The sequence below is a fragment of the Pontibacter anaerobius genome, assembly GCF_026241195.1.
GTDB classification, from domain to species: Bacteria; Bacteroidota; Bacteroidia; order Cytophagales; family Hymenobacteraceae; genus Pontibacter; species Pontibacter anaerobius.
The window spans coordinates 1-115343 of sequence record NZ_JAPFQO010000010.1 but is presented as its reverse complement, the minus strand read 5'-3'; the positions used below and the strand labels follow the sequence as shown (position 1 = coordinate 115343).

Annotated in this window: 93 protein-coding genes and 1 tRNA gene (1 of these 94 running past the window's edge); 51 read left to right on the top strand and 43 right to left on the bottom strand. The window is 51.6% G+C overall.

Annotation, left to right across the window (positions count from 1 at the left end):
• The 9 genes from OO017_RS15315 to OO017_RS15275 form a co-directional block, all read right to left on the bottom strand.
• A protein-coding gene (locus OO017_RS15315) for a SusD/RagB family nutrient-binding outer membrane lipoprotein (protein ID WP_266053483.1) crosses the window boundary here: on the bottom strand, positions 1-707 show its beginning. It extends 763 nt beyond the left edge of the window; 707 of the gene's 1470 nt are visible here — the first part of the coding sequence; the start codon lies at positions 705-707; its stop codon lies off the left edge, out of view.
• A 21-nt stretch (positions 708-728) separates the two neighbouring features.
• Positions 729-3935: a SusC/RagA family TonB-linked outer membrane protein gene (locus OO017_RS15310; RefSeq protein WP_266053481.1), complete on the bottom strand. Its 3207-nt coding sequence runs from the start codon at positions 3933-3935 to the stop codon at positions 729-731.
• 770 nt (positions 3936-4705) lie between these two features.
• Positions 4706-6229 (bottom strand): SusD/RagB family nutrient-binding outer membrane lipoprotein, encoded by a 1524-nt coding sequence (locus OO017_RS15305; protein WP_266053480.1) that lies wholly within the window; start codon positions 6227-6229, stop codon positions 4706-4708.
• A 28-nt stretch (positions 6230-6257) separates the two neighbouring features.
• Positions 6258-9464, bottom strand: a complete 3207-nt coding sequence (locus OO017_RS15300; RefSeq protein WP_266053479.1) for a SusC/RagA family TonB-linked outer membrane protein — start codon at positions 9462-9464, stop codon at positions 6258-6260.
• A 904-nt stretch (positions 9465-10368) separates the two neighbouring features.
• Positions 10369-11805: a SusD/RagB family nutrient-binding outer membrane lipoprotein gene (locus OO017_RS15295; protein ID WP_266053478.1), complete on the bottom strand. Its 1437-nt coding sequence runs from the start codon at positions 11803-11805 to the stop codon at positions 10369-10371.
• A 12-nt stretch (positions 11806-11817) separates the two neighbouring features.
• Positions 11818-15030 (bottom strand): SusC/RagA family TonB-linked outer membrane protein, encoded by a 3213-nt coding sequence (locus OO017_RS15290; protein WP_266053477.1) that lies wholly within the window; start codon positions 15028-15030, stop codon positions 11818-11820.
• Between the two features lie 737 nt (positions 15031-15767).
• Complete coding sequence (gene feoB, locus OO017_RS15285; RefSeq protein ID WP_266053476.1) at positions 15768-17921, bottom strand: ferrous iron transport protein B; 2154 nt, start codon at positions 17919-17921, stop codon at positions 15768-15770.
• Positions 17922-17930: 9 nt separating this feature from the next.
• Positions 17931-18134: a FeoA family protein gene (locus OO017_RS15280; protein ID WP_046314082.1), complete on the bottom strand. Its 204-nt coding sequence runs from the start codon at positions 18132-18134 to the stop codon at positions 17931-17933.
• A 211-nt stretch (positions 18135-18345) separates the two neighbouring features.
• On the bottom strand, positions 18346-20808 hold the full coding sequence (locus tag OO017_RS15275) for a bifunctional UDP-N-acetylmuramoyl-tripeptide:D-alanyl-D-alanine ligase/alanine racemase (RefSeq protein WP_266053474.1): 2463 nt from the start codon (positions 20806-20808) through the stop codon (positions 18346-18348).
• A gap of 210 nt (positions 20809-21018) precedes the next feature.
• Here OO017_RS15275 and OO017_RS15270 point away from each other — a divergent pair, with 210 nt between their 5' ends.
• On the top strand, positions 21019-21966 hold the full coding sequence (locus OO017_RS15270) for an EamA family transporter (protein ID WP_266053473.1): 948 nt from the start codon (positions 21019-21021) through the stop codon (positions 21964-21966).
• Positions 21967-22664: 698 nt separating this feature from the next.
• Here OO017_RS15270 and OO017_RS15265 read toward each other — a convergent pair.
• The 3 genes from OO017_RS15265 to OO017_RS15255 all read right to left on the bottom strand — a co-directional run bounded on the left by OO017_RS15265 (position 22665) and on the right by OO017_RS15255 (position 26632).
• Entirely contained in the window at positions 22665-22970 is a 306-nt protein-coding gene (locus tag OO017_RS15265) for a hypothetical protein (RefSeq protein ID WP_266053472.1), read from the bottom strand.
• Between the two features lie 84 nt (positions 22971-23054).
• Positions 23055-25646, bottom strand: a complete 2592-nt coding sequence (locus OO017_RS15260) for a DUF5686 and carboxypeptidase regulatory-like domain-containing protein (protein ID WP_266053471.1) — start codon at positions 25644-25646, stop codon at positions 23055-23057.
• A gap of 107 nt (positions 25647-25753) precedes the next feature.
• Positions 25754-26632 carry a DMT family transporter gene (locus OO017_RS15255; RefSeq protein WP_266053470.1) on the bottom strand — a complete coding sequence of 293 codons (879 nt, stop codon included), beginning with the start codon at positions 26630-26632 and terminating at the stop codon, positions 25754-25756.
• A 227-nt stretch (positions 26633-26859) separates the two neighbouring features.
• Between OO017_RS15255 and OO017_RS15250 the strand changes: the two genes are divergently transcribed.
• Together OO017_RS15250 and OO017_RS15245 are read left to right on the top strand one after the other, a co-directional pair.
• Positions 26860-27345, top strand: a complete 486-nt coding sequence (locus OO017_RS15250; RefSeq protein WP_266053469.1) for a regulatory protein RecX — start codon at positions 26860-26862, stop codon at positions 27343-27345.
• Positions 27346-27456: 111 nt separating this feature from the next.
• Positions 27457-28089, top strand: a complete 633-nt coding sequence (locus OO017_RS15245) for a hypothetical protein (protein ID WP_266053468.1) — start codon at positions 27457-27459, stop codon at positions 28087-28089.
• A 143-nt stretch (positions 28090-28232) separates the two neighbouring features.
• Here OO017_RS15245 and OO017_RS15240 read toward each other — a convergent pair whose 3' ends face one another.
• From OO017_RS15240 to carB, 5 genes are all read right to left on the bottom strand, one after another.
• Positions 28233-28850, bottom strand: a complete 618-nt coding sequence (locus OO017_RS15240; protein WP_266053467.1) for a DUF4230 domain-containing protein — start codon at positions 28848-28850, stop codon at positions 28233-28235.
• 79 nt (positions 28851-28929) lie between these two features.
• On the bottom strand, positions 28930-29832 hold the full coding sequence (locus tag OO017_RS15235; RefSeq protein WP_266053465.1) for a 1-aminocyclopropane-1-carboxylate deaminase/D-cysteine desulfhydrase: 903 nt from the start codon (positions 29830-29832) through the stop codon (positions 28930-28932).
• A gap of 150 nt (positions 29833-29982) precedes the next feature.
• A complete protein-coding gene (locus OO017_RS15230; RefSeq protein WP_266053464.1) occupies positions 29983-32439 on the bottom strand; it encodes a YfhO family protein in 2457 nt (818 codons plus the stop codon).
• A gap of 42 nt (positions 32440-32481) precedes the next feature.
• Positions 32482-32760: a DUF4834 family protein gene (locus OO017_RS15225; RefSeq protein WP_266053463.1), complete on the bottom strand. Its 279-nt coding sequence runs from the start codon at positions 32758-32760 to the stop codon at positions 32482-32484.
• A 1059-nt stretch (positions 32761-33819) separates the two neighbouring features.
• A complete protein-coding gene (gene carB / locus OO017_RS15220; RefSeq protein WP_266053461.1) occupies positions 33820-36633 on the bottom strand; it encodes a carbamoyl-phosphate synthase large subunit in 2814 nt (937 codons plus the stop codon).
• A 164-nt stretch (positions 36634-36797) separates the two neighbouring features.
• Between carB and OO017_RS15215 the strand changes: the two genes are divergently transcribed.
• Both OO017_RS15215 and OO017_RS15210 read left to right on the top strand, forming a co-directional pair.
• Positions 36798-37019 carry a hypothetical protein gene (locus tag OO017_RS15215; protein WP_266053460.1) on the top strand — a complete coding sequence of 74 codons (222 nt, stop codon included), beginning with the start codon at positions 36798-36800 and terminating at the stop codon, positions 37017-37019.
• A 198-nt stretch (positions 37020-37217) separates the two neighbouring features.
• Positions 37218-37625, top strand: coding sequence for a hypothetical protein (locus tag OO017_RS15210; protein ID WP_266053458.1), 408 nt, complete (start codon positions 37218-37220; stop codon positions 37623-37625).
• On the opposite strand, the gene OO017_RS15205 is transcribed toward OO017_RS15210, so the two are convergent.
• Complete coding sequence (locus tag OO017_RS15205) at positions 37626-38279, bottom strand: DsbA family protein (protein ID WP_266053456.1); 654 nt, start codon at positions 38277-38279, stop codon at positions 37626-37628.
• Between the two features lie 313 nt (positions 38280-38592).
• Here OO017_RS15205 and OO017_RS15200 point away from each other — a divergent pair, with 313 nt between their 5' ends.
• The 3 genes from OO017_RS15200 (at position 38593) to OO017_RS15190 (ending at position 40863) form a co-directional block, all read left to right on the top strand.
• Entirely contained in the window at positions 38593-38958 is a 366-nt protein-coding gene (locus OO017_RS15200) for a hypothetical protein (RefSeq protein WP_266053454.1), read from the top strand.
• A gap of 82 nt (positions 38959-39040) precedes the next feature.
• Positions 39041-40561, top strand: a complete 1521-nt coding sequence (locus tag OO017_RS15195; RefSeq protein WP_266053453.1) for an HTTM domain-containing protein — start codon at positions 39041-39043, stop codon at positions 40559-40561.
• A 74-nt stretch (positions 40562-40635) separates the two neighbouring features.
• Positions 40636-40863 carry a hypothetical protein gene (locus OO017_RS15190; protein WP_266053452.1) on the top strand — a complete coding sequence of 76 codons (228 nt, stop codon included), beginning with the start codon at positions 40636-40638 and terminating at the stop codon, positions 40861-40863.
• Positions 40864-40939: 76 nt separating this feature from the next.
• Here OO017_RS15190 and OO017_RS15185 read toward each other — a convergent pair whose 3' ends face one another.
• Both OO017_RS15185 and OO017_RS15180 read right to left on the bottom strand, forming a co-directional pair.
• Positions 40940-41398, bottom strand: a complete 459-nt coding sequence (locus tag OO017_RS15185; RefSeq protein WP_266053451.1) for a hypothetical protein — start codon at positions 41396-41398, stop codon at positions 40940-40942.
• A 74-nt stretch (positions 41399-41472) separates the two neighbouring features.
• A complete protein-coding gene (locus tag OO017_RS15180) occupies positions 41473-42558 on the bottom strand; it encodes a DUF3616 domain-containing protein (RefSeq protein WP_266053450.1) in 1086 nt (361 codons plus the stop codon).
• 89 nt (positions 42559-42647) lie between these two features.
• On the opposite strand from OO017_RS15180, the gene msrA reads away from it, so the two are divergent.
• Positions 42648-43148, top strand: coding sequence for a peptide-methionine (S)-S-oxide reductase MsrA (gene msrA, locus OO017_RS15175; RefSeq protein WP_266053448.1), 501 nt, complete (start codon positions 42648-42650; stop codon positions 43146-43148).
• A gap of 75 nt (positions 43149-43223) precedes the next feature.
• On the opposite strand, the gene OO017_RS15170 is transcribed toward msrA, so the two are convergent.
• The 3 genes from OO017_RS15170 to OO017_RS15160 all read right to left on the bottom strand — a co-directional run bounded on the left by OO017_RS15170 (position 43224) and on the right by OO017_RS15160 (position 46056).
• The gene (locus tag OO017_RS15170) at positions 43224-43709 is read right to left on the bottom strand and encodes a hypothetical protein (protein WP_266053447.1); all 486 of its coding nucleotides are present in this window, start codon (positions 43707-43709) and stop codon (positions 43224-43226) included.
• Between the two features lie 235 nt (positions 43710-43944).
• Positions 43945-45219, bottom strand: a complete 1275-nt coding sequence (locus tag OO017_RS15165) for a zinc dependent phospholipase C family protein (protein WP_266053446.1) — start codon at positions 45217-45219, stop codon at positions 43945-43947.
• Positions 45220-45258: 39 nt separating this feature from the next.
• Positions 45259-46056 carry a phosphatase PAP2 family protein gene (locus OO017_RS15160; RefSeq protein ID WP_266053444.1) on the bottom strand — a complete coding sequence of 266 codons (798 nt, stop codon included), beginning with the start codon at positions 46054-46056 and terminating at the stop codon, positions 45259-45261.
• 141 nt (positions 46057-46197) lie between these two features.
• Between OO017_RS15160 and OO017_RS15155 the strand changes: the two genes are divergently transcribed.
• From OO017_RS15155 to OO017_RS15140, 4 genes are all read left to right on the top strand, one after another.
• Positions 46198-46758 carry a DUF4864 domain-containing protein gene (locus OO017_RS15155; protein WP_266053443.1) on the top strand — a complete coding sequence of 187 codons (561 nt, stop codon included), beginning with the start codon at positions 46198-46200 and terminating at the stop codon, positions 46756-46758.
• 142 nt (positions 46759-46900) lie between these two features.
• Positions 46901-47917 carry a dipeptidase gene (locus tag OO017_RS15150; RefSeq protein ID WP_266053442.1) on the top strand — a complete coding sequence of 339 codons (1017 nt, stop codon included), beginning with the start codon at positions 46901-46903 and terminating at the stop codon, positions 47915-47917.
• A gap of 186 nt (positions 47918-48103) precedes the next feature.
• Complete coding sequence (locus OO017_RS15145) at positions 48104-48289, top strand: hypothetical protein (protein WP_266053441.1); 186 nt, start codon at positions 48104-48106, stop codon at positions 48287-48289.
• A gap of 110 nt (positions 48290-48399) precedes the next feature.
• Positions 48400-49059, top strand: coding sequence for a hypothetical protein (locus OO017_RS15140; RefSeq protein WP_266053440.1), 660 nt, complete (start codon positions 48400-48402; stop codon positions 49057-49059).
• A gap of 22 nt (positions 49060-49081) precedes the next feature.
• On the opposite strand, the gene OO017_RS15135 is transcribed toward OO017_RS15140, so the two are convergent.
• From OO017_RS15135 to OO017_RS15115, 5 genes are all read right to left on the bottom strand, one after another.
• Positions 49082-49642: a DUF4142 domain-containing protein gene (locus OO017_RS15135; protein WP_266053439.1), complete on the bottom strand. Its 561-nt coding sequence runs from the start codon at positions 49640-49642 to the stop codon at positions 49082-49084.
• Between the two features lie 169 nt (positions 49643-49811).
• On the bottom strand, positions 49812-52124 hold the full coding sequence (locus OO017_RS15130) for a M20/M25/M40 family metallo-hydrolase (protein WP_266053438.1): 2313 nt from the start codon (positions 52122-52124) through the stop codon (positions 49812-49814).
• 69 nt (positions 52125-52193) lie between these two features.
• Positions 52194-52391 carry a hypothetical protein gene (locus OO017_RS15125; protein WP_266053436.1) on the bottom strand — a complete coding sequence of 66 codons (198 nt, stop codon included), beginning with the start codon at positions 52389-52391 and terminating at the stop codon, positions 52194-52196.
• Between the two features lie 535 nt (positions 52392-52926).
• The gene (locus tag OO017_RS15120; protein ID WP_266053434.1) at positions 52927-53709 is read right to left on the bottom strand and encodes a TerC family protein; all 783 of its coding nucleotides are present in this window, start codon (positions 53707-53709) and stop codon (positions 52927-52929) included.
• A 191-nt stretch (positions 53710-53900) separates the two neighbouring features.
• Positions 53901-54398, bottom strand: a complete 498-nt coding sequence (locus OO017_RS15115; RefSeq protein ID WP_266053433.1) for a YajQ family cyclic di-GMP-binding protein — start codon at positions 54396-54398, stop codon at positions 53901-53903.
• Between the two features lie 275 nt (positions 54399-54673).
• Between OO017_RS15115 and OO017_RS15110 the strand changes: the two genes are divergently transcribed.
• From OO017_RS15110 to OO017_RS15095, 4 genes are all read left to right on the top strand, one after another.
• A complete protein-coding gene (locus OO017_RS15110) occupies positions 54674-55105 on the top strand; it encodes a GNAT family N-acetyltransferase (protein ID WP_266053431.1) in 432 nt (143 codons plus the stop codon).
• A 9-nt stretch (positions 55106-55114) separates the two neighbouring features.
• Positions 55115-55669, top strand: a complete 555-nt coding sequence (locus OO017_RS15105; protein WP_266053429.1) for a lipocalin family protein — start codon at positions 55115-55117, stop codon at positions 55667-55669.
• 747 nt (positions 55670-56416) lie between these two features.
• Positions 56417-57247: a hypothetical protein gene (locus tag OO017_RS15100; protein WP_266053427.1), complete on the top strand. Its 831-nt coding sequence runs from the start codon at positions 56417-56419 to the stop codon at positions 57245-57247.
• Positions 57248-57431: 184 nt separating this feature from the next.
• Positions 57432-57893: a GNAT family N-acetyltransferase gene (locus tag OO017_RS15095; protein ID WP_266053425.1), complete on the top strand. Its 462-nt coding sequence runs from the start codon at positions 57432-57434 to the stop codon at positions 57891-57893.
• Positions 57894-57971: 78 nt separating this feature from the next.
• Here OO017_RS15095 and OO017_RS15090 read toward each other — a convergent pair whose 3' ends face one another.
• Positions 57972-58934, bottom strand: a complete 963-nt coding sequence (locus OO017_RS15090) for a sterol desaturase family protein (protein ID WP_266053423.1) — start codon at positions 58932-58934, stop codon at positions 57972-57974.
• A 203-nt stretch (positions 58935-59137) separates the two neighbouring features.
• Here OO017_RS15090 and OO017_RS15085 point away from each other — a divergent pair, with 203 nt between their 5' ends.
• The gene (locus OO017_RS15085) at positions 59138-60076 is read left to right on the top strand and encodes a glutamate--tRNA ligase family protein (protein ID WP_266053421.1); all 939 of its coding nucleotides are present in this window, start codon (positions 59138-59140) and stop codon (positions 60074-60076) included.
• Between the two features lie 566 nt (positions 60077-60642).
• Here the strand turns inward: OO017_RS15085 and OO017_RS15080 are convergent.
• From OO017_RS15080 to OO017_RS15065, 4 genes are all read right to left on the bottom strand, one after another.
• Positions 60643-61146, bottom strand: a complete 504-nt coding sequence (locus OO017_RS15080; RefSeq protein WP_266053419.1) for a GDYXXLXY domain-containing protein — start codon at positions 61144-61146, stop codon at positions 60643-60645.
• Entirely contained in the window at positions 61136-62212 is a 1077-nt protein-coding gene (locus OO017_RS15075; RefSeq protein WP_266053417.1) for a DUF4401 domain-containing protein, read from the bottom strand. Before OO017_RS15075 ends, OO017_RS15080 begins: the two co-directional genes overlap by 11 nt.
• Complete coding sequence (locus tag OO017_RS15070) at positions 62199-63167, bottom strand: DUF2157 domain-containing protein (protein ID WP_266053415.1); 969 nt, start codon at positions 63165-63167, stop codon at positions 62199-62201. The genes OO017_RS15075 and OO017_RS15070 overlap by 14 nt, the downstream gene beginning before the upstream one ends.
• Before the next feature lie 835 nt (positions 63168-64002).
• Positions 64003-64521 carry a DUF2911 domain-containing protein gene (locus OO017_RS15065; protein WP_266053413.1) on the bottom strand — a complete coding sequence of 173 codons (519 nt, stop codon included), beginning with the start codon at positions 64519-64521 and terminating at the stop codon, positions 64003-64005.
• 216 nt (positions 64522-64737) lie between these two features.
• Here OO017_RS15065 and OO017_RS15060 point away from each other — a divergent pair, with 216 nt between their 5' ends.
• The 4 genes from OO017_RS15060 (at position 64738) to OO017_RS15045 (ending at position 68895) form a co-directional block, all read left to right on the top strand.
• Positions 64738-66129, top strand: coding sequence for a mechanosensitive ion channel family protein (locus OO017_RS15060; protein WP_266053411.1), 1392 nt, complete (start codon positions 64738-64740; stop codon positions 66127-66129).
• A 127-nt stretch (positions 66130-66256) separates the two neighbouring features.
• A complete protein-coding gene (locus OO017_RS15055) occupies positions 66257-66898 on the top strand; it encodes a hypothetical protein (protein ID WP_266053410.1) in 642 nt (213 codons plus the stop codon).
• Between the two features lie 80 nt (positions 66899-66978).
• A complete protein-coding gene (locus OO017_RS15050; RefSeq protein ID WP_266053409.1) occupies positions 66979-67668 on the top strand; it encodes a haloacid dehalogenase type II in 690 nt (229 codons plus the stop codon).
• 156 nt (positions 67669-67824) lie between these two features.
• The gene (locus tag OO017_RS15045) at positions 67825-68895 is read left to right on the top strand and encodes a coiled-coil domain-containing protein (protein WP_266053408.1); all 1071 of its coding nucleotides are present in this window, start codon (positions 67825-67827) and stop codon (positions 68893-68895) included.
• A 77-nt stretch (positions 68896-68972) separates the two neighbouring features.
• On the opposite strand, the gene OO017_RS15040 is transcribed toward OO017_RS15045, so the two are convergent.
• On the bottom strand, positions 68973-69431 hold the full coding sequence (locus tag OO017_RS15040; protein WP_266053407.1) for a YybH family protein: 459 nt from the start codon (positions 69429-69431) through the stop codon (positions 68973-68975).
• Between the two features lie 215 nt (positions 69432-69646).
• On the opposite strand from OO017_RS15040, the gene OO017_RS15035 reads away from it, so the two are divergent.
• Entirely contained in the window at positions 69647-70114 is a 468-nt protein-coding gene (locus tag OO017_RS15035; protein ID WP_266053405.1) for a VOC family protein, read from the top strand.
• A gap of 209 nt (positions 70115-70323) precedes the next feature.
• On the opposite strand, the gene OO017_RS15030 is transcribed toward OO017_RS15035, so the two are convergent.
• Positions 70324-72309, bottom strand: a complete 1986-nt coding sequence (locus OO017_RS15030) for a T9SS type B sorting domain-containing protein (RefSeq protein ID WP_266053403.1) — start codon at positions 72307-72309, stop codon at positions 70324-70326.
• 292 nt (positions 72310-72601) lie between these two features.
• Between OO017_RS15030 and mfd the strand changes: the two genes are divergently transcribed.
• The 7 genes from mfd to OO017_RS14995 all read left to right on the top strand — a co-directional run bounded on the left by mfd (position 72602) and on the right by OO017_RS14995 (position 81738).
• Complete coding sequence (gene mfd, locus OO017_RS15025) at positions 72602-75973, top strand: transcription-repair coupling factor (RefSeq protein ID WP_266053402.1); 3372 nt, start codon at positions 72602-72604, stop codon at positions 75971-75973.
• A 330-nt stretch (positions 75974-76303) separates the two neighbouring features.
• Positions 76304-76711 carry a response regulator gene (locus tag OO017_RS15020; protein WP_266053401.1) on the top strand — a complete coding sequence of 136 codons (408 nt, stop codon included), beginning with the start codon at positions 76304-76306 and terminating at the stop codon, positions 76709-76711.
• Between the two features lie 166 nt (positions 76712-76877).
• Positions 76878-77684 (top strand): hypothetical protein, encoded by an 807-nt coding sequence (locus OO017_RS15015; protein ID WP_266053400.1) that lies wholly within the window; start codon positions 76878-76880, stop codon positions 77682-77684.
• A 199-nt stretch (positions 77685-77883) separates the two neighbouring features.
• Positions 77884-78309 (top strand): hypothetical protein, encoded by a 426-nt coding sequence (locus OO017_RS15010; RefSeq protein WP_266053399.1) that lies wholly within the window; start codon positions 77884-77886, stop codon positions 78307-78309.
• Positions 78310-79103: 794 nt separating this feature from the next.
• Positions 79104-79682, top strand: a complete 579-nt coding sequence (locus OO017_RS15005) for a uracil-DNA glycosylase family protein (RefSeq protein ID WP_266053643.1) — start codon at positions 79104-79106, stop codon at positions 79680-79682.
• A 58-nt stretch (positions 79683-79740) separates the two neighbouring features.
• Entirely contained in the window at positions 79741-80889 is a 1149-nt protein-coding gene (locus OO017_RS15000) for a pyridoxal phosphate-dependent aminotransferase (protein WP_266053398.1), read from the top strand.
• Positions 80890-80961: 72 nt separating this feature from the next.
• On the top strand, positions 80962-81738 hold the full coding sequence (locus OO017_RS14995) for an amidohydrolase (protein WP_266053397.1): 777 nt from the start codon (positions 80962-80964) through the stop codon (positions 81736-81738).
• Positions 81739-82577: 839 nt separating this feature from the next.
• Here the strand turns inward: OO017_RS14995 and OO017_RS14990 are convergent.
• Together OO017_RS14990 and OO017_RS14985 are read right to left on the bottom strand one after the other, a co-directional pair.
• The gene (locus OO017_RS14990; RefSeq protein ID WP_266053396.1) at positions 82578-82967 is read right to left on the bottom strand and encodes a hypothetical protein; all 390 of its coding nucleotides are present in this window, start codon (positions 82965-82967) and stop codon (positions 82578-82580) included.
• The gene (locus OO017_RS14985) at positions 82967-85198 is read right to left on the bottom strand and encodes a T9SS type A sorting domain-containing protein (protein WP_266053395.1); all 2232 of its coding nucleotides are present in this window, start codon (positions 85196-85198) and stop codon (positions 82967-82969) included. Before OO017_RS14985 ends, OO017_RS14990 begins: the two co-directional genes overlap by 1 nt.
• 168 nt (positions 85199-85366) lie before the next feature.
• Between OO017_RS14985 and OO017_RS14980 the strand changes: the two genes are divergently transcribed.
• Positions 85367-86668: a UDP-N-acetylmuramoyl-tripeptide--D-alanyl-D-alanine ligase gene (locus OO017_RS14980; protein ID WP_266053394.1), complete on the top strand. Its 1302-nt coding sequence runs from the start codon at positions 85367-85369 to the stop codon at positions 86666-86668.
• A gap of 126 nt (positions 86669-86794) precedes the next feature.
• On the opposite strand, the gene rfbC is transcribed toward OO017_RS14980, so the two are convergent.
• Positions 86795-87337: a dTDP-4-dehydrorhamnose 3,5-epimerase gene (rfbC, locus tag OO017_RS14975; RefSeq protein WP_266053393.1), complete on the bottom strand. Its 543-nt coding sequence runs from the start codon at positions 87335-87337 to the stop codon at positions 86795-86797.
• A 141-nt stretch (positions 87338-87478) separates the two neighbouring features.
• Between rfbC and OO017_RS14970 the strand changes: the two genes are divergently transcribed.
• The 4 genes from OO017_RS14970 (at position 87479) to ppk1 (ending at position 92279) form a co-directional block, all read left to right on the top strand.
• Positions 87479-88207, top strand: coding sequence for a c-type cytochrome (locus OO017_RS14970; RefSeq protein ID WP_266053392.1), 729 nt, complete (start codon positions 87479-87481; stop codon positions 88205-88207).
• A gap of 3 nt (positions 88208-88210) precedes the next feature.
• Positions 88211-89422: a GTPase HflX gene (hflX, locus tag OO017_RS14965; RefSeq protein ID WP_266053391.1), complete on the top strand. Its 1212-nt coding sequence runs from the start codon at positions 88211-88213 to the stop codon at positions 89420-89422.
• Between the two features lie 199 nt (positions 89423-89621).
• Entirely contained in the window at positions 89622-90116 is a 495-nt protein-coding gene (locus OO017_RS14960; RefSeq protein WP_266053390.1) for a SixA phosphatase family protein, read from the top strand.
• Positions 90117-90161: 45 nt separating this feature from the next.
• Positions 90162-92279 (top strand): polyphosphate kinase 1, encoded by a 2118-nt coding sequence (gene ppk1, locus OO017_RS14955; RefSeq protein ID WP_266053389.1) that lies wholly within the window; start codon positions 90162-90164, stop codon positions 92277-92279.
• Between the two features lie 100 nt (positions 92280-92379).
• On the opposite strand, the gene OO017_RS14950 is transcribed toward ppk1, so the two are convergent.
• Together OO017_RS14950 and OO017_RS14945 are read right to left on the bottom strand one after the other, a co-directional pair.
• Entirely contained in the window at positions 92380-93417 is a 1038-nt protein-coding gene (locus OO017_RS14950; protein WP_266053387.1) for a DUF6268 family outer membrane beta-barrel protein, read from the bottom strand.
• Between the two features lie 79 nt (positions 93418-93496).
• A complete protein-coding gene (locus tag OO017_RS14945; protein WP_266053384.1) occupies positions 93497-97309 on the bottom strand; it encodes a BamA/TamA family outer membrane protein in 3813 nt (1270 codons plus the stop codon).
• A 396-nt stretch (positions 97310-97705) separates the two neighbouring features.
• Between OO017_RS14945 and OO017_RS14940 the strand changes: the two genes are divergently transcribed.
• The 4 genes from OO017_RS14940 (at position 97706) to OO017_RS14925 (ending at position 100254) form a co-directional block, all read left to right on the top strand.
• Positions 97706-98905 carry a Pycsar system effector family protein gene (locus OO017_RS14940; protein WP_266053382.1) on the top strand — a complete coding sequence of 400 codons (1200 nt, stop codon included), beginning with the start codon at positions 97706-97708 and terminating at the stop codon, positions 98903-98905.
• Between the two features lie 64 nt (positions 98906-98969).
• Positions 98970-99044, top strand: a tRNA-Arg gene (locus OO017_RS14935).
• Between the two features lie 225 nt (positions 99045-99269).
• Entirely contained in the window at positions 99270-99794 is a 525-nt protein-coding gene (locus OO017_RS14930; RefSeq protein ID WP_266053381.1) for a GNAT family N-acetyltransferase, read from the top strand.
• A 121-nt stretch (positions 99795-99915) separates the two neighbouring features.
• Positions 99916-100254: a hypothetical protein gene (locus OO017_RS14925; protein ID WP_266053379.1), complete on the top strand. Its 339-nt coding sequence runs from the start codon at positions 99916-99918 to the stop codon at positions 100252-100254.
• Between the two features lie 75 nt (positions 100255-100329).
• On the opposite strand, the gene OO017_RS14920 is transcribed toward OO017_RS14925, so the two are convergent.
• Positions 100330-100710, bottom strand: a complete 381-nt coding sequence (locus tag OO017_RS14920; RefSeq protein ID WP_266053378.1) for a T9SS type A sorting domain-containing protein — start codon at positions 100708-100710, stop codon at positions 100330-100332.
• Between the two features lie 170 nt (positions 100711-100880).
• On the opposite strand from OO017_RS14920, the gene OO017_RS14915 reads away from it, so the two are divergent.
• The 4 genes from OO017_RS14915 (at position 100881) to OO017_RS14900 (ending at position 104164) form a co-directional block, all read left to right on the top strand.
• Positions 100881-101999 carry an NAD(P)/FAD-dependent oxidoreductase gene (locus OO017_RS14915; RefSeq protein WP_266053377.1) on the top strand — a complete coding sequence of 373 codons (1119 nt, stop codon included), beginning with the start codon at positions 100881-100883 and terminating at the stop codon, positions 101997-101999.
• Between the two features lie 142 nt (positions 102000-102141).
• A complete protein-coding gene (locus OO017_RS14910) occupies positions 102142-103269 on the top strand; it encodes a type III polyketide synthase (protein WP_266053376.1) in 1128 nt (375 codons plus the stop codon).
• On the top strand, positions 103244-103951 hold the full coding sequence (locus OO017_RS14905; RefSeq protein WP_266053375.1) for a methyltransferase domain-containing protein: 708 nt from the start codon (positions 103244-103246) through the stop codon (positions 103949-103951). Before OO017_RS14910 ends, OO017_RS14905 begins: the two co-directional genes overlap by 26 nt.
• Before the next feature lie 33 nt (positions 103952-103984).
• Positions 103985-104164 (top strand): hypothetical protein, encoded by a 180-nt coding sequence (locus OO017_RS14900; protein ID WP_266053374.1) that lies wholly within the window; start codon positions 103985-103987, stop codon positions 104162-104164.
• 86 nt (positions 104165-104250) lie between these two features.
• Here OO017_RS14900 and OO017_RS14895 read toward each other — a convergent pair whose 3' ends face one another.
• A complete protein-coding gene (locus tag OO017_RS14895; protein WP_266053373.1) occupies positions 104251-105153 on the bottom strand; it encodes a histone deacetylase family protein in 903 nt (300 codons plus the stop codon).
• A 533-nt stretch (positions 105154-105686) separates the two neighbouring features.
• On the opposite strand from OO017_RS14895, the gene OO017_RS14890 reads away from it, so the two are divergent.
• The 3 genes from OO017_RS14890 to OO017_RS14880 all read left to right on the top strand — a co-directional run bounded on the left by OO017_RS14890 (position 105687) and on the right by OO017_RS14880 (position 107853).
• Positions 105687-106310: a porin family protein gene (locus tag OO017_RS14890; protein WP_266053372.1), complete on the top strand. Its 624-nt coding sequence runs from the start codon at positions 105687-105689 to the stop codon at positions 106308-106310.
• Between the two features lie 171 nt (positions 106311-106481).
• Complete coding sequence (locus OO017_RS14885; protein WP_266053371.1) at positions 106482-107201, top strand: YceI family protein; 720 nt, start codon at positions 106482-106484, stop codon at positions 107199-107201.
• Positions 107202-107310: 109 nt separating this feature from the next.
• Complete coding sequence (locus OO017_RS14880; protein WP_266053370.1) at positions 107311-107853, top strand: DUF6992 family protein; 543 nt, start codon at positions 107311-107313, stop codon at positions 107851-107853.
• A gap of 719 nt (positions 107854-108572) precedes the next feature.
• On the opposite strand, the gene OO017_RS14875 is transcribed toward OO017_RS14880, so the two are convergent.
• Positions 108573-109130, bottom strand: a complete 558-nt coding sequence (locus tag OO017_RS14875; RefSeq protein ID WP_266053369.1) for a type 1 glutamine amidotransferase domain-containing protein — start codon at positions 109128-109130, stop codon at positions 108573-108575.
• A 212-nt stretch (positions 109131-109342) separates the two neighbouring features.
• On the opposite strand from OO017_RS14875, the gene OO017_RS14870 reads away from it, so the two are divergent.
• From OO017_RS14870 to OO017_RS14850, 5 genes are all read left to right on the top strand, one after another.
• Positions 109343-111814, top strand: a complete 2472-nt coding sequence (locus OO017_RS14870) for a TonB-dependent receptor (protein WP_266053368.1) — start codon at positions 109343-109345, stop codon at positions 111812-111814.
• Between the two features lie 63 nt (positions 111815-111877).
• Complete coding sequence (locus OO017_RS14865) at positions 111878-113059, top strand: PepSY-associated TM helix domain-containing protein (RefSeq protein ID WP_266053367.1); 1182 nt, start codon at positions 111878-111880, stop codon at positions 113057-113059.
• A 132-nt stretch (positions 113060-113191) separates the two neighbouring features.
• A complete protein-coding gene (locus OO017_RS14860; RefSeq protein WP_266053366.1) occupies positions 113192-113686 on the top strand; it encodes a TlpA disulfide reductase family protein in 495 nt (164 codons plus the stop codon).
• 38 nt (positions 113687-113724) lie between these two features.
• Positions 113725-114357 (top strand): thioredoxin family protein, encoded by a 633-nt coding sequence (locus OO017_RS14855; protein ID WP_266053365.1) that lies wholly within the window; start codon positions 113725-113727, stop codon positions 114355-114357.
• Positions 114358-114766: 409 nt separating this feature from the next.
• The gene (locus OO017_RS14850) at positions 114767-115159 is read left to right on the top strand and encodes a hypothetical protein (protein ID WP_266053363.1); all 393 of its coding nucleotides are present in this window, start codon (positions 114767-114769) and stop codon (positions 115157-115159) included.
• Positions 115160-115343 lie beyond the last annotated feature (184 nt).

Here is a 115343-nt window from a genome sequence, read left to right as displayed (position 1 = left end):
ATCATCTCCGCTTCAGCCTTAGCCCTGTCTACTTCCAGCAGGCGCAGCGACATGTACAGGCGTGCCGTGTTGGCAAATTTCTTCCAGGCAGCCATGTCGCCACCAAGCAGAATGTCGCCAGTTACACCAGCCTCATTTACGTTGATCATATCCTGTGCTTCCTTCAACTCCTTAAATAGGTCTGCATATATGTCTTCCTGCTTATCAAAGCTTGGCTGAAGCACTTCGTTACCCTTCAGGGCATCAAAGTATGGAATATCACCATACGTGTCTGTCAGGAACCAGAAGTAGTAGGCCTTTAGGATACGGGCCACTGCTAACTGGTTGTTTTTAGAGCCATTGCCCAGGTCAGCCAATGGGCTGTCTTCGTTGTTCAGGTTAATAATGGTCTGCAGGTTGTACAGCGGACCAGTATACCATGCCGTCCAGGACAAGTTCCTGGTAGAGTACAGCGACGAAGCAGGGTACGGGCCTTCAGACAGGTACTGCGAGAAGAAATTGTAGTGTACAGTAGAATAGCCACCTACGTTACGGATTGGCGTGTTCCAAACTGTAAAAGGCAACTGCTGCAGCGAGAATGTAAGCAAAGTGCGTGTAGGCGCCTCTTCTACCCTTCTTGGGTCTACGTTTGTGTCATCAAAGTCGCCCGGGTCGCAGGCGACCATTGCAAACAGCACGGCGATAAAAAGTATGAATTTATTTTTCATGATGATTCTAATCTTTAAGAATTATAATCTTACTCTCAGGTTCAGACCTGTAGTACGCGTAGATGGCAGCTGACCACCTTCGTACCACGTGTTCTCCAGTTCTGACGGATCAATGCCGAACTCTTTAGCAGGAGCGCTGATCAGCCAGGCGTTGCTCACGATCACACCAATGTTAGCGCTCTTAACCAGGTTGCCGAAGATTGAAGTCGGAAGCTCATAACCCAGGCGCACTTCGCGCAGTTTCAGGTAAGAGCGGTCAATTACGTTAGAGTTGATGTTATCGCGCTGCATCGCAGTGTAGAAGTAGTTTCTAGCTGGGATGTAAGTAGTGTTCGGGCTTCCGTCTTCATACACACCTGGTATTAGAATACCACCACCTGCCGACGGGAAATCTCTCCAGTCGTTGCCTTTGTCGTTTACGCCTACAGTGTTCTCATGCAAACCTGCGCCGTAGCCATACATTTTGGTAAGAGAATGGAACAGGCCACCTTTCTGGAAGTCGATTGAGAAAGCAAGGTTAAAACCTTTATAAGTAAAGCTATTGAAGAAACCACCTGTGAAATCTGGCTGGATAGTTCCGCGCTCCTTGTTGATCTCATACAGCGGCAAGCCGTTTGAGCCAACAATCACACGGCCTTGCTCATCGCGTTTCCACATACGGCCTACCAACATACCCCACTCTTGCCCTACGCGGTGCTCCAGGCGAGTATCGTTACGCTGAACGTCAGCCAGGTAGTTGTTCAGTCCGTCTGCAAGCTCTACAATCTCAGAGCGGTTTCTACCAAAGTTGAGTGTAAAGTCCCAGGTAAAGTCCCCGCTGATAGGCGTAGCCGTTAAAGCAGCTTCTATACCCGTACGCTGGATTTTACCTGCGTTAATCTGGTAAGTGTTGAAGCCTGTGGCCGGGTCAACATTGAGGCTAAGTATCTGGTTCTCGTTAGCATCATTGTAGTATGTAAACTCAAGACCTACCTTGTTAAAGAATCGCAGGTCTGTTCCAACTTCCCATGATGTTGTAAGGGCCGGCTCGATTTTTCCGGTTCTGAACTCATTGCCAATCTCTGCCGATGCATTAGATCCGTACAGAGGTACGTTGTCGATAACTGTTTTTACCTGGAATGCATCAAGGTCGTCGCCTACCTGCGCCCACGAAGCACGCAGCTTACCAGATGTAAGTATGTTTGTAAAGCTGTTATCACCCATTAACTCGGTGAACACAAAGCTACCGCCAATAGATGGATACAGGAAGGAGTTATTATCCTCTGGCAAAGTGGAAGACCAGTCATTGCGCAGCGTTGCATCTATAAACAGAACACTCTTATAACCTAAAGACGCTCTTCCGTATAAGCTGCGAACATCCTGCTTCAGGTAGTCACGCTCCACAAGCGGGCGGGCAACAGATGCAGAAATATCAAAGAAGTTAGGGAATGAAAGGCCACCTTGTGTGGTTTCTTCTAACTGGTTAAGCGAGTTTCTACGGATATTACCACCAACTAAACCATCTACCGAGATGTCACCAAAAACACGCTTGTAAGTAACGTTAGTTTCGTAGTTCATCTCACGGCGTCTGTTCTGCCAGATGCTGTATTCATCCGTGTTCAAGCCGCCGGAAGCAATACGGAAGTCACCTTCTGCACTTCGCTGGCTCATACGAGCATAAGACTGCCATGACATGTGCTCATTGATCTTATAAGATAAACCTAAGTTACCCACCAGGCGATCTGAGCTGCTGATGCCATAGTTCTCGTTGATCACAAAGTATGGAGAATCCCAGTATTGAGGAGCCAGGTACAGAGACGGGTCTCCGGTACCATTAGGGTCGCCAATGTTCCAGGACTGTAGAGAGCCATCCGCGTTGCGGTAGTTTTTCAGCCTGTCGAAGTTCAACTGGCGCTGGAACCACTGGTTAAAGTTCTGTGTAACGTTCAAACCATCCAAGCGGTAACCTTCCTGAGGCTGGCCTTCAGTGTTGTTGTTCGTGTATGCAAAATCAGCAGTAGCAGTAATTCTCTTTGTGATATCCAGTGAAGAGTTTACACCAACCTGGTGCTGGCTGCGTTTTGCATTCGGGATGATCAGTGTGCGCTCCTGGTTAGCATAAGTCAGGCGGTATAAGAAGTTATCGCCGCCGCCGCTAATGCCGATACTGTTATTGAAGTTTTTACCTGTTTGGTAGAAGTTCTTCACGTTATCAGGCTGAGGGTCAAGTGTAGTAAGCTTACCGAAGTCCTCGCCTGGATACCATGACCAATATGGTCTGTACTGCTGTCCTTCCATTTTAGGGCCCCAACTTTCGTCAGCACCATAGTCCAGAATGCGCTGGCCATCAAAAGCAGCCCAATTCTCAGGGTGTGTTCCTGGCTTATACTTAAAGATGTAAAAGCCATCCGCATCATACGTAGAGCCTGGCGTTCTGGCATTGGAAGTATAACCTGCTGCATAGCTATCCTGGTAAGGCATCATGATTGCCGGGTTCTCAAATGCTGCTGATAGGTTCAGGTCAACACTAGTCTCGCCACGCTTTCCTTTTTTGCTTGTAATAATTACCACGCCGTTCGCAGCGCGGTTACCATAGAGGGCTGTAGCAGCCGCACCTTTTAGGACAGAGATGCTCTCCACGTTATCCATAATTACGCTGTTCTGGTCTGTTACTGTACCATCTACAATGTAAATAGGGTTATTAGTGGTAGATGCTGTCGCACCCAGGCCATTTGCACCACGGATCACAATGTTACCGTTGTCGAAAGATGAGCTAGGGGAACCCTGAATCTGAATACCTGGCACTTTACCTACCAGGGCTGTGCTCACGTCGTTAGACTTGGCATAAGTAAGGTTATCTCCGTTTACGGCGCCTACTGAGTATGGCAGAGTTTCTTTCTCTCGTGTGTAACCAAGGGCAGTTACTACGACTTCGTCCAGTTGTTCCGTGTCTGCCGTCAGAGTCACGTTGATCTGGCTTTCGTTACCTACGGTTCGTTCTACTGCCTGGTAACCTATGAATCGGTATACCAGCACATTCTTATCTGTGGGCAGATTAATGCTGTAGGTACCATCTACGGACGTGGCTGTGCCTGTAGTAGTACCCTTCACAAGAACCGCAACACCAGGAAGTGCCTGTCCGGTAGCGGCATCTGTTACCCTACCGCTAATGGTTTTTCCCTGGGCCATGGCCTGCTGCTGGAGCAGGGCTGCCATCAGGAAAAAAAACAAGAGTAGCTTTTTTTTCATTGTGTGTTGTTTTAGGTGATGGTTAAGGTTTAGTATTAGCAATCATAAGTATGATTCGAACAAGTATTAGTTTTCATGCCTATTACAAGGCAGAATAAACCCAAAGCTCCTCACTCAACACCACAATAGCTTTAGCGGGTCTAGTATGCTTATTGGCTTTGCATTCATCAGGAACTTTCATCCCACTTTTATAAATGCGACCCTAAATTATATTCACTAAAATTTAATATTCTCACACTTTCTTCTTCAGAAGAAAGCCACAGCAGGAAAAGGAAATAAGCATGGTTACATCTTCAACATGTCCATTGCTCGCCTTCCTTTTCATTGTCAGGACTGGCCAACTATCACACTAAAAACCAAAGAAGTAACACACTATAAATAGCCAGTATTATTAAGTAATACCTTTATATCTATTATCGCAGAGCTAAATATATGAATTTTCAACAGCAAACAATGAAGTAACATCGTTTTTTATTTCTCTGCATAAAACACAAAATAATGTTAAAACATCTTTATATAAACTCCCTATTTCCTATCGAAGAGAGCTAGCATGCTATAAATGTGGACTGTCTTGATTATGGGTGTGAGTACAGTTGCATATTTGCGTATCGAGACAAATTGTAGATGTACTCATGCTTGTTTGAAAATCCTAAAAAATCTGTAAACTCATTATAAAAAGAAAAGGCCCCCGGAAACCGAGGGCCTTTGTCCAATGAAGAAGACTACTACCTAGTATTCTAATCTATCTACTTTATTAATCATTGTCATATTTACTTAACATCCCACCAAGCTTTAGCGCCTTTGCTATTCGTTCCGAATACAGCAACTGCATCTTTGTAGTTCTCACTGTTTAGTGAGCCTTCAATTACCGGGTAAGACATTCTGAAAGGCACTGTAGTTACCTCTGGGTCAAGTGAGCCATCCGCAGGCAGCGCAAAAATTTCTTCATCCGTGTAAGGATCTTCGAAATCCAGTCTAAGCCTTTCGAACCAAGCCTGGATGCCCTGACCATACATAGCAATCCATTTCTGAGAGCCAATAGCATCAAGTGCTGTCTCAAGGTTTGTAGCTACATAAGGCACATTTGCAAGGTATGCAACATAATCAGCATTGCTTAAGCCAGCAAAATCGAAAGAAGCTTTAATACCATTTGCATAGTGCTCAGCAGCTGTTCCTTCCAAACCAACAGATAGGTTTCTGGCGGCAATCTCAGCCAACATAAACTCTACCTCTGCATAGTCAAGGATTGTAGTAGGGGCTGTAGCACCAATCAGGTAATCGCTTGGCAAGCTTACAACTTTCGAGTCGCCGTTTGATGTACCGCTGCTGCCATCAAGACCATAAACCTCACCTACATACTGCTTGTTACCAGCAGCATCCAATATGGCAGTACCTTTGTTGTTCAAAGGATCTGCATAAACGGCAAGTCTTGGGTCATTATACTTTTTCAAGTATTCAACTAATGGCTCAGATACAGCAAAGTCAACACGTGTCTTATATGCCTGGTTCAACGGATTGTTGTTTGGTGCACCAGATAACCAAGTGAACATTGCATTATCAGCATTGCTGGAAATAAGGCCTCCATTAGCAGGATCAAGTGACTTTTGAATAGCAGTCACAGCATCCGCCTGGTTCACATCGATCATACGAAGTGCGATTCTTAAGCGAAGCGAGTTCGCGAATTTCTTCCACTTCGCTACGTTACCACCATAAATTACATCGCCAGACGAGAATCCTGGTTTAGAAGCATCAAGTATCGCTATCTGAGCCTCAAGCGTGCTAAGAAGTCCTTTGTATACTTCTGGTCCTTTATCGTAAACTGGCGTAGCGATCTCATCATTAATGGCTTCCGTATATGGAATTGGACCGCCATAGATATCAGACAGATAATGGAAAGTTAAAACTTTCATGATCTCGGCGATGGCTACTCTATTCTCATAGCCAACTACCTGCTTCTCCATCTCAATTTTCTGTGCCTCAACAAGCTCTCTTAGCACATTCGCATAGAAATCGTTCCACATTGTGTTGTTAGAACCTTCACGAATCTGGTAGCGGCTTTCGTCAGCGTAATAGGTAGATGCCCAGTACTGAGAGTAATACATACCCATACGACCGTTATTCCAGGCATCACCGATATTAGTTGCAAAGTTATACTGTGCAGTTGCCAGAAGCTGAGCCGATGTAGCCGTTCCCGGCTGGTTCGGGTTTACGTTCATTTCCTCAAAGCCGTCTGTACAAGAGGCTGTGAGTGAAACAAATGCTGCACCTAACAATATTTTCTTATATAATTTCATATTGATAAATCTTATTAAGTATGTGAGATTACAGTCCTAGTGATAGCGTAACACCATAAGAGCGAACCGATGGAAGAGCACCACCCTCTATACCCTGAATATTAGTGATAGAGTTTGTAATGTTAGATGGGTCGATATGATCAGAATTAGAGCTGATCAGCCACAGGTTTCTACCTACAAAAGCTACCTTAACATTGCTGAATGGAGTCTTGTTAACCAATGCGCTTGGCAGTGCATAACCAAGAGACATTTCGCGCAGGTAGATATAGCTTGCGTCTACGATATCAGCAGCACCAATTCTGTAACCTCCATTGTAGAAGAAGTAGTTTTCTGGTACAACCACTTTCGCGTTCTGGCTGCCGTCAGCTAGTACTCCAGGCGTAACCATACCTTCTTCTCTGATGTCGCCTTCAGCAGTTCCTTCTAATATACCAGAGTAGTTACCCCACATCTGAGTAGTTGAGAAGAAATCGCCACCTTTCTGGAAATCCACAAGGGCAGACAGGGAAACTCCTTTATAACGGAATGTATTGGTTACACCACCAGTAAAGTCTGGCAATACAGAACCAATTACTTTCTGCTCGCTTGATCTCAGATAGTAACCGTTAGCACCGACAACTTTGTTACCATTGTCATCATAAACGTAGTCATAACCTACAATAGAACCGAACGACTCACCTTCACGTGCCTCAAGACGAACTGCGAATGGAGCATTCACAAGAACGATTGTTTTCTGCTCATCTGTCAGCTTAACGATCTCATTTTCGTTCTTAGCCCAGTTCACATTCACATCCCAAGAGAAGTCGTTAGTTCTGATTGGAGTACCGTACACGTTAAGTTCAACACCTTTGTTCTCAATAAGACCAGCGTTGATATACTTGAATGTATGACCTGTTGCGGCAGAACGGCTGATAGCCAGGATCTGGTTCTCAGTCTGTCTGTTGTAGTAAGAGAAGTTAGTACCTAATCTGTCATCAAACAATCTGAACTCTGCACCTACTTCGTACTCAGTCGTAATCTCTGGCTTAAGCTCATTGTTAGGAAGCGTGTTAGGCACAGAAACTCTTGATGTAGAACCGAATGGCTGGTTCAGGCTGTAAGAAAGAAGCGTGTTGTAAGGATCTGTATCGTTACCTACTTTCGCAATGCCAGCGCGTAACTTAGCCATATTTAGCCAAGAAGCACCAATCAGATCTGTAAAGAGATAAGATGCAGAAGCTGCTGGGTAGAAATATGAGTTCGCATCAGCTGGCAATGTAGAAGACCAGTCGTTACGAGCAGTTAAGTCTAAGAATAGAATATCATTGTAACCTAATGAAGCGCTACCGAACACAGAGTTGATCTGCTTCTCAGATTTGAAGTCAGTTACTCTTGGGTTTCCTACAGAAGCACCCAAGTTATATACTGATGAGCTCAGACCGTCAACAGTTGTACCAAAAAGTGTAGAGCGGTTCTGCTTCATTCTGTTGGCACCAACAAAAGCGTTTAATGAGAAGGTTTCGCTAAGGTCCTTGTTAAAGTTAACTACACCCTGCAAGTTGTTCTCCATGAAGTTGATCTTGTACAGGCTGTAAGACGGGATAGACTGTGAGCCGATAGCAATACGCTCTTCCTGCGTCTCAGAATAAGTGTCAGTAGAGCTTCTTACATCAATGCTGATGTTGTCCGTCAGCTTATAATTTGCTGAAACGTTACCGAATACACGGTTTCTACCATCGTTCTGATAGCTCATGTAACGGATCCAGTAAGGGTTGTCCGTATACTTTGGCTTAGGGTTATCCCATGCAGTACGGTTCCAGGTTAACTGTGTACCATCAGGCAGCATGTAGTTCTTTGCACGATCAATGTCTAGCTGGCGCTGACCCCACTGCGTAAACTGCAGCATTAGGTTATTACCGTCATAACCTGTACCCGGACGGCCAACAGCCTCGTGTGTTACATAGTTAATGTTAGTAGAAACAGAAAGTCTATCTGAAAGATTTAATGCACCAGTGAAACCTAGATTATGACGCTTAAGCTCTGAATTAGGCAGAATAAAATTCTGATCAATATTAGAGTAAGACAAACGGAAAGAACCTTTTTCGTTTGCACCATCAAAAGCGATAGAGTTTGTTAACGTTTTACCAGTTTCAAAGAAGTTTCTAATGTTATCTGGCTGAGCTTCCCATTTAGCTAATTCGCCAAAATTAGGGTTGCCGCTGTCTTTATCCCAGCTCCAGTAAGGGCGGTATAGTTGTCCTTCATACTGAGGGCCCCAAGACTCATCCACGTCGTAATCTGGCACCAGATCATAGCTACCTTTACCATCATTGTCGTTGTAAGCACCATCTCTTCCATCAGGGAATGCCTCTGGGTTTTCGTCCTTATAAACCTTAGTAAAGCCGAAACCGCCACCATACTTATTCTGGTAGTTTGGCAGTTTGTATACGCGATCCATGGTATAGCCTAAGGTGTAATTTACACCGATACCATCCTTCTTAGAACCTTTTTTAGTAGTAATTACAATTACACCGTTAGCACCACGGCTACCATAAAGTGCAGTTGCAGCAGCTCCTTTTAGTACAGTAACTTCAGCAATATCATTCGGGTTGATATCCTGTATAGGGCTACCATAGTCGTAACCACCGCCACCACGCTGCTGATTAACTGAGTTAGAGTTAGAGTTAGAGATTGGAACTCCGTCTACTACGAACAGGGCGTTGTTGTCACCATTAATTGAGCTTACACCACGCATCGTAACTTTAGCAGAGCCACCCATTGCACCAGAGTTGTTACCAACCTGAACACCGGCTACTCTACCAGAGAGTGAGTTAACAACGTTTGTCTCACGCACTTGGCTTAGCTCGTCGCCGCCTACTTTTTGCGCAGAATAACCAATAGATTTTTCCTCTCTAGCAATACCTAAAGCAGTTACAACAACCTCGCTCAGTTGCTGCGTGTTAATTGGAAGCGCCACATTTACTGTGTTGTCAGAACCGATGCTACGCTCTACCGTCTGATAACCAATAAAACTGAAAACAAGCGTATTGCTTCCTTCAGGCGCATTAATAGAATAGCTACCGTCTGCTGATGTAGCAGTACCGACAGTAGTGCCTTTTACCAGGACGGTAACGCCTGGCAACGGCTGGCTAGTAGCAGCATCTGTCACTTTACCAGTGATGGCCCTTACCTGTGCCATGGCCTGGTGCAACAGGGCCGTCACAAGCAAGAGACTCAAGAATAGAATTTTCTTCATTGTGTTTTAGTTTAAAGTGAGAGTTAAAAAATAATAATTATCAAAAATTAAGGACAAGCCTTAATGGGAACTCAAAAATTTGTCAGAAGTATAACTACACGCCGGGTATAAAATACCCCAAGGCTTTAGCAGCAATTCAGCAGCTTCTGTAACTACACAAAACACCTTAACCCGACATAGCTTTATGCGGGGAAGTATAGCACCTTAATGGTGCGTGAGCAACTATGAAACTCTTATTTTATTTGAAGGAGGATGTAGAAAGCACCAAGCAGGCCCCTTAGAAAAGAGTAAAGAATTAACCATATATTGTTTGTTTAAGGTGAGATACAGTTCAACAAGTTTATTGAAAACCGGCCGTATTAACAAATGATTAAATATTTTTTTGCCTTTCCGCAATTCTGTTTCAAAACATCAGTTCCAGGGTTTTGCGCCATAAACAACTGATTAGCAATGCAATTACTCAATCATACTCAAACCTCAGAAAACCAAGCTATAGAAAAGTATTTTTCGCTAATCATTTCCTAAATCTGCCTATTGCTTTAGCCTTATCTGAGCATCCTCCATGCTTGTGCTTAATTTTCCAGCGGTTAATCTACGTAATTACCATCACTTAAAACAATTTTTTTATAAAATTATTCATATATGTAGTTTTTGAGAGTAATTGAGCAACTTCAATAAACATTTTTGTTATATCACCTGTCTCACTTTATCTGTAGCAGCAAACACCCAACACACAGTGTGCGACACGCAACGAATTGGCTGCACTACAATTAAGATTCCCGCTATAACACCTTAGCAACTGCGTTTCAAATACCATCACAAACAAAAGGCCCCCGGAAACCGGGGGCCTTTGCCCAATGAAGAAGACTACTACCTAGTATTTTGGTTTAACTTAACATTCTGTCTACTGCACATCCCAGAAGAGACGTGTAGAACTTTCGTCGCCGCCAATGGCTGAAGCAGCCGCAGCGCGGTTGGCAGGGTTCAGGGTCTGCTCATTAATAGGGTAGATCATACGGGTTGGTATGGTTAAGGTACCCGCCCCCTCTACAGCTGGTGGCTGCAGATCTGGCGCGTCTAACCTTCTCCACGATAGCCACGCTTCATACCCGCGGTTGTACAGCGCGATCCATTTCTGAAGTCCGATCTTTTGTTTCCAATCGCCAGAGGCTGTTGTATAGTTCACATCCGGCTGAGCCAGATAGGCATTCGCTTCAGCTTCTGTAGCGCCCCAATAGGTAATAGAAGCTGTAACTCCCGCATTGTAATGCTCTTCGGCGGTGCCTTCCACACTATAGCCCCTTTCAACCGCCTCTGCCAGCAGAAACTCTACTTCTGCGTAATCCATTAGCAAGGCCTCGAACGTAGGGTCTGCCACTTTCTCGCTCACTGTTGAGAAATTAGAATAGGTATTTGGGAAACCATACTCCCCACCAATAAACTCCCCATCAACATCAGAAAAATAATATGGCCTTCTGGGGTCGTCTAACTCATTCATAACATCAACCAGCGTATTGGCGGCTACATAATCTTCCCTGCTTGATAAAGGGCCTTTGACGTTAGAGGAAATCGGGTTATTGTTTGGTGGTGCACCCAAATATGGGAAAGACGCATTGTCTTCATTGCTGGTAAACACATTAGGCGCAGCCGCTTCTACAATCGACTGGGCCTGACCTGGATCAACATCGGCCAGCACCAAACCCAACCTTAACTTCAAAGAGTTGCCAAACTTCACCCACTGCCCCATATCTCCTTCATACAACACATCTCCATCTACAAATCCTGGGGTAGCAGGATCAATAAGCCCCAAGGCCATATCAAGACGAGAAAGGATATCATTGTAGATGGTACGCGCATCATCATAAACCGGCAATGAATTTGTAGGTTCAAGCGCCTCTGAGTAAGGCACATCCCCGAAAGTAGTTACCAGCACCGACCAGGCGTATACTTCCATGATCTCAATCTGGGCCAGCTGGTTATTTTTCTCAGCTTCAGGAGTAAATTCGTCTTCGTTTACCAACCTCTTGGATTCTTTCAGATCTGCCAGCACATCCCGGTAAAGCGTTTGCCACATATTCTGCGGGATAAGACGAGACGTCATGTTATACCTTGGTTCATCCAGGTATTGGGTTGATGTCCAGTGCTGCACGTAAAACCTATAGTTATTGATGTTAACGTTTGGCGTAGTTAAGACATCCGACAGGTTCTTCACCGCGTTCGTGAACAAGGTGGCAGGCGGAGCCTCCGATGCCCTCTTAGGATCGACATTATAATCATCCAGACTATCCACGCATGATGATACGATCATCAGCGAGAACAAGCATATTAGTATCTTTTTCATCTCCTCTGACTATTAAAAGTTTAATCTCACATTAAATCCATAAGTTTTTACAGCCGGGTAGGCACCACTCTGATAGCCCCTGGCCGCATTTCCAGAGCTTAAGCCCTCTTCAGGGTCAGAGTACTTCATGTTCTTATGGATGATCCATAGGTTACGGCCTATCAGTTGCACATCAACGCCTTTGATAAAGCCGACACGCTCGACAAGCGTCTCCGGCAGCGCGTATGTCAGGGCAACCTCTCTCAGCTTCACGAAACTGCCATCAAACACGTACCATGCTCTTGGAGCGCCCGCGTAGTTATTGGCCGCATAGCCAAAAGGTGTTAAACCGTCGCCGTTCTGATTTTCTGCATAGATGTCGTTAGGCGTACCGTCCTCTTTAACGCCTGACAATAGTATACCGCCGCCTTCCGCAACCGGGAGTCGGGTTGGGTTACCTTTATCGTTCAGGCCAGCAGTGTGGGGATATAAACCGGTTGCCTCGCCATACCATTGATCCAGCGAGAAAATATCGCCGCCTTGCCGTATATCTATCAGGAATGCAAGGGTAAGGCCTTTATAAGACAGCGAGTTGTTTACCCCGCCCAGCCAATCCGGGTTAGGATCGCCGATGATAAGGTCAGCTTCGGGAGAAACCAGGTAGTAACCGTCGGAGTTAACTGTTCTCTGCCCGTTGGTGTACACAAAGTCGTTGCCCCTGATAACACCATAAGGTTCCCCTACCGCAGCGTTGAGAGAAACACCACCCTGGAAAGACGCGATCGGAAGGTTCTGCACATCCTGGTACAGACTCAGCACCTCGTTTCTGTTGCGCGAGAAGTTCAGGTTCATGGTCCAGCTGAAATCCCCGCCTTGGAAAGGTGTAACAAACGCAGTAACCTCTATACCTTTGTTTTCTACTTCACCGGCATTCACAAACCTGCTGGTGTAGCCACTCGCAGAAGAAGTGGTAACAGGTATGATCTGATCTTCTGTATTCGATTTATACCAGGTAAAATCAAACCCGAACAAGCTGTTAAAGAACTCTGCTTCTATACCTGCCTCAAAGCTTTTCTGTCGCTCAGGCTTTAGCTCCTGGTTATTTTTGGTATTTGGCAGAGAGAAGAGTGGGATGGAGCCAAAGCCCGTTGGTTTTGTATAGACATCAAATATACTTAGAGGCGGAGCGTCATTACCAACTTCTGCATAGTTCACCCTAACCTTACCATGGTTCATCCATTCCATATCTATCACATTGGAGAAGACAAAGTTGGCAGCCGCAGCAGGGTAAAAGTAGGTGTTATCGTCTTCTGGCAGAGTAGTAGATTTATCCCGACGTCCTGAAAGCTCCAGGAACGCCATCTCTTTGTACCCGAAGTTGGCATTGGCGAAGATACCATCAACCCCTCTGCGCCATTCATCTTCAACCGGAGGCTCCACAGGGCTGACTGAATTTGACAGCGAGTATAACCCCGGCACCACAAGGCCACCGTTGGTGGATGCCCTGACAGCGTTTGAGCGCTCCCGGCGCAGGTTGGAGCCTAGCAAACCGTTAAAGCTGATATCCTCCGTAATGTCTTTGTTGAAGTTTAATATCAGGTCATAGTTCGACTCGTTAAAGTCTCTGTTAAACCTGGTATAGTCACTCACGTCTGCACTACCTACAGCCACACGCTCTTCCTGAAAATCATTGGTTGTGTTAAAGGCTGCCCTACCCATAAGGCTAAACCAATCGGTAAACTTATAGTTAGCCATTGCATAACCAAAGAAGTTATCCCTGCTGTCGTTGGAGTAGTTCTGGAATCTTGTCCAGTAAGGGTTATCTGAGTAGATAGGGCCTGTGTTTGAGCTGTTCCAGTTCCAGGTTACGTTTTGGTTATTTCTTTTATAGGCCTCTTCCTGCTCTTTGATGTCCACGTTGGTTTGCCACCACTGCCTGAACTGCTGGTTTGGGTTACGGCCGTTGTAACCAGTGCCATACCTGCCCACGCCTTCTATGCGGGAGTAGTTACCGGAAGCGCTTACTGTTAACTTCTCGGTCGCATCATAGGATCCGTTAAAGTTCAGCAGGTTCTTATCAATCGTACTGTTCGGCAGGTTGCCCTTTATATCGTTGCGGGTATAGCCTAAGTTAAAGGTAGTTTTATCTCCGCCGCCGCTTACCACTATACTTTGGTTAGAGTTAACCCCTGTTTCATAAAAGGTGCTGGGGTCGTTGTCGGCAGCCACCCAAGGCCTGGTTTCGCCAAAGTTGGGGGAGAAGGGGTCGATGGCATCCCAATGGTAAACCTGCAGGTTTGGGTCAAACCGCGGGCCATAAGAAGCATCATCCTGGAACCTTACTACCGGTGCTACGCCGCTACCTAAATCCCGCGGGGTGCGAAAGCCCTGGAAGTAGCCGCCACCGTACTCTTTCTGGTACCTGATAAAGGTGCTCTCATCTATCTGGCTCCAGGTAACGCCACTGTTTATGGTCACATTCAGGGCATTCTTCATACCCTTTTTAGTGGTGATCATGATCACACCGTTTGCAGCGCGCGAGCCGTACAGCGCTGTTGCCGCCGCACCCTTCAACACGTTCACCGATTCGATGTTATCGGGGTTAAGGTCGGCTGCGGCATTACCGAAGTCTGTACCTACCCTTCCTGTCCGCTGGTCTGCCGTGTTATTGTTTTCGTTACTTACCGGCACACCGTCAATCACAAACAGCGCCTGGTTATTGCCGGTAATGGAGGAGTAACCCCGGATGACTACGTTGGTAGAACCACCCATGGTATTGTTGCTCCTGATATCCAGACCAGCCACCTTACCCGACAGCGTGTTTACGAAATCGCTGCTTCGGGTACGGGTAATCTGGTCGCCGCTAACTTCCTGGGCAGAGTAAGCCAGTTCGTTCCGGGTTCTTTCTATGCCCAAGGCAGTTACCACAACTTCTTCCAGTTGTTCCGTGTCTGTAGCCAACGCCACATCAATTGTGTTGGCATCTCCGATGGCCCGTTCTACAGATTGATATCCTATAAAACGAAACACCAGCGTGTTGCTTCCTTCGGGTACATTAACAGAATAATCTCCATTAACCCCGGTTGTTGTACCAACGGTGGTACCCTTCACAATAACAGCAACACCTGGCAATGGCTGGCTGGTAGCAGCGTCCGTTACCGTACCAGTGATGGTCCTTACCTGTGCCATGGCCGAGTGTAACACGGCCGCCACAAGCAAGAGACTCAGTAATAGAATTTTCTTCATTGTGTTTTATTTAAAGTGGGAGTTTAACTTTTTTGAATAATTGGTAATCAAAAGAAATACACAAGTCTGAAGAGCAGTGATAACTGTAAAGCGCTGAGCTGAGAAAGCTCGTTTAGGCAAGGTGCGGTACTACTGAAAAGCCACGTTAGCAGCTGTGGCAGCAGCCAAATACTGTTTTCTTTATTGAGGCTTAAACCAAGAGCTACTCTACTCTGGCTTTGCAACTTATACTTTTGATGATTATCACCAGCATTAAAGATCAGGAGGGAATGACCGGTGCTCTGGCACTAGTTTAGGAAGTAAATAATCTTTCATAGAACATTGGTTTAGGTAGAACAGAATTTATCAGTTATAAAAAACATTATATTTTTAATACTAAAGCATATAAAATATAAAAATACCTATATCCTGACTAAAAATATAGCTTTGCAATTAATATATAAACATTTGATAATAAGCATTTTATATATGTGACTCATTAAATATAATGCCCAAATAACCTAAAAAGCCATTTTTATTCGAATTACCTATTAATTGCAATAATCATATAAATATTATACGAAAACAGAGGGTAAGGCGGTTGTGAATTGCTTGCGTATTAGCAGAATGAGGTGGGAAGAAAAATAGCAGAAAACTTTTGAGGCCAGAGCCGTCTTTATTTTATCCAAAACAACAGAAGCCCGGGGCAAATAACTGTCCCGGGCTTCTGTTGTTTTGGGTTTTATACTTTGCTTGCCTTAGCTAAACAACTGGTAGGTAATAAATGCCATCACATAGGCCAAACCGCTCATGTAAACCAACTGGGCAGCGGGCCAAGTCCAGCTTTTTGTTTCGCGGCGCACAATGGCCAGGGTGCTGACGCACTGCATGGCGAAAAGGTAGAAGATCATGAGCGAGAAGCTGCGGGCCGGGGTAAAGAATGGATCGCCGTTGGCATCTTTTTCAGACATTAGCTTATTCTTGATCGTGGTTACGTTCTCCTCCTCGCCTATACTATAAATCGTGGACATGGTGCCCACAAACACCTCACGGGCGGCGAAGGAGGTAAGCAGGGCAATGCCTATCTTCCAGTCGTAACCCAGGGGCCTGATAACAGGCTCTATGGTGCGGCCAACAATGCCTGCGTAAGAGGATTCCAGTTGATGCGAGGCAATCCTGTTTTCGGTTTGTTCTTCTGTCAGATTTTCGGCTTGTGCTTCTTTGAGCGCCAACTGCTCGGCCTTTTCAAAATTGTTGCCGGGGCCATAGGAGGCCAACACCCAAAGTATGATCGAGATCGCTACAATCACTTTACCGGCCTCAAAAACGAATGCCTTTACTTTCTCCACAATGGTAATGCCCACATTTTTCCAGCGCGGCATCTTATAAGTAGGGAACTCCATGATGAAGTAGCTGCGCTCGCGGGCCTTTAGCAGCACCTTCAGCAGCAAGGCAGAAAGTATGGCCGCCAGAAATCCCAGCAAGTATAAGCCCATCAGCACCAGGCCCTGCAGGTTCATAAAGCCGAAGTAGTATTTCTCGGGCACCACCAGGGCAATCAGCACCGTGTACACCGGGATGCGGGCCGAGCAGCTCATCAGCGGCGTCACGAAGATGGTGATCATGCGGTCTTTCCAGTTCTCGATGGTGCGCGCCGACATGACGGCAGGCACGGCGCAGGCCACGCCCGAGATAAGCGGCACCACGCTTTTGCCGTTCAGGCCGAACTTGCGCATGATCTTGTCCATCATAAAGGTAACGCGGGCCATGTAGCCGGTTTCCTCCAGCACGGCAATAAACGCGAAAAGGATGGCGATCTGCGGCACAAACACCAAAATCCCTCCTAAACCGGCTATCACGCCTTCGGTAAGCAGGTTCACCAGCGGGCCGCTGAAGTTCTCTTGGATCAAGGTATTCAGGCCAGCGATGCCGCCGTCAATCAGGTCCATGGGGTAGCTGGCCCAGGCGAAGATGGCCTGGAAGATCAGGAAAAGTATACCGAAGAAAATGAGGTAGCCGAACACCCGGTGCGTCAGAATCTGATCGAGGCGGTTGCTGAACTTCTCGTCTTTCTCGGCCTTCTCCACGCGCACGGCATCCAGCAGGAGCTCGTTGATGCGGGTGTAGCGGGCTATCGTCTCGTCGGCCTGCAGCGCGTTAGACTTAAACCCAACGGCCTCCAACTGCTCGTCCAGCCAGGCCACATTTTCCTCACTCAGGAACTTCAGGCTCTTGTACTGGTGCGCGAACTGCAGGGCCAGGTAATCGTTGCTGAGGTTAAATCGTTCTTTTATACTTTGCAGCAGCGGCTGCAGATTGGCCGGTATCTGAAAAAAAGGCTTCTCCGGTGCGCTCAGCTGCTGCGTCATCACGATCTTAAGCGCTGCCACCCCTATCCCTTTGCGGGCGTTCATGGGGATAACCGGCACGCCGAGTTCACGCTGCAACAGCGCTACGTCAATCTTCACCCCTTCCTGCTCGGCTACGTCCACCATGTTCAGCGCCAGCACCGCCGGCAACTGCAGGTCGGCCAGCTGCGTGAACAGCAGCAGGTTGCGCTTCAGGTTAGAAGCGTCGGCGGTAACAATAACGAGATCCGGGAAATGCTTGGAGGTTGGGTCGTAGAGCAGGTCGGTTATCACGCGCTCATCCAACGACTTAGGGTACAGGCTGTAGGTGCCCGGCAGGTCTATGATCTCGGCGCGTATGGACGGCGTCAGCTGGCTATACCCCGTTTTCTTATCAACTGTGACCCCCGGGAAATTTCCCACCTTCTGGTTAAGGCCAGTGAGCTGGTTAAATAACGATGTCTTGCCGGAGTTAGGATTTCCGATCAGGGCGATCTTCACCTCCTCCGCCCCGGCCGTAACGCGCGCTGCCGGTTTTATCTCAGGTTGGGTAGCTACAGGCATGTATAAAATCTACTGCTTGAGTAATATCGTCTCGGCTTCGTCTAAGCGGAGAGAGAGCGTATAGTTGTTTACAATAATAGTGATAGGGTCGCCGAGCGGGGCGCGGCTGTTCATTTTTACCTCCGTGCCAGGGATACAACCCATTTCAAGCAGTTTCAGGCCCATTTCAGGGTCTTGCAGGCAGCAGATCACACCACGCTCCCCTATCTTCATTTCGCGCACCGATTTGCGCTCCTTATGCTCTTCTGCTTTGTGTTGCACCTGTTACCTCTCTTTATTTAGACTGTTTATAAACAACTGCAAGTTACAAGGTGTTCAACTTTAAAGCAAAAGAATTCAGAATTTGAAGATGGAGGAGTTAAAATCATACTTGACAGGGGGCTAAACCACTTACCCTGCTCCTCTTCTCTCCAAATTAAACCCGTCAGCCCTCCTCCGAATAAAACACCCTTTTTACCCGTGTGCTGACGTTTGTGAGCAGTTCGTAGGGGATGGTGCCGATGCGCTGCGCCAACTCCGCCAGGGTGATCTCAGGCCCAAACACGACAGCAGTATCGCCGGCCTTTACATTTACCCCAGTCACATCTACCATGCTCATATCCATGCATACGTTGCCGATGATGGGGCAGCGATGGCCGTTTATCATCACCTGCCCCGCCCCGTTGCTGAAGCGGCGGTCGTAGCCGTCGGCGTAGCCAATGGCGATGGTGGCGGTGGTTTTGTCTACATCCGCAACGCCTTTGCGGCTATAGCCCACGGTTTCGCCCGCTTTTATACTTTTAACCTGCGACACGGTGGTTTTGAGCGTGCTGACCGGCCGCAGCGCCTCCTGCTCTGAGCCAGTGGCCTCCACGCCGTAGAGCCCGATGCCCAGGCGCACCATGCCCAGCTGGTGCTCCGGAAAACGCACAATGCCCGCTGAGTTGAGGATGTGCTTGATGACGTTATACTTCAGCCGCCCCTCCAGCTCAGCCGCCATACTTCTGAAACGCGAGATCTGCAGCTGCGAGAAATCGTTGTGGATGGCCTCGTCGGCGCCGGCCAGGTGGCTGAACGCGCTGGCCACCTGCAGCTGCGGATTTTGCTCCAGAAGCGCGAAAAGGTGCTCAAAGTCCTCGGGCACGAAACCAAGCCGGTGCATGCCCGTGTCCAGTTTCAGGTGGATTTTATACTTTGTGCCCGGCTCCAGCGAGTATACATAATCCTGCAACTGCTCCAGCGAGTAGATTTCCGGCTCCAGGTTGTACTGCCGCAGCTTCACAAAGCTGTCCTGCGAGGGGTTCATCACCATGATGGGCAGCGTGATGCCGTTCTCGCGCAGGGCCACGCCTTCATCAACATAGGCCACGGCCAGGTAATCCACCCGATGGAACTGCAGCAGGTTGGCCACCTCGAAGCTGCCGCTGCCATAGGCAAAGGCCTTTACCATCACCATCAGTTTGGTGTCCGGGGCGAGTTTAGCGCGGTAGTAGTTGAGGTTGTGCACCAGGGCATCCAGGTTTACCTCCAGCACCGTGCCGTGCACCTTCTGCTGGAAAGTCTGCACGATCTTCTCGAACCCGAACACACGCGCGCCCTTCAGCAGAATTACCTCGTTGCGGAATGCCTCTGGTTTAAAGTCTTGCAGGAAACCAGCGGTGGAAGTATAAAAACCGGCCTGGGAGAACAGGTGTTTATACTTGCTGATGGTGGGGCCGATGCCGATGAGCCGCTGCACCTTGTGCGCCTGCACCAGCTCCGCCACCTTGCGGTACAACTGCTCCTCCGGCAGCCCCGACTCCAACACATCGGAAAGTATAAGCGTGCGCTGCCCCCGTTGCGGCTGGTTGGCCTGCAAATCCAGGGCGATGGCGAGGCCGGCGAGGTCGTTGTTGTAGGTGTCATCGATGAGGTAGCAGCCGTTGATGGCCTCCTTCATCTCCAGGCGCATGGCCACGGGATGCAGGCGGTCGAGGCGGTCCTGTATTTCGGAGAGCGGCAGGCGGCGGTGCAGCAGCACAGCCAGGCAGTGCAGCGCGTTCTCCACAGAGGCCTCGTCGGTGAACGGAATGGCCAGGCGCTGTTTCTCGCCCCCGAAAGTATACACCACGATGGTTTTATGGCCGGCCGTGGTGGTGGCATTGATGTATAGATTGGCCTCCGGGTGTTGGCGGCTCCAGGTGAAGGATTTTATACTTTGCGCCTGCACGGCCTGGTGCAGCAGCTCGTAATCGGAAGCGTAAAAAAGCAACTCCACGCCCTGGAACAGCTGCAGCTTCTCCTGCACCTTCTGCTCCCGCGAGGCAAAGCCCTCGTCGTGGGCGCTGCCGAGGTTGGTAAAAATACCAATGGTGGGCCGGATGACCTGCTGCAGTTTCTCCATCTCGCCGGGCTGCGAGATGCCGGCCTCAAAAATGGCCAGGGTATGGTTGGGCTGCAGCTGCCACACGCTCAGGGGCACCCCCAGCTGCGAGTTGTAGCTGCGCGGGCTCTTCACCACCAGCTCATCGGGGCTCAGCAGCTGCGACAGCCACTCTTTCACGATGGTTTTGCCGTTGCTGCCCGTGATGCCGATCACCGGAATGTTGAACTGTGCCCGGTGCCACGCCGCCAGCCGCTGCAGCTCCTCCAGGCTGTTTTTAACCTGCAGGATATTCGCTTCCGGGTACTGTTCTTTCAGCTCCCCCTCCTCGCCCTGCTCTACCACAAAAGCCCGCACACCCTGCGCATAAAGCTGCGGCAGGTACTTGTGGCCGTCGTTATACTTGCCCCGGATGGCAAAGAACACCGAGCCTGCCGGCTGCGAGAGCTTACGGCTGTCGGTGAGCAGATGCACGACGGGCAGTGGTTGCGCGAGCTGCACCAGTTTGCCCTGGGTTATACTTTGTAGCTGCTGAAACGTGAGCATGAAGCGTGTTTTATACTTGGGGGCTAAAGTTAGAAAGTTAAAAGGTTAGAAAGTTAGAAAGTTCGGGAGTTTAGGAGTTAGAGGGTTTAAGAGCTGGGGAAAAACAGACGAATTGCAATCCTGAAAATCAAAAAACTATCCTTTAAATCCTGATTCAGACAACCAACAATTCTCTACCTTTGCGCACTTTTATACTTTTCTGATTAAGCGATGGGCACTACCAACACCAAACCATACTACGCGGCGGGCCTGGCGGCGTTTATTATCTGGGGCTTTATCCCGTTTCCGCTCAAGGCGCTGGCAGACTACCCCAGCGGGCAGATTTTATACTTTAGGGTGGCGCTATCGGTGGGCTTGCTGCTGGTGATCTCGCTGCTGTTCCGCCGCAAGCAGTTGCGGGCAACGCTGGAGCAGGTAAAATCTTCCTCTCCCCGCGAGTCGCGCCTGTTCATGCTATTTACTTTCCTGGGCGGCGTGCTGCTTACCACCAACTGGCTGACCTTCATCTACGTGGTGAACCATATCGATATCCAGACGGGCTCGTTCTCTTACCTGCTTTGCCCTATCCTCACGGCTGTACTCGGCTTTCTGCTGCTGAAGGAGGAGTTGCGCCCGAATCAGTGGCTGGCCATTGCTCTGAGCGCCCTGAGCTGCGCGCTAGTGGGGAGCGGCGAGATAACCAGCCTGCTTTTCAGTTTGCTGATCGCGCTGAGCTATGCGTTTTACCTCATCTCGCAGCGCCTTCTGAAGGCGTATGACAAGATCGTGCTCCTGAAGCTGCAGCTGATCCTGGCTTTCATCTTTATCGGACCGTTCTATACTTTCTTTACTGGCGGCAACGCGCAGCTCGATACGCACTTCTTTGTGCAGGTGGGGCTGCTGAGCGCCGGTTTCACGGTGCTGCCGCTGTTCCTGAACCTGTTCGCTCTGAAAGAGCTGACCTCCGGCACCATCGGCATCCTGATGTACATCAACCCGATCCTAAACTTCGTGATGGCGTTTTTATACTTTGGCGAGGAAACCACGGGCACAAAGATAGCGGCCTACCTGATCATTTTCATCTCTGTGATCATCTACAACATTAACCTGAAGGGCCGCAAGAAGCGTGGCGATGGGTTGGTGATTCCGCCGGTGGGGACTACGGCTGTGGTGAAGTAACTTTTATTTTATACTTTATATCTCCCCTTCTGGCGCCCGAAAGTTTTAGAGTTTTTTAAATGATGCCTCCTATTTGCTGGCGCGAGTTTGTAACTCGTGTCTTTTAATGATGTCGAGTTACAAACTCGACTGGCTTGGAAGGCCATACTTATACTACTTGCTGTTCCGGACATCCCTGTCCGGAACCTTTCTGCTGCGGACTTCCTAGTCCGCGTGAGCCATACTTTATACTTCCATAGCCGCTGCTTTCTGCCACTTGACACAAGCTATCCTTTCTTTCAGCAGTTCATCCTCAGTCTTACGAACCTAAAATTTCACCTCTGGCTTTGGCTCCCTCTAGCCCGGGAGGGCTCGTCTTCGGGCATCGCGCTGTGTTCCCTCCTGCGCCAGGGCGCTGCCCTTCGGGCACCGGATCTCACAAGGCGTTCTTTTTCGAGGGCCCCTACCCCCACCCAAAGACTGGGATCAGTTCTCGATAGTCGCGGCCTTGGCTACAAAGCTTCAGCAGAACTCCCTCCCCTGTTCTTAGGGGAGGGTCGGGGTGGGGTAAAGTCCCCCTTCGAAGGGGGCTGGGGGTTGATTACACAGGCAAACTATTCCTCTTTGACGGGCTTAGAGAATAGCTAAACACAGTCCCCTTAAACAGCAAAGGCCTCACCAACTGCTGCTGGAGAGGCCTTTGCTTATACTTTTATTCTTTAATTCGTGGTTGCGCCTTTTTCTTTCCGCTCATCCAGCCGCTCCATTCTACGGGCTGCGGTGTCTACGTTAGGATCTACGTCTCCGAACTGGTCGGCCTGCTCGCCGGTGACGGCTGTGTCGCCGATGGGGGCTGGGCGTGGCTCACTTAAGTTTGCGGCCCCTTCATCACCCTCCACAACCGCCTCCGAGGTGCCTATTTCCTTTTCTTCCTCAATTGTCTCGGAGCTTTGGCTACAGCCAAAGCCCACAACGCTTGCAAAAGCCAGGGCCAGGCCTGATTTTAATATATCTGATGTCTTCATAATTCTTGGTCTATTTGTTCTTCGGCTATTTTTAACGACCTCAGCGCGAATTAGGTTATCAAGTGACTGAAGTATGCGGCAGCCTTAGAACCCGAAGCCCATCAGCACCCCTGTTCTGGCCCTGTTGCCCTCCTGGAACGAGGTCACGAAATCCACGCGCAGCACCTTAAAGATGTGCTCAATGCCCAGCCCCAGTTCCAGGTAATGCCGCGACTCCTGCGTGTTCAGGTAGTTCAGGCTCACCACCTCCTGCCATTTCAGCTTTCGGAACAGCGGAATCTTGTTAAACAGGAACCCATTAAAGTGATGCTCATAGTGCGCCTCCAGGTAGCGGTTGTTGGTGCTGTAGCGGTAGTAGTCCAGCAGTTGGAAGCCCTCGTAGGTACCGGCGGCCAGGGTACGGTTACCGTTAAAGTGCTTGTAATCCATCAGGCGCATATCCTCCTTGCCCCAGAACAAGGACCCCAGCACATTATACTTGCTGCGGCCAAGCAAGCCAAAACTCACCTCGTCGCTTATACCTAGACCCGCCGTGTTATACTTTACATCGCCCCCAAACGCCTTTATCGCACCACGGTAGCTTAGCGTAAAGGTTGGGTATTTAGAGCCAAGGTTGATCTTGTTGTCGGGGCGGGAGATGTAGCGCTGCCCCGGTTTTATACTTATGGCGGCGGTCACCGTCAGGGCTTCGTGGGGAGTGAACGAGGCGTCGTCCAACTCAGCGTTCACGGGCACGTTGGAGGTAAATCGGCTCGGCTCGTCCTCTCCCCGGTCCTTAAAGCTGAAGTCGGCGGTGTTCTCCAGCGGCATGCGGTGCGCGTAGTTGACAGAGGTATTAAACCGTAGCCCGTTCCAGAGTTCGCTGCGATAGCTTACCTGACCGAAGTCGCGCTGGTAAAGCTTGAGGTAGTTCCGCTCGGCAATTAAAGTATAAAGTGTATTTATAAAGGGTGAAATCGGGTTTAGGTAATTGATCTGGGCTATATAGCGGCCGCCCTCCACGGTGATGGTGCTGTTCCTGATCGGGTCGTACTGGTAGCTTGCGAGCAGCTTGGCGTTGAGCTTCTGGTTGCTGAAGCCGTAGCGCACCCCGGGCTCTACCTGCAAATAGCGGCGGTCCTCGAAATTCCTTCGGTAGTTGACGCGCACGTCGGCCGCCACACCCTCCACGGTGTTGTACTGCAGCACGCTCGGCCCGCCCGTCAGGCTCAGCAGCGGGTCGAAACGGTAATACTTGCGCTCGAAGGTGTTGGAGTAAGTATAGCCGCCCAGCAAAAAGCTGCCGAACGAGGGCTTGTTGCGCACCGCGTCCAGCGAGTCCTGGTAAGGGCGGGAGTTTTTGACTACCTCCAGGCTATCCTTCTTGTGGTAATCCACTACCTCCTCCTGCGTAAGCGGCACCGGCCTGACTGAGGCCCAATAGGCTGAGTCGCGTTTGTTGGCCTCTTTCTCTACCAGCAGCACCTCTTTGCTGAAAAGCTCCTCACTTACCACAGGCTGCGCCGGGGGTGCGGCAGCCTCGGGCTCCACCACTTTATACTTTGTTTTCTTGGCGGGCCTGGCCGCTACCGCCTCCGTTTCTTCGACAGGTTCTGGCTCTACCTCCTCCACCCGCGGCGGCTTGGCGTAGGCTGGCTGCACCTTGTAGTTGGAGTACACGCCCATGGCATAGCCGCCACCCTTAAAGCCCAGTCCGGCCGCTTCAAAGGTAAAGCGCTGCGACACGGGCATCCATACTTGCTCCGTTACGGGGGCGTACACCTGCCGCACACGTATCCAATCCACGAACTCGATGCCGGCATCCTTGGTAAGCTTGAGGTCGGTGCTGTGTATGCGCCAGCTGCCATCCACGATGTAGATGCTACCCGAGAAAACCGGATCGTGCTTGCGGCGCGGGATTACTTTTATCTTGTTGATGGTGCGCCCGTCTTCCTGGAAGGTACCCAGGTACTCGAAGCGGTAGAACATGAGAGCGTTGTTGGCCAGCGGCGACACGAAGCCGCGCTCGCTCAGCCCCTCCACCTTTAGCAGCGGGTCGTAAAAGCTGATGCTCATCTCGGAGGCCTGGTTAAAGCTGAAGCCTTTCTTCTGACCGCTTACCTTGCTCGAGATCATGCGCTCGTGGATCTTGTTGGGCTTCTTAAACGCCAGCTCCGACACCGACTCCGACAGGTACACGATGCCCGTGTCCACATCCACGATCTTCACGCCTAGTATCTTGGAGGGCACCTTATCCATGCGGGCCACGCCTTTCATGTACACGCGGGCGCTCCAGGTGTTCACTTCGTCGCGGTGGTATTTGCGCAGGCGGATAGCGTTGCGCATGATGGCGTAGGCCGGGTCTTCGTCGGAGGCTTTCACCACTACCTCCTGCAGGTTCAGGACTTCCGGTTGCAGCTGCACGTTCAGCTCCTGCACCGCTTCGCCCACTGTAACGGTTTGGGTATGGGCACGGTAACCCACATACTTAAACTCCAGGGTATAGGTGCCGGGGCTGAGCTGCAGCTGGTACAGGCCCTGGTCATTGGTGGCGGTGCCGCTGGCAGTTTCCTTTATGTAGATGCTGGCGAATGGCAGGCCCTTGTTGTTCTCATCGGTTACGCGGCCACGCAGTATGCCGGCCATACTTAGGGCAGGCACAAGGAGCAGCAGCAAAAGTAGAAAGGTTTGGCGCATGTGCTATAGGGTTTGTAGCAATCATATCAGCTAAAAAGATACGCAGGAAAGCCCTAACCATCCGCACAGAATCATACTTTTTATACTTTATGGCATAGCGACTCTCTTCACTTAGAGCCTGATCCGGCAGCCAGGGTTGCTTTTTTGGTGATTTTATTTTTGTACTGCACGTTCAGGATCACCCCGAGCAGCACCAGCGCCATACCCACGTATGTCCAGACGTTAAGCAGCTCCCCGAAGAAAAAGAAACCGAACAGCAGGGCGTAAATAATGCCGATATACGTCAGGTTGGCCACTTTGGAGATCTCCTCGTTTTGGTACGAGAGCGTCATGTAGTACTGCCCCAGCTGCGTGAACAGACCCACGAGCAGCAGCATCACCCAACCCCACCCATCGGGCTGCACCCAGTTAAACAACGTATAAACGCCCACCACCGGCAGCGTTACCAGCGGGAAATAGAAGATGATGACCAGCGGATGCTCCTGCACGTTGAGCTTGCGCACGATGCTGTAGGCTACCCCTGTGAACACGGCACTCACCACACCCAGCCACAAGTATAAACTGTCCACGTTCGTCTCCACGCCCTCAATCACCAGGATTCCGGCAAACGACACCAGGAAGAAGAACCACTGCCACAGCCGCACCCGCTCCTTCACGATAAAGATGCCCATGATGGCCGTGAAAATCGGCGACAGGTATTGCAAGGTGGCCGCCGTGGCCAAAGGTATGTTCTGCAGCACGTTGAAGAACAGGATCAAAGCCACCGCCCCGAAAGCCCCGCGCGCAAACAGCCACTTGCGGTTGTTGCCCCACACGCTCACGTTTGCCCGGCGCAGAAACACTAGGCTTATCGCCAGCGACACCAATGACCGGAACACAATGATCTCCTCGGCCGGAATATGCGGCACCCACTTCACGCACACCTGCATCAACGCGAAAAAGAACGTCGACAGCAGCATGTATACCACTCCTTTTGATAGCTTCATCTTTAATGTTTTTCACTACAAAGGTCCAGCTTTTGGCTGGAGATTGCTAATTTGTCTGAATCGGGATTTGCAGGATTCAATAAAGATGCACAGAATTGAAAAGGTACACGATTCGGCCAGGTCGCGACCTGGCCCTACGAATATTGTCCTCAACTTTCTAACCTTCTAACTTTTTAACTTTCTAACTTTAATCTCTGTTTATACTTAGTAAAAGCTGATTTATACTTTTGGAACGCGACAAGAAAAAGAAGACCTATACCCCCAAGGAGGCGCTGATAAAAGCCGCCGCCTACTGCGCCTACCAGGACCGCACGCAGCAGGAGGTGCGCGACAAACTCTACTCCTACGGTCTGGAGCCCGACGATGTGGAGGAACTGATCGTGCGCCTGAGCCAGGAGAAAATGATTGACGAGGAGCGCTACGCCCAGAGCTACGTGCGCGGCAAGTATGGCCTGAAGAAGTGGGGCCGCCGCAAGATTATGCAGGGCCTCAAAAGCAAGGGCATCTCCGACTACTGCATCAAGCAAGGCCTGAAAGAGATTGATCCCGAAGTCTACGAACAGCACCTGCTGCAGCTACTCGAGAAGAAAAACGCCACCGAGAAAGAGAAAAACCCCTTCGCCCGCCGCCAAAAGCTAACTTACTTTCTCATGAGCAAGGGCTATGAGAACGACCTGATACAGGATGCGCTGAAGGGGCTGGAGGAGAGGTAAAGTTCTGTATATTGGTTGAGCGTTGTGCTCTATGTTTAAACAGGTACTCCAGATATAGTGCAGATAAACGTATGTTTACGTTTATACCTTAGTTGGAGAAAATTTAAAAGCATGTTGAAGTTTTTACCCTTTAGATTATTTATTCTTCTCTGCTTAACTCTCTTCGGATGCAAGCAAGAGTTTCCTGCTATTAAAGTAGATATAGAAGATTACAAGAAGGAGATACAAATCTTAAAAGATGGCGAAGTTATAAGGGAAATAACCAATGAAATAACGTTTCCGCCAGAGCTGCAATTCGAGCTAAACTCGATGGTAAGCTACGATATTGACTCTCTAAATCGAATCTTGTACATCAACAACTATGCTAAAGAGCTTTTAGCTGTTTCCATTGACAACGGTCAAGTGCTACACAGGTCAAGTTTAAAACAAATTGACTTCGATGGGGAACATACTCATGGTAAACTGAAAGGAAAAGTTTTTCATGTTAAGAAATACAGAGACAAAGTACTGCTTATCACTAATATGGATGTACAGGTTTACAATGAAGAGTTACAGTTGCAGAAGAAGCTTTTAGATAGTGTGGCGTTGGATAATCCAAGGCTGCTCAAGGGTTTTATTGGCAGCTTTGACAATACTTTGGAAGGAGATTCTATTAAGCTAATTTACAGTATTCAATCCTATCAGTATGGGATAAATGATTTAGCGAAACCCGTTATTATAGAAGATTATACTTTTAAGCTGTAGCTGACTTATGAATACTTTCAAAAGGTCTAAGAGTAAAGCAGGCAGTAAGAAGAATGGCTTTATAAAATAATAACTTTTTCCAACAACACCTTTACGATAGCTACGCCACCGCAAAGCCCATTACGTTAGCTAGATAATATTCCCTACCGCTTCGGCCCCATCTCCGGGTTCTGGATTCTGCGCTGCGGCACCAGCACCACGCGGCGGCCGGTTACTTCCTCTAAAATCGGCTTGAGTACCTTTTCAGCGTTTACCTTCGTCTGGTCTAGTATACCGGAGCTCAGGGCAGCCTTTTTTACGTTGGCCTCGGCATACTTATAACTTTCCTGCACCAGGTCGGCATCCTGAAAGTAGGTATTTTCTTTGCTGAAGACTTTGGTCTTGCTGTGGTCTATCTTATAGTAGCAGATCTCCGGCTCCGGCAGCGCCACCTGAACCACCGAGTCGCCCTGGAATTGGATATCCGCCTGCGTTATTTTAGTAAAATCCACGCAGCCCACGGCCTCGCCAGTCACAATAAGTACCACCTTCGAGTTCGGCACCCACCGCGACACGTTCTTCTCATACTCTACCACATCCTTAAAATTATAACGCACCAGTTCCATGCGGCCCAAGTCTTCCACAGAAGTGAGCACCGTGTTGAAGTTCACGACCACCTCCGGCTCTTTCCTCTCGTCCGGTTTGCTGAAGTAATCGCCAACGGTGCGCCACAGGAAAATGCCGAGCGAGATAAGTATAACCCAGGGTAAGATCTTGATCAAAAAACGGAGTAAAAGCATCGGTGCCAGTATGATTTCAGGTACAGATACGGAATTGCAAACATTATGCTACAATTTATACTTACCCCCGCACGCCCAACCGCTGCTTAAAACCGGCGTTACCCTGCAGGCCTCCCGTATGCACCGCCACAATGCGGCTGCCTCTCTCAAAGTAACCCTGCCGGATCAGATCAAAGAGGCCATACATCATTTTGCCGGTGTAAATGGGCTCCAGCGGAATGCCGTGCTGCTGTTCGAAAGTATCCATAAAAGCCAGCAGCTCCGGCTTTACCTTGGCATAGCCCCCAAAATGGTAATCGGTGATGAGCTGCCAGTTGCCGTAATGCTGCCCGCTGTAGGCCTGCACCAGCTGTTCAACCTCCTGCTGCAAAAACTCGCCGCCTTTTAGCGCCGGAAAGCCCAGTGCATTGTGCTCGCCTGCCAGCCCTGCCACAATACCAGCAAACGTGCCACCAGTGCCCAGGGCGCAGCAAATGTAGTCATACTGTATATCGATGTCCTGCACAATCTCTGCGCAGCCTTTTACGGCCAGCAGGTTGGTGCCGCCCTCTGGTAGCAGGTATACTTCACCAAAAGTCTGCAGTAGCTCTTCCTGAAAGCCGGGTTCGCTTTTTTGCCTGTACTTTTCACGGCTGATGTAATGCAGCTCCATGCCGCAGGACGCGGCGAAGCTGAGCGTCGGGTTGAGCGGCAGGTGCTCCTCGCCCCGGATGATGCCGATGGTCTTGAAACCGTACTCTTTGCCCGCCGCCGCTGTGGCTGCGATGTGGTTGGAGTAGGCCCCTCCGAAGGTAAGCAAGGTATAATGCCCTAGCCTCTTTGCCTCCTGCAGGTTATACTTTAGCTTGCGCCATTTATTGCCCGAGATGTGCGGATGCAGCAGGTCCTCCCGCTTCACCCACAGCTCCACCCCCTGCTCCTGCAGCAGTTTATCCTCCAGCTTCTGTAACGGTGCCTCTTCCATACTTACAAGGTTACCAAAAAAGAAGCCCCAGCAACAGCCAGGGCTAAACTTTATAAATTGTCTAAATCAGGATTTACAGAACTATAGGATGTGCAGGATTAAGATTAACTCTCTCCTAAACTCTCTAACTTTTTAACCTTCTAACTCCAATTACACTTTCTCCACGATCGGCTCCTCTACCGGCTCTTTCTTTACGGCGTAGAAGATGGCCCCGGCCACTACCAGCACCAGTAGGATAGAGGAAATCAATGAAACCGTATTGCCTGTATAGTATGACTGCGGCGCAAACTTAAACTCGATGGTGTGCTTGCCTTCCGGCACCTCCATGGCACGCAGCACATAGTTGGCGCGGAAGTGATCCACTGGCTCACCGTCCAGGTAGGCCTGCCATCCTTCCGGGTAGTAAATCTCCGAGAACACCACCAGCCCTTCTTTGGCAGCCTCATACTCATACTTCAGGTAGTTTGGCTCGTATTCTGTTAGTTTGATGTTAGCGTCATCTGCGCTGAAGTAACGTCTTTCAACCGGGAATTTGTTTACGTCCACCACTGCGGTAGCACCGGCATCAAACATGGTCAGTGCCTCCAGCTCCTCGTCCGGCGATTGCACCGGCTTCACCTCCTCTATAAACCAGGCATTGCCCAGGGCATCCGGAATTCGCTGCACAGGTTGCTTCGGATTTCCGGTGATGGCGTAGCGGGTGTTGAGCATGCGCAGCACCTCCAGGTTATTCTGTGCGATGTGACGATCGATCAGGTCCTGGTAACGGCGCATCTTGGCGCCATGGTATCCGCCCACCGACTTATGAAAGTAGGACGTACGGGCATCGTTAAACGGATTCGGCAGGTTGATCACGCGGTAGCTCAGGCCTCTTGACTTGTCTTCTGTATCCTGCAGAATCATCTGGTCGGCAGGGGTTGGCTGGAAGAAATTGGCCTCCACACGGCGCTCAAAGTCACCGTTGTTCAGGTAACGCTGGTCCACCGACCACAAATCCACAAGCACAAGTATACCCACACCGGCCATGGCCACCGTAGCAGACAGCTTGTTTTTCACGTAGAAGTATAGCAAAGCGGCCGCCAGAAGTATAAACACCAGCGAGCGGAAAGCGTCGGAGCGCATCATGCTCTCACGGTCGGCACGGATAGCGTCAATCGGGAACTGCGCCTGAATCAGCTGCTGGTCAGCGGCTGACACAAAGCTGGCGGTACCGGCAAACAGCCACACCAGCAAACTGATGCCCGCCGTTATACCCGCAGAAATGAGCAGTTTCTTGTCCAGCTCCTTGATCTGGCTACGCTCGTTTATCAGTTTCCACAGCGCAAGTATGGCCAGGAACGGAATCGTGATTTGCGCGATAACCAAAGCCGATGCAACTGCCCTGAACTTGTTGTAGAGCGGGAAATAGTCGAACATGAAGTAGTTGAATGCCTCAAAGTTCTTGCCCCAAGCCAGCAGAATGGAAAGTATGGTTCCGGCCACCAGCCAGCTCGTCCAGCGGCGATCCACGATAAAAAGGCCCAGTACAAACAAGAACACCACGATGGCGCCCACGTAAACCGGTCCGCTCGTCATCGGCTGCGCACCCCAGTACATCGGTAGGCCCTGCTTTACCAACTGCTCTGCCTGCGCCGGTGCAGCTCCCATTTTCAAAAACGCCTCATACGTTTCAGAATCTGTATCGAGCGGAGCACTGCTGCTGCCTCCGTAGAAGTCCGGTATCAGCAAGGTCATGGTTTCGCTCACGCCGTAGCTCCAGTTAAAGGCATACTCACGGTCCAGGCCGCTGCCCACGTTGTCGCCGTTGTTTGGCTGTGTCAGTTCAGACTTACCCCGGATGCTGTACTCGCTGTACTCCGCAGTAGTATACAATCTGCCGAAGTTCACGCCCACGGCAAGTATGGCCGCCACCAACAGCACCATGCCGCGCTTAAGCAGCTCTGCAATAGTACCATGCTTTACAGCGTAGATGATCTCTACCACGGCAAAAACCAGCACCAGCAGCAGCATGTAGTAGGTCATTTGCAGGTGGTTGAAGTGCAGGTTCATGGTAAGGCCCACGGCAAACAGTGCCGCGCCCACCCAGAGGTTCTTGCGCAGCGCATAGATCAGGCCGGCCAGTACCATCGGGATGTAGGCAATGGTAAGTGATTTGGTGTTATGCCCCGCCTCCAGGATGATGAGGTTATAGGACGTGAAGGAGAAAGCCACCGCTCCAATGATGGCCAGCCAGGTGCTCATGCCCATGGCTACCAACAGGATGTAGGCGCAAATCAGCGTAATGAAAATATTACCCGCCAGGGCCGGCAAGTCGAATGTCAGTATTTTGTGGATATAGCCCGACCAGTCGCCGGGAAACTTGGTTTGAATGAGGTAAGCCGGCATGCCACCGAACATGGAGTTGGTCCAGAGGGCTTCTTCGCCGGTGCGCTCGCGGTAATCCTGTATTTCTTTGGCCCCGCCCTTAAACTGCAGAATGTCGTGTTGGGCAAGGCCTTTGTCCTGGAAAAGGACCGGCGAGAAGTATACCGCCGTCAGGATAAGGAAAATAAGTACGGCGATGGCATGTGGCAGCACATCGCGCTTAAAGTTGAAGGAAGTTGTCATAATCTTTCAAAAACCCGAAATAGAGCTTGAAAGATAGCAGTTTTATTTTACTTCTTCATAATCCACGTACTCGCCGCCGTTGAAAGTCTTGCGCTTTGGCTGCTCGGGTATATAATCGATCTTAACTCCGTCTTTTGCACGCCCGTTGTCGCTATGGCTTTGCTGCTGTGCCTGGCGCTGCTGCTGGTGCATATTGGAGTAGAAAAAAGAGCCGTTGCGCATTTTCTTCCGGATAAACATCCCCAGCAGCCACCTGAACAGCGTGGGGGCCACCAAACGGATGAAGAAAATTATGAGCAGCGTGGTGAATATGAATTTCATCGTGATTTAGTCTTCTTAAACAAGTATGCCATGCCTACTGCAAAAACAGTACCGATGGTATGTTACAACTCTTTTGCCAGCTTTTTGTTACCTGACGTTTTGACTGGGTTCGGCAAAGATAAGGAGTATAGTTGTTTAATGCAGGTTTGCGGTGGTTAGTTCCGGGCAAAGGGAGGTAATGGTTGGATTGGTTTATCCCATCCGGCGCAAGTCCCCTGACTTGTGTCTAAAAATGATGTTGAGTTTGTAATCCCTTCCTGCTGGCCCTCTTACTGCTGGCGCGAGTTTATAACTCGTGTCTTTTAATGATGTCGAGTCTCCGACTCGACTGGCTTGGAAAGCCGTACTTTATACTTTGGCCATACTTTTATACTTGTCTCTCCCGCTGTTCTGGACATCCCTGTCCGGAACCTCTCTGCCGCGGATTTCCTAATCCGCGTGAGCCATACTTTATACCTTTACCTTAATAACTGCTGCTTTCTGTAGCTTGAAACAAGCTATCCTTACTAGCGACTGTTCATCCTCAGCCTTGCAAACCTTACCGTTGCACCTCTGGCTTTGGCTCCCTCCAGCCCGGGAGGGCTCGTCTTCCCGCATCGCGCTGTGTTCCCTCCTGCGCCAGGGCGCTGCCCTCCGGGCACCGGATCTCACAAGGCGCTCTTTATACGAGGGCCCCTACCCCACGGAAAGACTGGGATCAGTTCGATAGCCTAAGCTGATGCAAAATGAACCGGACTCCCTCTCCTGTTTTGGGGTAGGGGCCCTTGAGAAAAGGAGAGGGCTGGGGCGAGGTAAATTCCCCTCCTCGGAGGGGTTAGGGGTGGGTTTACATCTGCAAAAATCCCCTCCTTAGACTAGTGAGAACGCGAGTTCGAAAGTAGCGAGCGTAGCTCTGAGGGGCAGGGGTGGTTGGAACCGGCACTGTACTCTCTCCTTCCACTGTTTTGCACAGAGAGTTATTCGTATAAGAGCCATAGTTAGGCCAAGAATAATCAGGTTATAAAAACAAAAAGCCCCTCCCTGAAAACAGGAAAGGGCTTAAGTATAGATTTATACTTCTTACTTACTCAAGTACAGATTCCTCTCGGAGTATACTTTGGTGAAGTAATCGTCGTGCAGGTCGTCGATGAAGTAGATGGCCTCACCGGTGGATTTCATCTCTGGGCCTAGCTCCTTGTTCACTTCCGGGAACTTGTTGTAAGAGAACACCGGCACCTTAATGGCATAGCCTTCCTTGTGTGGCTTAAAGTTAAAGTCCTTCACCTTCGCCTTGCCCAGCATAATCTTGGTAGCGTAGTTGATGTACGGCTCACGGTACGCCTTGGCAATGAACGGGAAGGTACGCGATGCACGAGGGTTGGCCTCAATGATGTAAACAATCTCGTTCTTAATGGCAAACTGGATGTTGATCACACCTACTGTCTGCAAAGCCACCGCGATTTTTTTCGTGTACTCCTCAATCTGCTTGATTACATTCTCGCTCAGGTCAAAAGGAGGTAACACGGCGTACGAGTCACCGGAGTGGATGCCGGCCGGCTCTATGTGCTCCATGATGCCGCAGATGTACACATCCTCACCATCACAGATAGCGTCGGCCTCTGCCTCAATGGCATTGTCCAGGAAGTGGTCGAGCAATACTTTGTTGCCTGGGTGGTCTTTCAGCAGGTCGATTACGTGGGCCTCCAGCTCCTTCTCGTTGATCACGATCTTCATGTTCTGGCCACCCAGTACGTAGCTTGGACGCACCAGCAGCGGGAATTTAAGCTCCTTGCTCAGCTCCAGGGCCTCCTCAGCCGTCTCGATCACGGCAAACGGCGGGTATGGGATGCTCAGGTCGCGTAGCAGCGACGAGAACGAGCCACGGTCCTCGGCCAAATCCAGGGCCTGGTAGCTGGTGCCCAGCACTTTCACGCCGAAGCGATCCAGTTTCTCGGCCAGCTTCAGGGCAGTCTGTCCGCCCAGCTGCACGATCACGCCTTCCGGTTTCTCGTGCAGGATGATCTCATAAATATGCTCCCAGAACACCGGCTCAAAGTATAGCTTGTCGGCAATATCGAAGTCCGTACTTACCGTTTCCGGGTTACAGTTGATCATGATGGTTTCGTAGCCGCTTTCTTTGGCCGCCAGCACACCGTGCACGCAGCTGTAGTCGAACTCGATCCCCTGCCCGATGCGGTTCGGGCCGGAGCCCAGCACCACCACCTTTTTCTTATCAGACGCTACGCTTTCGTTCTCGCCCTCAAAGGTACTATAGTAGTATGGCGTTCTCGCTTCAAACTCGGCGGCGCAGGTATCCACCATCTTGTACACACGCTTCATGCCCAGCTCCTGGCGCACGTTAAACACCTCACTCTCGAGGCAGCGCAGCAGGTGGGCAATCTGACGGTCTGCATAGCCTTTTTCCTTCGCCTCGCGCAGCAATTCTGTTGGGATGGTAGCCAGGTTATACTTCTCGATCTCCTTCTCCAGCATATCCAGCTCCTCAATCTGAGCCAGGAACCATGGGTCGATTTTGGTCAGCTTCTGGATGGTGCTGGTTGGGATACCGATGCGCATGGCATCTTTTATGTTGAAAAGGCGGTTCCAACTTGGGTTAGCCATGCCATGGATCAGCTTGTCGTAGTCTGTGATCTCCTTGCCGTCGGCACCGATGCCGTTACGCTTGATCTCTAAGCTTTGGCAGGCTTTCTGCAGCGCCTCCTGGAAGGTGCGGCCAATACCCATTACCTCACCCACCGACTTCATCTGCAGGCCCAGCGTGCGGTTAACGCCCGGGAATTTATCGAAGTTCCAGCGCGGTATCTTCACGATCACATAGTCCAGGGCCGGCTCAAAGTATGCCGAGGTGGTTTTGGTGATGGCGTTCTTTAGCTCATCTAGGTTATAACCTATGGCTAGCTTGGCCGCAATCTTTGCGATTGGGTAGCCAGTAGCTTTAGAAGCAAGTGCAGAAGAGCGAGATACACGTGGGTTAATCTCGATAGCGATGATGGTATCATCGTCAGGGTTAACAGAGAATTGCACATTACAGCCACCAGCAAATTGCCCGATACCGTTCATCATCTTAATGGCCAGATCGCGCATCTGCTGGTACACCGTGTCTGGCAGCGTCATGGCAGGGGCCACGGTAATGGAGTCGCCGGTGTGCACGCCCATCGGGTCAAAGTTCTCGATGGAGCAGATGATGATCACGTTGCCGATGTTGTCGCGCAGCAACTCCAGCTCGTACTCTTTCCAGCCAAGTATACTTTGCTCAATGAGTACCTCGTGTACAGGGCTTGCGTGTAGGCCACGGGTAAGGGCGGAGTCAAACTCCTCAGGCGTGTTCACGAAGCCGCCACCGTAGCCACCCAGTGTAAACGAAGGGCGAATTACCAATGGGAAGCCGATTTCCTGGGCAATCTCCTTGCCCTCCAGGAAGGATGTGGCCGTTTCGCCTTTGCAGACGTTAACGCCAAGCTCCAGCATTTTCAGTCGGAACTCCTCGCGGTCCTCGGTGGTCTCGATGGCTTTGATGTCCACCCCGATGATTTTGACGCCGTACTTTTGCCAAATACCGGCTTTGTCGCAGTCGATAGCCAGGTTCAGGGCTGTTTGCCCGCCCATGGTAGGCAGCACGGCGTCAATCTTATGCTTCTCTAAGATCTCAATTATATACTTTTTCTCCAGCGGCTTCAGGTACACATGATCTGCCGTAACGGGGTCAGTCATGATGGTGGCCGGGTTGGAGTTGATGAGTATTACCTCTATACCCTCTTCTCTTAACGAGCGGGCGGCCTGGGAGCCAGAGTAGTCAAATTCACAAGCCTGGCCGATGATGATTGGACCAGAACCTATGATGAGAACGGATTTAATGGAGGTGTCTTTAGGCATTGGGTTGGTATGTATAAATTGCCCAAAGTTAAGGCAAAATATTGGGGCTCGCAAAAGTAAAACGCTGAGAGCCGGATTATTTTTAACACGCAGCCACCTTTTAAGCGCAAACAATGCAGCGACTTTGGGAGTAAGTACAAGTATAAACTTTAACGTTAAAACCTATGGGAACGCCGAAAGAAGACGATATTATTACCAACGCAGACGAAAGTAAGCGCCTGCCCGATGAGAACCCGGAGCCGCTGAAAGGAGTCAAAAAAGAGGAGAGCGAAATTCTGGACAATGAGCCGGAGGGAAAAGAAGAAGGCGGGAACGTTGCTGCTAAAAACGAGGAAGACACCCGTGAGCTGGACGGCAGCAATGCCAACAACCTGCGCACCAAATAAAGCAACAATGCCTTAAAGCCAAACGCCCCGGCGGCAGCTCATGTCTGCCGCCGGGGCGTTTGGCTTTAAAGTTGCAACAGGTGTTTCGGGTGCAAAAAAATATTCCAAAAATTCACATTTTAAAACAGAACTTCCTTTGATATTAGGAGTTAATTAATTAACATTAAAGTACATAAATGAACCCCCAAACGATGGCTTATGGTTCTATCCTCTACACCCTATCATCATTTAGAATACTATGCAGCCCATAAGGTAATTGTTAGCCAGTGGTATGGGCAGTGCACTAGTGAGGAGTACCGCGAAACATTGCATCACTTCCTGCACCTGGTGGAGTCTATGGGCATACCTTACGCCATTTCGGACCGCCGCCTGCTGCCACCCATTTCCTTAGAAGACACCCGTTGGACGCTGAGAGAGTTTATGGACAAGTTCCGTAGGCTCCCGCTTAAGCGTTTCGCCTTCATCAACTCCTTCGACCCCCATGCCGAAAAGCAACTGGAGCACTTTGTTAACAACGACAAGGTAATAGCCTTCCCTTTTGAGGTAGCGGTTTTCGAGGACCTGACATCTGCCTATGACTGGTTGATGGCTGCTGAAGCCAGGTAATTACTCCCCTGTTGCCGAAGCCTCCTGCTGTACCCGCTCTAAGGTGGCAGTCAGTTGCTCGTAAGGCTGATAGCCACGCGCCACGAGGTAAAGCTTTTCTTTAACCTGGCAAATAATGGCCGGGAACCCGTTTATCCCCCAGTTCTCCACCAACTCAAACTCCTGCTGCGCCTTCTCCAGGTACTCTTTACTCTCAAACTTCTTTCTGAAATCCGCCTCGTCGGCTCCGAAGGCGTGCACCACCGGCAGGTAAGTTTCTACTTCGTTCAGGTCTTTGCCCTCCACAAAATGCTGCTCCTGTATCGCTGCCGCCAAAGGCACCTGCTGCCCCGGGAACTGTTCTTTAAGTATGGCCATGGCTACGGCCGGCGGCTCTGAGTTGCTCATGTACGTGCCCTTATCCAGAATCTCGCGGCGGTACGTGTCGGTCAGTTTCATGCCTGTCGTTTCCTCCAGCCGTGGCGCCACTTGCTTAATGTAGTCGGCCATGCAACTGATGGGCCGCACGTTGCTGCCGCGTATCATGCCACCGCTCAGCACCTCGAAAGTATAGTCCTGCCCATGCTCCTCAAACAAACGCCTGATTACCGGGCTCATACCGTAACACCAGCCACACAGGGCATCCTGCACATAATATAGCGTACTCTTTTCCATTGCTCTTCGCTTTTTATACTTCCTTTCAACCGCACAACCGGGCAAAGGTTTGGCAAAGTGCCTCTGGCTACCGGTTATACCTGCCAGCTCCTCCCTAAGCCAAAGTTGCACCGGATAGGCACACAGGAGGCACAGCGCGCTAAAGCACCCAAACGCCACTCTCTTTAAAACACTTAATGACAGACAGTTGCCAAAAAACATTGTAAAGCTGCATTTGCACCGGCAGTTACCTGCTGCACTTATACCTTTTTGTAAATACCTCGTAGAAGGTAGATTAGAATTTTGGAATTCATTTTAACAAACACTGAACACTATGAAAAAGAACTTAATCACTTTCTGTGCAACGGCCTTTACAGTTGCCGCCTTCACTTTTGTTGGTTGCACCACCTCCGACACCACCACTGATAGTGAGGATATGGATACAACAGAGGAAATGGATGACATGGACACCACTGATGATGACTATGGCACCACTACCGGAACAACCACCGGCACCACAACCACAGGTACAACAACCGGCATGACCACTGGCACTACCACTGGAACTACCACCGGCACAACTACAGGAACCACGACCGGCACTACTACAGGTACAACTACAGGTACTACCACAGGCACAACTACCGGTACTACCACAGGTACAACTACCGGAACAACCACTGGCACTACAACCATGTAACTATAAAATAGCTTAATCTGATAAGAAGAAAGGCAGACACCCCACGGTATTTGCCTTTCTGTTTTTAAGACAACCTGCGCTCATGAAGTACCTGGAGCTATACCTCAGAAAAGTTTTCACTGTGGACCTGCGGGCGCTGGCCCTGATGCGGATCTGGCTGGCAGGTATCGTGCTGACTGATTTGGCCATCCGGGCCACCGATATGGAGGCGCATTACTCCAACATGGGGGTACTGCCGCTGCATGTGCTGCACCAGCACCTGTGGCTGCCCCAGTTTTTCTCACTTCATGCACTTAGCGGCCTCTGGCAGTTCCAGTTGGCGCTGTTTATACTTGCCGCAGCCTTTGCCTTTTGCCTGCTGCTGGGATACAAAACCCGCCTTGCCACCATAATAACCTGGCTTTTGCTGCTCTCGCTGCAGAACCGAAACCCGCTCATAGAGCAGGGCGGCGACGATCTGCTCCGGATGCTGCTGTTCTGGGGTATATTTCTGCCTTGGGGCAAGGTCTATTCTGCTGATGCCGTGCAGGCCCGGCAACAGGGCATTACCCCGCATCAAACCAACTACTTCAGCGCAGCCACCATGGCCTACATCCTGCAGGTGGGGTTGGTATACTTCTGCACGGCGCTGCTCAAGAACTCCCCTGAATGGCAAACCGAAGGCACGGCCTTATACTATGCCCTCAGCCTCGACCAGATTCTGATGCCATTGGGGCGCCTTATTTACCCCTACCCGGAACTGCTGCGCGTGCTCACCCTTGCGGCCTGGTACACAGAGCTGCTGCTTCCCTTCCTGCTACTCCTCCCATTCTACACTACCTTCTTCCGGATGGTGGTTGTAACGGTATTGGTGGGCTTTCATATCGGTATCAGCCTGACGCTTTTTGTGGGGCTCTTCTACCTCATAAACATTGCCTCTGTGGCTGGCCTCCTCCCCTCTCCCGCCATGGATTGGCTCGACAGGCGCGTGCTTGGCTCTTTTCGAAAGCCGCGGCTGGGGCAGTTTAAGAATATCTTTGGCAAACTTAGCAGCCCTGTAAGTATAAACGTGCAGATAAACTGGCGCAAACCACTGTTCCCGAAGCACCTGCTGGCCCCGATGCGCAACGGGTTTGTGGCTGTGGCGCTGTTCTACTGCATCTGGTGGAACTTTAGCGGCACCAACCTGCCCATCTATAAGATACCCGACAGCAGCCGCTGGCTTGGTTACCTGCTGCGCCTGGACCAACACTGGGGCATGTTTTCGCCTACAGTTTTTAAAGATGACGGATGGTACGTACTGGAAGGCTACACCCGAAACGGAACCAACATAGACCTGAACCAGCAGGGCAAGGAGGTTACCTATAGCAAGCCAGCCTCGGTGGTGGCGCTCTTCAAGAACGACCGCTGGCGCAAGTACTCCGAGAACTACCTGTTTATCCACAACGCGTACATGCGGCCCTACTATTGCAACTACCTGATGCGCCGCTGGAACGAGGCACACCCGCAGCAACCCATCCGGCAACTCGAAGTTATCTACATGAAGGAGCCTTCGCTGCCGGACTACCAACTGGCCACACCTACCCGCGAGGTGCTCTGCAGTTGCGCCAACCAGCCGGAGTAAGTATAAATCTTATCAATTCCGGATATTTCGCGTAAAAGGTACCTTACATACATGTTAAACAAAAACTGAAAACTATGAAACGCACATATGCATTTATACTTGCCGGCTCTATGCTGGCTGCCACATCGCTAACAAGTTGCGGCACCGAGAACACCACCGGCGTAGAAACCGAAACAGAAACGACCGATGTAGACGGCATGGAAAATGAGGATATGAACAACGGCACGATGATGGATGAATCCGTATCAGACACAACTATGGAAGGCACAGCCGGAGACACCATGAGCACCACAGGCAACTAAGATTTATCTATACTTCTAAAATAGAAAAGGCAGGTACTGTAGCGTACCTGCCTTTTCTGCTTTAAACTGACGGCATTCATACTTCTTCCGCCTCCTCGTCGCCGCTGAGGGCGTAGCCAACGGCAGCAGCCACCATACCGCCCAGCAGGTAGTAACCAATGGTCATTGCCTGTGTTTGGGGAGTGCGGTTACTCGGCTCCTCGCCCAGCCCCAACGGCCCCGGCAACAGTACAGCGCCTGCACCAGCCGCCGCACCAAGTATGGCACCGCGCCACAGGGCGTTCTTGCCAGTTCCTGCCAGGCTATAGTATAGCGAGTTCGAAACTATATCGCCGGCCAGCGTCCAGTTATGAAGTTCCTCCTGGTCCTGCGGCGGCTCCTGGTCAGCCATTCGCATCAGTTTTGAAAGAGCACGCATGCCCAGCACATCCATACGTGGGGCCTTCGGCACAAAGCGCCGTACAGTTTCGTGCAGCAGGGTTACCGCGCAGGCACCGGCCAGGCCGCCCGCCATTGCTTTTATAGCATTGTTCATAGTCTTATTCGTTATAGGTTCTCAGCGTCAGGCTGTTTAACAAGTATAGGCACTTTGCCAGCAGAAGGTTACAGTTACTCCACCAGGCGCAGCACATCGGCCCACACAGCTTCTTCGCCTTCCTTGCGCTCATCCGTTGGGCTATCGAACACTACCAGCACATGGTGCTCGTCTAAAACGGCAAGGCCTTCTGCTTTGTCTTTTCCGGTGTTCTGACCGGTGCCGTGGGGTACTTCCAGCAATCGCTCCAGCTCGTTGTTGTGCACCACCTGTTCCTCCTCGCCAACGGCGTTGGGCCAGCGGTAGATCGCGATCACGCCGTCCAAATCCATGGTAGGGCCGGCCAGCAAGTATAAATCCTTGCCAAAGAAGCGCAACTCCCGGATGCCCTTACCGCGCAGGTTCAGGAAATGCTTTTTGTAGGGCTTGCCGTTCTCCAGCTTCTTCAGGTGCAGCTTGCCTTCTTTGTCTTCCTCAGCCTCCACCTCCAGCACCATGGCCCAACCGCGCAGCACCGGTCCCCGCAGCCCGATAAAAATCCGGTGGCCGTAAATCGCCAGCCCCTCCACGTCAAAGCCATTGTCTTTACCGGGTATGTTCATGAAGGGAGCAATGTGCTCGTCCTCCTCCAGCACCTCCGTGAGCCTGCTGCTGTGGGTGTCGCCGTGCAATTGCGCCGCCCGCAGCAGTTGGCCCGGCCGCTCAGGGTCCTCCACCTCACGGTGCAGGATATAGTCGCCTGTGCTGGCATCCTGAAGTATGGGAATGCGCGCCAGCAGGTAGCGGTTAGGGTCGTTCTTTACTCTGGCCAGGCGTTTCATCTGTTTCCGGATGGACTGGTGGCGCTTGGGCTTGCTCCTTTTCAGGCTGTGCGAACCCATAACCCAGAGGTAGTTGCTGTCCAGCCCCATACCTTCAATGTCTATCTCACTGTCTCCTTTGGCAGGCAGATCCAGAAAATCCTCTAGGTTAAAGGACTGGTGCTGCGCGTAGGAGCCGTCGGGTTGCTGCGTGAGACGCTCAATCGTGGTGCGCTCATCGCAACTGAGCCATAGGTTGTTACCTGTACTCAGCACGGTAGAAAGCCCGTCGCGCACATGCTTCCCCTCTGGGTTTCGGCTCCGTTTGGAGTCAAAATGAAGTATAACCTTCTTTTTCATTCTGCAGTTTTAAAGTATGGAAAGGACATTTTACGAAATGCCAACCCTGTTGGTAACGCGCCCTCGACAGATAAATCATTTTTAAGACTATGGAATCGACAGAAAATAAAAAACGGGAAAAAGCCACGTTTGGGGCAGGCTGCTTCTGGGGTATTGAAGTTGCCTTCAGAAACACGCCCGGCGTGGTAGATACGGAGGTCGGCTACATGGGTGGCCACACCCCCAATCCAACCTACCAGGACGTTTGTTCTGACCGCACGGGCCATGCCGAAGTAGTGCAGGTAACCTATGATCCGGGGCAGGTAAACTATGACCAGCTACTGCAGGTATTCTGGCAGGCGCACGACCCGACGCAGTTCCACAGGCAGGGGCCTGATGTTGGGTCGCAGTACCGCTCGGTGGTTTTTTACCACAACAACGAGCAACGCCTGATGGCCGAGACCACCAAAGAGAACTGGCAGCAGTCGCCGGAGTTCAGCGGGCGCCAGATCGTGACGGAGATTGTGCCGGCCGATACCTTTTACCGTGCCGAGGAGTACCACCAGCAGTACCTGATAAAGCGTGGCGAGGCTACCTGCCGCACCAACTGATTAAGCCACACCCGTAAAAACAGCAAAGCCGAACCTATACGGGTTCGGCTTTGCTGTGTGGTTATGTATGCCAGCTTATTTTACACGCGCATTTGTGCTGGATGAGCTGGAGCTACTGCTATCCGGTCTGTTCTGCTGCTGCTTTGCGTTGATATTGTGCATGGCATCTTTGGCAGTAGAAGCCGCTGAGCCGATCTGGTTCTTGATCTTGTTTTTATTCTTCTGGCTTATGGCCATCCAGCCAGCGCCCAGCGCAAGTACGGCACCACCCACCATTGCCTTTTGCTTGGTGGTCATGTTGCTGAACTTAGTAGCTGCGGTGCTACCAAACTGTGTCAGTTTATCCTGCATATCCTTCATGCCACCCTTACCTGTGGTAGCTTTCTGGCTGCTGCGGCCCTGCATGTTCTGACTACTATTACTGCTGTTGCTGCTAGATGTGTTGCTTTGGTTGGTACTGCTTTGGGTACCGCTGGAAGGGGTTGTATTTGTTCTGGCCTGTCCTTGTGTCTGTGCGGCTGTACTACTTGTGGTCGTGTTATTATTCTTGTTCGTTTCCATTTGTTTTTATTTTAGTCTTGATTTAAATGATACAATTTCAGGGAGCGTCGGTTTAGCTGCTAAAGCTGCTGCTTAACCAAGCCCCGTAACTATATTTATCGTTAAACGCAGAGCTTAGTTGCGTTTAGGCCTATATTTTTAAATACAAACCCTCTTCTACAGAAAGTATAAACCACGCATACCATGCGCAGTAGCCTGTCTGCACCGGCACAAAAAATATACAATATTTACAGGCTTAGCGGCCTGCATGCAGCCGTTGCAGCTGCACCAGGTATTCCTGTGTTTCCTCCCACTCCTTTAGCGCCTCCTTATCGCTCCTGTCCGGAGCTTTGGCCTGCTCAAAGTACAGCAGTATGTTTTGCTGCAGGGCTTTATCAGCCTGCTTAAACTCGGCTTTGGCCAGCTTCTTCAGCAGTTCGGCGTAGGTTTCGTCGGTGAGGGGATAAGTGCCCGGGTAGGTAGGTTCTCCGGTGTCGAGCTGCATGTTCTGTAGCCGTGGGGTGTGGTGCTTGCCCATCTGCTGCAGCATAGCTCCATATTTATCAACCGTCATGTTAAAGCTTTCCATGTACAACTCCTCGGCCTTGGGCGGTGGCGGCACGAAAGCCAGCGGGCGCAGCGGCCCTACTTTGGGCAGCACCTTTATAACCCAGGCCACTGCACGGGCAAAAAAGTTTGGCCGATCATAGTCCCTGCCAAACTGTTCATGAAAACTGGCCCTGCTCATGCGGTACATAAACTGCCGCCTGGTAATGTCGGGGCTGGCCTCCTGTATCTCTCCTTTCTTCGCCTGCCAGGCCGCCTTGGTAAGGTCCGGAAAAATGCCCCGGATGGTATAGCGGTAACTGCCAATAGCCACCGGCAAACTCATGAACACATTGTTCAACTCCAGCCCATACGTTTCCAGGAAAGCCTCCTTCAGCAGCTCCTTCGCCACCTCAAACCCGATAAAATCTTTGTAAGCCTCTGGTGCGTAATTGCCCCGCGCCACCTGCAGCACATCAAACCCAAACTCTGTTTTTATATGTGAGATGGCGTCTTCGGCGTAGGTTACAGTGTGGCCGTGCTCCTGCTGCACTTTGGGGTACACAAGTGGAACTGCCTTGTTCGTACCGATCGGGTGGCCGTAAATATCTGCGCTGAAATGCGCCATGGCACCTAAGGCAAAGCCAAGTTCTTCCACGGTGTCGGCGTGGCGCACCAGGCTCTCCACGAAGTCGCCGCTGCGCACGTAATGGGTAAGGTCGGTAAAAAAGGTATTGCCGAAAGGATAGTAACCCATGTCCTGCACTATGGAGCCGCCGTAGGCATGTGCGTGCGCATTCTTCAGTTCCTCCTCGCTGGCGTTGGGGTAGCGCAGGAGCAGCAGGGGCTTTAGCCTGGTGTCCCAAACGGCATCTACCACCGCCTGGTGCGTGAGTACGCTGTAGGCCCGGGCGGGCAATGCCGGCAGCAGGGTGGCAGCCAGCAAGATGAGGCACAGAATGCCTGTGTGTAGTTTAAGTTTCATACTTGCCTTAATACGCATTAGCCCGGAAAAAGTACCGCTTTACCGGTTATGCAGGTTGTTATACCTCCTTTTGCGGTACAGCATCACCTCTACTATACTTATGCCCACCAACAGCCACAAGAGCCCCAGCAGCAGCCCGGCAAGCACATCAGACAGGTAGTGCACCCCCAGGTAAATACGGCTGAAACTGACCAGCACGATAAGTATAAAGGCGATAGCCGCCAGTAGTTTCCGATGCCACGGCACATCCAGATGCCGGTACAGGAAATAGGCCAGCATGCCGAAAAGCACCATAGAGGTTGTGGCGTGCCCGCTCGGAAAGGAGAAATGCTCTACGGCATAGTACGCCACATCGCCCAAGGGCCTGTCGCGGCTGATAAACTTCTTACCGAAACGCACTGTGAGGCCCACCCCGCCCAGGGCCAGCCAGAACGCAACCAAAGAAAGCCAGCGCCTGCGCACCAGGAACACCAGCGTAGCAAACCCGCCTACCACAAAGACTGCCTGCTGATCGCCGAACCAGGTAATGGCATACAACGTGCGGCTCAGCCACTCGGAGCGCATGTTAAACAGCATAGAGGTAAAATGCTTGTCCACCGTCACGATCCAGTCCGACTCCACCACACTCTCTGTCAGGTTAGAGAGCAGCATCATGTTTACCACACCGGCCAGCACCACCAGTGTCAGCGGCAAACCAATAAAGTAGCTCGTATCGAACCGCCCTGCCACAAAGGAGGTAACCCGCGGGAACCGCTGCCGCAGGCGCACCACCACCGGCTGGTGGAGCACCCAGCCGGTGGCGGCCCTCACTTTATCTGTCAGAACATCTTTTTTCATGGTGTGCTGTTGCCTGAGACAATATACGCAGACCCTGTGCTTTGTTTTCTGTTTTCAGGCATTGGCAGGGCACAGACATGCATCCACCCCAAAAACCGGTTGTTTCACAACAATACCTGCCTAAATAAAGTACATATTTACATGAAGGCGCAAGACAACATATTTGACAAGATCATGCTAGCGATCGGGGTGTTGTTGCTTGTTATGTTCTGGCTTCAGTTCCCGACGATGCCTACCGCCGAAGAGCACCACTACGCCACCTATACCTCTGCCAGTCCTGAGATAGCCCATACTTCAAAATGGACATACCTGAAGCCTGACAAGGCACTTTCGCCGCGCCAGGTCATAAGTATACAGCTTCGTGCCCTGCAGCAGAACGACCCGGCAGACAGCGGCGTGATTACCATGTTTAACTTCTCTTCGCCAGCCACCCGCGCCTATCTCGGCTCCCTCAACCACTTCCGGCTTATGGTTCGAGAGCCTGAATACCGTCCAATTATAAGCTTTAAAAGTTACAAAACAGGCCAACTGGTGATATCGGGTAAAAAGGCCTACCAACTGGTGGTGTTAGAGTCGGTTGAGGGGCAGCAGCAGGCTTATATGTTTATACTTACCAAGCAGCGCAAGGGCACTTACAAGGGTTGCTGGATGACCGATGGAATTGCCCGTATGGAGCAGACAGGCCTTACCAGCCAGCTGTAGTTCTTTGCCAGCCGCATCACCCAAACAAAAAGCCAAACACAAATACAAGCTATACTTGCCTTCATGAGTTTTAAGCTGGACTGCCTATACTTTGCCATGATTTTTTGCTCTAACTTAAGCTCCTAAACCTATACTGCTGCACATGAATCCAACGCCTGCCACACGCCTGCCCATTATCGACCTGCACTGCGATTTACTGGTATACCTGACCGACGTGCCCAACTCCGACATGAACAAGGTGGAGGAGATTGGCTGCGCGGTACCCTCGCTGGTAGAAGGCAACGTGAAGCTGCAGGTAATGGCCATTTACTCCGCCACCGGGCCGGGTAGCACCCGCTACGCCGAACTGCAGCGCGACATGTTCCGGCAACTGGCCGATGCCGACAACTGCCTGACCGCCGTAACCGACGTGCAGCTGCTGCAGGAGGCGATACAACGACCGGGAGGCACAGGCATGGTAGCCGCCATCGAAAACGCCGCCGGTTTCTGCGAGGAGGGCGAGCCGCTGGAAGAAGGCTTTAAGCGCCTGGAGAAGATGATAGAAGTATGCGGACGGATCCTGTACATCAGCTTTACCCACCATACTGCCAACCGCTTTGGCGGCGGCAACTCTTCTGCCCCCACGCATGGCATTACAACCGATGGCCGCATGCTGCTCGACTACCTGCATGGCCGCCGCATCGCCGTGGACCTCTCGCACACCAGCGACGCCCTGGCCTTCGACATCCTGACGCACATCGACACTGAAAGGCTCGACATCCCTATACTTGCCAGCCACTCTAACTTCAGGCCGGTTTGGCAGCACGAGCGCAACCTGCCCGATGAGCTAACACAGGAGATCATCCGCCGCAAGGGCCTGATAGGCATGAACTTTCTGCGCAAGTTCCTGAACACAGAGGACCCGGAGGCTCTGCTGCAGCACATACAGTATGGCTTCGGGCACGGCGCTGAGGACGCCCTCTGCTTTGGAGCGGATTACTTTTACTTTGCCGATGAGGTGGACCGTAGTCGATATCCATTTTACTACAAAGAGCATGAGCAGGCAAGCAGCAGCTACACCTATATTTTGGGTCGCCTGCAGAAGCAGTTTTCCGGGGAGCAGTTGCAGAAGCTGGCCTACGGCAATGCACAGCGCTTTATAGAGCGAATCTGGGGTTAGCCCTTGGCCGGGTTTCCATAAAAAGCGGTTTCAGGTAGTCCTCCGCCCCTTCTCAAGTATAAATTTAAAACCGCTGGTTTTATACTTTAAATTACCTATATTTAAAGTGGACTATACTCCAAAAATACCGGCCACAGGTATAATTTCAGGCAGAATAGATCCTGACCAACAAAAAAAATTATACTTATGAAATTTATCGGGTTGTTTCTGCTGCTGGCAGGCCTTGTTTCGCTTGTGGTGGAGTTTACAGGAGCTAATTTATTGGTTTTAAACTGGTTAAGCCAGTTCGGAGAAACAGGCAGCTGGGTAATTCGCATCGGCGTGACACTGCTGGGCGGCATAATCTACTACCTGCGCCGCCACGACGATTAACCTGGGGCAAAAATTTGTATATAGATTAACTGCCATGTGCCGAAAAACTCCGTATACGCATTAATAGTACCTATACTGTGCCGCAACCAGAACCTTAAAGCCGTAACGCCATGGATTCTCAGGAATATTCGCCACGCTATGTTCAGATTAACGAACTATACATCGACACGGTGGTGATAGACGAAACCGAGTTTATTACACTCTGGTGTTTTACGGTGCTCGATGATGAGTATAAGTTCGTGTACCTGGGCTGCGACTTCTGCCAGTTTAACCAGATACTGATTGCCGCCGGCGAAAAGGGCAAAGACATTGCCCTGCACATGGCCGAGGTGCTGGACAAGCCTTACGAATCTCCCACCCTTATTCCGGTTAAAGAGAAATTTGACGAGTACCTGGAGCTTACCGGCCATGACATTATCGTATATGAGCCGCTGGCACTGGAGGATGATTTAGAGGGTTTTGATGAGAATGACGAGGAGCTGCCGCTAGAGCAGCTTTTTGGTGGAAAGCCCAACAAGACACGCCAGAAATACCTCATCTACCAGCTCGACAGGCTATACCCTTCCAAAGTATTTGAGCCGGAGAAACAGGTTTCCGAAGACCTGACCGAGTGTTTTGAGGATGACTCGCTGGAGTTGGCCCAGTTATACTACGACTACCTTAACGCGGTGGAAAACGGTTACTCAGACTGCGAGGCGCGGCAGGTAGCGGGCTTGGAGCGCGAGCTTTTCTTCCGGATGGCCCGCAAAGCCTCCGACCTCTGGAAATAGAACTCGCTTCTATACTTATCGTTTATTCTGCTGCAGTCTCCACTGAGTCTGCTTCTGCAATCGCAGTGATTTCCTGGCGCAGGTGCGCCCGCATATCCATCAGCCAATCGCGGGTGGGGGTATCATCGGCCTTCAGGAACGCCTCTTCATAAGTATCCAGCTGGGCATTGTGGGTACTCAGCACAAACTCCCGGAAGTGCGTATCCAACTCTTCCCCCTCCAGTAGCTTAAACTCCAGCACCAGGCCCAAATCGGCGGCGCCCAGACTGTCGGGCAACTGAATATTGTCGTACCGCTCCGCCAACGCCTTCAGGTCTTCCAATGCTTTTACATGAAACGCCACTGCCTCTGAGGCTATATTTCTGATGTGCTCTGTAGTTCCTTTCTCTGCGGCTACTGTAGCTATCGCTACCTGCAGCATGTTACTGCTGGCGGCATAATCCCAAAAAGTAGGCTCCTGTTGCAGTGTTCTTTTTTGCGGGGCATTGTTGGTGGTGGCTTCTTCTGCTGTAGGCCCCTCACAGGACAGGGCCAGCAGAAACATGGCACCAAGGGCAAGGGTGATTACTTTATCTATGAACATATAGTCGGGTGCTTGTATGGTAATGTTATACCCTATACTGCGCACGCCGGCTCTATGGTTTGGCTCAAATCAAGATTCCTTTTAAAGTATAAATTTGGCTGGATGCCTTACTAAAATGGGCGAGAAACTCTTTGAGATTCAGGGTGAGGAATCATCCCGCAGAACCAGCTTAGAAAGTATAACTTTTACGCACCACTGTCAGGTTGCTGTCGCGGCCCTGCTCTGCTATGACGTGGGGTGGCCGGGGCGATTTCACCAACTCCTGCGGCAGGCCAATACTTTGGTCGAGGAGGTGCAGCGTGAGGGGTGCACCTGGGGCCAGGCGAACTTCCAGCACTACTGCCTTGCTTTCGGGCAGGCCGTGGAAGCGGGTAAAGTATACTTCCCCACTATCGGTTTTAAGCGGATCTAACGGCAGCACCTGGCCAGCCAGTTTTATACCTTGCACCTTGCCCGGCAACGCTGTTTGCAGCGCCAGTTCCAGGTGGGCAGCCCCGCGCGGCGAACTAAGGCGCAGGCGGAGCAGGCGCATATTATCAGACGTAGCATCCTGCAGCACTTCCGCTACAGGGGCTGGCAGGCTCAGGGCCTCTGCCTCGTTTTTAAGATATGGTATAGAGGCGTGCGGATACATTTCTCTCAGCGGCTCCCGGGTGGCTGAGGTAAAAAACTGCCTGTTCCAGTCGTCGGTACTAGGAAAGCGGCTAGCCCACCACGCGTTGCCGGTATCAGTGTTGAGGTAGTAACTCACGTGGCTGTGCAGTGGCCGCTCGGCAGACGGCTTCTCTCCGGTTATAGCTTGCGCCAGCAGCACACCACCCACCAGCAGCAGCACCAGCGACAGCAAGGGCATATTTTTCCAGCTAAGGCCGCGCGCCACAAACACCAGCAGCGGCAGTAGCAGCCCGGCCAGCACCAGCGCCAGCAGCACCATACCATAAGGCATTTGCAGCGAGAAGGCCGTAAAAACCACCTGCGCAATGGGCAGCAACAGGAAAACAGCCGGCACATTGGTCAGCAACAAAACCAGCGTGTACTTTGGCAGCATCTCCGAGGTGCCTTTCCAACCCATCAGCAGCAGCGCAAGCGTACCACTCAGGCTAAACAGCAGCGGAAACAGAAACAGGTAAGCCGCATTGGGTATCAGCAGGTACAAGGTCAGCATCAGCATAAACTGAAGTATAAACACACCCAGCTGCAGCGAGACAAGGCGCAGCCAACGCAGCGCCAGCCGGCTCAGCAGCAGAAAAAAGCCCAGCGCCAGCAGCAGGTAAGCAGCAAAGAAACCATCGGCACTGTACACACCATTTTGCCGGTGCGACAGCGGCAGCTGGCTCCATACCCATTCGTTTAGCGGGTAAAAAAATATGGCGATAACAATCAGCAAGAGCAGGTACAGCATAAAGCCCATTAAAAGGCCGCGCGGTTTTACCACCTCCTGCCGCAGCGCTACCCGAACGGTTACGAACAGCAGCAGCGTTGTAAGGGCCACCCAAAGCAGGTTTAAGCTGGCATCATAGTTTATAACCCAACTCCCCGCCACGTTAAAAAATACCCTGTCGCGAGCCTTTGTCTGGTTTAAGGAAGTACGGCCGAAGTGGCGGGTAAGGGCCAGCAAGTTGCTGCCATGCTGCTGCAGGGTACTTAAGCTCAGGTTTTCAGGAGAGTCAGTGGTTTTGTGGTAGTGTACAAAGCCATCAATAAAAGCAGCGTTAAGGCCGGTGTAACCTTCGTCTTTGAACACGGTAAAATCAGTGTTGTTGGGCATCCGGCTGTAGATCTCGTAGGCCAGCGAGTTAAAGAATGGGTAAGGCGCTACGCGGGCATACTGCTTCGCTATCCACCCGTTTTCGGGGCTCATCTCAAAGGTCATGCTGGGGCCGCTAGTGCCGCGCGCCTCCAGGTTTAGCACCAGCGCCACATCCTTTGCCCAGGGGTGCTTCTGGAATGCCCTGGCTCCGTATAAGCCATACTCTTCTCCATCGGTCAGGAGCACGATCACGTCATGCTGCAGCGGCGCTTCCTGCCGCAGGGCGCGTATGGTCTCCAGAATAGCAGCCACCCCGGCGCCATCATCACCGGCTCCTCGGGCGTTAGGCTGAGAGTCGTAATGGGCCATTAAGAGTACCGCTTTGCCAATATCGCCTGCGCCCTTTAATCGCCCGATCAGGTTATACACATAGCCTATGTGGGCTGACCCGTTTTTACTTTCCATCGCTGTCGCCTCCTGCACCTGCGGGCTCAGCCCCAGCTGCTCCATCTCCTGCAGCAGGTATTTCCTCACCTCCGCATGTGCGGCTGTTCCCATGGCATGCGGCTCCTGGGCTATCTGCCGCACATGGTGCATGGCCCGCTCCGCCGAAAACGCTGTGGCCGGGGCACTGGCAGGCACTGGCGCAGGCGGTGTCAGCAGCCAGAGGCTCAGCAGGGACAGCCCTATCAGGGTGAAAAGCAGCAGAACGGCAACAAGGGAGCGGCGCATGGCAGAATCGGCATAGTGTACGGCTAATATATAGAAAATCTGTAGATAAGCGGCTTGGGGTCAAAGGTTTTAGGATTTGAGTACCCTTGCCTCCATACTCTTCTGGCGCAAGTCTTCAGACTTATGTCCTTTTGTGGTGTTGCGTTTGTAACTCGATTGGCTTGGAGAGCCATACTTTATACTTTGGTTGTACTTTATACTTGCCTTTCCCACTGTTCCGGACATCCTTGTCCGGAACCTCTCTGCCGCGGATTTCCTAATCCGCATATTTATACTTGCCAGTTTATACTTTCGTAGCCGCTGTTTTCCCCAGTTTGAACCAAGCTATCCTTGCTAGCTACCGCTCATCCTCAGTCTTGCATACCTATCGTTTCACTTCAGGCTTTGGCTCCCTCCAGCCCGGGAGGGCTCGTCTTCCCGCATCGCGCTGGGACCTTTTCCTTTGCTCCTGCGTCGCAATGCCTCGCTCCGCTCGTCACCGGAAAAACTCCAAAGGCGCTCAACGGAAAGACTGGAAACATATTCGATAGCTGTGGCTAACGGAACTTCAGCCGAATTCCCCTCTCGGGAGGGGTAGGGGTGGGCTTATACCTGTCCGGGTGTCCGAGCATTCGCCACGAAGCTTTTACTTCTAAAGTGGCAGTAACAGGCTCCCCTCCTTAGACAAGGAGGGGCAGGGGTGGTTGGCCCCGATACTGCCCCCTCTCGGGAGGCCTAAAGACAAAGTATAAAACAGCACCGGCACCGCCTGTAGCAGGGGTGCCGGTGCTGTTTTATACTTTATACTTACGAGGCTAAACCGTTATACCACCTCTTCTTCCTCGGGTTCCAACACTTCGTTCTGGCGCAGGTGCACCGGTATGGTTTTCTTGCGCAGCTTCATGTTCAGCATTTCTACGAGCAGCGAGAAGAACATAGCAAAGTAAATATAACCTTTCGGGATGTGCTGGTGCAGCGACTCCACTACCAGCATAAAGCCGATCAGGATAAGGAAGGCCAGCGCCAGCATCTTCACTGTCGGGTGCTTGTTCACGAAGTCGCTCACGTATTTGGCGAATATCAGCATGATACCCATGGCCAGGATAACGGCAATGATCATCACGATCACTTCCTGCGCCAGGCCAACAGCCGTCAGGATAGAGTCGAAGGAGAACACGATGTCGATAAGTACGATCTGTACCAATATCTTGCCCAGTGTGGCATGTACCTTGGTTGTGCCATGTTCTTCTTCCTCGCCTTCCAGCTTGTTGTGTATCTCGGTTACAGACTTAGCCAGCAGGAACAAACCGCCGGCAAAAAGTATAATATCACGCCACGATACGGCAAACTCATCTTCCGTAAACGGCAGGTCTATGCTGAACAGCGGATCGCTTGCGCTTACAATCCAGGAGATAAAGAGCAGCAGGATTACACGGAAGATCAAAGCCAGGGCCAGGCCTATGGTACGGCCTTTGGCTTGCTGCTCGTGCGGCAGGCGGCCTACCACTATCGAGATAAAAACGATGTTATCTATACCCAGCACCACCTCCATAAAGGTCAGGGTGAGCAGGCTTATCCAGGTATCCGGGTTGGCGAAAATTTCCATACTTTGTTGATAAATTGTTTGATGGTTAAACTGGTGTTTTTGGCTTACCAGCACAGTTGTTTAGCGCTATGCGCTTACGGATTGCGAATGAGCAGGTACAGCTAAACACGCACAAAGATTTTGGCTTCCTGCTTTTCACCTTTCTGTAACCGAACAATGCAGCAGCTACACAGTCTAGCCACTCAGCAACTTTAGCTTTTCATATTCACGAACTGCAGCGGCATGCCGATCTCCTCGGTGTTGGTGCGCAGCAAGGCAATTACCCCCTGCAGGTCATCTATCTTCTTGGCGGTAACGCGTATGGTTTCGTCCATTATCGCAGCCGATACTTTCAGCTTGCTGTCTTTGATGATCTTCATGATCTTCTTGGATGTTTCCTTATCGATACCGGCCTTTACCTTGATGTCTTTCTTCATCATGGCGCCTGACTGGTAGGCCTCCTTCGAGAAATCGAGGGCGGTGGCATCCAGCCCCTGCTTCACCATTTTACCTATAAGCACATCCTCGGTGTGTTGCACGCGCATATCGTTTTCCATCGCGATGTTCACCTCGTTGTTTTTCTTATCGAACTCGATGCTTCCCTTAGTATCACGAAAATCGTAGCGGTTCATGATCTCCTTGCGGGCAACGTTCACGGCGTTGTCCATGGTTTGTGGGTCTACCTTACTTACAATGTCGAAAGATGCCATAGTTTTATAGTTATACTTTAAAGATTGATTTACCTGAATTAAGCCGACAAAGTTATCCTTTTGAGGGGAAGATAAAGTATAGTTAATAGCTAATTGTTGATTACTGATTGCGGTGTTGTTGCCTTGCTTAATTGTTGAATTGCTAAATTGCTGATGGGAGGATTGTAAAAATGGTTTATAAAATGCTTTTAGGCCACAACTCCTGATTAATATATGAGTTGGTTTGCAGATGAAGTCTTCAGACAGCCAACGGTTAAACAACGTAGCAAGCAACAATGAAGATAATAGAGCCCGCCACACCAGAACAGTTTGAACAGTATTACCGCCTGCGCTACCTTACGCTGCGCCAACCTTGGGGCCAGCCCGAAGGCAGCGAACGTGTAGACGACGATGCCACGGCCCTACATGCCATGCTCGTGAACGGTGCCGGAGAGGCCATTGGCGTGTGCCGCCTGCATATGAACACGCCGCAGGAGGGGCAACTGCGGTTTATGGGCATCCGGGGCGACCAGCAGGGCAAGCAGCTGGGCGACCGACTGCTGCAGTACCTGGAGGAGCGCGCCCGCAGTCTGGGGGCCGAGCGCATGACGCTGCAGGCCCGCGAAAACGCCGTGAACTTTTACCGCCGTAACGGGTATGAAGTAGTAGAGAAAACATACCTGCTGTTTGGCTCCATACAGCACTACCTGATGGCCAAGCAGCTATAGACCACTACTATGAAGCAACAAACCAAACTCATCCTTACGGCAGGCGCTGTGCTGGCCGGCGTGGCGCTTGTAAGCAGTTATAGCCGTAGCCACGCTCCGCTTAAAACTGTGCCCCACGTAGACCTGCACCGCTACATGGGCCGCTGGTACGAGATAGCCCGCCTGCCGCAGCGTTACGAAAAAGGTTGCCACTGCGTGTACGCCGAGTACAGCCTGAACCCGGAAGGCTATGTGGAGGTAAAGAACACCTGCCACAAGGGTGGGCCTAACGGCAAAACAAGTACTGCCGAGGGCAAGGGCTTTCCGGTAGGGGGCAGCAACAATAGCAAGCTGCGTGTGCAGTTCTTCTGGCCCTTCCGGGGCGACTACTGGATACTGGAGTTGGACCCCGACTATCACTATGTACTGGTGGGCTCCCCGGACCGCGAAAGCCTCTGGGTACTCTCCCGCACCCCTACCCTGGACCAGGATGTGCTGGAGCACCTGGTGCAGCTGGCCGACCAGAAAGGGTTTCCGGTTGAGAAGCTGCAGCTAACCGACCAGAGCTGCTTTACGCAGGAGTAATCATACTTCAGGATTTATGCTTTCAGCAGCTGCCAGGGCTTTTATACTTTGGCAGCTGTTTTTTGTGCGATAATACCTTTAAAGTATAAAATAAGTATAAAATCCTACAACAGCACTATAGTATCGTTGAAGATTCCTTATATTGCTAAACTACTATACCACTTAACTTTAACCGAGAAAAGCCTATGGCACTAATGTTCCGGAGTATCTGGATGGCGATTAATAAAGCGCTAACCATTATCAACTCCACAGTGTTGGGTATTATCTTAGGAAATACGCTATATAATTATGAGAAAAAGAAATATGTAAAGGTTCCGCTTATGGCCAACATCGCCCTGCTCGTGGTACTAGGTATAATAGCGGGTGCCTACTTCTATAAGTTTTTTATAGCCTGACACATGAGCAAAGGCACCAAACTAGCTGCTTTTCTCACTCTTTCAATAATCCACCTACTTGTAAAATTCGTGCACAACCTGGTCGGGTTTGAGTATGATTTGTTCCGCTAAGGTTTACTCACTAGTAATTTTGTAGTTGATATTGCCTCATGGGGTATAGTATATGCGGCAGTTTATTTCCTGCTAAAGAGGTTGCTACCTCAAAAAGGCGCTACAGCTAAATAAATTCTGACAAGGCTTTACCTGATGAGAAACGCAATTCCGTACATAGTGCAATAAATGTATGCTTTTGTTTAGCAGCTTAGTTGTATGCAACTTAAATCATAAATATATGAATAGGTGTAAAGGAGTTATGCAATTACAGCTGCTGCGATATCTTATCATTATTGTGGGTGTTGTACTGCTTCCAAATAAACTTCTTGCACAAAAAGAGTTCTACACTCCCAAGTCACTCTTAATCCCGCTTCACGATCAAAAAAACCAGTTGCATTTTTCTTTTGGCAGAGGTGGTGGTTATGACTTTAACCTATCTTATGCCTTTACAGATAAGCTGGCATTGTTCTCTGCTGCTACCTTCGACAATGACACAAAGAAAAGATTAAGCATTATTGGTGACAGGTATGATGTTGACAGGGACGATTATGCACTAAAAGGCGGATTCGGTTATTTTACCAAAACTGACAATCCTGAGTTTCCCATTATAGAGGCGTACGTGGGTACTGGTATAACCAAGATTAATAATTATTGGCATTTTAAAGGCGATACAGATGGAGAGGCTACGCAGGCACGGTACTGGAGCGTGTTCGGGCAATTTAATGCAGGTAAAAGAGTGTCGGAAAGTGAGTACGGGCTTGGGCTAAGGTTTACATATTCACAGTATACAGACTTCAGCTTTTACGACACCTATTCCTCTTCTACAAAAAGCAGTTATAAAAGCTTAAGAGGCTTAACTGCTGACCCTGAAATAAGCGCGGGCTATAATCTGTATGGGGTAATCATACAAGCACAGGTAGGAGTGGCGATACCTTTGCTTGCCCCGCTTGTAGAGCGAACAGACACTCATACCACCTATGAAGGGACAACCGAAATAAGAACCTCTATCAATTCAGATGAAAAAATGCGCTTATACTCCCTTATAGGTAGATTGAGCTTACAGTACAAAGTAAATTTTAATAAGAAGTAAAATGCAACAAGCACAAAGTTCAGCCCTTAAGCTCAGCTACTCCTCGGACATCGGCTGCACTAAAGTTACCCCATACGCAAACACTAACACACCCTCTCACGTTGTTCTTCTATCCCACACTTCTCAGGCTCAGGAAAGCCAGTGGGAGCAGCTAATCAAGTAATAACTCATACTTCCGGCATACATGATCCGCCCTTATACCCCAGCTGATAAGCCAAAGCTCATCGCCTTGCTGCGCCTCAACACACCCACCTACTTTGCGGAGGCCGAGGAAAGCGACTTTGCTGCCTACCTGGACTCATTTACTGAAGACTACTTTGTAACGGAAGAAGAAGGCAAACTGATCGGCGCAGGCGGCATTAACTATTTCCCTGAGGATGGCCAGGCCCGCATCTCCTGGGATGTTATCCACCCTGACCTTCAAGGCAAAGGCATCGGCACACAACTTATGCAGCACAGGCTCAAGGTCATCAAAAACAAGCCCGGTATACACCTGATCGTTGTGAGGACAACCCAGTTGGTGTACAAGTTTTATGAGAAGATGGGCTTTGAGCTGGAGAAAGTTGAAAAGGATTTCTGGGCCCCAGGCTTCGACCTGTACCAGATGCGGCTGCCGCTGAAAGAACGTACCGCCGGGAAAGTATAATGCGCAACGTATAAACAGGTCCGGCCCCAAAGTATAAAGTCATACTTTGGGGCCGGACCTGTGTTTCTAACGCTCTTTTTAAGAAGTTACCAATTCTGGCTGACTTGCCTGAACAGCAGCTTTCTGCTGCTGTTGCTGCCACTCCTGCTGCAGCATTTTGGAGGTTTTGCGGCTGCCATCGTGGCTCCAGCCCGGAGGGCCAAACACGTACATAAACTTAGCCTTCCACGATTTCACGTTGCGCACATCCTTCCAGATATCGTTAAACTCATGAAAATTAAGCGTGATAGGGTCGTGCTTGGTAGGCGGGTGCAGCACACCAAACTTTGTTTCGAGGTGCTTGTCTTTGTCCAGGTAGGTACCGAACATCTTATCCCATATAATGAGGATGCCGCCGTGGTTGCGGTCCAGGTACTCTATGTTGCAGGCGTGGTGCACCTGGTGTACCCAGGGGGTATTAAACACCTGCCCGAACACAGGTATTTTAGGCACCAGCGTGGAGTGCAGAAAAAACTGGTAGATAGAGTTGAACGACATGCACAGCGCAATCATGACCGGGTTAAAGCCAAGTATAGGCAGCCATAGCCAGTAAATCGGCTTATAGAGGAAGATGGTCCAGCCGTTGCGGAAGGCCGTGCCCAGGTTAAATTTATTAGAGGAGTGATGCACCAGATGTGCCGCCCAGAAAATACGGATGGTGTGGCAGAAGCGGTGGTGCCAATAAAAGTTAAAATCATCGCCGATGAGGCAGAGTACCCACACCCACCAGGTCCAGCCCAGGTTGTCGTAGCCCAGAAACTCCACGCGCAACGGTTCAAAAAGCTTGTAGAACAGGAAGAACAACCCGATCTGGTACGCTTTTGTCAGGGTGTTGAGTGCGGCGGCCCCTAAACCAACCATGGTGCTGGCCACAGAGTCTTTCAGGCTGTACAGCTCTTTGTCCTCGCGGTAGCTGATGTACGCCTCGCCCGCTATCAGCAGCGCAAAGAGGGGTACAAAGTAGGTGAAGGGATTAGGCATCTGGTCGAACAGAATTTCCATAGGTATGCAAAAAGTAAAAGTATGAAGCGGGGTACAGGCAAAGTGCCAGATACCTCAGGAATGCTCTAATTTACGTAAAATTATTCCAAAGTTCTGCCTCTACAGCTGCTGCGGCAGCCTCTAGACATCATACTTTTCGCTGTTTATTGGCTATAATAGCGCATTTCTACTAAATTTATCCACTACGCACAACCAGCAGCACCATGCCCACAAAGCAGCCCTTTCAGCTGAAGACACGCATCGCCCCCACCCCCAGCGGCTATCTGCACCTGGGCAATGCCCTCTCGTTTGCCATTACCTGGGCGCTGACGCGGCAGCAGAAAGGCAACATCATACTTCGCATTGATGACCTGGACGATGCCCGCTTTCGGCAGGAGTACCTGCAGGACATTTTCGAGACGCTACACTTTTTAGGCCTGGACTATGATGCAGGACCTGCCGATGCAGAAGACTTTCTGAAGAACCACTCACAGCACCTGCGCCTGCCGCGCTATCACGCCCTGCTGCAGCAACTCGTGGACAAAGGCGTGGTGTACGCCTGCCCCTGCTCCCGTAAACAGCTGTCCGCTCTGCCCAACAACAGCGCCTGCGACCTACATACCTGCCGTCACGAGCAACAGCCCCTGCAGCAGCCGGGAATTGCCTGGCGCATTCGTATACCCGAGGACACTCAGGTTACATTTCAAGACCTGTTGCTGCAGACCTGCACTATTGCCTTATCGGAAGAGATGCCGGATTTTGTGGTGCGGCGCAAGGAAGGTATACCAGCCTACCAGATTGCCTCGCTGGCTGATGACCTGGACATGGGCATTAACACCATTGTGCGGGGCGAGGACCTGCTTTCGTCCACGGCTGCGCAGCTTTACCTGGCCCGGCTGCTCGGCGCGGAGCAGTTTACAAGTATAGATTTCGTGCATCACCCACTGGTGCTGGAGCCGGATGGTGGCAAGCTTTCCAAGTCACACGACTCCCTTTCTATTTCGGAGATGCGCAAGCGTGGCCTCAGCAGCAAAGCCCTGTGGCAAACTATAGCGCGAACACTAGGTTGGCAGGAGGCGGGTATAGAAGATGCCAAAAGCTTTTTAGACAGGTTCAGGTTGGAGGATTTGCAAAAGATTAGCGGGAAGGAGCTGAGGGTATAGGGCCTCAACAAAGGCTAAGGTTAGGCTAAAAGTGTATTACTGCCGCGAGTTTTCAACTCGTAGTTATCCTACCACCCCTAGCCCCTCAGAGCTACGCTCGCTAGTTTCGCACTCCCGTTCTCGGTAATCTAAGGAGGGGAGTTTTCCAGCAGACAATTACATCCCCCTGCCCCCTTCGAAGGGGAGTTGGTTCCAGTTGCATAGCAAAGGCAGCGGCTATCGAAATGTCCCCAATCATTCCGTTGAGCGCCTTTGGAGTTTTTCGGTGCCCAAGGCATTGCGACGCAGGAGCAAAGGAAAAGCTCCCAGCGCGATGCGGGAAGACGAGCCCTCCCGGGCTGAAGGGAGCCAAAGCCAGAGATGAAACGGTAGGTAAGTAAGACTAAGGATCAGTAGCAGCTATCAAGTATAACTCCTCTTTATAAAAGAGAAAGCGAGTTAATAGCTTGTGAGTATAGCACTAGGAGCAGGGGTAGTTGGATAACCACGAGATGAAAACCCGTGGCAGATTGCACGTTTTATACTTTTACCTTGTGCAGCAGCCTCGCCGCTAAACGCAGCTATATTTAGTTATTTTTTCCGACCGGCTGTATCAGCTGCCGCTGCTCGTCGTACAGCCCCACCAGGATGCTATTGCCTTGCTCATCTACCCGGAGCCCGCCATACTTTGCTTCCTCAAAAATTATAGCCTGCCCCTCCTCAAAAAAGTATGATTCTGCCCCCAGGTTTATGCTCCATTCGCCCTTGGTATACTTTAGCAAATACTCTCCTGAGTTCAGCGGCGATTTCTCTTTCTGGTAGCGCACTAGCTGCGCCACCTGCTGCTCATCCAGCTTCACCACGGCGTAACCTCTGTTGGGTATCTTTTCAAGATCTGCTGCCTGGCTGATAGCGTAGCTCAGGCGCATGTAATCGCCCTGCATAAGGGAGCGCGGGTCTACGGGGGCCAGCTCCAGCAGCACCAGTTCGCCTTTCTCCAGCACCTCCTCCTTCTCCACCACCGACAGGTTGAATATTACCAGTACCAGCACCAGGTTCACAAGTATGATTATGGTCCTTTTAGTCAGCATAGCTTTTCAGATAATTGTTGAGCAACACGAACCCTCCCAGAAACAGCAGGCCGCTTGCTATCAGCACCCCAGATTTGGCCAGCAGCGTCATGTTCAGGTCGTAGTAGTACAGGATCACGAAGTACACCAGCGCCAGCAGCCCCACCCAGAAACCCGGATTGTGGCCGATGTAAAAGCTGGCCAAAAGTATAAGCAGCGCCCCCGGAACCGAGGGCGTAAGTATAAACGGCGCGAGTAGCAGCACACAGCAAGTATAAATAACACCATGCGCTTGCTTGCTTACCATCGGCATCCCTCTTAGGACGTGGTGCACCAACAGCAGCAGGCAACCCGCCAGAAAGATGCTGGAAGTCCAGAAATGCTCAATAGAGGTAGACAGGAACTTCTGGTGCACGAAAAGCGCCAGCACAATCACCAGAGACACAATCACCCCCATCCTTACCGGCCCCAGCACCAGCCCAAACCGAGGGGAGCCAGCAAGTAGCTTCGCCTCATACAAGCTCATGTAAGTAAGTATGGCCGCAAGTATGGCGATCAAACCGTGCGACAGCGAAAAGGCCTCATGGATAAAGATCAGGCTCAGCAGGCTCCCGTTCAGCACCAGCACCGAGATGAATACGCAAATAGCACTTTCGGACAGACTGATGATCATCAAGGCAGCACAGGCAAGAACAAGCGTTACGGCGGTATCGCCATCGGTCATTTGTCCTGTGCCGATAGTCAGCAGCGCATAACCCATAATGTTCAGCGAAACGCCCATCGCGTCAGCAGTGGCGTCTTTCTTTAGCCTGATCAGCGCCTCCGACCCTACCAAAAAGCAAATGCCGAAGAACAGCATTCCGATACCAGAATTGTACAAACCGGCCATCAGCAGAAAGCCCATAAAGGTAGTCATGCCTAATAGGCCACCCAGAATAGTAAGCACTTTGATGGGTACGCGCTTGAGGAGCGAGGCGGTGTGGGAGGTTTCAGCCTCTATGCTGTCCCGGTCGTAGTAAAAGTCGGGCTGCTCCTGCTCAAGTTCCTGCAGCAGCGCGTCCAGTTGGGTTGTATCAGTATTTGCCATGCCACTGCCGGTTTATTTTCCCTAAATATTGAATAAGTAACGTGATGCTGCCTACCACAAACAAGGAGGCCAGCAGCATGATCAGTTCAGGTGCCTTGTCTATAAATCGGGTGATAAGCGCGGTAAAAAAGGCGATGGCGCTGAAGGGTACAGCCGTGAGGTAAAAAAGCTCGCGCACCCGTAGACCGTACCAGATGGCGCCGCCATACATGCTAAAGCCAAGCAGGTACGCCAGGCCGTAATCCTCCCGGATGTTAGTGAAAAGCAGCGAAATCATACTTACCGTAACCAAGGAAATAGCAGCCAGGCCCAAAATTCTCGGGAACCACCGGTGCTGCACGTTTACCCGCCCTTTTGCCGCCAATACCTCCCAGGCAATTACAGCAGCGGCATTAAGTATAAACAGCACGTCCAGCACAACGGCAAAGCTCCAGTGGGTGGCTACCTGCTGGGTATAAAGTATAAATGTGGTATTGAGCAGCGCCAGAAAGATAAACCACAGCGGCTGAAAGTTAGCTACCAGCACCCACAGCACCACGCAGTAGGTCCATCCCCAGAAGAAGTCGAAGGCATTGGCACCGGTCTGGTAGATCTGCCCGTACACGGCAAACAGCACTCCCACTAACATAGCGCTGGCCGTTAAGAGCACGTTCCGGATGGTTTTATTGAGTCTGGTGATGAGTGCGGCAACGGTAGTGGCCAGCAGCAGGAACTCGAGTATGCCCAGCTTCACGAACTTGTGCATGTCGGCCCAATTGTAGGCGAAAAAGAAGATGATACCGGCTAGGGTAAAACTGGCGCCCGTACCCAGCAAGAACAACCGGATAAAGGTGGCCCAGTTGCGGGGCGTGGCGTAAAGTCCTTCGCTACGGAGTCTGTTTCCAATGCCGGAGGCTTGCCAGTTGCTATGCCGGGCGATACTGATGATCAGTTCCCGGGTAATGCTTTGTTTCATAGGTTAAGTGGATTGCAAAAGGGAATGTACAGAAACAGCACCAGGTATGCAATATGGAGGTTGTACTTTAATTTGAGAACACCTATTTGTCAGAATCAGGTTTTCCAAGATGATGGGAAGGTGTACACCTGCCCTTGAGAACTACGCTCGCTAGCTCAAAACTCACGTTTTGGCTAGTCCCGAGATGGGGATTATACCTCTCCCCAACCCTCTCCTTTTCTCGAGGGCCCCTACCCCAAAACAGGAGAGGGAGTTTCGCAGTACCGGTTCCAACCACCCCTGCCCCTCCTTGACTAAGGCGGGGAGCCTGTAATTACTGATGTTGAAGTGTAAGTTTCATCGTTGGGGATGGCTGTCAACAGCAATAGTGTAAACCCACCCCAACCCCTCCCGAGAGGGGAGTTCTGCTGAAGCTCCGTTAGTGGTGGCTATCGAATCTGATCCCAGTTTTTCCGTTGAGCGCCTTTGGAGTTTTTCCGGTGCCGAGCGGTAGCGAGGCATTGCGACGCAGGAGCAAAGGAAAAGCTCCCAGCGCGATGCGGGAAGACGAGCCCTCCCGGGCTAGAGGGAGCCAAAGTAAGAGGTGAAACAATAGGTTTGTAAGACTGAGGATAAGCAGAGGCTAGAGAGGATAGCTTGTTTTAAGTTGCAGGAAGCTGCCGCTAAAGTATAAAGTATGGCTTTTCAAGCCAGTTGAGTTACAAACTCAACATCATAAAAAGGACACAAGTCTGGAGACTTGCGCCATAATCAGAAGACTTCCCCCAGGTTACGCCATAAAAAAAGCGGCAACCACTTTTCAGCCGCCGCCGCTCCCAAATACGCTAACTAAATCTTACTCTACCGCCTCAATCTTCACCGGTACCTCCAGGTTCTCCCAACTCAGAAGCAAGCCTTCGTCAGTCACGTCATACTTCAGTCGCTCGTTCATGGCGGGGGCCTTGCGCGGAGTTACCTTTACCCGCAGCGCGTCCTGCTTTTCGTCATACTGCGTGCCCCATTGCTTCGCCGTTTTGTTGAAAATCACGATCCACTCATCCTCACCGGGCAACGTATAAAAGCTGTAGGTTCCCGCCGGTAGCCGCTCACCCTCCACCAGCACGTCTTTATCAACTGTTACCGTGGTGGCCTCGTTGGCCCCGGCGCGCCATACCTGGCCGTAAGGCACTAGCCCGCCCCAGATGTTGCGCCCTTTTACTGAGGGGCTGCTATAATTAACCGTTATGGTGGCATCCCCGGCTTGCCCGGAAACACTGTCAGCCGGACTTGCCTTGCCGCCCTGTGCCGAAGCGCCGAAAGACAACACCATGCCCAACAGCAGCAGCCACATACTCACTAATTTTGATTTGTTCATAGTATTTATAGCTTTAGTTCAAAAACAGCATACGTAAAAATCAGGCACAGGTATAAGTATATTATTGATTATCAGCAGTAAATACAGCTACTGCGTCAGGCAATATCCCAACAGGGTATCCTGCTCCTTTCACTGCAGAAACGTCTCCTGCCGCTTTCTTCCGTATAGGGAAGTGATGTATACAATGAAGCACCGTTAGCCGAAATAGAAACGCCTATGCCATCATCCTACAGCAAAAAAACCTCCCGCACACAAACCCTAAAAACCACCTACGGCAGAAGCCGCTACAACGCGGGCGCTGAAGCAGGCTATGGCACAGGCCGCGTCACACCAGCCGGGCGACAAGCCATTCGGAAAGCCAGGACCAGGAGGGTCAAACGCGGCTCTACTGTAGAGGGCGCTAAAAACAGGCTGAAGAATTTTAGGCAGGCCACTATCCTGGCGGTGGCTGTTACGGGCTTTATCATGCTGCTTTTTGCCCCCAGCGAGGCAGGGCTGGCGCAGGACGGGGAACAGGAAGCGGTTGACACGGTAGCTATTGTGGAGGAGGTGGCCGTAGCGGATCTGGTAGCGCCAGACTCGGCCATGGACACTGCGGCAGAAGACACCACCTCGCAAATTTTATCGGGCAAAGAGGCAGCAGGCGAGGCAATAGGGGCGCTGCAGGGCCTCTGGGATAGCTTTTTCTACAACCTGCCCAAAATGCTGATCGCCCTGGGCACCCTCCTGCTAGCCTGGGGTGTGGTGCGGCTGCTCAGGCTACTGCTCCAGAAGGTGTTGGGCCGCTGGGAGCGCTCCAATGCCATCATCTCCCTCCTCTCAATTGCGGTGTGGCTTTTGGCCATTGGCATTGCCATCAGCGTGGTGGCCGGCGATATACGCGCCTTGGTGGGCTCTCTGGGTCTCATCGGCCTGGCCCTGTCGTGGTCGCTGCAGACTCCGATTGAAAGCTTTACAGGCTGGCTCCTCAACTCCTTTCAGGGTTACTACCGCGTGGGCGACCGGGTGCGGGTAGGCGATGTGTTCGGGGATGTTTACCGGATCGATTTCCTGACCACCACCGTCTGGGAGATAGGCGCACCCTACCAGCCCGGCTTTGTGCTGGCCGAGCAGCCCACAGGCCGCCTGGTTACTTTCCCCAACAATGAGATCCTGACCGGCACTGTCATCAACCTGACGCGCGATTTCCCTTATGTGTGGGACGAACTGGCCTTTGGCGTGGCTAATGAGTCAGATATATCGCTGGCAACGGAGGTGCTGGGGAAGGTGGCCGAGCAACTGCTGGGCAATTACATGGTAACACCCGCCCGCAACTATGCCGCGCTCCTTAAACGCGCCGGCCTGGATTACAACATCGCCGATAAGCCCCAGGTATTTATCTCGCTGGAGGAGTCCTGGACCAACATCATCATCCGCTACCTGGTGGGTGCCCGCGAGCGCCGCAAATGGAAAAGCGAACTCTCCATGCGCCTCACCAAGGAGACTGCCAAGCCCGAGTACCGCAATAAGATCATACCGGTGTACCCGCGCCAGCAGGTGCAGTTTATTAACCAGATGGGCATGCCCGTGGAGGCCGCATGTATGAAGGGAGGCAATGGAGAAGTATAAAAGGCAGAACTTTCCATACTTGCCGGAAACGCATACGCACAGGCTTGAAAGGCCATGCCTTTTATTCGTTGCAACCTTCCGGAGGGTGAGGTGGTAAGCAACCATACCTCCCAATAAAACTATGGCTATGAACCTGATTTACATGAAACGACTCATACTTCAGTTTGTCGCCTTGCTGGCCCTGGCCTCCTGCGGCTCCGACTCCGCCGATGGCAACTATAACCGTGCCGCCGACGAAGACCTGATAGAAGAGCAGGTAGGCTCGGATACCCAATCAAACATTGACAGCATAGCGCAGGCAACCGACGAAGGCAACATCCTATACCCGCTCCCTGACACGCTGACAAAACTGCTGGAGCAAAGGCAGCCGCGGGCCCGCGTCGCCACCCTCCCCGACGAAGTAATGGCAACCAAGCGCCTCCAGGTGGAGAACCCCTTGTACCTGCGGGGCAACCTGAACGGCAACAGCACCCCGGATTACGCCGTGCAGGTGCTGCAAAACGACTCTATCTACATTCTGGCATTCCTGGACTATCCCCAAAAGGCGAAGGAGGTGAAAGTGGCAACCTACCCGGCCCGGCAGCTGAACGGGGAATGGTACAGCACATACCAGCTAAAACTTGCCCCGCAGGACTCCCTGGTACGCAACCCGCGTAAGCAGCAAACAACTACCCTCAAAACGGATGGCATATCGGTGATAGAGGAGAGCCGCACCACTTTGTACGTGCTGCAGAACGGCCGCTTTATACCTTTCGATGCGCAGAAGTAGGGCTTTAAAAAAGCATCAAAGTATAAAATCCCGTCACCGTAAAGCATTTAAATTATTCCTCCACCCAAACGCTCCATACCATGCCTATCTCCTCTAAAAACAGACCCGCAGTTCTGCTGTTCGATGTGAACGAGACACTGCTGGATTTGTCCGACATGCAAAAGGCCGTGAACCAGGCCTTCGGCAATGAGCTGGCGTTTAAATTGTGGTTTGCACAACTCCTGGAGTACGCACTCGTGGAAAACGCGACAGGCCGCTACCACGACTTCGGGGAGGTGGGCCAGGCCGTGATGCGCATGACAGTGGCCATAACCGGCAAGGAGGTGCCTGAGGAAAAGCAGAAGGAACTGGTGGCGATGGTGAAGGAAACCCAGCCGCACCCCGATGTCATCCCCGGTTTGCAAAAGCTGCAGCAGGCAGGCTTCAGAATGGCCACACTCACCAACTCCCCCGCCAGGTCAGCTATACCGCACCTGGAAGAGGTAGGCCTGAAAGCCTTTTTTGAGGAGACCTTTAGTGTGGATAGCGTGGCACAGTTTAAGCCAGCCAGAGCCCCCTATCAGTTTGCTGCCGAGCGGCTAGGTGTTGCGCCGGAGGATGTAATGATGGTAGCCGCCCACGGTTGGGACATGGCCGGTGCCCTGGGTGCCGGGGCACGCACGGCCTTTATCTCGCGTCCGGGCCAGGTGCTGTACCCGCTGGCCCCGGAGCCGGAGCTTATCGCCCCGACCCTGCTGGAGCTGGCGGAGCAACTGCTGAAGATGGAGTAGCCGACATGGGAAAAGCACTAACTGCCATACTTGGTTTATGCTTAGATCAAGTATGGCGAATATACCTTTTAGTAGGAACATACCTTAGGCACGGCGAAAAAAGTATACTTTCGTACCCTTAACCCAAACCCGCGACTGCCTTTATACTTTTCCCTAATGCCCCAGAACAACAAACCTGCCCGCCAACTCACGCCCCAAATCACCTCCCCCGGTAAGCATAAACTGAGCAAGCTGCAGCAGGAGTTTAACCAAAAGACGGCACTGATAGACCAACTGAAACAGGAGCTTGCGGCCAGGCACGAAAGTATAAACCTGGCTCAGAAACGAATCGAGAAGGAGTTGCGCCCCATTATTGAGCAGCAGCTGGAAAAACGCGTAGAGCTGGCAAATCTGCTGGACGAGGCCTACGCATCGGCACTGTTCAGTTACCGGGAAAAGGAAAAGCTGGCTACCCTGATAGAGAACATCACCTTTGACCTGATAGCCAACTATGAGCGCCAGGACATGGTAGAACTGCACGACAGGTATGCGGAGCTCACCTACAACGAAAAAACAGCCTATACCCAGGAAGACACGCAGGCCCCAGATGAAAGTATAAAAGACGATGAACCGGGTATAGAAGAGGATTTTGATGACCAGGATGACTTTGAGCGCATACAGGCACAACTGGACCGGGAGATGGAGCAACGGGAGCAGGAGAAGCAGAACCGCCAGAAAAGCCGCAAAACCAAAGCGCAGTTAGCCAAAGAGGCCCAGGCAAAGGCCGAGCTCAGCAACATCAGCAAGGCCAGCCGCCGCGTGTACACCGAGCTCGCCAAACTGCTGCACCCCGACAGGGAACTGGACGAAACAAAACGCGCCTGGAAAGAGGAAGCCATGAAACGCGTAACCCAGGCCTACCACCACGACGATTTCTTTGAGCTGCTGCGGCTGCAGTTGGAGTTTATGCAGGAGCAGGGCCAGGCACTGGACCAACTGCCTGAGGAGCAACTGCAGTACTATGTCAAAATCCTGACCGACCAGGTGGAGGAGCTAAAGGGAGAGCTTCAGGATTTATTAACCGGCTCCAATGCAGGGTTTTATACTCGCTTTGGAGGCACTCCCAAACAAATGGATCAGAAATTTAAGTCGGCCAAAGAGGACCTGAATCGGGAACTGGAGCAGCTCAAACAAAACCTCCGCACCCTGCAGGATGACCCGCAAATGATCCGGATGCTTTTGAAGTAGAAAGGAGTCGTCTCAAAAGACCTCATAGTGTTTACAAAACCTGTGAGTGTCTGGTGGAATGGCCGCTGCCTCTATTTCTAGTTTGAGTGGTCGTGCAGTATCTTCCAGCCCTCGTTAGAGTGTTCAAACACCAACGTATAACGGCCGCTTTGTGCTGTCGAGTCCTGGTTTGTGAGGATGTATCGCCCGGTTACCAGTGCATGGCTGTTGCCTAAAGGGCGCATCTCCAGGCTGTCGAAGCTTAGGGTAGAGGTTGGTGTGCCGGTTTCGGTAAAAGCCTCCTGGTAATACCCTTTCATCTCGCTCACCCCAATCGGGCCCTTCGGCAGCATAAATGTGGCCGCGCTGTCATACACCGTCACAAATTTGTCCAGGTCGCCTTTATTCCAATCTGCTGTAATAGCCTCAAGTGTCGGAATAACCTGTGTGAAATCTGCCTTTGGCTCTTCTGCTATAGTAGTTTCAGCTGTGTTGCAAGCAGTAAATAATAGCACCGCAGCAAATATAGCGCAGTTAACAGCGTTCAGTAGTTTCATTTTGTGTAGTGGATTTAGAAGTATGGATTTCGTGTGGTAAATATGCAAAATTCCAGATATACTATGCAGGAATTTATTTAGTTCCCTAACGTCTCTATCGTTTTTTCCTTAATTTAGAAGATATTGCAAGTATAAGCTCAATAAGCGGAAAGGCTTATACCATATCAGAGCTTGCTTGCCGCTCTTAAATGATTTATAAACTTACCTCTCCTTATATGAAACAGCTTGTTACTGCTTGTATCTGTTGCCTGCTAAGTTTTGCCACTTTCTCCGGGAGTGCGCAGACCAACCCCATCACACTTAGGCTCAACCACATTGCCGTGTATGTGCACGACCTGGGGCAGAGCACAGCCTTTTATGAGGATGTACTACAGCTAAAGCAAATCCCGGAGCCTTTCAAGGACGGCCGGCACACCTGGTTCTCTCTGGGAGATGCCGGTCAGTTGCACCTGATACAGGGAGCATCCCAGAACATCCCGCGCGACAAGAACGATCACCTCTGCTTCAGTGTGGCGTCCATAGAGGACTTCATCGCCAACCTCGACAAGCACCAGGTAGAATACACTAACTGGCCCGGCACCGCCAAAACCCCCACCGTGCGCGTGGACGGGGTAAAGCAAATCTACTTCCAGGACCCGGACGGTCACTGGATCGAGGTGAATAATGATAGGTTGGGGAGGTAGTGTATCATCATACCGCCAGTTTGAGCGCAGCGGTAACTGGTGGTGGAGCATGATAGCCAGTTTGCAACTGCCGAAAGTATAGTTCTGATAACTGCTTTTACAAACTGGCCTCCTAGAAAGCCGCAAGTTGCGCTGGCGCTAAACTTGCGCCATGGGTGCTGCAGGATCCGGTGCAGGTGAAGGTGTTGTTGCAGGTATAGGTTTATACCTTACCGCACCAGTTCTATCCATCCTTTTTTCTCCTGGCCAGATATACTAATGGAGTAAAAATACAGTCCTTCGGAACAGCCTGACCCATCCCAGCCGCTTCTCCCATCAGGTATAAAGGCTACTTGTTTACCCCAACGGTTATAGATCTGTAACTGAAAAGGTTTATCCTCAAGGTAGTTTTTAACTACAAAGACGTCATTCTTACCATCCCCATTTGGCGTAAATATGTTCGGGATAATAATTCCTTCCGGCACAAAAACTTCATCCGGGATAACAGGCTCAGGGCTAGGCGCTGACACAATCAATGTAGTACTACAAGTCAAGGTACACCCCAATTCATCTGTTGCACTTACGATTATTGGATAAGTACCCGGAGTGGAATAAGCATAATATAAAGCCGGGGCGGTGGTTGTCTTTACTTCCCCATTCCCCAAATCCCATCTATACGTTACAGAAGTAGCAGATCTCCCGACATTTGCCTTTAGCGTGATGTTGCTTCCTACCTCTGCCTCCTGTGGTATTTCACAGGATAAACTCATGGACGGGGGCGGCGCATACACACCAATGTTGTTAACTTTTGCTATGAACATATCATCGGTAAACAAGCCGGACTCTCCAGCATTAGCCCCACCAATGTTAAGGACTTTTGTATTTTCAAACGATATGTCTCCTCTAAAATAACCAAGGCCGTACGCATTTTCAGCTGCCGCATCCAACTGAATATCCAAGGTCATGATTCCAAACATACCTTTAATTTCCTTTACCCATTGCAGACTGCCGCTAGCATCCTGACTTAAAAGAAAGGCATCATTATTACTACTTGTACTATTCAACAAGAAGCAATCTATGCGGGCCTGGGGATTATAGTGACCTATTGTGTAAACCTTGTTTTCCCCGTCTATAGCCATGGCGGTACAATGGGCATTCTCTATTAAAGAGTTAATTTGATAAGCATTCCCATTCTGATCAAACTTTGCGACAAATGCCCCCCATCTCTTAGAATTTGAGACATTCCCTATTTTAGGTTGACTGGTATTAAGCAAAAGATAAGGGTTCTCATTGCTGTCAAGTTCTAGGTCAGACACAAAATTATTAAACCCGTTGCCAAAAAACTTTCGCCAGATCATCTGACCGTTCTCATTCAGTTTCACAAAAAATATGTCCCCATCCTGGCTCCTAACTGGCCCTTCAGGAAAATCGAATTTACCTTTAAATATGCCTGTATAATAAATATTGCCACCAGAATCCGCGGCTAAACCTGTTGCCATCAGCATATCTCCCATTATCTGATCTGAGGACTGCACATAGTCGATGTGACTCAATTGTGAGGTAGCCCACAGCGCATTGCCGTCAGCATCAATTTTTGCGGTGAACAAACTGAAAGCCTTCCCGTCATTTTTCAATGACTTGCCTCCAATGCTTATTTCTCCCTTAAAAGTACCTTGAATGATGATATTGCCCTGATGATCAAGCACCATCTGGCTTGCCGGGTTAATGGTGTGCCCGCTATTATGAGTCTGCCTCACCCATTTAAATTTTCCATTAGCATCATACTTTGCCACAAAGTATTCATGCGCGTTATTTTCAACCTCTAGGGTCACTCCCCCGATTTCACAGGAATAGCTTGGGAATAATTTACTAAAAAAGCCACTGATGTAGACGTCACCATTGGCATCCACAACTATGTTCTGGGCATACTCAGTACCCGTACCTCCGTCTTGCATCACCCACAGCATCTTGCCGTCCGGTGCATATTTCACTATAAATATGTCACCATAAGAAGTGACAGTTGAGGTAACCAGATCTACTTTATCAAAAGTGATTTTTCTGTGAAACGTACCTGTTACATAGGTATTCCCATTTTTATCAATGTATATTTTCCCGGGAAATGTAGCCGTCTCTTTGGTGCCGCCCGCAGATTTCACCCATTCAAAATTCTGTGCAAAAATGCTGGGAGCCAACACGGAAGACAGAGCGGCCATCATGACAACGATGGTAATAGAAATTTTAGAAAAAACAGACATTAACCGAATGATAAGCCCTATAAAGGAATAGCACAAGTAAGTAGAACAAGAAACAAACGATTGAATTTAATAAATATAACTCAAATCCTATACAATAAAATGCTTGCGTATATATTCGTTTACCGCAACCTTCTGCTCCTCCTCATTGTTCTGATAAGATATTAACTTGTAGTATCTTTGTAAGGAAGACTCAGCAGAACACGACTTGGTAAAAGTCCTGTGTTCTGCCTTTTCTGTTTTGTGATAGAGCTGAATGAAAGTAACTGATTTTTTAGAACTGTACCGCCTCGATGGCATGGTGCAAACCATTGCCGAGCGTTTAAAAGCCAAAGAACCTCACCGCCTGCAACTAAAAGGTATGGCCGGCAGCCTCGATGCCGTGATGGCTTCGGCGGTTTATACTTTAAATCCGCAGCACCAACTCTTCGTGATGCACGACAAAGAGGAGGCTGCTTATTTCTATACCGACCTCAAAAACCTGCTGGGCGATCAGAAGGAAATTCTGCTTTTCCCGACTTCTTATAAGCGCCCTTACAGTTTCGACGATACTGAGAACGCGAATATTCTTATGCGGGCTGAGGTGCTGAACCGCCTCAACAGCAAAGCCGAAAAAGGCGAGCTGATCGTAACGTATCCGGAGGCGCTAACCGAGAAGGTGATCAACAAGAAATCGCTGGTAGAGAACACACTGGGTGCTAAGGTAGGTGCCAAGCTGGACGTGAATTTCCTGAGCGAGATGCTGGCCGAGTATGGCTTTGAGCGCACCGAGTTCGTGTACGAGGCAGGCCAGTACGCCGTGCGCGGCGGCATCGTGGACGTGTTCTCCTACGCCAACGACCTGCCTTACCGCATCGAGCTGTTCGGCGACGAGATCGAAAGTATACGAACCTTCGACCCGGACACGCAGCTGAGTGTAGAGACGAAAAAAGCGATCTCAATTATACCCAATGTGCAGACAAAACTGCTGCAGGAAACCCGGGAGGCTTTCCTGGATTTTCTGCCGAAGAACACCAGCATCTGGTTTAAGGATGTGCGCCTGACGCTGGACGTGATAGAGGAGTATTTTGATAAAGCTTCGCACAACTTCGAGAAGATGATGGCCGGCAGCGGCGGCACCCAGATCGTGTCGGACCCCGAGCAGCTGTTCCAGACGCAGAAGCAGTTCAAGAAGCTGCTTGATAACTTTAACGTGGTGGAGATGGGCAAGCGCTTCCACTTCAAAAACGCGGAAGTGCTGCAGTTGCAGGCTAAGCCGCAGCCATCTTTTAACAAGGATTTTAACCGCCTGGTAAAGAACCTGCACGAGCAGCAGGGCGATGGTTTTGTGAACGTCATCGCCACCGATTCGCCGCGCCAGATCAACCGCCTGACCATGATCTTTGATGAGCTGGACCACGATGTGCGTTTCCAGCACCTGCCCATTTCTTTGAGCGAAGGCTTCATCGATCATACTTTAAAAATTACCTGCTACACCGATCACCAACTGTTCGACAGGTTCTACCAGCACAAGGCCAAGGAAGGGCATTCCAAAACCAAGGCCATGACGCTGAAAGAGCTGCGCTCGCTGCAGCCCGGCGACTACATTACGCACGTAGACTACGGCATCGGACGCTTCGCCGGGCTGGAGAAAGTAGAAGTGGGTGGCCGCTTGCAGGAGGCAATCCGGCTGGTATACCGCGACGACGATCTGCTTTACGTCAGCATTCACTCTCTGCACAAAATAAGCAAGTATAGCGGCAAAGAGGGCGGCCCGCCAAGTATGAGCAAGCTGGGCTCGCCGGAGTGGGAAAACAAGAAGAAGAAGGTCAAGAGCAAAGTAAAAGATATTGCTCACGAGCTGATTAGCTTGTACGCCAAGCGCAAGGCAGCACCAGGCTATGCCTTTACCAAGGATGGCTTTCTGCAGGCCGAGCTGGAGTCGTCGTTTATTTACGAGGATACCCCGGACCAGGCGAAGTCCACTGAGGATGTAAAAGCCGATATGGAGCAACCGCACCCGATGGATAGGCTGGTATGTGGCGACGTAGGTTTTGGTAAAACGGAGATTGCCATCCGCGCCGCTTTCAAAGCCGCCTGCGATGGAAAACAGGTAGCCGTACTGGTTCCTACCACTATACTTGCCATGCAGCATTTCCGTACGTTCCGCGACAGGCTGGAACAGTTTCCGATAACCGTGGATTATGTGAACCGCTTTAAAACGGCCAGGGATACAAAGGAAACCCTAAAACGCGTGGCTGAGGGCAAAGTGGATATTTTGATCGGCACGCACCGCATCGTGAGCAAGGATGTAAAGTTCAAAGACTTGGGCCTGCTGATTATTGACGAGGAACAGAAGTTTGGTGTGAAGACGAAGGACAAACTCAAAGAGATGCGCGTGAACGTGGATACCCTGACACTGACAGCCACGCCAATCCCACGCACGCTGCATTTCTCGCTAATGGGTGCCCGGGACCTTTCCGTTATCGCCACACCACCGCCAAACCGCCAACCGGTAAAAACCGAGTTGCACGTGTTCGATGAGGTGCTGATTCGTGATGCCGTAGTGAACGAGATGAAGCGTGGCGGGCAGGTGTTCTTTGTGCACAACCGCATTAAGGATATCGAAGAGATAGCCGATATGATACTGCGCCAGGTGCCCGATGCCAAGGTAACCTATGCTCATGGCCAAATGGAGCCGGAGAAGCTGGAGAAGCGCATGATGAAATTCGTGAACGGCGAGTATGATGTGCTGGTATCCACCAACATCATTGAGTCGGGTCTGGACATCGAGAATGCCAATACCATCATCATCAACCGAGCCCACATGTTTGGGTTATCGGACCTGCACCAGATGCGGGGGCGCGTGGGCCGGTCAAACAAAAAAGCTTATTGTTATCTTTTAACACCACCTGTAGCCGGCTTGCCAAGCGATGCCCGAAAACGCCTGAGTACCCTTGAAGAATTCTCCGATTTGGGTGAGGGCTTTAAAATTGCCATGCGCGACCTGGACATTCGCGGGGCGGGTAACCTGCTGGGCGGCGAGCAAAGCGGCTTCATCACCGACCTTGGCTTTGAGATGTACCACCAGGTGCTCGACGATGCCATCAAGGAACTCAAGGAAACAGAGTTCCGGGAGCTGTTCATGGCTGATAACCTGGAGCAGTTTATAGAGCCGGTGCGCGAGTGTAACATCGAAACCGACATGGAGGTGCTGATTCCGGAGAGCTACGTGAGCAACATTTCGGAACGCCTGAACCTGTACAGCAAACTCGACAGCGTGAAAAGTATGGAGGAGTTGGAGAAGCTTACGGCAAGTATAGTTGACCGTTTCGGGCCGATGCCGGAGCAGGTAAAGCAACTGGTGGAGATCGTGAAGCTACGTTGGCAGGCACAGCAGCTGGGCTTTGAGAAGCTCACCATCAAAAAGGAAACCATGAAAGGCTACCTGCCAAGTGAGAACAATGACAAGTACTTCCAGTCCGACACGTTTGGCAACATATTGAAGTATGTGCAACACCACCCCCGCCGATCTAGACTAAAAGAAGCCAAGGATAAACTGATTGTGATCGTGGAGGATATCCAAAGTATAGCCGATGCGAAAGAAGTGTTCGAAGGGCTGGGCGTTGCGGCAGTAACATCAGTTTAGGAAAGAATTCCGCTGTCAGAATAAAGTTTAAACGTATAGCCATCCCATGGCCATTGCGGCACGTATAGTTTTTGGGAGGATTTATACTTTGCCTTTGCAGGAATAAAAACTATCTTGAACATTTTACAAGAAACCTACTCCGTGTGCGCCCTGAAATGCACGGGTTTAAATAAACTGCCTGAACAAGCGTTATAAGATCAGACGCGCCACCGGGGCGTTGGCTATGGGTTATTTTAAAGGCCACAGCACTACCGGCAGCACCCTAAACATAGTGCGCTTTATAGTTTTACAGACCACACAACCCAAAGATTTCTACTTGAGGTAGCCATTATGAGAGAGCTGAAGACCATACTTTTAATAGACGACGACGAAACTACCAATTACCTGAACCACCGCCTGCTGGCGCGCCTGGAGGCAGCCTCTGATATACGCGTAGTGATGAACGGGGAAGAAGCCCTTGACTACCTGGAACATGCCTTTGCCAACGTTGAAGGTTATCCGCGCCCGGACCTTATTTTTGTGGATATCAAAATGTCGGTGATGGATGGGTTTGAGTTTCTGGAAGAGTATGAGAAATTTACGCCGGAGCAGAAAGGCAACACCGTTATGCTGATGTTAACCTCCTCTGCCAGCTTCTACGATCTTGAGAAACTGAAGGCTTTTCCGGATGTGCGCAAGCACTACTCCAAACCCTTGGCCGAAGCCGATGTGCGCGAGATCATGCAGGAGTATTTTTAGCAACTCACTATGTACCCAATATGGCAGCGGCCCCCTTACTGGTAAGGGGGCCGCTGTTTTTTTTACAAACCAGCGCCCGTTAACTATAGCCCCTGCATTGCCGTAAATATAAACCCACACTTTTGTGGCCAACATATCTAGAAACATAATAAATACAGATAAAGCTATGGCAGATGAACAAAGCAACCGCAATAACCAGCAAATAGGAAAAGACCTTTATAAAAAAGACGAGGGGCAATGGGGCCAGCACGGACAACGCTACGGGTACCGTGGCCAGGATACCCGCCAATGGGGAGAGGGAAATTATTTCCATACCGGCCCTAACCCACGCGGAGCGCAGGATTCCAACGAGCGCAAGTATGGCGAAAGCTACCACCACGACCGTCGCTCAACCTACGCCCAGGAGCGCAACGCCCACCTGGGCGAGCATTATGGCAGCAAGCCCGGTAGCGCCTATCGCGAAGAGAGCCACTACCTGAACCATGGTAACCGCCGTGGTGAGCAGCATGAAATGCGCCGTCCGCAAACGCCGGGAGGTTCTTTACAGCGCAACTACGGCGACACGAACGACTACCGGAATGAGCCGTGGCGCGAAGCGCCCGGCAGCCGCAGCCGCTACAAAGATGACGACTACCGCTACGGCAGTGGCTCGCATAACTGGTACCGTGAAGGACGCTATACACCAGACAGCGACGAAACTGCTCCTTACCCACGCGATCACCGCGGCTTTATGACCCGTGTAAAAGACACCTGGAACGATATCTGGCACTCGGATGAGCCTGGCTACCAGCGACACCACCACCAAAGTGGGGCAGACCGTGTAGACTCGCACAAACGTTATGGCTCCGAACCTTACCGTGACCGCAGCTTCGACAGAGGCTACGAAGGTGGTCCACGCTGGGCCGATGAGTCAGACTCAGGCAGAGACAATTACTACAACGACACCGATAGAAACCAACGCTATCGCCGCTAAAACGTATAGACCAAATAGATTAGGTAGATTTGGTAGTAGATTAGTTTTAGTTAGTGAAATAGCAAAGCCAGCCAACCAGCTGGCTTTGCTATTTTAGCCTTTTTTGCTTATCTTAAAAAGGAACATCCTGATTATCAAACCGTACACTTAGAGTGCCTGGGCCTTTCAGGGATTTTTTTGATCATTTAAGAGACACAGCATGCAACACGAAGAGCAAGACCCAAGACACCCGAACCACTGGGAACACCAGCGTCAGCACCGCCACCCGCACCACCGGGAGCACTTCCACGACTTCAGAAGCCGTTGGGGTGAACCCATGCCTGCTACTCAACAGCAACGTTGGCACCCGGAAGAAACAGACCGCTTCGCGCGCGAGGCCAGGTATAACCGTGAGGAGTGGCTGCCAGAGCAGCAACGTTACCAGCCACGCCGTATAGACCAGCACCACCACCGCATGGAGGAGCAGCACCCACCGCAAGAACCCCTCTGGCGCCAGCGCGACGTGCACTTCGACCCAAGCAACCAGCGCGTGGAAGACCGTTGGTTCGAAGACCCGCTAATGCCACACCCCCGACGCCGCGCCCCACGCCATTACGATGGCTTCTGGCAGGATTATGAAGATTAACCCAGGCAGTGCGCCCAAAGTATGAAATGATAAAAGCCGGTATAGCCGGCTTTCGTTTTTTCCGGGTTGCGCAAAGGCCCTGCCCCGGAGGCTAAACCTCCCTCCTTTTGCGTAAATGTCCGCTTATGCTGGTTAAGTTCAGCTGAAGTATAAACCTGACCCTCCCGAGGAGGGGAACCTGTATTATCCCCATCATCCCCTCGTGCAGCAGATTGCCATCCCTCTTTGACCAAGGCGGGGAATTTCTGCATTTACTACGGCTAAAGTATAAATTGCATTGCAACAGGTATCGCGCGACAGGTCGCGACTTGTCCCTGGGAAAGTGTAAACCTGCCCCTCCCGAGAGGGGAATTTTCAGCACGCGATTATCATCCCCCTACCCCCTTCGAAGGGGGACTTGGCTGAAGCTCCGTCAGCGGTGGCTATCGCAATGATTCCCAGTCTTTCCGTGGGGGTAGGGGCCTCCTGTAAAGAGCGCCTTCGGAGTTTTTCGGTCCCGAAGGGATTGCAAAGGGACAGCGAGCAAAGAAAAGCTCCCAGCGCGATGCGGGAAGACGACCCCTCCCGGGCTGGAGGGAGCCAAGGCTGGAGGTGAAACAGTAGGTTCGTAAGACTGAGGATAAGCAGCAGCCAGCAAGTATAGCCTGTGTCAAACTGAAGGAAGCACGGCTATGGAAGGATAGCCAAAGTATAAACTGAGGATGAAACTACCTTGCAGCAAAAACAAAACAACCCACGCCAAGCTAATCCCTCACTTTCTTATACTTCGCTTTATAGTTAGTATTTTTGCAGCGATGGAGGAACTGGAGAGACTACTGGAGCAGATACGCGCCTGCCGTATCTGTGAGGAACACTTGCCCCTGGGGCCGAGGCCTGTGCTGGCGGCTAGCAACACAGCCAGGCTACTGATTGTAGGGCAGGCACCGGGCACCAAGGTACACGCCAGCGGCATCCCCTGGGATGACCAGAGCGGCAAGCGCCTGCGGCAGTGGCTGGGCTTGGAACCAGAAGTTTTTTACGACGCCAGCAAGGTAGCCATTATACCCATGGGCTTCTGCTACCCTGGTAAAGGCAAGTCCGGCGATTTGCCACCCCGCGCTGAGTGCACCCAGCACTGGCACCAACTACTGCTGGCTCAACTGCCCAACGTAGAGCTCACACTGCTGATTGGCAAGTATGCACAGGCGTATTTTCTGGGCCCGCAGGCCAAGCCGACTTTAACCGAAACAGTAGCCAACTGGCACGAGTACCTCCCGCAGTATATGCCCATGCCGCATCCTTCGCCGCGTAACCAGTTCTGGCTGCGCCGCAACCCGTGGTTCGAGGCTGATGCTGTGCCGTATGTCCAGCAACTGGTGCAAGCCATTGTCTAGAAATATCCGTATATTCAGTTTCTATAGTAAAGTTTCGCGCCCTAAGCCCTAATGCATTATGATGAACTACCCCACAAGCAAACTACCTGATGTAGGCACCAGCATTTTCACTGTAATGTCGGCATTGGCTAACGAGCATAATGCCATTAACCTGTCGCAGGGGTTCCCGGACTTTAACTGCCCGGAGCCGCTGATGCACCTGGTGACCAAGTATATGCAGGAAGGCTTTAACCAGTATGCGCCCATGGCTGGCATGCCGCAGCTGCGCCACAAGATCAGCCTGAAGACGGAGAAAATGTATGGCTACCGCCCTGACCAGGACACAGAAATAACCGTTACTTCCGGGGCCACCGAGGCGCTGAATGCAGCCATCACGGCGGTGGTGAAGCCCGGCGATGAGGTGGTGGTGCTGGAGCCCTGCTACGACAGTTACGCGCCGGCTATCCGGCTATGCGGCGGCTCGCCCATCTATGTACCGCTGGCCCTACCGGATTTCTCCGTAGACTGGGACCAGGTGAAAAGACGCCTCTCCCCCCGCACCCGCATGATCATCATTAACACGCCGCACAACCCTACTGGTGCCGTAATGAGCAAACAAGACATGAACACCCTGGCAAACCTGCTGGATGGAAGCGATATTCTGGTGCTGAGCGACGAGGTGTATGAGCACATGGTATTTGACGGGCAGCAGCACTACAGCGCCCTGCAGCACCCGCAGCTACGGCAGCGCAGCTTTGTCGTCTCCTCCTTCGGCAAGACCTACCACACCACCGGCTGGAAGGTGGGCTATACCATCGCGCCGCCCCAGCTAACCACCGAACTGCGCAAGATGCACCAGTTCATCACCTTCTGCACGGCAACGCCTTTTCAGCTGGCCATCGCTGATTTTATGGAGCAGGAGTCGCACTACCTGGAGCTGCCGGGCTTTTACCAGGCCAAGCGCGATTTCTTTGTAAAGCAACTGCAGGAGACGCGCTTTGAGGTGATACCATCGGCGGGCACATACTTTCAGCTGGCGAAGTATAGCGGCATCAGCAATGATTATGACCTGGATTTTGCCAGGCGCTTAACCACCGAAACAGGCGTGGCCGCCATACCCGTCTCTGCTTTTTATCATGACAAAACCGATAATAAGTATTTGCGCTTCTGTTTCGCCAAGAGTGAGGATACTTTGAGAGCTGCTGGCGAAAAGCTGGCCAAAGTATAGTTTTAAGACGAAGGATGATAGGCAAAGGCCAAAGGATATCCCGTGCCTGATTCCACATACATAAAGTACTAAATGAACCTACGCGTCACTATTATACAGACAGACCTGCACTGGCAGGATGCGGAGGCGAACCGCCGGATGTTCCGTGAGAAACTGGCCGCCGCCGCCCCGCAAACAGACCTCGTTGTGCTGCCCGAGATGTTTACCACCGGCTTTAGCATGAATGCTACCGATGTAGCTGAAGAGGCTGATACTGTTACGCTGGAGTGGATGCGCAACGAAGCGCAGCAACACCAGGCGGTAGTAACAGGCAGCGTGATGGTGCGCGAAGGAGATAATTATTTCAACCGCCTCTACTGGGTGCGCCCCGATGGCAGCCACGCCAGCTACGACAAAAAGCACTTGTTCCGGATGGCAAAGGAGCACCATACCTATACCGCAGGCAAAGAGCGGCTGGTGGTGGAGTTAAACGGCTGGAAGGTGTGTCCGCTGGTATGCTACGACCTGCGCTTCCCGGTGTGGAGCCGCAACAGCAACAATGCCTACGACCTGCTGCTGTACGTAGCTAACTGGCCCAAAGTGCGCCGCCAACCCTGGCGCACACTGCTGCAGGCCCGCGCCATCGAAAACCTGGCCTATGTGGTCGGTGTGAACCGTGTAGGCACCGACGGCAACGCTCACCCCTATTCCGGTGACTCCGCCATCATCCACCCCAAGGGCTATCACCTCCTGGAAACTGCTGAGGCCGAAGGCATCCATACTTTAACATTGAGCAAAAAGGAGCTGGAAGATTTCCGGGAGACTTTTCCGGCGCACCTGGATGCCGACAGGTTTAGTTTGGAGGGGTGAGGATTGGTTGTTTGTTAATGGTTATGGTGAATGATTAATAGTTATTGGCTGGGAGGATTTTCTTTTGGCACGCTTTTCATATCTGGCGCGCGTCTGCAGACGCGTGTCCTACAAATGGTGCGAAGTCTGAGACTTCACTGAGGCCGGAGGCATCAGGTTAAGTTCTGTAAACGGCTGTTATCCCGCTTGATCGAAGTTAAAAGTTTTGTAACAGGGAACAATGAACCCACCCCTGCCCTTCCGAGGAGGGGAGTTTTCAGCCGATGATTACATCCCCCTGCCCCTTCGAAGGGGGACTTAGACCTCTTTTCATAGCAAAGGCAGCAGCTATTGAAACTGATCCCAGTCTTTCCGTTGAGCGCCTTGTATTGATGCGGTGCCCGGAGGGCAGCCTGCAGCGCAGCGATGGCAGCTTCAATACACAGCGCGATGCGGGAAGACGAGCCCTCCCGGGCTGGAGGGAGCCAAAGCCAGAGATACAACTGTAGGTTCGTAAGACTGAGGATCAGTAGTAGCTAATAAGGTTAGCTTGGTTCAAGCTACAGGAAGCACGGCTATGGAATATAAAGTACGGATTGCGAGGATTAGGAAATCCGCGGCAGGAAGGTTCCGGACAAGGATGTCCGGAACTGCGGGAGCGACAAGTATAAAGTATAGCCACAGTATAAAGTATGGCTTTCTAAGCCAGTCGAGCTACAAACTCAACATCATTAAAAGGCACGAGTTGCAAACTCGCGCCAGCAATAGGAGACATCATTCTAGATAACCCAAAAGCTTTCAAGGCACCAGGATAGGAAGTATAAAATCGCATCTACAGAGCGCTGAAGTACAACGCAAGATCACACTCCCAAAAACTGCTTAACCTCCTCCAGCACATCCCCCTCCTGCACTACCTTGAGCCTCACATGAGGGCGAGCAGCGAAAATGCGCTCCAGGCGCGGATGGGTCCCCAACAGCAGCACCCGCCGTAGTTTTCCTTCCTCAAACAGCTCTTCCAGCAGCGGCATTATACTTCCCAGATCGGCCGTGCCGTCCTCAGATTTTATACTTACCACCGCCTGTTCCGCCTCCCGGAGCAGGCGCAGCGCATAGTGCTGCAGCAGTTCATCAGATTTTGCATCCAGATCGAGCACGGAAACAGCCGGCATGCTTTGGCGCACCTGCTCCACCAACGGCTCTCGAAAAACCATGCCTGCCGGCGTTAGGTTAAAGTATAGAAATGCCTGCATTAGCGCACCATCAGTTTTACAGCAGCTTGGCTACCGGACTCTGTAGTGGCCCTTACAACATACATGCCCGCCTGCAAACCCTGCACTGGCAAAGTATGGCTGCGGCTATACTTGCCGCGCTGGCTGCGGTACACGTGCTTACCCACCATATCGTAAACGTCCAGTTGCACACGCTCTGAGGCTTGCACTGTTACCGGCTCCGGCAGGTTATTGTCGTGGGGGTTAGGGTATACTTTAAGAGTGAGGTTGTCGCCAACCGGAAATGATTCGTTTCCTGCCGTTTGCTGCAGCAAGTATAAACCGCCGCCTTTGGAGCCCATCGCCAGGTACAGCTGCTTGTCTCCGCCCAAAGGCGCTGCTGTTATACTTAGCCCATGGCCCAGCTTGGTGGCCTGCGCCTGCTGCTTCAGCTCGTTCTCCAGCACCTCGGTTTCGGCGGTAAAAGTGGCGCTCAGGTTTTGGGTGATGTTGCGGTAGATGCGCAGCTCGCCGCTTTCATCCACCGTCAGCAAATCGGGTATGTTGTCGCCGTCTATATCATGCACAAAAGGATGCAGGAAGCGCCTGTCGAAGTTATAGTTGATGCCGCCAAAACTACTGCTTTCCAACGTATAGACGGGCGCTGCGGATGTTCCGGTGTTGCGGTAAAACTCCAGGTTGCTGGCGGCCTTACCCAGAAGCAAATCCAGGTCACCGTCATTATCCAGGTCGGCAAAGGCTGGGGTATCCCCGTCCGTGATCTTCAGCAGCTCCTGCCTTTGGGAAAAGTCGAAGGCTGCCGGCTGGCCTGTGGCGGCAAGGTTGCGCAGCCAGACAATGCGTGCGGAACCGGCATTTACACCTTTGGAGGTCAGCATTAGATCAAGCTTCCCATCGCCGTTTATGTCGGCAAAAGCAGGTTTTATATGGTACAACTGCTGGCTGTGCAACTGTAGAAAATTATCTGTCACCAGCTCGAAGGTGGGCTTGGAGGCAGTGCCGGTATTACGGTAAAAGCTAAGAGATCCGCTGTAAACCCCGTTGCGGAGGCTGGCATCGTTGCCTACCAGCAAGTCCAGGTCGCTGTCGGCATCCAGGTCGGCGAAGGCAGGGTAGGCGCCCTCGCTCAAGTCTAGCATCTGGCCCTGCAAAAAGTTACCCTGCACGTAATCAAATTCCGGCCTGTCGGCGGCACCAGTGTTGCGGTAAAGCCAGGTAGACTGCTGAAAATCCATGTCCCAGATCTCATCCGTTACCTGGGAAGTCACCAGCAGATCTGGCACGCCATCGAAAGTCACATCCTCATAAAAAGAAGCCGGGAAACGGTTAAAACCGGCGGGCTTTGCAGCCGGGAAAAGCGGCGACAAGCTGTTCATCACGGCCTCACTTCGGCTTCCCTTGTTTTCCATCATCACCAGGTTCTCACAGGTTACAGCCCCTATTAGCAGATCTTTATCGCCGTCGGCATCCGTATCGAGCAGCAGCAGCGAGGAGCCCTCGTGCCCAGAGTGCATCGGCACCGCTATACTTTCGCCCTCCTTCACGCTGCACGTCTCGCCAAACGCGAAGTTGTTGCAACCGCTGCACTCGGTAATGCCGCCCCACCAGCTTGTCTGCATTTCAAATGCAAGCGCACCACAGGGCTGACCCTGCTCTGCCTGCATGTTGCGGTACAGCTCCAGGTTATACCCCTGCGCAAATTCCGTCAGCAGTATGTCCAGGTCGCCATCGCCGTCAATATCTGTAATGGCAGGCACATCGCTGCCACTCATCTGCATGTTTACCCTTTCGTTTTTATACCGGAGGGCATCCGTAGTTAATGTAAAGGAGAGTTGGCCCGCTTCCTGCTTAAACACCCGGATGCCCAGCGGCGAACTTGTGAAGATATCCTTCAGTCCATCGCAGTTAAAATCGCGGAGGAGCACCCAGTTAGTGAGGTCTTGCGGGAAAAGGCTTTCGTACTCCGGCGCGTACCTGTACTGCCACTGCCCGGCCTCCTGCACCGCCAGCCAGGTGTATACTTTGTGCACCTGCCTGTCGTAGGCAAACAAGTCAGGCTGTCCATCCCGGTTAAGGTCTATGGTGGAGAACTGGGGAGTGTTGAGGCCTCCGCTCCAGGGGCTTGCCAGTTGTCCGCCGGGTACGACCACGGGGATCTCCTGCGTCATCCTAAACCGAAGCGGCTCGGGTTGCTGCGCCAGGGCGCCCTGCCAGGCCAGAAGTATAAGCAACAGCGGAATGAGCGTTTTCATGCGTGTAAAGGGTTTGGCGTGGCTACAGGCTATTTTGATGAACGTGCATCGGCTAACTGTCGTTTTTGTGTAATTGGATGTATATTGCCGCCATGTGTGGCCGTTATACCCACAACCTGTTTTTTCCCTGATGGCAAGCATCAGAATTAAGCTAAAATAACGCATTTCATGCAGAACACCATCGAGTTTTTATACCAAAAATACCTGGAGTGCCGGCACGTCAGCACCGACTCCCGCGCCACGCAGGACCAAAGTATGTTTTTTGCCCTGAACGGGCCTAATTTCAAGGGTGCAAAGTTTGCCCAGATGGCCTTGGAAAAAGGCGCCAGGTATGCCGTGGTGGATGACCCCAATATGGCTGCGGACAACGTGTTTGTGGTAGAGGATACACTGCAGACCCTGCAGAACCTGGCACGCCACCACCGCCGCCAGCTAAGTATACCGGTTATCGGCATCACGGGCTCCAACGGCAAGACCACCTCCAAGGAGTTAATTCACGCCGTGCTGAGCCGGAAGTTTAACACGCTCTACACGCAGGGCAACCTGAACAACCACATCGGGGTGCCGCTCACGCTGCTGCGCATTACGCCGGAGCACGAAATGGCTATCATTGAGATGGGCGCCAACCACATCGGCGAGATTGCGCTGCTCTCCAGTATCGCCCAGCCCACGCACGGCATGATCACGAATATCGGTAAGGCGCATTTAGAAGGATTCGGCAGCCTGGAAGGCGTGGCCCGTGGCAAGAGCGAGCTGTACGTGCACCTGCTGGAGCATGGCGGCACCGTGTTCATCAACACCGGCAACGAGCACCTGATGCGCATGAGTCGCCGCATTGAGGATAAAGTGACCTACCCAGGCACAGAAGACTATTACCACAGCGAGCTGCTGGAGGCCTCGCCTTACGTGGTGTACAAAGATGAGGAAGGCAACGTGGTGCACACCCAGCTGGTGGGCAGCTACAACTACGAGAACATGGCCGCCGCCGCCTGCATTGGCAAGTACTTCGGTGTGCCGCTGCAGCAAGCCAACGAGGCCATTGCCGCCTACAGCCCGGTAAACAACCGCTCGCAGGTGCTGCAAAAGGGCAGCAACACCATCATCCTGGACGCCTACAACGCCAACCCTACCTCCATGGCCGCCGCCGTGCGCAACTTCGGCAGTATGCATGCGCCTAAGAAGGTGGTTATACTTGGCGATATGTTTGAGATGGGGACGGAGAGCGAGGCCGAGCACCGCGCTTTGGGTGAGGTAGTAGCCCAGCAGCCTTTTAACACCGTTATACTTTGCGGCAAGGACATGCAGTATGCCGCCGGAATAAACGACAGCTTTTTATACTTCGAGACAAAGCCGGAGCTGCAGACGTGGCTGCGCAAGAACCCAATTGCGGAAAGCTATGTGCTGATCAAGGGATCCCGGGGCATGGGGCTGGAGACGCTGGTGGAGGAGTTAGAGGTATTGGATAAGTAGATCCTTCCAACCCTTTGCGATCTTCGGATCACTGAAATTTAAAAAGGCGCTGCTGCAGGTAAAGTCTGCAGCAGCGCCTTTTTAAATTGTGCGTCTAGTGTCTAGAATCTAACGTCTGAATCTCCCTTAAAACGGTGAACTGAAACCGTCCAGCAGCGGCAGCACCTCATCCTTCGGCGAGACAAGCGGCTCGGCCAATCCCCAGTCGATGCCTAGGGCTGGGTCATTCCAAAGTATGCCGCCCTCCGTTTCCGGCGCGTAAAAATCGGTGCACTTGTAGAGGAAAGTGGTGTTATCCTCCAGGGCCACGAAACCGTGGGCAAAGCCCTCCGGGATGTAGAATAGGTTGTGCTTTTCAGCATCAAGTATGCAGGCCTTGTACTGTCCGTAAGTAGGCGAGTTTTTGCGCAGGTCCACGGCCACATCCAACGCCTTACCTGTGGATACCCTTACCAGTTTTGCCTGTGCATGTGGCGGCCTCTGGAAGTGCAGCCCGCGCAGCACGCCTTTTGCAGACACAGATTGGTTATCCTGCACAAAAACGGGCTTAAGGCCAAGCGGCTCAAACCACTTCTGGCTAAAGGTTTCCATAAAATAGCCACGGTCATCGCGGAAGACGCGTGGTTGAAACTCTATCAGGCCATCAATATGGAAAAGTCTGTGATCCATTGCTACTCAGTGCGGTGCGAAACAGCTGCTTCTATTACCTTACGGCTCTCTGGTTTAAACAGCCGCAAGTTAGCTATTTTGACCGCACCATCAGAAATTTTAATGTAATTTGCAGCTATTCTTCCAACCAAAGTATAAAACATGCAAGCAACTGTTGTGTTTCTGCACACGCACGTGCTGGTGGTGGTATTGTTCCTGCTCCTGTTTGCCTACAAAACGGTGTTGCTGCTGCTAAACAAGCGCACGGCACTGGAAAAAGCACGCAAGCAAACCAGAATACTGGATATCATCTTCGGTACCCTGATCCTGATAACGGGCGGTTACCTGCTCTTCAGTTACCGGGGTGTGCCGGGCTGGCTCATTGTTAAAGTGTTATTAGTACTCCTGGCTATACCGCTGGGTATTGTGGGCATCAAGCGCGAGAGTAAGGTATTGGCTACCCTGTCTCTGCTGATTTTCCTGTACATATACGGTGTGGCCGAAACTAAAAGCCTGACGATGAAGAACCCAGGGCCTATCCAGAACGCTACCATCACTGTGAATGCAACTCCTGAAACCGATGCAGCAGAGGTAGGCGATGCTGGCCTGAGTGAGTCGCCGGTGGCGCATGAGGAGATTGTGGCAGCCATGACTGAGGCGCAACTTGCCAATTCAAAAGCCATTTATACCCAGCTATGCGAGATCTGCCACGGCCCCGACGGTGCCAAGGGTCTGGGTGGTGCCGCTAACCTCACGGTAAGCAACCTCAGCCAGAACAATCGTGTAAACGTAATCGAGAATGGCCGTGGCCTGATGCCAGCTTTCGGCAGTCAGCTATCTGATGAAGAAGTTCAGGCGCTGGCCGCCTATACCATGACGCTTAAAAAATAATGAATGGCTAAACAGAAATTCTTCGAAACCTCTAAACCGCAGGAGACGGCAGTGCTGGTAGCTGTGCCAGGCTACCGCCAAACCGACGAGCAGACAGAGGAATACCTTGATGAGCTTGCCTTCCTGGCTGAAACCGCTGGCGCCCAAACGCTGAAGCGATTTGTACAGAAACTGGATAAGCCCGATGTACGCACTTTCGTGGGCAGCGGCAAGCTGGACGAGATACAGGCTTTTGTAAAGGAACACGGGGTGGATATGGTGATATTCGACGATGACCTGAGCCCCTCGCAGGTACGCAACATTGAGCGCGAAATGCAGGTGAAGATCGTGGACCGAAGCCTGCTTATACTTGATATCTTTGCCCTGCGCGCCAAAACGGCCCAGGCACACGCCCAGGTAGAAATGGCCCAGTACCAGTACCTGCTGCCGCGCCTCACCAACCTCTGGACCCACTTATCCAAGCAAAAAGGAGGTATCGGTATGAAGGGACCGGGTGAAACGGAAATTGAGACAGACCGCCGTATTGTGCGCGACAAGATATCGTTGCTGCGCGAACGCCTGAAGAAGTTTGAGAAGCAGAACTTTGAGCAGCGCAAGGCCCGCGCCGGCATTGTGCGCGTGGCACTGGTAGGGTATACTAACGTGGGCAAATCCACGCTGATGAACCTGCTGTCTAAGTCGGAGGTGTTTGCCGAAAACAAACTATTTGCCACCGTGGATGCCACCGTGCGCAAAGTAGTGCTCGACAATGTGCCGTTCCTGCTTTCCGACACGGTAGGGTTTATCCGAAAGCTGCCTACCAAGCTTATCGAGTCGTTTAAATCTACTTTGGATGAGATTCGTGAGGCAGACCTGCTGGTGCACGTGGTGGATGTGTCGCACCCCTCGTTTGAGGACCATATCGCCGTAGTAAACGAAACGCTGAAAGACATTAACTCCGCCGACAAACCCGTGTTGCTGGTTTTCAACAAGATTGATGAGTACCTGAAACAGCGCGAACTGGAACTGCAGGAGGAGAACCAGGGCATGAACGAGGAAAGCGAACATCATGTGCGCCCATCTATCGAAGACCTGAAAGCGACGTACATGGCCAAGGAGCACGCCCCGGCCATGTTTATCTCCGCCACCGACAGGCTAAACATTGATGCCCTGCGCGAGGAACTGCAGCGCCGCGTGGCCGAGATCCACTATCAGCGCTACCCGAACAACGTGTAGATTCATACTTCGCTATACTTTTACAAACGCCCTCCCTCTGCTTTGGCAGGCGGCGGGCGTTTTGCTTTAGTGCTCTGCCTTTGCCTGTGCCACACTTAACCACCCCGGCACAACCATTTACCCATACTTACAGTAAGTAGCAATGCCACCTTTGTGGCCGTTCAAATGGCCATAGCAGGCCCTGAGAAACAGAAACTATATGAAAACGCTATATATTCTTAGGCACGCCAAGTCGAGCTGGAAATTTGACGGACTAAGCGACCACGACCGCCCCCTGAACAAGCGCGGGCGCCACGATGCCCCGCTGATGGGCCAGGAACTGGCAGCGCGTGGCGTGGCAGTGCAGCTCGTTATCTCCAGCCCGGCCGTACGTGCCATTAGCACAGCCACCCTAGTAAGCAGGGAGCTGGATTATGACCCTGACGACATTGTAGTAGACACCAATGTGTATGGAGCAGGTAAAGAAGACCTGCTGCAGGTGGTGCAACACGCCCCCGCCGAGGTAGATAGCCTGCTGCTGGTAGGCCACAACGAAGCCATCTCCGAGTTTGCCAACATGCTGTCGCAGGAGCCGATTGGAAGCCTTCCTACCGCAGGTGTGGTGGCCCTGCAGTTCGGCTGCGAGAGCTGGTTCGACATCTCAAAAGATAACGCTACCCTGCTGTTCAAGGACTTCCCAAAGAACCACAAATAAACCACCCTTAGCCTCTGCCCGGGGCAAAAACATACTAGTACATTGATGGAAAAAGAAAAAGACAAGAAGCCGAAAGCGAAGTTAGAACCGCCCTACATTAACCGGGAACTGAGCTGGCTGGCTTTTAATTATAGAGTACTGCAGGAGGCCAAAGACAGAAGCGTGCCCCTCCTGGAGCGCATCAAGTTCATGGCCATTTTCTCGTCTAACCTGGATGAGTACTTCAAAGTGCGCGTAGCCACGCTTAAACGCCTGATAAAACTAAAGCCCAAGACACGCAGCAAGCTGGACGAGGAACCGCAGGAAACCCTGGAACAGGTACTGAAGGAGGTGCACCGGCAACAGGAGGAGTTCGGGCAGGTGTTCCGCGATGGCATACTGGCCGACCTGCGCACGCACGACATCCATATGCTAACAGAGCATGACCTGAATGCAGAGCAGGAAACCTGGGTGCACGACTACTTCGAGGAAACACTGGAGCCGCTGCTGCTACCCATCATCCTGGACGAGACCGAAACCCACCTCTTCCTGCGTGACCAGACAGTGTACCTGGGTATAAAAATGTGGGACCCGATAGCGGAAGACTGCAAGCCAGAGCGCTTCGCCATGATGGAAATCCCAACCAAAAAGCACGGTAGCCGTTTCGTAAAGCTACCTACGGTAAACGAGCATCGCTATGTGATGTTTATAGATGATGTGATACGCTTCTGCCTGCCAAAGCTGTTCCCACAGTATAAGTCCTTTGCCACTCATGCGGTAAAAGTATCCCGGGATGCTGAGCTGGACATTGAGGAGGAAGTGTCGGGCAGTTTGATGGCTAAGATCCAGAAGAGCCTGAAAAAACGTGAAACCGGCTACCCGGCCCGCCTGCTCTACGACCCTGAGTCACCGCAGGACCTGCTGGACATGATGATGGCGCACACGGGCATAACCGAAGAGGAGCTGGTGGTAGGAAGCAAGTACCACAACTTCCGCGACTTTTTCGGTTTCCCGGATTTTAACCTGCCCGAACTCAAGTATAACCCACAGCCAACGCTCGTACATCCGCAGCTAGAGAAGGAGCCAAGCATACTGGCCGCCATGAAGAAGCAGGATTACCTGGTGCATTACCCCTACCAGTCGTTTGAGTACGTGCTGCGCCTGTTCGACGAGGCCGCCAGCGACCCGAAGGTAACCGCCATGAGCGCCACGCTCTACCGTGTGGCCGACAAATCCAAAATAGCCAAGGCGCTGGTGAAGGCCGCTAAAAACGGCAAGCTGGTAACGGTAGTGGTTGAGCTGAAAGCGCGCTTCGACGAGGAATCGAACATCTACTGGGCTGGCAAACTGCAGAAGGCCGGCGCCAATGTAATTTTTGGCATACCCGACTTAAAAGTGCATTCCAAACTAGGGTTGATTACCCGCAACGAGCAGGGCAAGCTGGTAAACTATGCCTACCTGAGCACAGGAAACTACAACGAAACCACCTCTGCAATATACGCTGATCACGCCCTCTTTACCTCCGATAAACGCTTGACGAAAGATGTGGAGCAGGTCTTTAATTTCTTTATCGACCACCAGACCGATAAGAAGTTTACGCACCTGCTGATGGCTCCCATTAACATGCGCCAGGGCTTTGTAAAAATGATAGAAAGGGAAATAAAAAATGCGAAGAAAGGCCTGCCCGCAAGTATGATTCTGAAGATGAATGCGCTGCAAGACTCCCGCATGATCAATAAGCTTTACGAGGCCAGCCAGGCCGGTGTGAAGATACAGCTGCTGGTACGCGGCATTTGCTGCCTGGTACCGGGCCAGAAAGGGCTTAGCGAGAATATTGTGGTGCGCAGCATCGTGGATCGCTACCTGGAGCACGCGCGGGTCTACATCTTCCACAACAACGGCGACGAGAAACTGTACGTTGCCTCCGCCGACTGGATGACCCGAAACCTGAACCGCCGTGTGGAGGTTGCTTTTCCGCTTTACCAGCAGGACCTGGTGGAGCAGGTGCGCCACATCATAGACCTGCAACTGCAGGACGATACCAAGACCCGCTCCATTGACAACAGCTACCTAAAGCCCGACGCACCGACTAATGTACGTTCCCAGTACGCCACCTATACTTACCTGCGCGAACTGGCATCAACAGACATGCCGGAAGCCTGTGAGCCGGAGGAGAGCAAATAGATAACCGCCGCCACATTTATACTTTATAACAACAGAAAAAGGCCGCCCCTGCTACAGCAAGTATAGTAGGGGCGGCCTTTTTTATACTTGTAATTGGTTATCAGTCTTTCTCCAGGAACTTTCTGGGCGGCACCAGGTATAGCTCCACCCCCACATAACCGGCCCCGGCCAGGTCATTGGTGATCAACTCGTCCGCAGACCCCACTTCATCGTAAATACGGTGCCTGTAGTACTGCCGGAAGCCTCCCTCTACGGCAAACCACAGAAAATCGTATATCTCACGCTCCACACGCAGCAGACCTTTTATATCAGTGCGGCGCAACTCTATCTCATTAAACTGAGAAAGCGACGTCTGGTCAGCAAATATGTCGTAGCTGGCTCCCTCCAGGCGGTAGCCGGCGTAAAACAGTGTCTTTTCATTCAGGTTGTAGCGTAGCCTGGCATTAGCCGGAAAGATGGACTCTACCCCCCATTGCGGGTTAAAGGTGCGGTTGTACAGGATACCCGGGTAAACCCTTTGCCGCCCAAAAGTATAGCCCCACTGAAAGCCAACACCAATGGCGTAATCAGGCGTTTTCTTCCATCCGTAAGCCACGTCTACAGTTGCCTTAAAATAGTCTGATATGTTGATGTCGTCACGTGTGTAATCTCCGTTAAGCTCGCCTTTGATGCGGATCAGGTAGAAGTTGCGCTGGTTTAGCGAGTGCAGGTAAGCCGCCTGCAGGCCTATGCTTTTCAGGTTTTTATCCTCCAGGTAGCGGTAGAGGTCATAGGAGGCTGGGGTCAGGTTCTCGAAGTTAAACTCTTCCAGTTCATAGTTAACACCCACAATAATCTTTGTCTGTGGTTTGTTTAAGACAGGGGCCAGGGCGCGAACCGAGAACTTGTTGTGGCGCTTGATGTGCCCCTCTCCGTTGCCAAGCCTTGGATCATCCGACTCCGACTCTATGTCGAAACCGGGGAGGCGCTCATAGCTGATCACCACGCCCCGGGGCTTGCCCATGCCACGCACGCCCGGCGAGGCGTATTCATCCAGTTCCTCCAGTAATTCTGTTTCCGGCACCTGTGCCTGCACCTGCCAGGGCGCAACAAAGAGTGCCATACTTAGTAGTATGGTGAGTAAATTTCCGAATTTCATAGTTTTATAGTTTACGTAGGGGCTATTTTAAACGGGTACCCTTCCCTTATCAGGTTTATACTTTTAATTCGGGTTTGTGTTAGAAAAAGAACCCGTAATTTAACATCCACAGTTTTTCATCATCCCCTACAGAGTAGCTCAGCGACAGCACGGTGCGGTTCAGCAGATCCAGCCAAACCCCGCCGCCATAGCCCATGTGCAGCCCCCCGAAGAAAGACCCATCCGGCTCACCGTCATAGTATACCCGGCCGGCATCCAGCAGCCCCAGCAACCCGAACTTGCCGGGCGTTAAGTATAAGTTGTAGTCGAGCAGGTGCAGGCGTGCCTCGCCGTTGGCAAACACGCTACTGCGGCCGGCAAAGCGTGTACGGCGGTAACCACGCAGGTTCTCAGTGCCCCCCAAGGTGTTGGCCTGGTAAAAGCGATAATCGCCAAAGTTGTGCGCCGCCCCGAACCGGCCGGCCCAGGTAAGCTTGAACGGGAAATTAGGTGTGATGTAAAAGCGGAATTCTGAGCTGAGGTTGGTATAATGCAGCTTCTCGCCACCTACCTGGTGGTTATAGCTAAGGGAGTTATACCAGCGCATGCCTATGCGCGGGTTAGCATCGGTACTGCCGCCGCCGAGCACCTCCAGGTTAAAAAATGCTTTGGCACCTACGTAGTGCTGCACCTCAAACTTGCCCGCTTCGGCATCATAGGTACCCTCCTCCAGCAGCCCGGCCCGGGCCTGGTCCAGCAGGAAGTTCTCTCCACCTGGTGTTTCGATCTTAAACTTATCGTAAGTCGGCCCGATACCGATCTTCACGAAGGCGAAAGGCTCCCGGAACAGGGAGGCGCCCAGTGAAAGGCGTTCGTAGCGTACGCGATAGTAGCTGTCGCTGGTGCCCGGTGCCTGCTCGGTTTCGTTGCCCAGTCCGTAAAAGTTTCGCTGAAACTGCGGTCCCTGCAGGTGGGCGTTCAGGCCCAGGTTCCAGTATCCTAACACGTTTCGTACATCACCGGTATACTTTACATTGTAGGAGTTGGTGCGGAAGGCGTAGTTGGCCTCCAGCAGGTGCTCCGAGGCATAGGGATCCTTGCGAAACTTCTGGGTACGCCAGAGCACCCCGGCCCCCAGAAACACGCCATCCTCCACATTGTAAGCCACCGAGAGGCGCGGCCCGATGTAAGGCAGCTTGTAGTTGCCGCGGTCATAGAGGTTGATTTCCTCGTCCGGCTCAGTCTTATCCTTGGTCTCACTGCCGAAGTTGAACTGGTTTCCTTCCTCCGTGTCGTATACCACAGTGTGCTTCTTCAGGCCACCCACATGCGAGGAGTCGGTGATGATGTCCTCGTCGTTACCACCTATAATCCGGACGATGATGCTCTCATCCACATTGCCAGTCACCAGAAACTCGTCCTTGCCATCCATGCCGTAAATGCGCACTTCCTTTGACTCGCTTGTATAGAAAGTGCGGTTGAAGATCTCCTCCCGCACCTCGCCTTCTTTCGAGGTTTTATACCCTACCACCTGCATTTCCTGGTTGTTGAGGCGGTTGATGAGAAACTGCTCATGCTTATCGCTGCCGGTAATGTCCACGTACTGCGCCAGGAAGTCATAGTACCGGGCGGCGGCCTGCGGCAGCTTCTCGCGCCTTGCCCGCAGCTTGGCCGTAATCTCATCCGCAGAGATCGCCTGGATAGGCTCCGGCCACTCCTGCACCGCACGCGCTATTACCTCGTCTGTCATACTTTGCCGGATGTCCTCGGCTATTTGCAGCCACTCCTGCCGCGTTACTTTGGAGGTAAAGGTGCGGTCCAGGGTGATGCCGCTGAGGTTCAGGCCCACCACATCCGGGAAATCATAGCCGAAGTTCTGGATGTTGCGGATGCCCCACTTGCGCGTTACCAGCCATGGCAGCACACCATCAGCCTTAAAAAAGGCCTGGTCACGGTCTTCGGGCACAGGCGTGTACAGTTTGCCTTTGCCGGGCTTATCCTCCTCCACCCAGCGCCACTGCCCCTCATGGCGGTCCCAGTCGCCGATGAGCATATCAAAAAGCCGCGCCCGCACATACTCCCGCTGGTCTACCTCGTTGTCGTTGTCCTGCTCCAGTTCCTCCAGCACCTTATCGGTACCTACCAAGTTTTTGGCGTACCCCAGGCTGGCGGTTTCCTCGTGGTTTTCGTCGGCATCCTCCTCCAGGTAAGCCAGTGTGTTGCTAAACTCATCCTGGTACTGGCGCAGGTAAGGTGTGTTAGGGATGTAGATGAGCCGGGGGTTTGTGTGGTACACCCCGGCAGCGTCGGACAGGGGTGGTATTATAAGTGCCCCATAAGGGTGCTGCGCTGAGATCTGGTCCTGCAACAGGGTACGGGCAGCAGTCTCGCGCAAGTATGGAGGCAACGACATGGTAGGGTCTTTATCTACGGTGCGCAGGCTGTACTCAGTGGCCTCCGGGGTGCGTACTTTTAGTGCCGCTGTCTGCTTGCCGCCGCCCTTCTGGTAAGGGGTTAGCCCTCCCTGTTCGGTCTTCATGTCCAGCAGCGGCACCTCTATAGGTGTTGCCCACTCCTGGCGGTAGTGTTTGCCCAGCAGGGTTCTGCGCAGGCCGCCGTTTCTGTAGTTCGGGTTAGCCGCCAGCGTGATGGTGCTGTCAGCGTAATTGGTGTCGTCCTGCGGCCGCTGCCGCTCTTTGCGGGGCTTCTTGGAGTAGAGCAGGGTACGGTATGTGATCTTGCCGGTCTCGCCCTCTCCTTCCGGGGCCCAGAACTCCGCCCATACTTCGCCGTTCTCGTGGTAGGTGGTTTTCACAAAGCCTTTTATCTTTTGCGCATAGTCTGCCCCGCCAGGTTTCACGAAGTCGGTTTTGCAGCCGGAGCCGCTTACAATGTGCGCCAGGTTGTTATACTTAAAGTACTGCAGCGCATGCTCGTGGCCCGCCGCGTATACGATGTTGTCATACTTGTTAAAGATATCGAGCAGGCCCTGTATGTATGCCTGGTAGCGTGGGTGCGGAATGTCTTGCAGAATGCCGCCATACTTGCGGGCAAAAGGGTAAATGGAACCGATAACGGGCAGGGGCAGGTACATCCACTTGCGGAGCATGGTGAGCGGAAAGAGGTGGTCCCGGAGGGTGAAGAAGCCGCCGTGCTCCCCGCGTGTCATCAGCGGGTGGTGGCCCACTACCAGAATATCGCTGCCGCTGTTCTTCTCAATGATATCCTCCAACTTTACCAGCATTTCGCCCTCGGTGGCGGAGCCGCAGTTGCTGTTATCGCCGTAAGGCCTGTCGAAGGGGTGCAGCCACCACTCCGAGTCCAGCGCGATCATCACCAGGTCATCGCTTAGCCTTACCTCGTAGGGGCCGGGGCAGCCATTGCCGGGCACGTAAAAGTCACCGCCCACCACGATGTTCTCGTCTGTCAGGTACTCGTTTACATAGCGCTGTTCCCGCATCACGTATTGCAGGCCGCCACGGCCACTGTGGTTCCAGTCATGGTTGCCGGGTATCATATACTTCTCGCCCGGGTAGCCCTTCAGGATATCCAGTTGAGCCTTTAACCGGTTCTCCGACACCTCACGGTCATACTTGTTCTCTGGCGGAAGGCCGTTCATGTACACGTTGTCTCCCAGGAAGATGGTGGTGCTGTTCTCGCCGGTCTCCATCATCATCTTGCGCATGAGCTGCAGCGAGGGTTCGCCGTTCAGGTTAGGCGCCCCCACATCCCCGATCAGGAACACGGTATAGAGCACATCGTTGCCGGGGGCAGGCTGGTCCTGCTCCCAGGTAAGGGCCTCGCCGCTGTAGTGCGGCTCAGTAGAGATACAGGCTGAGAGAAGAAGGCTCAGCAGCACACACCAGCCGTAGCGCACCAGCAGTTGATGTGTTTGCTGTAATGACTTGATCATAGTATCGTTAGCTTAATATACCTGCCAGTAAGGCGCACACTGCCGAACATGCCGGTTTGCCGGCAGCCCGCAAAGTATAACTGTATACGCGGGTGTTGCCAAAGGTGAGGCCGGTACGGCACTGCGGTTTCCGTTTATACTTATTCACCCACAGCCTCACACTTGCGCAGTGGTTGCCACAGGAGCGGCAGAATTGGAATTCATAAACGAGACCGCCCCGCTTTTAGTTGTTACCTTACTGTATACTGACTGATACCCCCGCAGTTACCCTGTTTCACTAACAAAAAACGCCTTTTTACCGTAACCGCAGATTACGGAGTGCCACACAGCTTGCACTCAGCCGCCGGGCCATACTTTACCGCAATTTGCGCACCCGGCGCTGCCACGAAACCAATTATGGAAGATCAGACATTTATCAAACAAGCCGGCGAGTACGTCTTCAGACTTTTTAAGGATAGGCTTTCTAAAAAGCTCGTTTACCACAATTACAAACATACCTTCGAAACGGTGGCTGAAGCCCAGGACCTTGGCCAGCGCAGCAAACTTACCCAAGACCAACTGCAGGACCTGGCACTGGCAGCCTGGTTCCATGACACCGGCTACGTGAGCACCTACGATGGGCACGAGGAGGAGAGCGTGCGCATTGCCACCGAGTGGCTGCAGGAAAACCAATACCCCCAGGAGCGCATCGAGCTGATTGCTGATATGATTATGGCTACCCGGCACAACAAAGAGCCTGAAACGCTGCTGCAGGAGCTGTTGGTGGATGCCGACATGTCTAACATTGGCAAGGAAACATTTTTTGCCACGGCCGAGCTGCTGCGCGTGGAGTGGGAGATTTTCCGGGACCGTTTTTTTACTGACGGCGAGTGGGAGCAGTTTCAGATGGATTTCCTGCTTTCAACTACCTTCCATACCAACCAGGCGCAGCGTAAGTTTGCCGCCCAGTTGGGCCTGAACATACAGGAGCAGCGCAGCCGCCTGAGCAAGGAGATCGAGAAGAAGAAAAAAGAGGAGAAAAAGAGCAAGAAAACACTGGCCCAGCCCAAGCGAGGTATCGAAACCATGTTTCGAAATACCTACCGGACGCACCTGAACCTGAGCGCCATCGCAGACAACAAGGCCAACATGATGATCAGCCTCAACGCCATCATCATCTCCGTGATCATCACTTACCTGAGCGCCAAAACCTCCACCATCGGCACCGACTATGCCACGCACCGCACGTTCCTTATCCCGATCGGCATTCTGCTGCTCACTACGCTCGGCTCGGTGGTTTTTGCCATTATATCGGCGCAGCCCGAGGTAACCAGTTTCACGTTCAAGAAAAAGAAAGACCAGCGCCTGGACACCCGCAAGGTTAACCTCCTGTTTTTTGGCAATTTCACGAACCTGCCCCTCGAGGATTTCCAGAGTGGCATGCACGACATCATGCGCGATAAGAAGTCGCTGTACAACAACATGATCACCGATATTTATTACCTGGGGGAGGTTTTGAGCCGCAAGTATAAGATCCTGCGCATCTCATACACTATCTTTATGGTGGGCCTGGTGCTTACTGTCATGGGCTTTGTGTTTGCGGTAGCCACCTCCTGATGGGGCCTGTTTGTTTTTATGGTGGATAATGCTGTAAATTCGCCTTGCCAAAGTATAAACCACTGGCCCTGTAGTTCAATGGATAGAATAGGAGTTTCCTAAACTCTAGATCCAGGTTCGATTCCTGGCAGGGCCACCATAAAAGCCACTTTCAAGCAAGAAGAGTGGCTTTTTTATTTCTCCTTCGGTTAGCTCCAAATCCAACGTGGCACACAAAAGTGTGAAATCTACTCAAAGCCTGTTCGTTATTAGCTATACACCTACATTTACTCTAAACCGACATACAAAGAGTGTCAACCCTTAAGGCAACTACTTTTATGTTTGTGTTAGCGGAAAGCTTATAAAACCAAACACTCTAATAAGAATGGCAAATATTGACATCAAACGAGTTACGCAAAAGGATATTGAACAACTGCAAAAAATTGGCAGACAGACATTTTTAGAGACATTCTCAGCTGGAAACACTGAGGAAAATATGGAGAGATACTTGGAGGAAGGTTTCTCTATAGAGAAATTGACTGCTGAGCTCAATAACTCAAACTCAGAGTTCTATTTTGCAACACTTAACGATAATGTAATCGGATATTTAAAAATCAATTTTGGGCAATCGCAGACAGAGTTAAAAGACGACAAAGCCCTTGAAATAGAACGGATTTATGTTTTAAAAGAATTTCATGGAAAAGGTGTAGGGCAGGTACTTTATGAAAAGGCAATGCAGTGTGCAAGGCAGAGAAGCATAGACTATGTCTGGTTAGGTGTTTGGGAAGAAAATCCAAGAGCAATAAATTTCTATAAGAAGAACGGGTTTGTTCAGTTTGACAAGCACATTTTCAAATTAGGTAATGACGAACAGACAGACATCATGATGAAATTACAATTGAACGATTAAGAGCATCTGGTAACATAAGAAACTGCTTACTCTATTGCCCACTTTTTCATACTTTTATCCTGCTTTTGTAACAATATAACCGAAATTACATATATACAGGCAACTTGCGCATCCTGATCTCATGAAAAACCTTTACCTCATCACCCTTGCCGTTTTTTGCCTGAGCGCCTGCTCCGGCAGCGGCGACTATGCCCATGAGGAGGAGGCTACAGTAGCCAGCGAAACGGGGCAGCCAGCGCCCTTGCCCGCCGATGTTATTTATGTTGCCAGACCCCTTATCAGCGGCAAACTCTACAGCCAGCCAGACTTTGAAGCCGGTGCCATCGCCTATTTCGACACAACACAGCGCATATTTGTACTCGACACATCCAATGCCATGTTTGTGAAAGCCCGCATTCGCCAGGATACTTCGCAACACACCGGCTTCGTGCCTAAAACCATACTTCCGGATCGGGAGTAACCATACCCAAGGGCAAAAGAAGAGCGGCAGCCCCTTTACAAGAGCCGCCGCTTCTATAGCTTCGTTAACGCTGCCTTACTTTATCACCACGCGCCGCACGGCACTGTAGTTATCCGCCTCCAGTTTCACATAGTATAAACCCTTCGCATGCCGGTCCAGGTTAATGGTTTTGCTCAGCTTAGCATCATCGCGCTTCAACGTTTCGCGGTATATCTCGTTACCGATAACATTCAGGATAGTAAGTTCCACCTGCTGTGCATCAAGGTTTGAGACAGAAATAGTGAACACGCCGTTGCTCGGGTTAGGGTAAATGGCCACATCCTCATCCTGCACGAGGCCAAGTGGGTTTTTATCTGTTTGCTGCTGCGTGGCCTGCACCTGCACAGGTGGTTTGGCCTGCGCCTGCACAAACAGCACAGTGAAACATGTAAATAGGGAAAGTATAATTTTCTTCATATAATTCGTTGGTCGAGATTCTTCTATAATGTACTAGACAAAAGTCGTTCCATTTATTAAAACGCTTGGCCCGTATTTTTGTTCGTGCAATATACACCTTAAAAAGGGGTTGTTCACCAAATTTACCGTTGCAAATTTGTACAAATTTTATTTTATAAAGAAAAGTAGGCTTGATAAAAAAAGATGTTGTGGTAATAGGCGGCGGATTGGCCGGCTTGGTAAGCGCCCTGGGGCTGGCAAGGGCGGGGCTAGAGGTAGCGCTCGTCGAAAAGAAGGCGTACCCCTTCCACAGGGTGTGCGGGGAGTATATTTCCAATGAAGCACTGCCTTACCTGCGCCGGCTTGGGGTGCAAATAAGCACCCTCAGCCCTGCCCGGATCAGCCGCTTTATGCTTACCTCCCCCACCGGAAAGACCTTACAAGCCAAATTGGATTTAGGCGGCTTTGGCCTGAGCCGTTTTACCCTCGATAACTACCTTTATGAGCTGGCGCAGCAGCAGGGCGTAAGCGTTATGCAGCAGCAGGCGGTGCAGGAGGTCAGCTTTGCAGACGATGAATTTACAGCACAACTGGCTAATGGGAAAAGTATAAAAGCACGTGTGGCCATCGGCGCCTTCGGTAAGCGCTCCAACCTCGACCGCCAACTGCAGCGCAGCTTCTTCCGGGCACGCTCGCCTTACCTGGGCGCAAAATACCATGTAAAGTATAATTTCCCGCGCGACCTGATCGCCCTGCACAACTTTGCCGATGGCTATGCCGGCACCTCGGCCATCGAGGACGGCAAGTACTGTTTCTGCTACCTCACCACCCGCGACAACCTGAAAAAGCACGGCTCCATACCTGCCATGGAGCAGGCCATACTTTACCGTAACCCGCACCTTCGCCAGATTTTCGAGGAGGCCGAGTTCCTGTACCCGCAGCCCGAGGTCATTAATGAGATATCCTTTGCCACTAAAACCTGCGTGGAGAACCACATGCTGATGTGCGGCGATGCGGCCGGCATGATAACGCCACTCTGCGGAAACGGCATGGCCATGGCGATACATGGAGCCAAAATAGTAACCGACCAGGTGCTGCTATACTTTGCTGGAGACCGCAGCAGGCAGGAGCTGGAGCAGCACTATACTTTGGCCTGGAAAAAGCAGTTTGCCGGGCGCCTGCGCCTGGGCCGCACCGTGCAGCAACTTTTCGGTGGCCCGCTGCTGTCGGAGGCGGCGGTGGGGCTGCTGAAACTGGCGCCTCCTGCGGTGCAGCTCATTATGCGGCAGACACACGGCAGGCCTTTCTGAGGCTATACCTGCGGCTGCCCACATCTTATAGCCAGCCGCTTCCGTACTTAAGTGCATGTTTCGTTTTCCGTGTGCAATTCATCATCGGCATACTTTCTCCTGAAACACATTACACAAAGCTCATACCCCGAACACGTACCACATGAAAAGCTACATTTGCGCCATCGGCACGGCAAACCCTCCGCACCTAATACCGCAGATGCAGGTGGCAGACTTTATGGCCGCCGCCCTGCAGTTTGGCGAGCAGGATACCCGTAAACTGAAGGCCCTGTACCGCATTTCAGGCATTGGGCAACGCTACAGTGTTTTGGAAGACTACACCCGCCAGAACGGCGATTTCTCTTTTTTCCCGAATACCCCAACCCTGGAGCCCTTCCCCACGGTGCAGCAGCGCATGGACGTGTACCGCAAGCACGCTGTAGACTTATCCGAGCGGGCCATTAGAAACTGCCTGGAGCAGGCGGCCCCTACGCAGCTAAGCGACCTCACGCACCTGATTACCGTGAGCTGCACCGGCATGTATGCCCCGGGCCTGGATATTGAGTTGGTAGAGCGACTGGATTTGTCGCCGTGCGTGCAGCGTACGGCCGTGAACTTTATGGGCTGCTATGCCGCCTTTAACGCCATCAAGCTGGCCGACGCTATCTGCAGGGCTAACCCTGAGTCTAAAGTAATGCTGGTGTGCACCGAGATCTGCACTATCCATTTCCAGAAAAACCCGGAGCAGGACCACCTGGTATCGAATGCCTTGTTCGGGGATGGTGCTGCGGCGGTGCTGATGCAGGGGCAGCCCTGTCACGAGGTGAGCCTGGAGCTGCAGTCGTTTCACTGCGACCTGGCCCCGGCTGGCAAGCGCGACATGGCCTGGCACATCGGCGACACAGGTTTCGAGATGACCCTCTCCTCCTACGTGCCCGACCTCATCAAGAAAGGTATAAAGCAACTGACGGAGCGGCTGCTGCAGGGGTTAAAAACGACCGCATCAGAAATAAAGCTCTTTGCCATACATCCCGGTGGGCGGCGCATTCTGGAGGTGATAGAGCAGGAACTGGGCATGAGCCGCCACGACAACCGATTTGCCTACCAGGTGCTCCGCGATTTCGGAAACATGTCGTCGGCCACGGTGCTGTTTGTGCTGAAGGAGCTGATGCAGACCCTGACCCCGCAGGAGCAGAACGAGCCGGTACTGAGCTTCGCCTTCGGCCCCGGCCTTACCCTCGAATCCATGTTACTAAAAGTACACTATGCACATGCTGAGGCAGCGGTCTAACGAGCCGGAGCTGATGGACGACCTGACGCTGAGTGGCGAGGAGCTGCGGCAGAACCTGGCGGAGCTGGAGGTGATCAACAGCTGGCTGGGCGGGCACAAGGTGGTGCTGGATGCGTTGGACAAGCTGGCTGCAAAGTATAAACCGCAACGCCTGCGCATTGCCGACATTGGCTGCGGCGGCGGCGATACCCTGAAAAGTATAGCCCGCTGGGCGCGTGGTAAAAGTATAAAAGTAGAGCTGGTGGGCGTGGATGCCAACGATTTTATGGTGCAGTACGCCCACCGCCAATGCCTCAACTACCCCGAGGTGGAGGTAGAGCAGCACGATGTTTTCTCGGAAGCTTTTGCCCAGCAGAAGTATGATGTAGTGGTCTGCAGCCTGTTTTGCCACCACTTCACCGATGCGCAGCTGGTGCAAATGTTCCGGCAGTTGCACCGGCAGGCGCATCTGGCCGTCATCATCAACGACCTGCACCGCCACTGGCTGGCCTACTACTCCATCAAGTATATCACGGCGGCTTTTTCCAGATCACACCTCGTAAAAAACGATGCGCCGCTGTCGGTGTGGCGAGCTTTCAGGAGACAGGAGTTGGAGGAGTTAGCGCAGCAGGCGGGCGTGCAGAGGTATGAATTGCGCTGGATGTGGGCTTTCCGGTGGCAACTGTTACTGCACAGAGTATAAGTATGGCTCCGGCCACTAAACAGATAAACCTATATGAGCAAACAAACCGTTAACTTCTGGATACTTTTTTCCGTTTCCATCATCCTCTCGGCTATTATCATCTCTGTGTTCGTAAAAGCGCTGAAGGTGATTCTGATGATCGTGCTCACCCTGGCACTGAGCCCCATTATCTATCTCATACTTCGCCTCATCTTCCCAACTAAAAGACGATGATGACAAGCTGCGAAAGCGGGATTAATCAGGATCTTCAGGATTAGAGGGTGTGCAGGATTAAAATTCACTCATTCAGAACTCCCTCATTAAAACCACAGCTGCTGCGCCAGCCGGAAGGTATTGGCATGCGCCTCCACAATGTGTGCGATCTTCTCGGAGTAGCCGCCGCCCATACTTACCGTTACTGGCAGGTTGTTTTTCCGGCACAGCTCCAGCACCGTGCGGTCGCGCTCTTTGCAGCCCTCTATACTCATGCCCAACTTGCCCAGCTTATCTGTGGCCAGCACATCCACCCCCGACTGAAAGAACACGAACTCCGGCTGCACCTCATCGAGCAGGCGCGGCAGGTGCTGGTTGAGCAGCTTCAGGTAAGCTTTGTCATCAGTGCCTTCTTGTAAGGGCACGTCCAGGTCCGACTGCTCTTTATGAAAAGGATAATTGTGGCCGCAGTGCATGCTAAAGGTGAACACGCGTGGCTCGTGCTCAAAGATTTGCGCCGTGCCGTTGCCCTGGTGCACGTCCAGGTCCACCACCAGCACTTTATGTATGTTTTTATACTTGAGGAGGTGGTTAGCCGCAATGGCGATGTCGTTGAGCAGGCAGAACCCCTCGCCACGGTCGGTAAAGGCGTGGTGGGTGCCCCCGGCAATGTTCATCCCGATGCCAAACTCCAGCGCAAACAAACTGGCCTGCACCGTGCCGTTCATGATCACCACCTCGCGCTGCACCAACTGCTCCGAGAGCGGGAAGCCGGTCTTCCGAATCTCAGACGGGGTTAGCTGCAGGTTGTGCAGGCGGTGCCAGTAACTGGCGTCGTGGGTGTCAAGTATAAACCGTTCGGCAAGTGGCTCGGGCGCAAATAGATTTTCATCCGTAATGGTGCCTTCGTACAGCAGTTGCTCGGGCAGCAGGTCATACTTCGCCATCGGGAAGCGGTGGCCTTCGGGCAGGCTGTGGGCAAAAATCTCGGACCAGGCAATCTTCAGCATAGCACAAAACTAACAATAATAAGCCGCTTCATGTTTACCAGAACCAGCAGAAAAGAAATAAAGTCTAATGCAAAACCTAAAGCAGTTTAATGCAATTTTTAAACACCTCTTAGCATATCGTGGATAATTCATGAAACCAATTCAGGTTGTTGCCAGGTAATCCACATTTAGGCCTTTTGGATAGATAAAATGTGGATAACTATGTTAATTACACACGCTTATCCACTATTAGCTGTTGATTCGTTAAAAAAACCACTTCATTTTCTGATATTTTAGTGAAAATCCGAATAAGTGGGGAAATTATCCACACCCCTGATAAATGTTGCCACACCTGATATATAGCTTAATATAACTTTTCCTATTCATTGAAAATCACAATTAAAGAAAATAGCAAACTGCCTGATTAGCAGCACTACTGCTTCTCTTTCATACTATCTGCCGCCACGGTATAACCTCAATCGTAAAATAAAGTATAAACCCTATATAGAGCTCTTCCAACAATGAATAAGAGCATAGACTATAAACTGAAAAACATGAAAAAGATACTATTCGCGGCGCTGTTGCTTTGGTCGGCAAGCGTGTATGCACAGGATGCCGACGTGCCAAGCAGAGTGATGCAGAACCACAACTTATTGAGCCGGTCTCCTAACTCCGGCATTGGCATTAAGGGCGGCGTAAACTTTGCCAGCGTGCATGGCAGCGAAAAAGACAAGTTTGGCGACGTGAACAGCCACACCTCCTTCCATGCCGGCGTTTTCGCCCAGTTCGGCTTAGGCAACTTCTTCTCGCTGCAGCCGGAGCTGCTGTACTCGCGCAAAGGCTACGAGCGCCAGGATTCCGTTTTCAGGATGGATTACCTGGAGGTGCCTGTGCTGGCGGTGTTCAACATCTCTGATAACCTGAGCGTACACTTGGGGCCGCAGGTAGGTGTAATGGTGTCGGCCAAGGTAGAGGACGAAGAGATTGACATGGAGCCCTACAACACGTTTGACTATGGCCTTTCGGCGGGACTGGAGGGTAAGCTCGGACGCTTTAGGCTGGGCACGCGCTACGTGCACGGCTTCGGGGACCTGCGCAAGCAGGACAGCGACGGCAGCAACATTAACGAGGACATCAAGAACGGCGTGATACAGGTATACCTGGGCATTGCTTTCTAACGTCATTTCCCTTGTGTTAAAGTATAAGTATAAAGAGCCGGTAGCCATGCGGGCTCTTTATACTTTAGAAGCCTGCCGGAAGTATAAATTATATCGTTTTAGAGCCTTAAAGCGTACCATTAGGTGAAACTGCGGCCCTTTGGCTGTACTTTATCAACCCAAACGAACTATATGGGCAAGAAAACCCGACACCTGCTACTGCAGCTGGGCCTACTGCTTTTTGTAGCCAGCGCCTGCGACACCACCGTTAAAACTGACAAAGCGGCGATAGGTGATGCCGTGGTGAAGGAAGAGCGCGCGGCACCAACCGATACCTTTGCCGTGGACACAGCCCGTAGCGAGATAACCTGGATCGGGGCGAAGATGACCGGCCGCCACAATGGTGTAATAGACATACAGCAGGGCGAGTTTTATATGACCAACGGCCTGGTAACCGGCGGCAACATAGAGATGAACATGGCCACTATTCGGTCGGCTGACAAGACCATAGATGAGAAGAGCAACCAGAAGCTCACCACGCACCTGCGCTCACCCGATTTTTTTGACTCGGAGCGCTACCCTGGCGCCTCGTTCGAGCTCACCGGCATCGCCCCTTACGACAGCACAACCGGGCAAAGCAGCAACATTACACCAAAGGATAGCGAGCTGCGCGTAAAAAACCCTTCGCACCGCATCACCGGCAACCTCACCATCCGGAGCCAGACCAAAAGCGTATCGTTTCCGGCCCGGGTAACGTTGGCAGACACGCTGCTGCGCGCCAAAGCCAACTTCAACATAGACCGCACCAAGTGGGGCCTTGTGTACCGCTCCGACAACTCCCTGGGCGATAAAACCATCCGGGCCGAGGTAAACATTGGCCTTGATATAGTAGCCATCTCTCAAAAACCCTAACGTGCAGCCAGTTAACCCAAAGCAGCCAGGCATTGCCGGCACAAAGAACAGGGGCTGTATGCTAAACCTGTTTTTTGTGCGTTCCTACTCATAAAACCATCGTGTACAAATGAGAAAATACCTTTACCTGCTTTCCATGTTACTACTTAGCCTTTCCGCCAGCGCCCAGGACCAAAGCCTGAGCCGGCTTAACCAGGGGCAGGCAGATATGCTGGAGACGGGTATGCTTGTGCTTGGCGGCTGGGCCATCCTGAACATACTTTTCAGCAGCTTTAAGCTAACGAAGGCCACGCGCAGCCGCAAGTATTTTTACCAGATGAATGTGTATTGGAACATCGTGAACCTGCTGATTGCCAGCTATGCCCTGTATGTTATACTTTCTAAAGATAACGCCACACTGAGCCTGGCCACCAGCCTGCAACTGCACGACTCGTTTAAAAAGCTGCTTTACCTGAGCATTGGCCTGGACACCGGTTTTATACTTCTGGGCGCCTACCTGAAGGAGCGTTCAGGGGTAGCCATGAACGCAGAGAAGCTACAGGGCTGGGGCCAGTCGGTTATGCTGCAGGCTGTTTTTCTATTGCTGCTGGATGTGGTGCTGGTTGTGCTGCTGGAGAACTACGCTGATCCGCTTTTCAGGATGGTGCAGTAGGAGGCAAAGTATAACAGGCTGATGTGCCTGCCGCCGTTCAAATACGTTTATACTTTGACTATACGTTATACTTGCTCCACTTCTGGCGCAAGTCTCCAGACTTGTGTCCTTTTATGGAGTTGAGTTTGTAACTCAACTGGCTTGAAAAGCCATACTTATACTTTGAGATTATACTTTATACTTCCATAGCCGCTGCTTTCTGCCACTTGACACAAGCTATCCTTTCTTTCAGCAGTTCATCCTCAGTCTTACGAACCTAAAATTTCACCTCTGGCTTTGGCTCCCTCCAGCCCGGGAGGGCTCGTCTTGGGGGTAGGGGCCCTCGATAACCGCATCGCGCTGGGACCTTTTCTTTGCTCGCTGGCGCTTTGCAATCCCGCTCTCGCGGGACCGAAAAACTCCAAAGGCGCTCAACGGAAAGACTGGGAACAGATTCGATAGCCCCCGCTGATGCAACTGGAACCGGACTCCCTCTCCTTAGACAAGGAGGGGCAGGGGTGGGTTTACATCTGCTGAAAAGCTCCCCTCCTTAGACTACCGAGAAACGCGAGTTCGAAGGTAGCGAGCGCAGCTCTGAGGGCATGGGTGGTGGATAATTCCCCTAAGGGCAGGGGCCCTCGGCAAAGAAGGGAACAGGAATGGCTCATACCCTATAGATAAAAGCGAGCCGCACCTTAACCTGTAAGGTGCGGCTCGCAAAGTATAAAGTATAAACCGACCTAGCGGTTGTGCTTCCCTTCGGCAAATTCTTCTACCATTTTCCTGTTAAAAGCCGGGATATCATCCGGGTTGCGGCTGGTTACAAGTCCCTGGTCCACCACCACTTCCTGGTCTACCCACTCGGCGCCGGCGTTCTTCAGGTCAGTCTGTAAAGTATGGTAGCTGGTCATTTTCTTGCCTTTTACCTTGCCGGTCTCAATCAGCGTCCAGGGGCCGTGGCAAATGGCGGCCACAGGCTTGCCGCTCTCCATAAACTTATTCGTAAAAGCTACAGCTTCCTTGTTTGCGCGGAGCTTATCGGGGTTCATCACGCCGCCAGGCAGCACCAGCCCGTCATAGTTATCGGCGTTTACCTCGCTCAGCTTCTTGTCTACCTTAAACTTGTCGCCCCAGTCGGTGTGGTTCCAGGCTTTGATCTCGTTGTTTTTATTCGGGGAGATGATGTGGGCCTCGGCTCCCTCGTCCTTCAGGGCCTGCAGCGGCTTGGTCAGCTCCACCTGCTCAAACCCTTCTTCTACCAGTATCGCAATCTTCTTTCCTTCTAGTTTATTAGCCATTGTTAAGTTTGTTTTTATGGTTCAACATTGTCTCATGTAGATAACGGCTTGGGCTGTGTTTTGTTAACGCTTTCCTGCTGCACCTTCACCCTGCTATCTTCAGCTTTGCTAATATTCTGCGGATTTTATTTGCTGTTCTGAAGCGGCAAAGCTATGTTTGTGCTGTTATTTAAATTTAGTCTAAATAAAAAAAGGCTTTTCAGGGCAGAAGGATGCTCTACAAAAGCCATCCTAAAATCAACCGCTATATGTTTGGAAAGTATACTTTAATAGCGCTGCTGCTCCTGCTCTGCCAGGTGGCCTGGGCGCAACGCATGAACTCTGTAACAGGCAGGGTAATTGGCGACAATGGCCAACCCGTATCCGCAGCCAGCGTGGTACTGGAGAACACCCGCTACGGCACCATAACCGACGAGCAGGGGAACTTCGAGATAACCCGCGTGGCCGACGGCACCTACCAGGTACGGGCCATACTTCTGGGCTTCACCTGCGAGCCACAGCAGGTAACACTTAGGCAATGCAACACGCAGGAGGTTATGCTTTCGCTGAAGCCCAAGGCCAGCCAGATATCGGAGGTAGAGGTTTTCGGGGAAAGGAACAAGCAGCCGGAGAAGCTCGATGCCATCACCCGCCTCCCGCTGAAGCCTAGCGAGCAGATCCAGAGCATCTCGGTAATCTCGGAGAAACTGATAGAGCAGCAGGGCGCGCTGACCGTGGTGGAGGGTGTGCGCAACGTGCCGGGCGTTTATACTTACGCCACCTACGGCGGCGTGCGGGAAAGCATTTCCTCGCGCGGTTTCCGTGGCATTCCAACCCTAAAGAACGGCGTGCGCGTCATGACCGACTTCCGTGGCCAGGGCTTCTCTACGGACATGCAGGGCGTAGAGAGCGTTCAGGTGTTAAAGGGCGCGAGCTCCGTTACCATGGGAGCTTCCACCGACCTGGGCGGCCCGGGCGGCATCGTGAACATCGTAACCAAAACGCCAAAGTTCAAGAACTCGGGCAGCGTGTCGTTTAGGGCGGGCAGCTGGGGTCTGATCAGGCCTACCTTTGATGTGCAGCGCGTGCTGGATAAAAACAACAAAGTGGCCGTGCGCCTGAACGGTGCTTACGAAAACGGCGGCAAATTCCGGGACCACATGAGCAACGAGTCGTTCTACTTTAACCCAAGCGTGGAGTGGCGGCCAAACAACCGCAGCACCCTAACGCTGGAGATGGACTACTTCAACGAGGCGCAGAACATTGATCCGGGCACTGTGAACTTATCCGTCGGCAACAAGGAAAACCAGATCTACGACCTGCCGTCCGACCGCTACCTGGGCTTTGAGTCTGACAAGACAGACCTGAAGCACAGCACCTACACCGCCCGCTACAACTACAACCTGACCAGCAACTTATACTTGCGCGGGGCGCTCTTTAACTCCAACTACAACTCCGACGCTATCAAAACAAACCTCTCGACGCTGAGGGCGGATGCAGAAAAAGGCATCAATACAGAGCAGGTAAACTGGTACCGCCGCTCCATTGCCCATAACTCTACCCGTGAGGATAACAGCACCGTGCTGCAGCTGGACCTGGTGGGCCGCAAAATAGAGACCGGCAAGATTAACCACACGTTTCAGGTGGGCGTGGACTACCGCTACATCGACCTGTTTCAGCCAACTTATAACTCCATTGCCGTAGACGAGATCAATGTGTTCGACCCGGCCACCATCACCCATACGTTGCCGGAGAACCTGCCAGCCTTCGAGCGCACGGGCGGCACGCAGTCATACGATTATCGCTTCGGGGCTACGTTTCAGGATGTGGTGCAGCTAACAAAGTGGGCAAGGTTGTACGGCGGTGTGCGCTACAGCACCAACAAGACCAGAAGCGAAGACGAAACCAGCGCCACCACCGAGTTCTGGAATCCGCTGGCCGGGGTGATGTTTACCGTGAAGGATGGCCTGAACATTTTCGGCTCCTACACCAATAGCACCAACCCGCGCTCTGCCGCTGTGGTAGACGTAAACGGCGATCCGCTTGGTGCCGAGCGCATCGATCAGTTGGAGGCAGGCATAAAATCTGAGTGGCTGAACGACCGCCTGCGCTTCAACTTGACCTTCTACAAGATCAACAACAAAGACATGAACCTGAAGGCCTATACCGTGGATGAGAACGGCACCGTGCTGGAAACCGGCTACTACATTAAAGGCGGCAACGACGAGCGCAAAGGCGTAGAGGTGGAACTGACGGGCCGCGTGCTGGAGAACCTGGAGATCGTGACCGGCTACGCCTACATCGATGCGCAGTACAAAGACCACACGACCTTTGTGCCGGGCTCAGCGCCGAACAACACGCCCAAGCATACTTTTAACGCCTACGCCAACTACACTATTAGCACCGGGCTGCTGCAGGACCTGAACCTGGGAGCGGGAGCCTACTACCTGGGCAAGCGCCCCTACAACGACTGGACCATCGAGGGCGTGCAGTATCACAACATTGAGCCAAACACTGCCCCCTGGCACAACAAGGCTTATACTATCGTGAATGCGCAGCTAGGCTACGAGTTTGAGAAGCACTGGGGCGTGCGGGCGCTGTTCAACAACCTGTTCAACGAAGTGGGCTACGATGCCTACCGCTCTAACTTCATTGATCGTATTCAGCCGAGAAACTTCTCTGGCGTAGTTACTTATAAATTCTAATCCTTAACAAAAACTGCCGACATTTACCGCCGGCAATCTGGCTTATACCATAAATACCACACCATGAAAAAGTATACTTTGCGAAAACTCTTTAACGATGTGCACCTGTGGCTGGGCATTGTCAGCGGGTTGGTGCTGTTTGTAGTTTGCCTCACAGGCACAATTTATACTTTCCGGGAGGAGGTAGAAGAGTTGATGTCCCCGGAGAAGTATACAGTGGAGGTACCGGCCAACGCGCAGCCTGTTGCCACAAACGCACTTATTGCGCAGCTGGAGCAGGAGCTGCAGGGCAAGGTGGTAAGTATAAGCATCCTCGAGGACAAGAGCAGCACCTACAGCGTAGGCGTGGCGCCGGCAGCTAAAGAGGGGGGTAAGAAGGCCGAGGGCGGCAGGCCAGCCACCTACTTTGTAAACCCCTACACCGGCCAGGTGGTGGGCACCCCGGAGAGCGCCACCTCCGAGTTTTTTGGCACCGTTATGCGCCTGCACCGCTGGCTGCTGATAGAGGGCGATGTGGGTAAGATCATAGTGGGCGTGTCTACTATTATTTTCACATTCCTGGTGCTGACGGGCCTGGTGCTGTGGTTCCCCGTGAAGCGTAAGAACTGGAAGCAGGGCCTCAAGATAAAGACCAACGCCAAATGGAAGCGCGTAAACCACGACCTGCACAACACGCTGGGCTTCTACTCCTCTATCCTGCTGCTGATCATGGCGCTTACCGGCCTCTGCTGGTCGTTTGAGTGGTACCGCGATGGACTGAGCAGCGTAATGGGTGCCGAGGTGTTTAAGGGCCGCAAAGAAAAGCCCGCCACCATTGCCCCCGCACCAACCACCGCTACCCCGCAAGACTACATACAGCAGGCTAACCTGCTGCTGCCTCACGCCGGCGACCTGCGCTTATCCCTGCCTGCCGATGATACCACCGCCGTAGTGGTGCAGAAAAGCCAGGCGGGTTTCTTTGCGCTGGCCGCCTCCGACAAAGTGCAACTGAACAAGCATAACGCCGAACCGCTAAAAGTGGAGAAGTTCTCCGACAAGCCCCTGAACGAGCAGGTCGTGTCGCTGATAAAGCCGCTGCACCTGGGCAACGTGTACGGCACCTTCTCCAAGATTCTATACTTTATCGCCTGCCTGATAGCCACCAGTTTGCCCGTTACCGGCACGCTGATCTGGATAAACAAGCTCCGCAAAAAGAAGAAACCGGGCAGGGTTATCCGTACGGGCGCCGCTACGGTAGCCAGTTAAGTATTCAAGAGCACCTCCAACAGCCACGGTTTATACTTTAAGCCGTGGCTGTTGCTTTTATAATCAGCTGTAAATGTTATTTTTAGACACGGACGCACGTATAAAGCTGCTGTATGCGTTAATTACTGTAAGATGACACAGAAACTAAACCTGCTACTGGCCTCGCTGCTGCTTTTGCTGCTAACCGCCACCGCTGCCCCGGCGCAAGATGTGAAGGTTATAAAGTTTGAAGACCTGAAGGCGCTGCGCAAAAACCCCGCCGACACGCTGTATGTGGTAAACTTCTGGGCTACCTGGTGCAAACCCTGCATAAAGGAGTTGCCATACTTTGAGGCGGCTAACCAGAAGTATAAAAACCAGCCGGTTAAAGTGATCCTGGTAAGTATGGATGCCGTGGAGGATGTAGACACGCGCGTAAGAGCCTTTATGCAGAAGCGTGGGCTAAAGTCGGAGGTGGTGCTGCTGGATGAGGTGGACGGTAACTCGTGGATCGACAAGCTAGAGCCGAAATGGTCTGGTGCCATTCCCGCCACCATGGTGTTTAACAACAAGCGCGGGCGTTACGAGTTTCGGGAGGCCGAGATGACAGAGGCAGAGCTCATGGCGCTGATCGAGAAGCATAAATAACGTATCAAATCAGGATTCCATACTTTAAATCAATACCTATGAAAAAACAAAAGCTACCTCTCGTGTACTTTATGTGCCTGCTGTTGGTAGGCGCTTTGCTTTCGGCTGTTCCGGCCTCAGAAAACGGATACCAGGTAGGCGATAAGGCCCGCGACTTTAAGCTGAAGAACGTGGACGGCAAGATGGTGTCGATGGCGGACTTCAAGGATGCCAAAGGCTTCATCGTGACCTTCACCTGTAACTCCTGCCCCTACTCCGTGGCCTACGAAGACCGCCTGATTGAGCTGCACAACACGTATGCGCCCAAAGGATACCCGCTTATTGCCATTAACCCAAACGATGCCAAGGTATCGCCACGGGATTCTTATGAGGCCATGCAGGTACGCGCCCGGGAGAAGAACTTTCCCTTCCCTTATCTGCTGGACGGAACGCAGGAAATCACCAAAACCTACGGCGCCACCCGCACACCTCATATTTACATTGTGCAGAAGCAAACCGACGGCAGCCTGAAAGTGGCCTACATCGGCACCGTGGACGACAACTACAAAGACGCCGCTAAGGCAGAGAAGAAGTATGCCGAAGAAGCACTGAATGAGCTGGTATCCGGCAAGCCGGTAAGCCAGCCCAACACCAAAGCCATCGGCTGCACCATTAAGTGGAAGGAAGCATAGGCCTGATCGGTTTACACAGCCTTTATCCACAGCCCCTGCCAGAGCTTCTGGCAGGGGCTTTTTGTATTCGGAATTATCCGTGTATACTCGAGTATACACGAGTATAAACACGCTTAAACGGATGTAAACTGCACTCCCACTCATGTCAGTTCTCTGCCATAGGCTACAAAACGGCCTGAACAAGACAGAAAAACAGCCATAACAAATTGATAAGCTGAAAATTCTATAAATCTAAATTATTTAATTGCAGTACTTTCTTGTTTGTAGTATATTGTGTTTTGCGGATACTCTGCCCCGATAAACCAGCCGCGGGAGTAACCACCTTCGCATATATGGCAGATAAACGTCATAGTGACGTTTACACAGTAGTTGTGCCGCATTTCTAATTATTAAAATGACTTAAATTCAAATGGATATAGTGTTAAGAAAGAAGATTAGTTATAGTCTCACATACATTATCATAATTGTTGGAATAATTTATCCATTGCGTTATGCTCCTAATACTTTCTTGCAAGCAATTGGTGGCTTGGGAGCTATAATATGGTTTGTGCAAATAATTACTAACCTTATCAAAAGAGACTATATCATATTTGATGGAGAGCAGGTAACCATTAAAGATGGCTTTCGCAAGTGGACCTTTAGTCAAACTGACATTGATTATGTTGTGATAAACTACACTCCCTTCACTAACACATACTTTAAATTAAAAAACGGTAAGAAAAGGCAGTTTGATCCATGGTGGCTTAACAAAGAAGACACAGATAAACTTCACCTTATTTGTTCAAGAATTGAATTTAAATAAAACGAAGCACAACAAAGTTTATACCTTATGCTTCGGCTGATGGCCTCGCACAAGGTATACACGAGACGTTAGGTGGCAAATAAAATCAATGAATTAGAAGCTCAGATGGATTTCATAATAAACATCCTACAAGTTGTCATAGGTATAATAGTCGCTTACTTTATCATTAGGCGATTTGCAGGAA

Coding starts and splice junctions, on each gene's coding strand:
- OO017_RS14900 (WP_266053374.1), top strand. CDS start 103,985: ATGAGCAAACAAACCGTTAACTTCTGGATACTTTTTTCCGTTTCCATC.
- OO017_RS15150 (WP_266053442.1), top strand. CDS start 46,901: ATGAATCCAACGCCTGCCACACGCCTGCCCATTATCGACCTGCACTGC.
- feoB (WP_266053476.1), bottom strand. CDS start 17,921: ATGCCTGTAGCTACCCAACCTGAGATAAAACCGGCAGCGCGCGTTACG.
- OO017_RS14960 (WP_266053390.1), top strand. CDS start 89,622: ATGAAAACGCTATATATTCTTAGGCACGCCAAGTCGAGCTGGAAATTT.
- OO017_RS14920 (WP_266053378.1), bottom strand. CDS start 100,710: ATGAAGAAAATTATACTTTCCCTATTTACATGTTTCACTGTGCTGTTT.
- OO017_RS14945 (WP_266053384.1), bottom strand. CDS start 97,309: ATGATCAAGTCATTACAGCAAACACATCAACTGCTGGTGCGCTACGGC.
- OO017_RS14970 (WP_266053392.1), top strand. CDS start 87,479: ATGCAAGCAACTGTTGTGTTTCTGCACACGCACGTGCTGGTGGTGGTA.
- OO017_RS15280 (WP_046314082.1), bottom strand. CDS start 18,134: ATGAAGATAGGGGAGCGTGGTGTGATCTGCTGCCTGCAAGACCCTGAA.
- OO017_RS15210 (WP_266053458.1), top strand. CDS start 37,218: ATGGTTCTATCCTCTACACCCTATCATCATTTAGAATACTATGCAGCC.
- msrA (WP_266053448.1), top strand. CDS start 42,648: ATGGAATCGACAGAAAATAAAAAACGGGAAAAAGCCACGTTTGGGGCA.
- OO017_RS15300 (WP_266053479.1), bottom strand. CDS start 9,464: ATGAAGAAAATTCTATTCTTGAGTCTCTTGCTTGTGACGGCCCTGTTG.
- hflX (WP_266053391.1), top strand. CDS start 88,211: ATGGCTAAACAGAAATTCTTCGAAACCTCTAAACCGCAGGAGACGGCA.
- OO017_RS14855 (WP_266053365.1), top strand. CDS start 113,725: ATGAAAAAACAAAAGCTACCTCTCGTGTACTTTATGTGCCTGCTGTTG.
- OO017_RS15000 (WP_266053398.1), top strand. CDS start 79,741: ATGATGAACTACCCCACAAGCAAACTACCTGATGTAGGCACCAGCATT.
- OO017_RS15090 (WP_266053423.1), bottom strand. CDS start 58,934: ATGGAAATTCTGTTCGACCAGATGCCTAATCCCTTCACCTACTTTGTA.
- OO017_RS15110 (WP_266053431.1), top strand. CDS start 54,674: ATGAAGATAATAGAGCCCGCCACACCAGAACAGTTTGAACAGTATTAC.
- OO017_RS15015 (WP_266053400.1), top strand. CDS start 76,878: ATGGCAGATGAACAAAGCAACCGCAATAACCAGCAAATAGGAAAAGAC.
- OO017_RS15105 (WP_266053429.1), top strand. CDS start 55,115: ATGAAGCAACAAACCAAACTCATCCTTACGGCAGGCGCTGTGCTGGCC.
- OO017_RS15310 (WP_266053481.1), bottom strand. CDS start 3,935: ATGAAAAAAAAGCTACTCTTGTTTTTTTTCCTGATGGCAGCCCTGCTC.
- OO017_RS15095 (WP_266053425.1), top strand. CDS start 57,432: ATGATCCGCCCTTATACCCCAGCTGATAAGCCAAAGCTCATCGCCTTG.
- OO017_RS14995 (WP_266053397.1), top strand. CDS start 80,962: ATGAACCTACGCGTCACTATTATACAGACAGACCTGCACTGGCAGGAT.
- OO017_RS15125 (WP_266053436.1), bottom strand. CDS start 52,391: ATGCGGATTAGGAAATCCGCGGCAGAGAGGTTCCGGACAAGGATGTCC.
- OO017_RS15185 (WP_266053451.1), bottom strand. CDS start 41,398: ATGAACAATGCTATAAAAGCAATGGCGGGCGGCCTGGCCGGTGCCTGC.
- OO017_RS15030 (WP_266053403.1), bottom strand. CDS start 72,309: ATGATGGCCGCTCTGTCTTCCGTGTTGGCTCCCAGCATTTTTGCACAG.
- OO017_RS15145 (WP_266053441.1), top strand. CDS start 48,104: ATGAAATTTATCGGGTTGTTTCTGCTGCTGGCAGGCCTTGTTTCGCTT.
- carB (WP_266053461.1), bottom strand. CDS start 36,633: ATGCCTAAAGACACCTCCATTAAATCCGTTCTCATCATAGGTTCTGGT.
- OO017_RS15005 (WP_266053643.1), top strand. CDS start 79,104: ATGGAGGAACTGGAGAGACTACTGGAGCAGATACGCGCCTGCCGTATC.
- OO017_RS15165 (WP_266053446.1), bottom strand. CDS start 45,219: ATGAAACTTAAACTACACACAGGCATTCTGTGCCTCATCTTGCTGGCT.
- OO017_RS15160 (WP_266053444.1), bottom strand. CDS start 46,056: ATGAAAAAAGATGTTCTGACAGATAAAGTGAGGGCCGCCACCGGCTGG.
- OO017_RS14880 (WP_266053370.1), top strand. CDS start 107,311: ATGAGAAAATACCTTTACCTGCTTTCCATGTTACTACTTAGCCTTTCC.
- OO017_RS15180 (WP_266053450.1), bottom strand. CDS start 42,558: ATGAAAAAGAAGGTTATACTTCATTTTGACTCCAAACGGAGCCGAAAC.
- OO017_RS15245 (WP_266053468.1), top strand. CDS start 27,457: ATGTTGAAGTTTTTACCCTTTAGATTATTTATTCTTCTCTGCTTAACT.
- OO017_RS15120 (WP_266053434.1), bottom strand. CDS start 53,709: ATGGAAATTTTCGCCAACCCGGATACCTGGATAAGCCTGCTCACCCTG.
- mfd (WP_266053402.1), top strand. CDS start 72,602: ATGAAAGTAACTGATTTTTTAGAACTGTACCGCCTCGATGGCATGGTG.
- OO017_RS15190 (WP_266053452.1), top strand. CDS start 40,636: ATGAAACGCACATATGCATTTATACTTGCCGGCTCTATGCTGGCTGCC.
- OO017_RS15205 (WP_266053456.1), bottom strand. CDS start 38,279: ATGGAAAAGAGTACGCTATATTATGTGCAGGATGCCCTGTGTGGCTGG.
- OO017_RS15195 (WP_266053453.1), top strand. CDS start 39,041: ATGAAGTACCTGGAGCTATACCTCAGAAAAGTTTTCACTGTGGACCTG.
- OO017_RS15010 (WP_266053399.1), top strand. CDS start 77,884: ATGCAACACGAAGAGCAAGACCCAAGACACCCGAACCACTGGGAACAC.
- OO017_RS15130 (WP_266053438.1), bottom strand. CDS start 52,124: ATGCGCCGCTCCCTTGTTGCCGTTCTGCTGCTTTTCACCCTGATAGGG.
- OO017_RS15115 (WP_266053433.1), bottom strand. CDS start 54,398: ATGGCATCTTTCGACATTGTAAGTAAGGTAGACCCACAAACCATGGAC.
- OO017_RS15075 (WP_266053417.1), bottom strand. CDS start 62,212: ATGGCAAATACTGATACAACCCAACTGGACGCGCTGCTGCAGGAACTT.
- ppk1 (WP_266053389.1), top strand. CDS start 90,162: ATGGAAAAAGAAAAAGACAAGAAGCCGAAAGCGAAGTTAGAACCGCCC.
- OO017_RS15135 (WP_266053439.1), bottom strand. CDS start 49,642: ATGTTCATAGATAAAGTAATCACCCTTGCCCTTGGTGCCATGTTTCTG.
- OO017_RS14985 (WP_266053395.1), bottom strand. CDS start 85,198: ATGAAAACGCTCATTCCGCTGTTGCTTATACTTCTGGCCTGGCAGGGC.
- OO017_RS14870 (WP_266053368.1), top strand. CDS start 109,343: ATGCTCTACAAAAGCCATCCTAAAATCAACCGCTATATGTTTGGAAAG.
- OO017_RS14895 (WP_266053373.1), bottom strand. CDS start 105,153: ATGCTGAAGATTGCCTGGTCCGAGATTTTTGCCCACAGCCTGCCCGAA.
- OO017_RS14885 (WP_266053371.1), top strand. CDS start 106,482: ATGGGCAAGAAAACCCGACACCTGCTACTGCAGCTGGGCCTACTGCTT.
- OO017_RS14890 (WP_266053372.1), top strand. CDS start 105,687: ATGAAAAAGATACTATTCGCGGCGCTGTTGCTTTGGTCGGCAAGCGTG.
- OO017_RS14910 (WP_266053376.1), top strand. CDS start 102,142: ATGAAAAGCTACATTTGCGCCATCGGCACGGCAAACCCTCCGCACCTA.
- OO017_RS14865 (WP_266053367.1), top strand. CDS start 111,878: ATGAAAAAGTATACTTTGCGAAAACTCTTTAACGATGTGCACCTGTGG.
- OO017_RS14905 (WP_266053375.1), top strand. CDS start 103,244: ATGCACATGCTGAGGCAGCGGTCTAACGAGCCGGAGCTGATGGACGAC.
- OO017_RS15080 (WP_266053419.1), bottom strand. CDS start 61,146: ATGCTGACTAAAAGGACCATAATCATACTTGTGAACCTGGTGCTGGTA.
- OO017_RS15305 (WP_266053480.1), bottom strand. CDS start 6,229: ATGAAATTATATAAGAAAATATTGTTAGGTGCAGCATTTGTTTCACTC.
- OO017_RS15065 (WP_266053413.1), bottom strand. CDS start 64,521: ATGAACAAATCAAAATTAGTGAGTATGTGGCTGCTGCTGTTGGGCATG.
- OO017_RS15290 (WP_266053477.1), bottom strand. CDS start 15,030: ATGAAGAAAATTCTATTACTGAGTCTCTTGCTTGTGGCGGCCGTGTTA.
- OO017_RS15035 (WP_266053405.1), top strand. CDS start 69,647: ATGAAACAGCTTGTTACTGCTTGTATCTGTTGCCTGCTAAGTTTTGCC.
- OO017_RS14950 (WP_266053387.1), bottom strand. CDS start 93,417: ATGAAATTCGGAAATTTACTCACCATACTACTAAGTATGGCACTCTTT.
- OO017_RS15100 (WP_266053427.1), top strand. CDS start 56,417: ATGCAATTACAGCTGCTGCGATATCTTATCATTATTGTGGGTGTTGTA.
- OO017_RS15215 (WP_266053460.1), top strand. CDS start 36,798: ATGGGAACGCCGAAAGAAGACGATATTATTACCAACGCAGACGAAAGT.
- OO017_RS15275 (WP_266053474.1), bottom strand. CDS start 20,808: ATGCTCACGTTTCAGCAGCTACAAAGTATAACCCAGGGCAAACTGGTG.
- OO017_RS15140 (WP_266053440.1), top strand. CDS start 48,400: ATGGATTCTCAGGAATATTCGCCACGCTATGTTCAGATTAACGAACTA.
- OO017_RS15265 (WP_266053472.1), bottom strand. CDS start 22,970: ATGAAGACATCAGATATATTAAAATCAGGCCTGGCCCTGGCTTTTGCA.
- OO017_RS15040 (WP_266053407.1), bottom strand. CDS start 69,431: ATGAAACTACTGAACGCTGTTAACTGCGCTATATTTGCTGCGGTGCTA.
- OO017_RS15255 (WP_266053470.1), bottom strand. CDS start 26,632: ATGAAGCTATCAAAAGGAGTGGTATACATGCTGCTGTCGACGTTCTTT.
- rfbC (WP_266053393.1), bottom strand. CDS start 87,337: ATGGATCACAGACTTTTCCATATTGATGGCCTGATAGAGTTTCAACCA.
- OO017_RS15225 (WP_266053463.1), bottom strand. CDS start 32,760: ATGAAATTCATATTCACCACGCTGCTCATAATTTTCTTCATCCGTTTG.
- OO017_RS15235 (WP_266053465.1), bottom strand. CDS start 29,832: ATGGAAGAGGCACCGTTACAGAAGCTGGAGGATAAACTGCTGCAGGAG.
- OO017_RS14930 (WP_266053381.1), top strand. CDS start 99,270: ATGGCAAATATTGACATCAAACGAGTTACGCAAAAGGATATTGAACAA.
- OO017_RS15085 (WP_266053421.1), top strand. CDS start 59,138: ATGCCCACAAAGCAGCCCTTTCAGCTGAAGACACGCATCGCCCCCACC.
- OO017_RS15230 (WP_266053464.1), bottom strand. CDS start 32,439: ATGACAACTTCCTTCAACTTTAAGCGCGATGTGCTGCCACATGCCATC.
- OO017_RS15155 (WP_266053443.1), top strand. CDS start 46,198: ATGAAGGCGCAAGACAACATATTTGACAAGATCATGCTAGCGATCGGG.
- OO017_RS15020 (WP_266053401.1), top strand. CDS start 76,304: ATGAGAGAGCTGAAGACCATACTTTTAATAGACGACGACGAAACTACC.
- OO017_RS15060 (WP_266053411.1), top strand. CDS start 64,738: ATGCCATCATCCTACAGCAAAAAAACCTCCCGCACACAAACCCTAAAA.
- OO017_RS14940 (WP_266053382.1), top strand. CDS start 97,706: ATGGAAGATCAGACATTTATCAAACAAGCCGGCGAGTACGTCTTCAGA.
- OO017_RS14860 (WP_266053366.1), top strand. CDS start 113,192: ATGACACAGAAACTAAACCTGCTACTGGCCTCGCTGCTGCTTTTGCTG.
- OO017_RS15070 (WP_266053415.1), bottom strand. CDS start 63,167: ATGAAACAAAGCATTACCCGGGAACTGATCATCAGTATCGCCCGGCAT.
- OO017_RS14850 (WP_266053363.1), top strand. CDS start 114,767: ATGGATATAGTGTTAAGAAAGAAGATTAGTTATAGTCTCACATACATT.
- OO017_RS14875 (WP_266053369.1), bottom strand. CDS start 109,130: ATGGCTAATAAACTAGAAGGAAAGAAGATTGCGATACTGGTAGAAGAA.
- OO017_RS15170 (WP_266053447.1), bottom strand. CDS start 43,709: ATGGAAACGAACAAGAATAATAACACGACCACAAGTAGTACAGCCGCA.
- OO017_RS14980 (WP_266053394.1), top strand. CDS start 85,367: ATGCAGAACACCATCGAGTTTTTATACCAAAAATACCTGGAGTGCCGG.
- OO017_RS14990 (WP_266053396.1), bottom strand. CDS start 82,967: ATGCAGGCATTTCTATACTTTAACCTAACGCCGGCAGGCATGGTTTTT.
- OO017_RS15295 (WP_266053478.1), bottom strand. CDS start 11,805: ATGAAAAAGATACTAATATGCTTGTTCTCGCTGATGATCGTATCATCA.
- OO017_RS15260 (WP_266053471.1), bottom strand. CDS start 25,646: ATGCGCCAAACCTTTCTACTTTTGCTGCTGCTCCTTGTGCCTGCCCTA.
- OO017_RS14925 (WP_266053379.1), top strand. CDS start 99,916: ATGAAAAACCTTTACCTCATCACCCTTGCCGTTTTTTGCCTGAGCGCC.
- OO017_RS15045 (WP_266053408.1), top strand. CDS start 67,825: ATGCCCCAGAACAACAAACCTGCCCGCCAACTCACGCCCCAAATCACC.
- OO017_RS15050 (WP_266053409.1), top strand. CDS start 66,979: ATGCCTATCTCCTCTAAAAACAGACCCGCAGTTCTGCTGTTCGATGTG.
- OO017_RS15200 (WP_266053454.1), top strand. CDS start 38,593: ATGAAAAAGAACTTAATCACTTTCTGTGCAACGGCCTTTACAGTTGCC.
- OO017_RS15270 (WP_266053473.1), top strand. CDS start 21,019: ATGGGCACTACCAACACCAAACCATACTACGCGGCGGGCCTGGCGGCG.
- OO017_RS15055 (WP_266053410.1), top strand. CDS start 66,257: ATGAACCTGATTTACATGAAACGACTCATACTTCAGTTTGTCGCCTTG.